The organism is Phreatobacter aquiterrae, from assembly GCF_053471285.1.
The window spans coordinates 1-112,598 of the sequence record NZ_JBJPHW010000002.1 but is presented as its reverse complement, the minus strand read 5'-3'; the positions used below and the strand labels follow the sequence as shown (position 1 = coordinate 112,598).

The window sequence follows — 112,598 nt, the reverse complement described above, 5'->3', positions numbered from 1 at the left end:
CAATTCCCTGTTGATGAAATCACAGTCGCTCTGCGAAAGTTGCTCGCAGATTTCCTTGGTCCGCGGTGCGTGACGCGTGATAATACACGCGCCCATTGGGCGGGCCGCCGCCGCAAAGCTAGCCCGCTTGGAAGATTTCTTGACTAAGCTGCGCACCTGCCGCGCTGACATGCTCGCCATCGCCACCCCCTTAGCTGCAACAAGAAGAAGACTAGGGTGAACAACTCTTACGTGTAATCATCGGAAAACACACAACCGTAAGACCCCTGATGCTGCGGGGGGCAGAATTGGTGGGCGCCACAGGACTGAACCTGTAGCCCTTCACGTGTGATGGGAGCGCCTCCCGCCGAAATGCGCGGCCGCGCTACCTGGCGGGTCTCCCGCTCCGGCCGGCTCTTGTCAGGCCGTGACCCTCGGCCGTGATGTGTCGCGTGCAGCCGGCCTCATCCGGCGGAACCAGGCCATCAGCGGGCGCTCCAGCACGAGGTGAACGGCGACGCCGGCGAGGGTCACCATCACGCACACGGCAAGCGCGAGCAGGGGCTGGCTCAGAGGATCGGCGAGCGGCACCCCGGCGCGGCGTCCGACGAGCAGCAGCACGGACACGACGATGCCGTGGCTGAGATAGATGGCGTAGGACGCATCACCGAGAAGCTGTGGCAGCCACCAGTCGCCGATCCGGCCGCGATCCTCGAGCATCACGGCTCCGGTCACCAGGGCGGCGGCCGGCAGGCCCCAGAAGATGAGGCGGGGCCATCCCTCCGGCGATCCGGCCCAGAGGGCCGCGACGGCGAAGCCGGCCATGCCACCTGCGACCAGTAGCCCGCCGCCCGCCGCCGGCGGGCGCCAGCCTTCCGCACGCCTGACCGCGAACCAGTAGCCGATCAGGAACTCGATCAGCAGCGGATCGGTATAGACCGCGAGCACGTCCCCGCGGGGTTGCAGGACGAGTCCGGCCAGCACCAGCGCGGTGATCATCGCCGTCAGCGTGCAGGCGAGCCGGGCCGGCGCCAGGACGACGGCGGCGACGACGAGCGCGTAGAACAGTGCCTCGTACCAGAGCGTCCAGCCCTGGTAGAGGACGGGAAACGTGCCGGTCGTACCGGGACGGGTGACCGGAACCAGCAGCAGCGACTGGACGAACCAGCCGCCGTCGAGCGGGATGCGCGGGAGCAGGCCGGGTGCCACCAGCTTCACCGCGATGAGGAGAAGCGTGAAGATCCAGTAGAGCGGGACGATGCGGGTGACCCGGTCATAGGTGAAGACGAGGGGATGCACCGTGCGGCCGGTGGTGATGAGGCCGATGACGACGCCGCTGATGACGAAGAACACGTCGACGCCGGCGGCCCCGATCACCGCGGGCTCGCCCAGCACGTGATAGACGACGACCGCGAGCGCAGCCAAAGCGCGCAGATACTGGATGGAGACAACGCGGCCGGGGGCGGCGGACAGCGCCTCCCGCGGAGTGATCGAGCCGGTCGTCATTTGCACTGTGTTCAGCCCCCGGCCCTGCGCGCAAGTGTTGCAAAACGAAACAGATGTTCGCCGCAGGACGGTGGATAGCAATTCCGATACCCGGGGACTTGCCGAGGGAAAATGCCGCGGCGAAACCCAGGCGCGAGCTCGGACCAAACCTGGAACAGGTTCCCCCAGCTTTCCCCCGCTCTCCCGTGCGTGTTCGTGCTTGGCGCCGCCGCCTGATGCCGGAACAGCGCTTCAGGCCCGCATGGGGCCAGTGACAATAACAAATATATCAGAGAGGTAGATGGTGGGCGCGACAGGGATTGAACCTGTGACCCCTCCCGTGTGAAGGGAGTGCTCTCCCGCTGAGCTACGCGCCCGCGCCACCAAGTGGCGAAGAGCCGCGTTCCTAGCGGCTCCCCCCGACCGGTGTCAAGAATCCATCGCGGTCGACCGCAGGCCGCGATCCGACGCCGCCCGACTCCCCTTGCGCCGCCGATGCGATCGCCGCGTCCACCGCCTCGCCGAGCCGCTCGACGATGGTGTCGATGTCGCCGGCGCTGACGATGAAGGGCGGAGCCAGCAGCACATGGTCGCCGCGCGTGCCGTCCGCCGTGCCGCCGGAGGGATAAACCATCAGCCCGCGGGTCATGGCCTCGGCCTTGATGCGCGCGTGCAGTTTCAGGGCCGGATCGAAGGTTTCCTTCGTGCCGCGGTCGGCGACGAGTTCGATGGCCTGGAACAGGCCGCGGCCGCGGATGTCGCCGACATGGTGGTGGTTGCCGAAGCGCTCGGTGAGGCGGCGCGTCAGGTGCGCGCCCTGCGCCCTGACATTGGCGAGGAGATTGTCGCGCTTGATCACCTGCTGCACGGCGAGGCTCGCGGCGCAGGCCAGCGCATGGCCGAGATAGGTGTGGCCGTGCTGGAACATCTTCGAGCCGCGGTCGAAGGCCTGGAACACCCGGTCCTGCACCAGCACGGCGCCGATCGGGGCGAAGCCGCCGCCGAGCCCCTTGGCGATGGTCATCAGGTCGGGGGCGACGCCCTCCTGCTCGCAGGCGTGCAGCGTGCCGGTGCGGCCCATGCCGCACATGACCTCGTCGAGGATGAGCAGGATGCCGTGCCGGTCGCAGATCTCGCGCACCGCGCGGAAGTAGCCCGGAGGGGCGGTGATGGCGCCGCAGGTGGCGCCGCCGACCGTCTCGGCGACGAAGGCGATGACGCTGTCGGGGTCGAGGCGGTCGATCTCCGCCTCCAGCTCCGCCGCGAGCCGTTCGCCATAGGCCTCGGGCGTCTCGCCGGCCAGTCGCCCCCGATACTCGTAGGGCGGCGAGACGTGATGGGTCTCGATCAGCAGCGGTGCATATTGCACCCGCCGCGCGGCGTTGTGACCGATGGCAAGCGCTCCCAGCGTATTGCCGTGATAGCTCTGCCGGCGGCCGATGAAATGGCGGCGCTGCGGCTGGCCGATCTCGACGAAATACTGCCGCGCCATCTTCAATGCCGTCTCGATCGCCTCCGACCCGCCGGAGAGGAAATAGATGTGGCTCATGCCGGACGGCGCGTCCTCGACCAGCATCGCGGCAAGGTCCTCGGCCACCTGCGTGGTGAAGAAGCTCGTATGGGCATAGGCGAGGCTGTCGATCTGGGCGTGCATCGCCTTGAGCACGTCGGGATGGGAATGGCCGAGGCAGGAGACCGCGGCGCCTCCCGATGCGTCGATATAGTCGCGACCCCCGGAATCGCGGATGACGATGCCCTGGCCGGAGACCGCGGTCGGATAGTCGTGGGCGAGGCTGCGGTGGAAGATGTTCGTCATCGGCGCGATCGATCCCGTCATGGCGGTCAGCGGAGCCATTTGGGCGAATTCGGCGCGGTCCGACAATGGCTGCGACGGCGGAACTGGCCTGCGGGCCGCTCCGTTCTGGCGATGACCACGAATTTGCAATAGTTTTGTGGCTTCCATCGCAGCATTGCGAGGGCTCCGGCGCGACCGGACTGGCTGCCCGCCCGGGCTGTCCCGACGAGGAGAAGACGTGCGGCTTCCAGCGATATGGCGCGGATCGTCGGGCCTTGGGCTCGCAGCGGCACTGGTGGTCGCGCTCGCCGCCATGCCCGAATCGGCGCTGGCGCAGGCTTCGGCCGTCTGCACGCAGATCCGCGCCCGCATCGCGCAGCTCGACCGGGCTCCCGCCGGTGGCACGGTCAACCGGCGTTTCGCCGTCGCGGCCCAGCGCCAGCGCGGCGAGATTGCCAACGCCACCCGCGCCTACCAGGCGGCCGGCTGCGGCGGCTTCTTCCAGGGCGCCCAGTGCGCCGGGCTCGACGCCCGTCGCCGGCAGATGCAGGCGAACCTCGCCCAACTCGAGGCGCAGGCCGGCGGAGGCGGCGTCCAGTCGGCACAGCGCGCCCAGCAGCGCGCCCAGTTGATCGCCGCCTACGACGCCAATGGCTGCCGCGGCGGGGTCGTCACCCGCGAGGCGGCGGCGCCACGGCCGTCCTTCTTCGGCTTCGGCGGCGCGCCCGAGCGCGAAGTCTATCGCGAGTACCGCACGCCTGACGCGCGCCCCCAGGCCGCCTATCGGGAAGGCGCCGAGCCGCAGCGCCCCGGCTTCGGCAATTTCATCGAGCATCTCTTTGGCCGCAACGACCCGCGTCCCGTTCCGGGCGGCGACGTCGCGGCGGTGCCGGAAGAGCAACTGCGCCCGAGCGACGGCGACGAACGGCCGCGCAACGTCGGCCATCGCGCCGTCTGCGTCCGCCTGTGCGACGGGGCGTTCTTCCCCATGACCTCCTCGGCGCGGCCCGGCGCCAGCCTCGGGCAGGAGGAGATGTGCCAGATGCAGTGCCCCGGTGCCGAGGTGGCGCTCTACCGCATGCGGGACGACCAGATCGAGAATGCCGTCTCGGTCGATGGCAGTCCCTACACCGCGCTCCCCAATGCCCTCCGCTTCCGCCAGCGTTTTGATGCGGCCTGCACCTGCCGGCCGCGCGCCGGCTCCTGGGCGGAGGCCTTCTCGCAGCGCCAGGACCCGACGCTGCGCACCGGCGATCAGGTCATCTCCGCCGACCAGGCACGGCTGCTGTCCACCCCCGCCGACCAGCGCCAGGCCGTCCGCGAGGAAATGGCGGCCGAGCAGCGGGCGCGCCGGGAGGCCGAGCGCCAGGTGCGGATCGAGAGCTCGCGCGGGCGCGGTGGCACGCCGCGCGCCACCATCGGCCTTGACGGGTCCATCCGCCCGCCGGCGGACCCGGAACCGAGCGGCATTCGCGGTGCAGTCGCTGATCCCGTGCCGACCCGCGAGGAGACGCCCGTTCCCTCCGGCCCGGCCGACGGCGAACGGCGCAACATCCGGATCATCGGCCCGACGTTGGCCCCGAGGGCCGAGGCGCCGGCCACCCCCAACGGCGGCTGACGCGCCGCGCGCCAGCCATCAACGAAAGCGGATCATGGACAGTCTCCTTCACGCGCTGGTCTGGGCCGGCCTTCTCGCCGCCACGGCCTGGCTCGTCTCGTTCTGGCCGCGCTGGGTCGCCAACGACCTCGGTGTGCCGGAGCGCGCGTTCCTGGCGCGGCCCTGGATGCGCGGACTTGCGCCCTACAGCGAGCGGTGGCCGCTGATATCCTTCGCCTTCTACGCCCACCTCTGGCGCCGTGGCCGCATCCTCGAGTTCGTGCTCGCGGTCATCGCCGTCCTGTCGATCTTCCGGGCCGCCAGCGCCTTCTTCAAGACCGCCGCAGCCGTCGTGCGGACCAGTGCCTGACGGAGGAGTGGACTCACCGGCAGGCCTTCGTGCAGAAATCACGGAAACGGTTGCAGAAGAAACCATCGGGAGGTTGCGCATGGAGATCGCCGGTGCGGACGGTCCGACGCTCCGGTTCGCCTATCGCCGCAGCGCTGACCAGGACGCCGCCGCGGCGGTGCGGCATCCGGTGGTTATCGTCGGGGCTGGGCCGGTCGGCCTGTCGCTCGCCATCGACCTGGCCCAGCGCGGCGTCAGGGTCGTGCTGCTCGACGATGCCGAGCGCATCGGCGAGGGCAGCCGCGCCATCTGCTTCGCCAAGCGCACGCTGGAGATCTTCGACCGCCTCGGCGTCGGCGAGGGGCTCGTCGGGAAGGGCGTAACCTGGCAGCGCGGCCGCGTCTTCCACGGCGACCGCGAACTCTACGGCTTCGACCTCCTGCCCGAGACCGGCCACAGGATGCCGGCCTTCATCAACATCCAGCAGTACTATGTCGAGGCGGCGCTCGTGGCCCGGACCGGCGAGCTTGCCGACCTGATCGACCTGCGCTGGGCCAACCGTGTCACGGCGGTCGAGCAGGCCGTCGACGGTGCGACGTTGACCATCGAGACACCCGAGGGACCCTATCGCCTCGCCGCCGATTGGGTGGCAGCCTGCGACGGCTCGCGCTCGCCGATCCGCTGCATGATGGGGCTCGACTTTGCCGGTGAGGTCTTCGACGACCGCTTCCTCATCGCCGACGTCAAGATGACGGCGGACTTTCCGACCGAGCGCTGGTTTTGGTTCCAGCCGCCGTTCCATGCCGGCCAGTCGGCGCTGCTGCACAAGCAGCCGGACGACATCTGGCGCATCGACCTGCAGCTCGGCCGCGAGGCCGACGTCGAGACGGAGAAGCGGCCGGAGAACGTCGTCCCGCGCATCCGACGCATGCTCGGCCACGACGACTTCACGCTCGAATGGGCGTCGATCTACACGTTCCAGTGCCGGCGGCTCGCCCGCTTCATCCACGGGCGGGTGATCTTCGCCGGCGATTCCGCTCATCAGGTTTCGCCCTTCGGCGCACGCGGCGCCAATTCGGGCGTGCAGGATGCGGAGAACCTCGCCTGGAAGCTGGAACTCATTCTGGCCGGCGAGGCCGGGCCCGGTCTGCTCGTCACCTATGACAGCGAGCGTGGCGCGGCTGCGGACGAGAACATCCTCAACTCGACGCGCGCCACCGATTTCATCGCACCTGCTTCCCCGGGCGAGCGAAGGCTGCGCGACGCGGCTCTCGCGCTTGCCGCCGCGGCGCCCTTTGCCCGCCGCCTCGTCAATTCCGGGCGGCTGTCGGTGCCCTCCACCTACGACACCCCGCTATCGACCCCCGATGGGGAGGACTGGTCGGGGACGGCCCAGCTCGGCGCGCCCGTGCCCGACGTCCCGCTGGTCCGCCCCGACGGGACGCCGATCCACCTGACCGCGCTGGTGTCCGGCCGCTTCATGCTGCTCTGCATGGGAGAGGGGCCGGCCATCTTGCCGGGGGCGGACGTGCTGGTCATCGGCCGCGACGTGCTGGACGACGAAGGTCTCTTCGTCGAACGCTTCGACGCGACCCAGGGCGCCTGCTTCCTGCTGCGGCCCGACGGCCACCTGACGGCGCGTTGGCGCAAGTGCGATCCCGTGAAGGTCATGGATGCGATGCGACGGGCAAAAGGCTTCTGAAACAAGGACATGGTCGGCAGAGATGAATCGGAATCAGTCCCTGAAGACTCTGAATCTCAACGTGAGGACAGGCCCATGACCGCGCTTGTCACCGAGAACCGTCTCGCCGATCCAGATGCGGCCTTTCGCCTACTGGTGGAGGCCCACCGGCCGCTGTCGGAGGCCGAGAGCGCCGATCTCAACGCCCGGCTGGTGCTGATCCTTGCCAACCATATCGGCGATCAGGCCGTGCTGGCCGAAGCTCTGGCGCTTGCCGCGGCGACCCTCAGCCGATCGACGAGCGTCCCGACAGCCAGGGCGTGATCGCCATCCACGGGCGATCCACCTGCGCGCCGTGTCCGGGACGTTCCTCCCGCGGCAGTTTCAGCGGGTGGATGTCGAGAAGCGGCAGGCTCGGCCCGGAATAGTTCTCGCTGATAAGCACGCCGGAGCGCACGCCGCGCACCAGCACGGCATCGGAGGGGGCGGAGGAGAAGAAGGCCTCTCCCGGTGTCCGCTCGCGGCCGATCATCCGCGTCTCCTCGAAGGCGACCACCGCGCCGTTGTCGGCATGCAGCGCATAGAGCAGGGGCATTGTCTCGGCCTCCTGGAAGCCGATGGCCTCGACGAAGCGCCAGCTTTCCTCCTGCACATCCCCCTCGGCGATGTCGGCCGTCAGAGCCCGGCGAAGCGCGGAGGCGCGGGTGCGCCTGGCGATGACGCGCCAGGCGCTCATGCCGCCCCAGGCCACCAGCCAGAAGAGAGCCGCCATCAGCCAGGTCTGGTCCGTTCCGAAGGTCACGCCGGTGCCGAACTGAAGCAGCCAGGCGAGCAGCAGCGCCACTGGACCGATGAACATGAGGGAGATGAAGCCGAGCCCGAGCCCGGACCCGATCTCCGCAAGGTCCGCCTGGGGGTCGTGATGCAGGCCGTGCATCGTCTGCTCCAGCACGGCCCGTTCGGAACGGTCGGCAGGCCGGCGATAGGACAACGACAGGGGGCGCTCGCGCGTCTCGACCATGGGGTCGCTCACTCCGCCGCCTCCCGCGGCGGCTTCAGGATGATGGCAGCACGATCTTCGGGCGAAACCGCGGCAGACTCCTGCGATCGTGCGGGCGTTCCGCGATCGAGGCCCGCGATCTTTTCCTCGGCCTCGGCGGCCTCGCGCTGACGGTTCCACAATCCGGCATAGAGGCCGCCCTTGGCAAGCAATTCTCCATGCGTGCCGCGCTCGGCCACCCTGCCGTCCTCGAGAACGATGATCTCGTCGGCGTTGACGATGGTGGAGAGACGGTGCGCGATGACGATGGCGGTGCGCTCGCGGGCGATGCGGTCGAGCGCCTCCTGGATCTCCTGCTCGGTATGGCTGTCGAGCGCCGATGTCGCCTCGTCGAGCACCAGGATCGGTGGCGACTTGAGGATGGCGCGGGCGATGGCCACGCGCTGCTTCTCGCCGCCGGAGAGCTTGAGGCCGCGCTCGCCGACCTCGGTTGCATAGCCGTCCGGGCTGCGGGTGATGAAGTCGTGGATCTGGGCAAGACGTGCCGCCTCCTCGACCTCGGCGTCGCCCGCTTCCCAGCGGCCGTAGCGGATGTTGTAGCGGATCGTGTCGTTGAACAGCACGGTGTCCTGCGGAACCATGCCGATGGCCTGCCGGAGCGAGGCCTGCGTCACCTCGCGGATGTCCTGTCCGTCGATGGTGATGCGGCCGCCGCTGACGTCGTAGAAGCGGAACAGCAGGCGCGAGATGGTCGACTTTCCAGCGCCCGACGGGCCGACGATGGCGATGGTCTTGCCGGCCGGGACCTCGAAGGTCACGCCCTTGAGGATGGGGCGGGCGGGATCGTAGGCAAAGGTCACGTCCTCGAAGCGGATCGTCCCGCCGCCGACCGCGAGCGCCGGGGCGCCGGGGCTGTCGATGATCTCGGGACTGCGGCCGAGAATGGCGAACATCGCCTCGATGTCGGTCACCGCCTGCTTGATCTCGCGATAGACCATGCCCATGAAATTGAGCGGCTGGTAGAGCTGGATCATCATGGCGTTGATCATCACGAAGTCGCCGACAGTGTTGCGGCCGCGGGTGATGTCGATGGCGCAGAGAACCATGGCGACCGTCATGCCCGCCGTGAAGATCGCGGCCTGCCCGGCGTTGAGCACCGCCAGCGAGGTGAGCGCCTTGGTCGAGGCCGTCTCGTATTTCGCCATGGAGACGTCGTAGCGGGCCTTCTCGCGTGCCTCCGCCGAGAAGTACTTCACCGTCTCGAAATTCAGCAGCGAGTCGATCGCCTTGACGTTGGCGTTTGTGTCGCTCTCGTTCATGTCGCGGCGAATGGCGATGCGCCATTCGGTGGCAGAGTAGGTGAATCCGAGATAGGCCGCGACCGTCACCAGAATGACGACCACATAGCGCCAGTCGAACATCCACAACAGGATGCCGACGATCATCGCCAGTTCCAGGATGGTCGGCAGCAGTTGCAGGATGATCATCCTGACGATGGTCTCGATGGCGTTCCGCCCGCGCTCCAGCACGCGCGTCAGGCCGCCGGTCTTGCGTTCCAGATGGAAGCGCAGCGACAGCCTGTGCATGTGCTCGAAGGTGCGCAGCGCCAGGCGTCGGACCGCGTTCATCGAGACCTTGGCGAAGAGCCCGTCGCGCATCTGCGTGACAACCGCCATCAGGACGCGGGACAGACCGTAGGCGAGGGTCAGCGTCACCGGCGCGGCGAGGACGGCCAGCCACCAGCCGGACTGCGCAGCCTGAGGCGCTGCCAGCGCATCCGTCGCCCATTTGAAGGTGAAGGGCACCACCATGGTGACCACCTTGGCTATCACCAGCAGGACCATGGCCCAGGCGACCCGCCGCTGCAGGTCGGTGCGGTCGTGCGGCCAGATGAACGGCCACAGATGCACGATGGTCCGGGTCAGGGCGCCGCTCTCCGACGAGACGGTCTGGGGCGCGGCCGCCGGCGCGGGCGGCGCGTGGGAGGATGACACGATCGTCTTGTCCTTGGGGAAGAGGCCGTTTTTCTCTGGAACCGATATAATGGTCTTTCCGTTCCGGTGAAGCCCCGCCAGCGTCCGAAAGCGCATGGCTGACCTCGACACACTCCCCCTGCTATGGTCGCGTCGTGAATCGCGGCCTGAGTGGGCCGCAGCCGATACCCACGCCGGAGAGGCCGCCATGGCGACCATCACATCCATCTGTGTCTATTGCGGCTCCGGGTCGGGCCATGACGCCATCCACGTCAAGGCGGCCCGCGATCTCGGCGCTGCCATGGCCAGGGCCGGCATCCGCCTCGTCTATGGCGGCGGCGGCATTGGCCTGATGGGGACCCTCGCCAAGGCGGTCGTCGACAATGGCGGCAAGGTGCTGGGCATCATCCCGGATTTCCTCAAGCGCAAGGAAATGCCGCTGGATGCGGTCATCGACATCGTCACCGTGCCGGATATGCACACCCGAAAGATGCGCATGTTCACCGAGGCCGACGCCTTTGTCGCGCTTCCCGGCGGCATCGGCACGCTGGAGGAACTGATCGAGCAGCTCACCTGGGCGCAGCTCGGCCGCCACGCCAAGCCGGTCGCCATTGCCAATGTCGGTGGCTTCTGGGACCCGCTGCGCGTCCTGCTCGACCACATGAAGGACGAGGGCTTCATCCGTCCGGGGCTTGCGGTGAAATACGCCGTCATCGACGAGGTCCGCGACATCATCCCGACCCTGCAGGCGCAGGTGGCAGACCTGCCGCAGGAGGCGCTGTCTGCCGAACACGACACGGTGGTCATCGAGAAGATGTGAGGCGTTGAGGTCGATACCAAGATTTGGTACCATTGGCTTATGGCGCGAAACACCTCCATCAGTCTCGGCGATCATTTCACCTCCTTTGTCGACGAGCGGGTGGCGGAGGGGCGCTACAGTTCGGCCAGCGAGGTCGTGCGCGCCGGACTTCGGCTTCTGGAGGAGCATGAGGCGAAGGTCGCGGCCTTGCGCGCAGCCATCGACGAGGGCGACCGCAGTGGACCGGCGACACCCTTCGACTTCGACCGCTTCCTGGACCGAAAGGTGGCATCGCGCCCATGAGGCTGGCGCTGACCCCACGCGCAGCGCAGGATCTCGACGACATTTTCGACTATTCCGCGCAGATGTGGGGCATCGAGCGAGCGATCCTCTACGTGCGTGCGCTGCAGGCCGCCATGGAGCGCTTGCTGCTGTTTCCGGAGCTTGGTCGCTCGATCCACGAGGTCAGGCCGGGCGTCCGGCTCCTTCCCGCGGAATCCCATTTGATCATCTATCGGGTTCGCGCAGAGGCGATTGACGTGGTTCGCATCCTCCATCAGCGGATGGATGTCGAACGTCACATCTGACCCCTCACACCCCCGCGCCGTCCTTCACCAGCTTGTAGGTGATGGAATCCGTCAGCGCCTGGAAGCTGGCGTCGATGATGTTGGCCGACACCCCCACCGTGGTCCAGGTCTCGCCGGCGCCGTCGCGGCTCTCGATGAGGACGCGCGTCACGGCGCCGGTGCCGCCGTTGAGGATGCGGACGCGGAAGTCGACCAGTTCCAGGTCCTCGATGAAGCGCTGGTAGCGGCCGAGATCCTTGCGCAGGGCGGCATCAAGCGCATTGACCGGGCCGTTGCCCTCCGCCGCCGAGATCATCACTTCGTCGCCGACCTTCACCTTCACGGTCGCCTCCGAGAAGGTGACGAGGTCGCCCATGGCGTTGTAGCGGCGCTCGACATTCACCTTGAACCGCTCGACCGTGAAGAAGGCCGGCACCTCGCCCATGACGCGCTTGGCGAGCAGGAAGAAGGAGGCATCCGCGCCCTCATAGGCATAGCCGAGGCTTTCGCGCTCCTTCACCTCGTCGAGGATGCGGGCGACGCGCGGGTCGTCCTTCGCCACCGTCAGGCCGACACGCTCGAGCTCCGCGAGGACGTTGGACTTGCCCGCCTGCTCCGAGACGAGGACGTGGCGGCGGTTGCCCACAGTCTCCGGCGGCACGTGTTCATAGGTCTCCGGCTCCTTCAGCACGGCGGAGGCGTGGATGCCGGCCTTGGTGGCGAAGGCCGATGCGCCGACATAGGGCGCATGGCGGTTCGGCGGCCGGTTGATCAGTTCGTCGAGCTGCCGCGAGATCTTGGTGAGCTGGGTGAGCTTGTCGCGGGTCACGCCGATGGCGAAGCGGTCGGCATAGGCGGGCTTCAGCAGCAGCGTCGGGATCAGCGAGGTCAGGTTGGCGTTGCCGCAGCGCTCGCCGAGGCCGTTGAGCGTGCCCTGAACCTGCCGGCAGCCCGCCCGCACGGCGGCGAGGGAGTTCGCCACCGCCTGTTCGGTGTCGTTGTGGGCGTGGATGCCGAGACGGCTGCCCGGCACGACCGCCGTCACATCGCGCACGATGGCCTCGATCTCCTCCGGCAGCGTGCCGCCATTGGTGTCGCAGAGCACCACCCAGCGCGCGCCGGCTTCGTAAGCGGTGCGGGCGCAGGCCAGCGCATAGTCGCGGTTGGCCTTGAAGCCGTCGAAGAAGTGCTCGCAGTCGACCAGCACCTCGCGGCCGCGCGCTGTCGCCGCCTGAACGGAGTCCGTGATGCCCTCGAGGTTCTCCTCCAGCGTGCAGCCGAGGGCGACGCGGACATGGTAGTCCCAGGCCTTGGCGACGAAGCAGATGGCGTCGGCCTCGGCGTCGAGCAGGGCGGCAACGCCGGGGTCGTTGGCGGCCGAGCGGCCGGCGCGCTTGGTCATGCCGAAGGCGGTGAAGGTGGCGTTCAGCCGGCGCGGCGCGGCGAACAGGGCCGTGTCGGTCGGGTTGGCGCCGGGATAGCCGCCCTCGATGAAGTCGAGCCCGAGATCGTCGAGCAGGGCGGCGATCTTCAGCTTGTCCTCGAGGGTGAAGTCGACGCCGGTCGTCTGCGCGCCGTCGCGCAGCGTCGTGTCGAACAGGAAGAGCCGCTCGCGGGCGTCGGGTGTCATGGGATCGGTCATGGCGACTTAGATCAGGCCTTTCCAGCGCAGCACGACGAGCGTCAGCACGATCAGGAGCAGGAATTTCAGGCCGACCCAGAAGGCGATGCGCTTCAGGGCGCGCGCGGTGTCGGACGTCAGGGCGGACGGCTGCTCGCTCATGGCCCCGGCGCCCGTGCCGGCGGCCTGGCGGCCGTGTCGTGGTCCGGGTGCTGGAAGGAGACGACGGAGGCGTAGAAGCCGGCGACCTTCTCCTGTTCGTCCGGCGAGCGTGTCGGCAGTCCCGCGAGGTCGGAGAAGAAGGGCATGCGCGCCTCGAGACCCATCTGGATGACCGGAGGCAGGGCGGCCGGATCGTCGAAGGCGCCGAGCGCCAGCTCCACGCCGCCGGGATATTCATAGGTGAGCGGCGTGCCGCAATCGGCGCAGAAACCGCGGCGCACCACGTTGGAGCTCTGGAAGTGCTTCGGCGCGCTGCGGGTCCATGTCAGGCCGTGAGCGCTGGCGAGCGGCGCGAAATAGCTGCCGAAGGCCTTCTGGCACATGCGGCAATGGCAGAGCGAGGCGCGTCCGAGGCTCTCGCAGGCAAAGCGCACGGCGCCGCACTGGCAGCCGCCGGTGAGGGGGGCGGTCATCGGCCGGGGCTCCGGAACGAGGCCTGCAGTTGGGAAGTGCGTCCTTCGAGGCTCGCCCTCCGGGCTCGCACCTCAGGATGAGGAGGGCGGTGTGTGGCATGCGCCGCAAGGCCGCTTCGGCTCCGCACCCTGCTTTCCGGGCCGCGGGCGGGCCGGTTTCCGTGGTGCAGGCCACCTACGCCCCTCATCCTGAGGTGCGAGGCGTCAGCCGAGCCTCGAAGGACGCACTTGGGTCGTGCAGTGATCGCGCTCGCCGTCATCGCATCACCTCCCAGGTCGTTACCGGCTCGCCGGTGGCCGCATCCTTGCCGTCCTTGAGCTGGATGCCCATGGCAGCGAGTTCGTCACGGATGCGGTCGGATTCGGCGAAGTTCTTCGCCTTGCGGGCGGCGAGGCGGGCGGCGATGAGGTCGTCGACGCCCGACTGCTTCGGGCCGACATAGCGGATGGATATGGAGCCCGTCGGCGAAATTTGCGCCGTCGCATTCAACTCCTGTGCGGCCTTGCTCAGACTCCCGATGGCGACAGGATCGTTGTTTGCCGTCGCCGCCTGCAGACGAAACGCGATCGCACTGGCCTGATTCAATATGTCAGGCCCGGCGGAACCGAAGTCCCACAGCGAACGCGAGGCGCGGTGTGCTTCGAATGTGCTGTATTCAAAGAGTCCCAGAAAGCGAAGGTCGTGAGCCAGTTGTCTGCGACCCTCGTCATTTTTGCCCGAGAGCGAGTTCGATCGCGCCCGCAAGCGTGTGATCACTTCGGGAGTGTTAAGGTCATCGCTCAAGGCCGCGATAATATCCGTGCTGGGTATAGGCACACCATGCCAAGCCGCAGCAAATTGCTCTTGGCTGCTGAACTCAATCTCCGATAAGTCCTGAGAGAAGGCGGCCAAATCAGCTGATGCTTGGAGGAGCCGTTCGAGCGTCCAATCGATTGGCTGCGTATAATGTGCTGACATCATTGCCAATCTGGCCGCGCGGCCAGACCAAGGACGCCCGCGCCAGCCGTCGAGCAGCTCCTGGATCGTCACGAAATTCCCCAGGCTCTTGGACATCTTCTCGCCCTCAACCTGCAGGAAGCCGTTGTGCATCCACACGTTCGCCATCACGGAGTGCCCGAAGGCGCAGGTGGTCTGCGCCACCTCGTTCTCGTGGTGGGGGAAGACGAGGTCGATGCCGCCGCCATGGATGTCGAAGACCTCGCCGAGGTGGCGCCACGACATGGCGGAGCACTCGATGTGCCAGCCCGGCCGTCCCGGTTGAGCGATGCCGCACGGGCTCTCCCAGCCCGGCTCGTGCGCCTCGCGTGACGGCTTCCACAGCACGAAATCCATCTCCGAGCGCTTGTAGGGGGCAACGTCCACCCGCGCGCCGGCGATCATGTCGTCCAGCGGACGCTTCGACAGGCGGCCATAGGCCGGCATGGAGGGCACCGAGAAGAGCACGTGGTCTTCCGCCACATAGGCGTTGCCGGAGGCGACGAGCTTCTCGCAGAGCGCCTTCATCTCCTCGATATGGTCGGTCGCGCGCGGCTCCACGGTGGGGCGGAGGCAGCCGAGGGCGTCCACGGCCGCGTGGAAGCGGGCGGCGGTGCCCTCGGTCAGCTCACGGATGGTGACGCCGCGCTCATGGGCGCGTTTGTTGATCTTGTCGTCGAGGTCCGTGATGTTCCGCGCATAGGTGACGTGGGCCTCGCCATAGGTGTGGCGCAGCAGGCGGAACAGCAGATCGAAGACGATGACCGGCCGGGCGTTGCCGATATGGGCATCGTCATAGACGGTCGGGCCGCAGACATACATGCGGATGTTCTTGTCATCGATCGGACGGAACTCGTCCTTCGACCGCGTCAGCGTGTTGTAGAGCCTGATCGCCATAGCCGTCTCCGCACAGCATCGCCCGCCGCTGGCCGGGTGCGTGATCTTTTGCGCTTGGGGAGTATGGCAAAGAACGGCGACCGGCCAGCGAAAACGCTCAGCCGCAAATAATCCCGATGAGGATGATCGAACCGTTCATGCGACAGAGATAGCGCAGACGCGGGCCGGCGCGTCAAGCATCACCCTTCGACCGAGCAGGACACGCGGCCGGTGATGCGGCGGCTGCGGAACTCGCCGTTCACCGTCTCGCCGATGTTCAGCACGTAGCGGCCGCGCCAGGTCTCGGCGTCGGCATTGCCGCGCGCTTCCACCGTCAGGTCGATGGTGCCGTGCGGCTCGCCCTCGCGCTCGAAATGGACGTGCATCTTCAGGTCGCGCGCGTCGAACCAGCTCTGGGTCAGGTGATCCTTGGTGAAGGTGACCTTCCTGAAGTCCTCGGCGACATTGGCGGCACGCACCTCGAGTTCGCCCTCGAACTGGAAGAAGGCGCCGCCCGTCGAGCGGCCGATGGGGCTGCCGATGGTGAACTTCGCCGAGCGGTCCTCCGCCTCGCAGGAAATGCCGCCCGTGGCATGGGCGGGCGCGAGCGACAGGAAGGCGAGGGCGATGAGGGCGAGGATGCGGCGCGACATCGGGGGTCTCCGGGGTGGGGCGTTGCCCGGAGTTATGCGGCGGGCGTCTTTCCGCGTATCGACGCCCGGCGCGCGCCTACGGAAACGCAGGAAATGCGACGTTTCGGCCGTCACGAGATGAAGTCGCCGCAGCGCACCACCTCGGTCTGCTGGCCCCACGGCATGATCGGCACGGTGGAGGTGGAGTTCTGCGGCGAACCATCGATCAGCTTGTCGGAGTAGATCATGTAGACCAGCACGTTGCGGCGGGCGTCGCACCCGCGCACGATCTGCACCCGTTTGAAGAAGAACGAGCGGCCCTCGCGGAACACCACATCGCCCTGCGAGGAACGGCCGGTGATGCGGATCGGGCCGATCTGCCGGCAGGCGAGCGAGACCTCCGACAGTTGCTCGGCGAAGCCGAAGGCGCCGGCCCAGCCGCCCTTTTCCGGCACGGTGAAGTGGCAGGCGACACCCTCCACCTCCGGGTCGTCGATGCCGTAGGTAGCCAGCCTGTCGTTGGGCGATAGCAGGCGGAACACGGTGGAGCGGCGGAAGATCAGTTCCGGCGTCTGGGCAGCCGCCGGGATGATCGGCACGGCGACGAGGCAGGCGAGGGCGGCGGCGAGGATGCGGCGCATGGGCGGGCTCCGGTTGAAAGGTCGATTGGAATCCTACCGCCATCTCTTGGCAATGGGGTGTCGTTGACTGTCCATGCCAGGGAACGGCGACGGGCGCGCGTCGTTCCCCCGGCAGATGGCTCTCATCCGGGGACAAGTCCATGGAAACCAACGAACTTCATCGCGGCCGCCTGATCGATCACGTCCAGCTCATCGTCAGTGATCTCGCCGCCAGCCGCCGCTTCTACGACGCAATCCTCGCTGCGCTCGACATCCCACTCGGCGGCGAGGCGGAGGGCTATTTCTGGGTGGACGAGCTCTTCGTCTCCTCCGCCGACAGCAAGGCGGCGCAGGGGCACCTCACCGGCCGGCACCACCTGGCCTTCCAGGCCAAGGACCGCGCGGCGGTGGACGCCTTCCACAAGGCGGGCCTCGCCGCGGGGGCCAGGGACAACGGCGCGCCCGGCCTCCGCGCCTATCACCCCGGATACTATGCGGCCTTTCTCCTCGACCCCGACGGCAACAATATCGAGGCCGTCTATCACGGCGAGCACACCCGCAGCGCGCCGTCGGTGAAGGTGACGTTCTGAACCGGGGCTGAAATGGGCGCCCGTCGGTGGACAGACGGGGCGCGACCGGCGTTCCCCGCTTGTTCCGCGCCGTTCCCCCGCCTATCGAGGAAAGATGACCCCTTTCCCGATTCGCGAGGCCTGACCCCATGGGCGAACGCGTGACACCGCCTCCCGGCGGCGACGACGGCATCGAAACCATCAACCTGCGCGAGGCGCTGGAAGAGCGTTATCTCGCCTATGCCCTGTCCACCATCATGGGCCGGGCGCTTCCCGACGCCCGCGACGGCCTGAAGCCCGTCCACCGCCGCATCCTGCACGCCATGCGGCTCCTGAAGCTCGATCCGGGCACCGCCTTCAAGAAGTGCGCCCGCATCGTCGGCGACGTCATCGGCAAGTTCCACCCGCACGGCGACCAGTCGGTCTATGACGCGCTGGTGCGCCTCGCCCAGGATTTCTCCCAGCGCTATCCGCTGGTCGACGGACAGGGCAATTTCGGCAACATCGACGGCGATAACGCCGCCGCCTACCGCTACACCGAAGCGCGCATGACCGAGGTCGCGCGCCTCCTGCTCGACGGCATCGACGAGGACGCAGTCGACTTCCGCAAGACCTACAACGAGGAGGACGAGGAGCCCGTCGTCCTCCCCGGCGCCTTCCCCAACCTGCTCGCCAACGGATCGCAGGGCATCGCGGTCGGCATGGCGACCTCCATACCGCCGCATAACGCCGCCGAGATCTGCGACGCGGCGCTGCACATCATCGCCAACCCCGACTGCACGACGCGCGACCTCGTCGCCCATGTCCCGGGCCCCGATTTCCCGACCGGCGGCATCATCATCGAGGGCCGCGCGGCCATCGAGGAGGCCTACGAGACGGGGCGCGGCGCCTTCCGCACCCGCGCCCGCTGGCATCAGGAAGACACCGGGCGCGGCACCTATCTCGTCGTCGTCACCGAGATTCCCTACGGCGTCACCAAGGGCCGGCTGATCGAGAAGATCGCCGAACTCATCAACGAGAAGAAGCTGCCGCTGGTCGCCGACATGCGCGACGAGAGCGCCGAGGACATCCGCCTCGTCTTCGAGCCGAAGTCGCGCAATGTGGATTCGGCGCTCCTGATGGAGAGTCTGTTCAAGCTGACCGAGCTCGAGAGCCGCATCTCGCTCAACATGAACGTGCTCATGAAGGGCAAGGTGCCGAAGGTCGTCGGCCTGAAAGAGGTGCTGCGCGAGTGGCTCGACCACCGCCGCGAGGTGCTGATCCGCCGCTCGCAGCATCGCCTCGCCGCCATCGACAGGCGACTCGAGGTGCTGGCCGGCCTGCTCGTCGCCTATCTCAACATCGACGAGGTCATCCACATCATCCGCACCGCCGATGAGCCGAAGAAGGCGCTGGTCGCCCGCTTCGACCTCACCGAGGTGCAGGTGGAGGCCATCCTCAACATGCGCCTGCGGTCGCTGGCCAAGCTCGAGGAGATCGAGCTCCGCAACGAGCATGCGGAACTGACGAAGGAGAAGGAGGGCATCGAGAAGCTGCTGGGGTCTGAGGCGCTGCAGTGGAAGACGGTCTCGTGGGAGATCGGCAATGTCCGCAAGCAGTTCTCCAAGGAGACCCCGCTCGGCAAGCGCCGCACCACCTTCGGCGAGGCCAGCGAGGTCGATGTCGACGCCTTCGCAGAGGCGCTCGTGGAGCGCGAGCCGATCACCGTGGTCGTCTCCGAGAAGGGCTGGATCCGCGCCCTCAAGGGCCATGTGCAGGATCTCGCGACCCTGACCTTCAAGACCGACGACCGGCTGAAGCTTTCCTTCTTCGCCGAGACGACGTCGAAACTCCTCGTCTTCGCCACCAACGGCAAGGTCTTCACGCTGGAGGGCGCCAAGCTCCCCGGCGGGCGCGGCGCGGGCGAGCCGATGCGCCTGATGTTCGACCTCGAGCAGGAGCACGACATCGTCGAGGTCACGCCCTATCGCGGCGGCCGCAAGGCGCTCATCGCCTCCCGCGAGGGCCGCGGCTTCGTCGTCGCCGAAGACGAGCTCATCGCCAACACCCGCAAGGGCAAGGGCGTCATGGGCGTCGACACGCCGGACGAACTCGCCGCCGTGCGCTTCGTCGAGGGCGACCACGTCGCCATCGTCGGCCTCAACCGCAAGCTGCTCGTCTTCCCGCTGAATCAGGTGCCGGAAATGGCGCGCGGCAAGGGCGTCCGCCTGCAGAAATACAAGGAGGGCGGCATGGTGGACCTGAAGACCTTCACGATCGCCGACGGCCTTACCTGGAAGGATTCCTCTGACCGCACCTGGACGGTGTCGCAAGCGGACCTGTTCGAGTGGATCGGCAACCGGGCCGATGCCGGCAAGCTGCCGCCGAAGGGCTTCCCCAAGACCAACAGGTTCGGCTAGACAGGGCGTGGGACAGGACGACGCCCGAGCCCGGGCGAGACAATGGACATGCGATGGCTCGCCAGCGCCGCCCCCTCCGCCTGCCGCCGCCCTTTCTGAAGCGCGTCAGTCTTGTTCCCGAGCGGGTCACGGACTGGGACGCCTATCCGTTCTGCATCCCGTTGTTCCGGGACCGCAGCTTCGAATTCGCTTTCGAGAAGCCGATCACCATCATTGTTGGGGAGAACGGCACGGGAAAATCGACTCTGCTTGAGGCCTTTGCGGCACTCGCCAACTTCGATGAGGCGGGCGGCGGCAGCGGCTACCGGCTGGTCGACCATTCGAACGCCATTGACATCAGCGGTACGGTGCTTGCGCCAGCGCTCCGGGCCTCATGGCTGCCGCGCATGACCAGCGGCTGGTTCTTCAAGGCAGAGACGTTCTTCTCCGTAGCGAGGGGCCTTGACGAAGCAGCCGCGGGGAACGGTCCACCCCCCGACTTTCTGTCCCATTCCCATGGCGAGGGCTTCCTGCGTTTCTTCGAGGAGCGCTGCCGGCGTCAGGGCATCTACATCTTCGACGAGCCCGAAAGCGCTCTCTCGCCCTCCCGGCAGGTCGAGTTCATGAAGCTGATGCGCCGGATGGAGGACTCGAACCTGTGCCAGGTGGTGATCGCCACCCACTCGCCGATGCTGATGGCCTATCCCGGTGCCCAAGTGCTGGAGATCACCAAATACGGGGTTGAGCCGACCGCGCTCGAACTGATCCCGCACTATCGTCTCATGCGCGAGTTCTTCGCCGCCCCCGCGGCCTTCCTCGACGCCTTCCTCGACTGAGCCTACCGCTGCTGCTGGATAAATCTCCGCTGGGGCTTTCGGAACTCCGTCGGGTCCGGTTGAATGCCGAAGTGGGTGACCGCAGAGAGCGGACCCTGGGGGAATGGTCATGATCTCGTTGAAATCGGTTTCGGCGGCAGCCATCGCGTTGATCGTTGGCGCGGGCGCCGCCCTCGCCCAGACGCCGGCCGGCGCCACGCTCGCCCGCGTCAAGGAGCGCGGCCACATCCTCTGCGGCGCCAGCCAGGGCGTTCCGGGCTTTTCCCAGCCGAATGATGCCGGCGTCTGGCGCGGCTTCGACACCGACTTCTGCCGGGCGCTGGCGGCGGCGATCTTCGACGACCCCGACAAGGCGCGCTACCTGCCGCTGGCCTCGAAGGACCGGCTGATCTCGCTGCAGGCCGGCAATATCGACGTGCTGTCGCGCACCACGACGTGGTCTATCGGCCGCGAACTCGGCCAGGGCCTCGCCTTCACCGCGATCAACTACTACGACGGCCAGGGCTTCATGGTGCGCAAGGCGGCCAACCTGAAGTCCGTCCGCGACCTCAGCGGCGCCACCATCTGCGTGTCGCAGGGCACGACCAACGAGCTGAACCTCGCCGACTATTTCCGCACCAACAACCTGACCTACCAGGTCGTCACCTTCGGCAGCCTCGACGAGGTGGCCAAGGCCTATGACACCGGGCGCTGCGACGCCTACACCACCGACATGTCGCAGCTTGCCACCAACCGCCTGCTACTGACGAAGCCCGACGACCACATGGTCCTCCCCGAGGTCATCTCCAAGGAGCCGCTCGGCCCCTGGGTGCGCAAGGGCGACGGCCAGTGGTTCGACATCGTCCGCTGGACCCTGTTCGCGCTCATCTCGGCCGAGGAACTTGGCGTCACCCAGGCCAACGTCATGGAGATGACGAAGAGCAGCAATCCTGAGATCAAGCGCCTGCTCGGTGTCGACGGGGCCTTTGGCGAGCAGCTCGGCCTCACCCGCGACTGGGTGGTGCGCATCATCCGCCACATCGGCAACTACGGCGAGAGCTTCGACCGCAACCTCGGCGCCGGCAGTCGTGTCGGCCTGCCGCGCGGGCCGAACCAGCTCTGGACCCGCGGCGGCCTGCAATATTCGCCGCCGTTCCGGTGAGGTGTCGGCGGGTCAGGGGGCTTCAACCCTGACCCAGCCCTCGGGCGCAAGCCGTTCCTGCGGCAGGAAGCGCGCCTTGTAGTCCATCTTGCGCGAGCCCTCGACCCAGTAGCCGAGATAGACGTAGGGCAGGCCCATGGTCTTCGCCCGCGCGATGTGATCGAGGATCACCAGCGTGCCCAGCGAGCGGTCCGCATGATCGGGCTCATAGAAGGAATAGACCAGAGACAGCCCGTCGGCGAGGATGTCGGTGAGGACGCAGGCGAGGATGTCGCCCTTGCTGCGTCCGTTGATGCCCGTGTCCGCGTCGCGCCTGCGGTATTCCACGACGCGCGTCTTCACATGGCTGTCCTCGACCATCATCGCGTAGTCGAGCACGGTCATGTCGGCCATGCCGCCGTTGCGGTGGCGGGCGTCGAGATAGGCGCGGAAGGTCGAATACTGCTCGGAGGTCGGGATCGCCGGGCGCATCTCGCCGACGAGATCGGCATTCCGCAGCATCACCTTCCGGAACGAGCGGCCGGGGCGGAAATCGGCGACCGGCACCCGCACCGAGACGCAGGCCCGGCAGGTCTCGCAGGCCGGCCGGTAGGCGATCGACTGCGACCGCCGGAAACCGCCCTGGGTGAGGATGTCGTTGAGCTGCGGCGCCTTGGGGCCGACGAGATGGGTGAAGACCTTTCGTTCGGACTGACCCGGCAGATAGGGGCACGGCGTCGGCGCCGTGAGGTAGAACTGGGGAGTGTCGCGCGGCTGCTGCGTCAAGGTCGGGTCCGGGGCGATTCGCGGCTGCGGGCGAGCCCGGCCACCACCAAGATAGTCCCGCTGCCGCCCCCGTCAAAGGCGCAGCCGCCGCGTATTCAGCCGAGCTGGCCGCCGCCGGTCTCGATCCGCACCGCCGGCAGGCCCTCGGCCTCCAGCGCGGCGAGGATCTCGTGCAGATGAGAACCGTCCCGCACTTCCAGCGTCACGTCCAGCTTGGTGCCCTTGGCCGGCGTGTCGAGGAAAAGTCTCCGATGCTCGACCTGCAGGATGTTGGCGCCGAGCCGGCCGATGAGGGTTGCGATGAGGCCGAGCACGCCGGGCCGGTCCGGGATGGCAATGCGCACCGAGACGATGCGGCTCTCGCGTTCCAGTTCGCGCACCATGATGGAGGCGAGGATGCGCGGGTCGATGTTGCCGCCGCACAGGATGAGCCCGACCTTGCGGCCGCGGAAGCGCTCCGGCTCGGCGAGCATGGCGGCAAGGCCCGCCGCCCCGGCGCCCTCGGCGATGGTCTTCAGCCGGGTGAGATAGAGGTTCACGGCCCTTTCGAGATCGCTCTCGCTCGCGAGCACAATGTCGGCGACGTGTTCGCGCACGACGGGAAGGGTCGCCCGTCCGACGATCTTGACCGCGATGCCCTCGGCCAGCGTCGGCCCGCCGACGGGCCGGTTCCCGCCGTGGAACGCGTTCCACATGGACGGATAGAGCGCGGCCTCGACGCCGACGATCTCGATCGACGGCCGGATCACCTTCGCCGCCACCGCATTGCCGCCGATCAGCCCGCCGCCGCCGATGGGGATGACGAGCATGTCGAGGTCGGGCACCTCCTCCAGCATCTCGCAGGCGACGGTGCCCTGTCCCGCCATGACGGCGAGGTCGTCGTAGGGATGAACCCAGACGCGGTTCTCCTCGCCGTGGATCATTTCTGCGCGGGCCTGCGCCTCGGACAGCGTCTCGCCGTCGAGCACCACCGTGGCACCGTAGGAGCGCGTCGCCGCCACCTTCACGAAGGGCGTCGTCTCCGGCATGACGATGGTGGCGGGAATGCCGAGGCGGCTCGCATGCAGCGCAACGGCCTGGGCATGGTTGCCGGCCGACATGGCGATGACGCCGCGCCGGCGCTCCTCGTCGGTGAGGGTGGACAGCTTCACCAGCGCTCCGCGCTCCTTGAAGGAGTTCGTGACCTGCATGTTCTCGTATTTGACGAAGACCTCGGCGCCGGTGATCGCCGACAGGGGTGGCGCCGGCAGCATGGGCGTCCGCATGACCTGCCCGGCGATGGTGGCGCGGGCCGCCATGATGGCGGAATAGGTCAGGCTCACGGCGCTCTCCGGGGGTGGTTGGCGGTGTCCCTGTCTTAGCCCGAGCGCGCCGTTTCCGCGAGGCCCGAGCGGCCGCGCGCCTCCGATCGCGGCGGCACGGGGCTCTGTCCGAGCCACCAGCGCTTGAGGATGACGAAGCGGATGCCGGGGAAGGGGCCTCGCTCGGTGACGAGGTCGGCGAGCTCGGGACGGCCGCGCGCATCGCGACCGTCGAAATGGCAGATCGCGTAGTGGACGGTGCGCGCCCGCCCGGGCCGCTCCGCCAGATAGTCGATCCGCACAGCCTTTCGGTCGTCGCCGACGGGATCGTGGCGGGTCTCGCGGATGGCGGTGAGCGGATCGTGCAGGGCGGGCAGCACCTCCCGGCAGAGGGCGAGCTGGTCCGGAGCGACGACGGGCGTGCAGCCGGCGAGTGTCAATCCCGCCGCCACGGCAGCCATGCCGGCGATCCTCACGCCGAGGCGCTGAGGAGGCCTGCGACGCGCGGCGCGAAATAGGTGAGGATGCCGTCGCAGCCGGCCCGCTTGAACGCGATCAGGCTCTCCAGCATGGCGCGCTCGCCGTCGATGGCGCCGGCACGCGCCGCCATCTCGATCATCGCGTACTCGCCGGACACCTGGTAGGCGAAGGTCGGCACGCCGAACGTGTCCTTCACTCGCCGGCAGATGTCGAGATAGGGCATGCCGGGCTTCACCATGACCATGTCGGCGCCTTCGGCGATATCGATCTCGACCTCGCGCAGCGCCTCGTCGGAATTGGCCGGGTCCATCTGGTAGGTACGCTTGTCGCCGACCAGCGTCGTCTTGGTGCCGATGGCGTCGCGGAACGGGCCGTAGAAGGCCGAGGCGTATTTCGCCGCATAGCTCATGATCTGGACGTCGACGAAGCCCTGTGCGTCGAGCGCGGCGCGGATGGCGCCGATGCGCCCGTCCATCATGTCGGATGGGGCGATGCAGTCGGCGCCAGCCTCGGCAAGCGCCAGCGCCTGCCGGCAGAGGATGGCGACGGTCTCGTCGTTGAGGATGCGTCCCTCGTCGGTCAGCACGCCGTCATGGCCGTGCGAGGTATAGGGGTCGAGCGCCGCATCGGTGATGAGCCCGATCTCCGGCACTGCGGCCTTGATGGCGCGCACGGCGCGGCACATCAGGTTGCGGTGGTTCTCCGCCTCCGAGCCGACGGGATCGCGCAGGGCCGGGTCGACATAGGGGAAGGGGGCGAGCGCCGGAATGCCGAGACGCGCGGCTTTTTCCGCCTCGCGCACCGCCTCGTCGATGGAGATGCGGTCGATCCCGGGCATGGTGGCGACGGGCGTGCGCGCCTCGTGGGCGTCGACGAGAAAGATCGGCCAGATCAGGTCGTTGGTGGTCAGAACGGTCTCGCGCACCAGACGGCGCGACCAGTCCGCCTTGCGGTTCCGGCGCATGCGCGTCGCCATATCCAGCTTCGATGACGTCCCCGAGGCCGTCTCGGTGGCGGGCTTGTGGAAAGCACGAAGGGTCATGACCGGTCTCCGCGGCTGCTGCGGCCGCTGAACATGACAGAGGCAATACCACTCTGGAATCGTTCGGAACAGTGCTGCGGCGGGAGGATTTGATCCAGATCGGTCCTCCCCCACGCGGCCGAATTGACCAGGTGCCCTGAAGCCCCCTAAGCGAATGGAGCGGTTTTTCCCCGGGATTGCCTGCCGATGGATTTCGCCCTTTCCGAAGACCAGGAAGCCTTCCGTCAGGTGGCGCGCGACTTCGCGGCGGCCGAGATGGAGCCTTTCGCGCGCGACTGGGACGCCGGCTCCGTCTTTCCCGAGGAGACCTTGCGCAAGGCCGCCGCGCTCGGTTTCGGCGGCATCTATGTCCGTGAAGACGTCGGCGGCTCCGGCCTCACCCGCCTTGACGCCGCGGTGATCTTCGAGGAGCTGGCGCAAGGCTGCGTCTCCACCACGGCCTATATCTCGATCCACAACATGGCCGCCTGGATGATCGACGCCTATGGCCACGCGGACCTCCGGCGCCGCTACGTGCCCGATCTCTGCGCCATGAAGACCTTCGCCAGCTACTGCCTGACCGAGGCGGGAGCGGGGTCGGATGCCGCCTCCTTGCGCACCCGTGCGGTCAGGGACGGCAACTCCTGGGTCATCAACGGCGCCAAGGCCTTCATATCGGGCGGCGGGCGGTCCGACGTCTATGTCGTTATGGCCCGCACCGGCGGGGAGGGCGCGCGCGGCATCTCCTGCTTCGTCGTCGACAAGGACACGCCCGGCCTCTCCTTCGGCGCGCAGGAGAAGAAGCTCGGCTGGAAAAGCCAGCCGACCGCCGCGGTCGACTTCGACGATGTCCGCGTGCCCGCCGAGAACATGGTGGGGGAGGAGGGCCAGGGCTTCCGCATCGCCATGGCCGGGCTTGACGGCGGTCGCCTCAACATCGCGGCCTGCTCGCTCGGCGGCGCGCAGTTCTGCCTCGACCGCACCATCGCCTACATGGGCGACCGCAAGCAGTTCGGGCAGGCGATCAAGAGCTTCCAGGCGCTGCGCTTCCGCATCGCGGACTATGCGACCGAACTGGAGGCCGCGCGCCTGATGGTGCGCCGCGCCGCGGTGGCGGTCGGCGAGAAGGACCCGCGCGCCACGACGCTCGCCGCCATGGCCAAGCGCTTCGCCACAGACGTCGGCTTCGAGGTCGTCAACGGCTGCCTGCAGCTGCACGGCGGCTACGGCTATCTTAACGACCACCCCATCGAGCGCGTCCTGCGCGACGTGCGCGTCCACCAGATCCTCGAAGGCACCAACGAGATCATGCGCGTCATTGTCTCGCGTGACCTGCTCGGCGCGTGATACAGGCAGGTCATGAGCGACATTCCCATCCCGGCCGCCTCCGAGCCTGAGGTCCTGATCGAGCGGCGCGGCTCCGCCGGCCTTCTGACGCTCAATCGCCCCAAGGCGCTGAACGCCCTGACGCTGACCATGGTGCGGGATATGCGGCGGGCGCTCGACGCCTGGGCCGGCGATCCGGCGGTCACCCGCGTCGTGGTGGTGGGGGCCGGCGGCCGCGCCTTCTGCGCCGGCGGCGATATCCGCGTACTGCATGATCTCGGCAGGGCCGGCCGCCATGACGAGGCGCTGCAGTTCTGGCGCGAGGAATACGAGCTCAACGTTCTCATCAAGCGCTACCCGAAGCCCTATGTCTCGCTCGTCGACGGCATCGTCATGGGCGGCGGGGTCGGCATCTCCATCAACGGCAGCCATGTCGTTGCCGGCGAGAAGTTCGTCTTCGCGATGCCGGAGGTAGGCATCGGCTTCTTCCCCGACGTCGGCGGCACCTATTTCCTGCCGCGGATCCCCGGCGAGATCGGCGCCTATTTCGCCCTGACCGGCGAGCGCATGAAACAGGGCGACGCGCTGTCGACCGGCCTTGCCACCCACGCGATGGCGTCCGATCGCTTCGCCGAGGTGCTCGACGCGCTCTGCGGTCGGGACACCGTCGACCAGGTTCTCGAAGGCTTTGCCGACGTTGCGACCCTGCCGGCCAGCGTGACGGCCCGCCGTGCGGCCATCGATGCGTGCTTTCGCTTCGACACGGTGGAACAGATCATGGAGGCGCTGGCCGCCGCCGAGACAACAGGCGACGAATGGTGCGGCCAGACCCTGCGCACCATGCTGACCAAGTCGTCGATCTCGATGAAGATCGCGCTCGCGCAGGTGCGCGCGGGCAGGGCGATGGATTTCGAGGACGCGATGAGGACCGAGTTCCGCATCGTCTCGCGCATCTGCCGCGGCCACGACTTCTACGAAGGCGTCCGCGCCGTCATCATCGACAAGGACAATGCGCCACGCTGGTCGCCGGCAAGCCTCGCCGAGGTGACCCCCGCCATGATCGAGGCCCATTTCGCGCCGCTCGACGCCGGCGAACTGGTGCCGCCCGTCCTGGTGCGATCGTGAGTCGGACACGATGAACGCCCCCAGGGTCCGCGACATGACCGATGCGCCGATCCACGTCGCTGACGAGGAGCGGCGGGTCGACTGGGCGCGCATCTACCGGATCTTCATGCGCGCCCTTGCCGTGCTCGTCATCGGCCGCGGCCTGATGCAATGGCTGGTGATCTGCGGCGGAACCAACGCGGACGGCATTGGCTTCGAGGATTTCCCCCCCGGCCTTCAGGCCTCCACGGTCTTCTTCGCGGTGATCGAACTGGTGGCCGGCGTCGGGCTATGGCTCGCCTCCGCCTGGGGCGGCGTGGTCTGGCTCCTGGCGACCATCGTCGCCGTGGCGATCGATCTGGCCATGCTGGCCGGCCTGCAAGGCTGGGTCCAGGCCGCGGCCCGGCCGCTGCCTGCGACGCTCGCGGACGGCGTCCTGGTCCTGTTCTTCGCCGCCGCAGCGTTTCTCGCGGCGCGGCAGGCGGAAGACGCATTCAACGACTAGGCGGCTGCGGCTGCCCGCCGGCCCGGCCGCCAAGAGCCGGACGGTCCATCGAACAACGGGAGGACATTATGAGCACCATCGCCTTCATCGGCCTCGGCAATATGGGCGGACCCATGGCCGCCAACCTGGTCAGGGCCGGGCATCGCGTCGTCGGCACCGACGTCAGCCCGGCCGCCGTGGAGCGCCATGTCGCGGCGGGCGGCGTTGGGGCCGCGTCCATTCCCGAGGCGCTGACGGACGCCGACGTCATCGTCACCATGCTGCCCTCGGGGCGCGAGGTGAGCGCCCTCTATCGCGGCGAGGCCGGCATCATTGCCAGGGCGAAGGCGGGCGCTCTGCTGATCGATTCCTCCACCATTGACGTCGATACGGCGCGGGCTGTGGCGAAGGAGGCCGCCGCCCGCGGCCTGTCGATGATCGACGCGCCGGTCTCCGGCGGCGTCGGCGGCGCCAGCGCCGGCACGCTGACCTTCATGTGCGGCGGCGAGGATGCCGCCTTCGCCGCGGCGAAGCCCTATCTCGACGCGATGGGCAAGACCATCGTCCATGCCGGCGGGCCCGGGAACGGGCAGGCGGCCAAGATCTGCAACAACATGATCCTCGGCATCACGATGATCGCCACGTCGGAAGCCTTCGTGCTGGCCGAAAAGCTCGGCCTCGACGCGCAGAAGCTCTTCGACATCGCCTCGAAGTCCTCCGGCCAGTCCTGGTCGCTGACCACCTATTGCCCGGTGCCCGGCCCCGTGCCGACCTCGCCCGCCAACCGCAATTATCAGGCCGGCTTCACGGCAGCGATGATGCTGAAGGACCTGAAACTCGCCCAGGACGCAGCCCGCTCGGCGGGAGCGGTCACGCCCCTCGGCGCGGAGGCGACAGCGCTCTACGGGCTCTATGCCGGCCAGGGCGAGGCCGGGACGGACTTCTCGGGGATCGTCAACTTCCTGCGCGGGCAGTGACTGGCAGCCTTCCCTAACGGCACCTCGCGGGGCTGCCCTTGACCGCACGGAAGTTGGCCTGAAAATTCTTCCGCAGGGTCATTGGCTCCATGCTGAACAGGTGTTGAACGCCATCCGGACAAGCCTCCGGATGGCGTCTCCCCGGAATGGTTGACAGGCCATTGCCGGGATTTGAACAGTCCGTAAAGACCACCGGCCATGCCCTTGAGAATCCGCGATTCCGATCCTTTATCGAACGTTGCGCGGATGCCGTCAGGTTTATGAAAAGACAATGAGATATTGTTGAGAAGTCAACGCAATATATTGTTGAGCAAGTAATGGTTAAACCGCCTTCACGCTGTTTGTTCGGGGGCTCTTAAAATTCGCTGTCCTAGATTGGCCTGACACGAGCGGAGGACAGGGCCGCTCGGCCGAGGGCCAAAAAACGCCCCGGCGCCAACCAGGACAAGAGGCGTCCCATGAGCATGTTGACCAAGACGCGCGATGTCGCGTCGCCGCCGATCTCCCCCGAGCGCCTCGAGCGTTTCGAGGCCATCACGCCCGTCTATATGGAAGCGCTGACGCTCATCGAGCGCCTGCACCGCCGCTTGCTGGACGTGATCAAGGACGAGTTCGACCGTCGCAACCGTTCCGACATCAACGCCGTGCAGGCTCTGCTGCTGTTCAACATCGGCGACAGGGAGCTGACGGCCGGCGAGCTGCGCACCAAGGGTTACTATCTCGGCTCGAACGTGTCCTACAATCTCAAGAAGCTGGTCGAGATGGGCTACCTGTCCCACCAGCGCTCGCGCATCGACCGCCGCTCGGTTCGCATCAGCCTCACCGACAAGGGGCATGAGGTCGCCGAGATCGTCAAGGCGCTCTACGCCAAGCACGTCCGCACCGTCGAGCAGGTCGGCGGCATCGGCCTCGATGACTTCAAGTCGCTCAACAAGTCGCTGCTGCGCCTGGAGCGGTTCTGGACCGACCAGATCCTCTATCGCCTCTGACCGCGCGGGACCGGCCATGCACATCCTCTCGTCCGATTGGGCCGTCCTCGCGGCCGGCCTTTCCATGGTTCTGCTGCTCGCCGAGAACATGCTTGGCGTGACGGGCGCGGCCCTGCTTCTGAAGGCGCGCCGCGACCACCGCGAATGAGGGTCTGAGCGACCTCCTCAGACCCCCATCACTCACGAGGCCGGTGTGCCCGCCGGCCTCATTTCTTTTCTTGCCGCCATCCCTGGAGTCCGCGCGCATCCGGTCCCCGGATGGGGGTTCACGGCATTTTGCGGGGCCGATCTGCACGCGATGCCTTGAGTTGGTCACATTGGTTGCCCTAGGTGAAAGACACCTGCCGCTTGGCATTCCTTAAGGATAATGGTGTCTCCTCCCGCTCGGCGGGGTGAAGACCGCCGATCATTCGGAGCCGACACCGTGACCGATCGTTCGACCGCGTCCCCCGCACATCGCCTGCACCGGCGTGCGCTCCTCGGAGGCATGGCGTCTCTCGCTGCCCTCTCCGCAGCGAGCCCCGTTCTCGCCCAGAACGCCCGCCGCGAGGCGGTTGCCGAATGGTCCGACAGCTTCGACGCCGGGTCGCGGTCGCGCTCCACGCGCAATCCCTATCCGGTCCTCGGCCCGCACACCGTGCAGGGGCTCGAGCAGGCCATCGCCCAGTATCAGCAGATCGTCTCGCGCGGCGGCTGGCAGGCTGTCCCGACCCGCGAGCGCCTGCGCATCGGCACGCGCCGGCCGGCCGTCGTCGCCCTGCGCGAGCGGCTGATCGCCTCGGGCGATCTCGACGCCTCCTCCGGCCGGTCCGACGTCTTCGACAGTTTCGTCGACACCGCCGTGAAGCGCTTCCAGACCCGCCACGGCATCTCGCCCGACGGGCAGGTGCGCGAGTCGACCTTCGCCGCGCTCAACGTGCCGGCCGAGATGCGGCTGCGCCAGCTCGAGACCAATCTGGTGCGCGTGCGCGCCCATTCCGGCTTCCTCGGCAACCGCTTCATCGTCATGAACATCCCCGCCGCCCAGCTCGAGGCGGTGGAGAACGGCACGGTCGTCTCGCGCCACGTCACCGTCGTCGGCAAGATCGACCGCCAGTCGCCGATCATCTCGACCCGCGTCCAGGACATCAACTTCAACCCCTACTGGACGGTGCCGGCCTCCATCATCCGCAAGGACCTCATCCCGAAGATGCAGGCCGAGCCGGACTATCTGGCCAAGAACCGCATCCGCGTGTTCAACGGCCAGGGCCAGGAAGTTCCGCCGGAATCCATCAACTGGAATTCCATGGATGCGATGAACTTCCGCTTCCGCCAGGACCCGTTCGAGGGCAACTCGATGGGCAACGTGCGCATCAATATTCCGAACCAGCATGCGGTCTACATGCACGACACGCCCTCCAAGGGCCTGTTCGGCGAGGACCAGCGCTTCCACTCCTCCGGCTGCGCCCGCGTGCAGAACGTGCGCGAGCTCATCGCCTGGATCCTGCAGGGCACGCAGTGGAGCCGCTCGGAAATCGACCGCATCTTCCGCACCACCGACCGGGTCGACGCCAAGCCGCTGCAGCCGGTTCCGGTCTATTGGGTCTACATCACCGGCTGGGCCAATCCGGACGGGCTGGTGCAGTTCCGTGACGACATCTACCAGCGCGACGGCATCGGCGCCCAGGCGGCCGGCGCCAGCGCGCAGCCGGTCGCACTGCGCTGATCACAGCAGATCATCTATCACTTCGAAAGAATGCCCGGCCTCGCGCCGGGCATTCTTGTTTGAGGACGCGTTCCCTGCATCGATGCAAGGCGACCTTCTCTCGACAAGCCAGCGCCGCGGCAAGGCGGCGTGCCCCTCACCACGGCACCCTGACCCGTGGCACAGTGGATCATGCCCGAATCGCCCGCCCGCACCGTCTATTTCGAGCACACGCCGGTCGGCGGCTTCGTGCGCGTCGCGGCGATCTGCGCCGAGACCGGCACCGAGGTCGTGGTCATGGGGCCGGTCCATGCCGCCCTGCATGATCTCGAGCGCCTCGCCCGCCGCAAGCTGGAACGCCGGCTGGCGCAGGATGCGGGGGAGGGCTGACCGCATCGGCACAAGGTCTGGTGTCGGAAGCGCGCTGAACCTTGGACTCGCATCGGGCGCTGTGCTACCGGCTTGCCTCATCTTCCCGACCGAACCGGCGCACCTCCCCGCGCCCACGGAGTGATCCGGATGTCCTCGTCTTCCGCTGCCGCCTACCAGCCCTTCGACGGCTTCTTCTCGGCCTCGCTTGCTGACAGCGATCCCGTCATCTTCGACGCCATCCAGAAGGAACTCGGTCGCCAGCAGCACGAGATCGAGCTGATCGCCTCGGAGAACATCGTCTCGCGCGCCGTCATGGAGGCGCAGGGCTCGGTGATGACCAACAAGTATGCGGAAGGCTATCCGGGCAAGCGCTACTACGGCGGCTGCCAGTTCGTCGACATCGCCGAGAATGTCGCCATCGAGCGGGCCACCAAGCTGTTCGGCTGCAGGTTCGCCAACGTCCAGCCGAACTCCGGCAGCCAGGCGAACCAGGCCGTGTTCATGGCGCTGATGCAGCCGGGCGATACCTTCATGGGCCTCGACCTCGCCGCCGGCGGCCACCTGACCCACGGCTCGCCGGTCAACGTTTCCGGCAAGTGGTTCAAGGTTGCGCCCTATACGGTGCGCCGTGAGGACCAGCTCATCGACATGGACGAGGTGGAGCGCATCGCCCACGAGACGAAGCCGAAGGTGATCGTCGCCGGCGGCTCGGCCTATGCCCGCTTCTGGGACTTCGCCCGCTTCCGCGAAATTGCCGATGCGGTTGGAGCCATTCTCTTTGTCGACATGGCCCATTTTGCCGGCCTGGTGGCGGGCGGCGCCCATCCCTCGCCCTTTCCGCACGCCCATGTGGCGACGACCACCACCCACAAGACTCTGCGCGGCCCGCGCGGCGGCATGATCCTTACCAATGACGAGGACCTCGCCAAGAAGTTCAACTCGGCCGTCTTCCCGGGCATGCAGGGCGGCCCGCTCATGCATGTCATCGCCGCCAAGGCGGTGGCCTTCGGCGAGGCGCTGCGACCGGACTTCAAGTCTTATGCCCACGCCGTCGTCGCCAACGCCAAGGCGCTGGCCGAGACGCTGAAGGCGGCCGGCTTCGACCTCGTCACCGGCGGCACCGACAACCACCTGATGCTGGTCGACCTCCGGCCGAAGAACCTCACCGGCAAGGCCTCCGAGGCAGCCCTCGGGCGCGCCTGGATTACCTGCAACAAGAACGGCATCCCCTTCGACCCGCAGAAGCCCTTCGTCACTTCGGGAGTGCGGCTCGGCACGCCGGTCGGCACGACGCGCGGCTTCGGCATCGCCGAATTCAAGCGTATCGGCGAACTCATCGCCGAGACCCTCGACGGACTGTCGAAGTCCAATTCGGACGAGGGCAATGCCGAGGTCGAGGCCGCCGTGCGGGAGAAGGTGAAGGATCTCGCCGCCCGCTTCCCGATCTATTCCTGACGGGGCGCGCGCACCGTGCGCTGCCCCTTCTGCGGCTTCGCCGACACGCAGGTGAAGGATAGCCGTCCGACCGAGGACGGCTCCGCCATCCGCCGCCGGCGCGTCTGTACGGAATGCGGCGGCCGCTTCACGACTTTTGAGCGGGTGCAGTTGCGCGAGCTCATCGTCGTCAAGCGCTCGGGCAAGCGTGTGCCCTTCGACCGCGACAAGCTGATGCGCTCCATCCAGATCGCACTGCGCAAACGGCCGGTCGATCCCGAACGCGTGGAGAGGCTCGTCTCGGGCATCGTCCGGCAGCTCGAGGCATCGGGGGAGAGCGACATTCCCGCCGAAAACATTGGGCGCATCGTCATGGAGGCGCTGAAGGCGCTCGATGACGTCGCCTATGTCCGCTTCGCCTCCGTCTATCGCAATTTCCGCGATCCGCGCGAATTCCAGCAGCTCATCGGCGAGATGGCCGAGGACGGCGACGCGCCGGCCGATCCCAAACGCCGCTAGCGTCATGGCAGGCGTCGCCTTCACGGCCGCGGACGCGCACTTCATGGATCACGCATTGCGCCTCGGCCGGCGCAACCTCGGCCATGCCTGGCCGAACCCCTCGGTCGGCTGCGTACTGGTGAAGGATGGCGTCATCGTCGGACGCGGCGTGACGCAGGCGGGAGGCCGGCCGCACGGCGAGACCACCGCCATCGCCCATGCCGTTGCCGTGTCGGGCGGGCTGTCGACGCGCGGCGCCACGGCCTATGTCACCCTTGAGCCCTGTTCCCACTACGGGCGGACGGCGCCCTGTTCCGACGCTCTCGCCCGCGCCGGGATCGCCCGCGTCGTCTGCGCCGTCGGCGACCCCGATCCGCGCGTGCACGGGCGCGGCTTCCACATGCTGCGCGCCTACGGGATCGGCGTCGATGTCGGCCTCGGCGGCGGGGAGGCGGGCCTCGACCATCGCGGTCACTTCACCCGGGTGAGGCTCGGCCGCCCCTATGTGCAGTTGAAAATGGCCCTCTCCGCCGACGGCTTCGTCGCCGCTGCCGGGGGCGCCCGCACCCAGATCAGCTGCCCGGCCGCCACAGCCCAATTGCATCTCGTCCGCGCCATGGCTGACGCCATCATGATCGGCATCGGCACCGTGCTGGCGGACGACCCCATGCTCACCTGCCGCCTGCCGGGTATGGAGAATCGCTCGCCGGTCCGGGTCATCATCGACTCGCGCCTGCGCCTGCCGCTCACCTCCCGTCTGGTTGCGACGGCGCGCGACGTGCCGACCTGGGTCATCTCCACCGTGGGCGCGCCACCGGAAGCCGAGCGCGCCCTGCGGCAGGCCGGCTGCGAGGTCATGCTGGTCTCCCGCCGCGATGACGGCTCCGTCGACATGGGCGCCGCCCTGCGCCTGCTCGCCGTCCGCGGCATCACCCGCGTCATGAGCGAAGGCGGGCCGATCCTGGCGGCGACGCTGATGCGATCCCATCTTGCCGACGAGATCATCGTGGCCCGCTCGCCCGCTGCTCTCGGCGCCGGCGTTCCGGGCTTCGTGGAGCCCATGCCCGAGCGCTACCGTCTCGCCGAGAGCCGCATGGCGGGATGCGACCTGCTCGAAACCTTCCGCCCCGATCCGATTGGTCCCTGAGGAGCCCCGCCCCATGTTCACCGGCATCATCACCGACGTGGGCGAGATCGTCGCCGTCGCAGAGACGGGTTCGGCCCGCCACCTCACCGTCGCCTGTTCCTATCCCGCCGAGAGCCTGCCGCTCGGCGCCTCGGTCTGCCACATGGGCATCTGCCTCACCGTCACCTCGCTCACGCCTGAGGGCGAGCGGACGCTGATCACGGTGGATGCGTCAGGCGAAACCCTCGCCCGGACGACCCTCGGGGCCTGGACGGTGGGACAGGCGATCAACCTTGAGCGTTCGCTCCGGATCGGCGACGAACTCGGCGGTCACATCGTCACCGGCCATGTCGATGGCGTCGCCGAGATCGTCTCGCGCGAGGACCGCGACGGCACGGCCTGGTTCGTGTTCCGCGCGCCGCGCGATCTCGCCAGGTTCATCGCCGAGAAGGGCTCGGTCGCGCTCGACGGCACCTCGCTCACCGTCAACGGGGTCGAGGGCGATACCTTCACCGTCACCATGATCCCGCACACGCTGGCGGTGACCACCTGGGGCGCGGCGAAAGCGGGCACCCGAGTCAATATCGAGGTCGACATGATGGCCCGCTATGCGGCCCGCCTTGCGGAGGCGCAGGCTGAGGGCTACTAGAGCCGCTCCCATTCCGAAGGATCTGCCATGGCCGCCCCGCGTTCCGCGCCCGAGCACGTGATTCCGACCCATGCCCGCGTCCTGATCGTCGAGGCGCGGTTCTATGAGGACATCGCTGACGCCCTCCTCGAGGGCGCGATCGCGGCACTGGATGCTGTCGGCGCCACCCACGAGACCCATACCGTCCCCGGGGCACTGGAGATCCCGGCGGCCATCGCCATCCTGATGGACGGCGCTGCCGCCCGCGGCCGTCCCTTCGACGGGGCCGTGGCGCTCGGCACCGTCATCCGCGGCGAGACCACGCATTACGAGATCGTCTCGCAGGAGAGCTCGCGCGCCCTGATGGACCTGTCGGTGTCGCGCAAGATGCCGCTCGGCAACGGCATCCTCACCGTCGAGAACGACGCCCAGGCCTGGACCCGCGCGCGGGCGGGCGAGATGGACAAGGGCGGCGGCGCGGCCAAGGCCTGCCTCGCCATGATCCGCATGAAGCGCGCGGCGGAGAAGGTCTGATGGCCGAACCGGCTCCGAAACAGGCGAACAAGCGCGGCACGGCGCGCCTCGCCGCCGTCCAGGCGCTCTACCAGATGGACGTCGCAGGCTCCGACATCAACGACGTCATCGGTTCCTTCCAGACCTTCTGGATGGGCCGCGAGGTCGAGGGCGAGACCTATCTGCCCGCCGACCACCAGTTCTTCCGCGACATCATCCAGGGCGTGATGCGCGAGCAGCAGCGCATCGACGTGGCGGTGGACCGTATCCTCGCTGACGAGTGGCCGCTGCGCCGCATCGAGGCGGTTCTGCGGGCGGTGCTGCGTGCCGGCACCTACGAACTCTTCGAGCGGCCCGACGTGCCGGCCAAGGTCATCATCGCCGAATATGTCGACGTGGCCGACGCCTTCGTCGACCGCGAGGAAGTCGGCATGGCCAATGCCGTGCTCGACAAGATCGCCAAGCGCGTGCGCGCCGCCGAGATGGGCGAGGCGCCGAAAGCCTGACAGGGTCGGCCCTCCCTTTCGCCCGGGCTTTCGGCCATCATCTGCCCATGACCCGCCCATCCGAAGACGACCTGATTGCCCGCTATTTCGCGCCGCTCGCCACGGCGGCGGGGGCTGACGGTCTGACGGACGACGCCGCCGTCATCCCAGAGGGGGAGGGTGATCTCGTCGTCACCAAGGACATGGCGATCGCCGGCGTCCATTTCTTCCCCGACGACCCGCCGGACCTGATCGCGGCCAAGGCATTGAGGGTCAATCTCTCCGATCTCGCGGCCAAGGGCGCCGTGCCGACCGGCTTCCTGCTTGGCCTCGGCCTGCCGCCCGACTGGACCACGGACTTCCTTGCCGCGTTCGCCGGGGGCCTCGCGCGCGACATCTGGGCCTATGGCTGCCCGCTCTATGGCGGCGACACGGTGAAGGTGCCGGGACCACTGACCATCTCCATTACCGCCTTCGGTCGCGCGAAACGCACCGTTCGCCGGCGCGGCGCGCGAGCTGGCGACGTCATCTGCGTCACCGGAACGATCGGCGACGGCGCGCTCGGTGTGATCGCCCGCGCCGCGGAACGCGATCCCGCCACGGCCCCGGCCTGGCTTGGCGCTCTCGCCCTCGAACATCGCCGTCATCTCGTGGACCGCTATCTCGCTCCCAGGCCTCGGACGACCTTGGTGGAGGCGGTCGGCCGCTGGGCCAGCGCCGCCATGGACGTTTCGGATGGCCTTGCGGGAGACCTCGCAAAGATGATGGCGGCCTCGGGGACCGGGGCGGTCGTCCGGCTCGCCGATGTGCCGCTCTCGGCCGCCGCCCGCGCGACCTTGGCGGCCGACACGACGCTCCGGCAGCGGATCATGACCGGTGGCGACGACTACGAGATCCTGCTCGCCTGCGCCCCGGATGGTCTCCCGGAGCTTTTGGCAGCCGCAGGGCATGCGAGCGTGCCGCTGGCGATCATCGGGGAGGTGACCGTCGAGGGAGGGACCCGCTTCCTCGATGCGGCGGGCGCACCCGTCTCCTTCGGCTCCGGCCGCTACGAGCACTTCTGAGCGGCATCGCAGGGCGCCATGCGTGCCGCGCCGGGACCGCCATCCTCTCGCATGGGGTGTCATCGCGGCAATCTCGCCTAACATCTCATAAAACAGATGCCCCCGAAGGAGCCCCCGAATGAGCGACGGAGCCAACGAGATCACCGCCAGGGACGCGCTGCGGCAGGTCTATGACCAGCCCGCCGAGATGACGACGAAGAAGATTCTCAACCGGCTCGACGACCATTGCCGCCGCTTTATCGCGCTGTCGCCGTTCCTCACCATCGCCAGCACCAGCGACAGCGGCACGGACTGCTCGCCGCGCGGCGACGAGCCGGGCTTCGTCCGCGTCGTCGACGACCGCACGCTGATCCTGCCCGACCGCCGCGGCAACAACATCCTCGACACGCTGTAGAACGTGCTGGCAAGGCCGGACGTCGGCCTGCTCTTCCTGGTTCCGGGCCTCAACGAGACGCTGCGCGTCAACGGCAAGGCGCGCCTCGTCACCGACCCCGGCCTGCTGCAGGCCATGGCGATCAGGGGCACGATCGTCCCGAGCTCGGCGATGGAGATCGCCGTGGAGCAGGTCTATTTCCACTGCGGCCGGGCGATCCTGCGCGCCGATCTCTGGAACGCCGACAAGAAGGTCGGCCGCGATGCCTTCCCGCTGCTCGGCACCGTTCTCGCCGACCAGATCAGGAGCGTCGACGCCGACGCGACAAACAAGCGGCTCGAGACGGCCTACACGACCAATCTCTACTGATCGGGATTTGACCCGGACAGGAAAAAGGCCCCGGCGATGACCGGGGCCTTGTTCGTCTCTCGGTGAAGAAAGTTCACTCCCAGGCCATCACGACGTGGCCGGGCGAGACTTCGCGGTACTGGCGGACCGGCGGCACGTAGTCGGGCGCGCGCACCGGGCTCATGATCTCGTCATTGGAGACGCCGCGCTTCTGCAGGCGGCGGGCCGGGTCGGGGATCGGCACCGCCGACATCAGCTTCTTCGTGTAGGGGTGCTGGGCATTGCCGAAGACCGCGGCGCGCGGGCCGATCTCGACGATCTCGCCGAGATACATGACGGCGACGCGATGGCACATGCGCTCCACGACCGCGATGTCATGGGAGATAAAGAGGTAGGCGAGGCCCATGCTCGCCTGCAGGTCGAGCATCAGGTTGACGACCTGCGCCTTCACCGAGACGTCGAGCGCCGAGACCGCCTCGTCGGCGACGATCAGCTTCGGGCCGAGGGCGAGCGCGCGGGCGATGCAGATGCGCTGGCGCTGGCCGCCGGAGAACTCGTGCGGATAGCGCGAGGCCATGTCGGGCGTGAGGCCGACGCGGGTGAGGAGGTCGGCAACGCGATCGCGCGCCTCCGCGCCGGTCGCCAGGCCGTGTGCATAGAAAGGCTCGGCAATGGCCGAGCCGATCGACATGCGCGGATTGAGGCTGGCGAAGGGGTCCTGGAAGATGATCTGCATGCGCTTGCGCATGTCGCGCAGCTTGCCGCCCTCCATGGAGAGGACGTCCTCGCCATCGACCAGAACCGAGCCGGAGTTCGGCTGGATCAGGCGCAGGATGGAGCGGCCGGTCGTCGACTTGCCGCAGCCCGATTCGCCCACCAGCGCCAGCGTCTCGCCCGAGTGCAGCGAGAACGACACGTTCTCGACCGCGTGAACGCGGCCGGAGACCTTGCCGAACAGGCCGGAATGCATGTCGAAGCGGGTGGTCAGGTTGGCGACCTCGAGTACGGGGCGCTCGGCAGCCTTGACCGTGTCCGGCGTCTCGATCGGCACGTCGCTCTCGCCCGTCAACTTGTCGACGATGGGAAAGCGCATCGGGCGGGCGATGCCCGTCATGGAACCGAGCTGCGGCACCGCCGAGAGCAGCGCCTTGGTATAGGGGTGGGCGGGCGCGGCGAAGATCTGCCCGGTCTCGCCGGCCTCCACGGCCTTGCCGTGATACATGACCACGGTGCGGTCGGCGATCTCGGCGACGACGCCCATGTCGTGCGTGATGAAGAGGACGGACATGTCCTCCTCCTCCTGCAGAACCTTGATGAGTTCGAGGATCTGCGCCTGGATCGTCACGTCGAGGGCAGTGGTCGGCTCGTCGGCGATCAGCAGCTTCGGCCGGCAGGCCAGCGCCATGGCGATCATGACGCGCTGGCGCATGCCGCCGGAGAAGCGGTGCGGATATTCATGGAAACGCGACTTGGCGGCGGGAATGCGTACCTTCTCCAGAAGGCGCACCGTCTCGGCCTCGGCCTCCTGGCGCGACATGCCGCGGTGGTAGATCAGCGCCTCGGCGATCTGGAATCCGATGGTCAGCACCGGATTGAGCGAGGTCATCGGCTCCTGGAAGATCATCGCGACTTCGTTGCCGCGCACGTGGTGCATCGCCTTCTCGGGCAGCGTGGTCAGCTCGCGGCCGGCCAGCTTGATGCTGCCTTCGACGCGGCCGCTCTGCGGCGGGATCAGGCGCATGATCGAGAGGGCGGTCACGGACTTGCCGGAACCGGATTCGCCGACGATCGCCACCGTCTCCTTGGGTCCGACATCGAAGGATACGCCGCGAACGACGGCGTTCCACTCGCCCTCGCGCACGAACGACGTCACCAGGTTCGACACCGACAGGACAGGGCCGGTATTGGGGGCGGGGGCCACGGAATCGGCAGTGGTCTGGGGCTGGGCGCTCACGTCGGATGTCACTCGTTCTTGAATGTTGGGGGGCGGGCCTTGGGAAGCCCACCGGACCCGCATCCTTATGCAACATCCATTCCATTGCAACCCGCGCCGGGCATGCCCCCGATGCTGTGCGAGGGCCTGGCGCAGAACGCCCATTCCGGACGGACCGTCGCCCACGGGCGCGGCAGTGAGCGCCTTGACGATGGGCAGCAGCAGCCGGATCGGCCGCGATGACGGCGCTTCCGCGCCGGCGCGGGCTCGGTTAGGTCTGCGGCAACGGCCCGGAGATTTCGTATGACCGTCAGACCGCTCGTGATGTTTCCCGATCCCCGCCTCAGGCTGAGGGCCGATTCCGTCGAGGTTTTCGACGAAGCGCTCCAACGCCTGGCGCAGGACCTGATCGACACGCTGGTCGCGGCCCCGGCCATCGGCCTCACCGCCTGCCATATCGGCGTGCCCCAGCGGCTGGTCGCGATCCGTCTCGCCGATGACGCGCTCATGCGACTCTATGTCAATCCGCAAATCCTGTGGACATCGCCCGAGACGAAGATCGAGCGGGAAGGCTCGGTCTCCATGCCCGGAATTTCCGAAGAAGTGGAACGCCCCGTGCGCATCGGGCTGACCTGGACCACGCTGGCGGGCATCGAGGAGAGGGGCGAGGCCGACGGCTTCCTCGCCGTCGTCCTGCAGCACGAGATCGACCAGCTCGACGGCATCTTCTGGCTCGACCGCCTGTCGCGTCTGAAGCGCGAGCGGGCGGTGAAGCGCTACGGGAAACTGCGGCGGCCGACAGGCTAGCGGCAGGAGCAGCGCGAGCCGGGCGTGAAGTTGTTCCGCCGGGCGAAGTTCTGCGCGTCCGAGAGGTAGCTGAACTGTCCGAAGGCGCAGATGCCGGACCCCCGGGCGATGCGCATCTGCTCGAAGGAGCGGCTGTCGATCTCGATCCTGCCGTTGGCGCAGTAGACGCCATAGGCGAAGGCGGGGCTGGCGACGGCGATCACGGTTGCGGCGAGGGTGAGTGCGAGGATCGGCAGGCGGCGCATGGAAGCTCCTTGAGCGGCATGGGGCGCGGGCAATGGCTCCAGGCTGAGGCGGCATCGATCGGGATGATGTCGGGAGGGCGGGCGGCATGTTTCCTCACCCTCACCAGCGTGGCTTGCGCTTCTCGACGAAGGCGGCGAGCCCCTCCTGCGCCGCGGGCGTCACCGCCACGTTGCAGAAGTCCTCGACCGCATTGGCGATGGAGCGCCGGTAGTCGAGATCGTTCTGGCGCATGAAGGCGGCCCGTCCGAGCCGCATCACGGTCTCCGACTTCGCCGCGAATGTCTCGGCCAGCGCCATGGCTGCGGCATCGGCCTCGCCGGCGGGCACGAGGCGGCTGACGAGGCCGAGATCGGCCGCTTCCTGCGCGCCGAAGCTGCGCCCGGTGAACAGCAGCTCGAAGGCGCGGTGACGTCCCACGATGCGCGGCAGGTGGGCGAAGTGGATGGCCGGGATCACCCCCACGTCGACCTCGGGATAGCCGAACGTTGCATCTTCCGAGGCCACCAGCACGTCGCAGGAAATGGCCATCGTCACCCCGCCGCCGCGCGCCGCGCCGCCGACCGCCGCGATCGAGGGTTTCCCGAGGTCGTATTGGGCATCGTAGAGGTCGGTGTAGAGCGCCTGCAGGAACTCCCTCACCTCCTCGCCCGACTTGCCGAGGATGACGTCGAGATCGAGCCCGGCGCAGAAGCGGTCGGCGACCGCGCTGGTCAGGACGACGGCGCGCAGGCCCCTGTCGGCCGCCGCCTCGCGCAGAGCCGCCACCAGCGCCCGGATCATGGCGAGGCTCATTGCGTTGACCGGCGGCCGGTCGATGACGATCCGGCCGATGGCCCCGGCCCTTTCAAGGCGCACCGGAGGACGGGTGGTGGCGAGGCTGTCGGGCATGGGATCACCGGCGTCAGGGGAGGGACTTCGACCACAATGGCGGCTGGGGCAGCCGGGGTCAGCCGGTCCGTCTGGCGGAGGCTGGCGCGGCGGGAGGGTCCGGGACCTTCCGCACCGTTATTTGCCGGCGGCTCGGCTATGCTTGGCCCTGCGCATGAGCGCGAATCGGATCGGGAGCAGGGCAATGGCAGGCAAGTTCGTGCTGACCAAGGGCAAGAGCGGTCAGTTCCACTTCACCCTCAAGGCGTCGAACGGGCAGGTCATCCTGTCCAGCGAGCACTACACGACGAAGGCCGCCGCCACGAACGGCATCGAGAGCGTCAGGAAGAATGGTCCCGAGGACGCGCGCTACGAGCGCAAGCTGGCAAAGTCCGGCGCTCCGATGTTCAACCTCAAGGCGACGAACGGCCAGATCATCGGCACCAGCGAGACCTATTCGTCGGAAGCGGCACGCGATGCCGGCATCGAGAGCGTCAAGAAGAACGCCCCCGACGCCAAGCTGGACGATACGACGGCCGCCTGAGCGGACGTCAGGTCGTGATGCATCGCTGAGCCCGCGCGGGCGATCCGCCCGCGACCGGCCTGTCGTGACTGCCTATCCCTCGACCGCGATTTCCTTGCGCTTGGCGTTGATCCAGGGGACGAGGGCCGTCGCCAGGATGATCGCCGAGGCGATGACGAAGAAGGCCGAGATCGGCCGCTCGATGAAGGTCATCCAGCTGCCGCGCGACAGGATCAGCGCCTTGCGCAGGTTGTTCTCGAACATCGGGCCGAGCACGAAGCCGAGCACCAGAGGCGCCGGCTCGTAGCCCCAGCGCGCCACCAGCCAGCCGACGACGCCGAAGGCGATCATCACGTAGAGGTCGAAGATCTGCCCCGACGTCGCATAGACGCCGATGCAGCAGAATAGGAGGATCAGCGGAAACAGGATGCCATAGGGCACCTGCAGGCACTTCACCCACAGCCCGATCAGCGGCAGGTTGAGGATCAGCAGCATGACATTGCCGACATACATGGAGGCGACCACGCCCCAGAAGAGGTCCGGCCGCTGTGTGATCATGGTCGGGCCGACCGGCACGTTGTGGATGATCAGCGCACCGAGGAGCAGGGCGAGCACGGCATTGGGCGGAATGCCGAGCGTCATCAGCGGGATGAAGGCCGAACCGGCCGCCGCGTTGTTCGCCGCCTCCGGTCCGGCCACGCCCTCGATGGCGCCCTTGCCGAAACGCTCCGGCGTCTTCGACAGCCGCCGCTCCATCGCATAGGAGACGAAGGAGGAGATAACGGCGCCGCCGCCCGGCAGGATGCCGAGCACGAAGCCGAGCGCCGTGCCGCGCACGATGGCCCAGCGGCTCGCGACCCAGTCGGCCGAGGTCAGCCAGAGCCGGCCGACCTTGCTCTCGACCACCGTGCGGTCGGTGCCGCTCTCCAGGTTCTTGAAGATCTCGGCGACGCCGAACAGGCCCATGACGACCGGCACGAGGCCGATGCCGTCGAGCAGCTCCAGCCGGTCGAAGGTGAGGCGCGGAAGGGCGTTGATGGAATCGATGCCGATCAGGCCGAGGATGAGGCCGATGCCGGCCATGACCAGCGATTTCAGCACGGAGGCCTGCGACAGATAGGCGATCAGGCAGAGGCCGAGCAGCATCAACGCGCAGTATTCGGCCGGTCCGAAGGCGAGCGCCACCTTGATCATGATCGGCGCCAGCAGGATGAGGCCGAACAGCGCCACGGTGCCGGCGAAGAACGAACCGATGGCGGCGACGAAGAGCGCCGCTCCGGCGCGCCCCTGCTTCGCCATCTCATGGCCGTCGAGGCAGGTCACGACGGAAGCGGCCTCGCCGGGGATGCGGACGAGGATGGAGGTGGTCGAGCCGCCATACATCGAGCCGTAGTAGATGCCGGCGAGCATGATGACGGCGCCGGTCGGCGGGATGGCGAAGGTCGCGGGAAGCAGCAGCGACATGGCCGCGATGGGGCCGATGCCCGGCAGCACGCCGACCAGCGTGCCGATCAGCACCCCGGCGAAGCAGTAGAAGAGGTTGTCCGGCGAGAGCGCAATGACGAAGCCGGTTCCAAGCTGACCGAGAAGGTCCATGGCTCAGCTCCCGAACAGCGTGTTGACGAGGATGCCGGGGGGCAGGTTGCTCCCCAGAACCTTGGCGAAGAGGTACCAGCAGATCAGGGCCGATGCGACGCCGAGGCCGAGCGATACGGGCCAGCGATAGCCGCCGACGAAGGTGAAAAGCCCGGTGAGCAGCGCTGCCGAGGTCAGGATGAAACCGAGGGGCTGCAGCGCGATTGCATAGAAGACGAGCGCGGCGATCCCGATCAGCGGTTGCGCGATGGGGCCGCCGGCCGGCGGCATGTCGGCGGGCGTGCGTCCCGCCGGAGCGAGGAGGCCCGTCACGCCGAGGGCCGCGCCGGCGACGACCATCGCCACCCCGATCCACCAGAACATGAAGCCCGAGCCGGGCTCCGTCGGCTCGCCGAGACCGAGATCCACACCCTCCCGCACGAGGAAGGCGCCGAGGCCGGCAATGGCCGCGGCGGCCACCAGATCGGGAATGCGCATGGAGGCCGCCTCTTGGCGTTAGCTGCGGCGCAGGTTCAGGCGTTCCACCTGCTGGCGCATGTCCTCGTACATGGTCTGGACGAAGGCCGTGTAGGACTGCGTGTCCATGTAGTCGACCTCCTGGTCGAGCTGATCCATGACGCGCATGTGGTCCGGCTCCTCGATGCCCTTCTTGAAGGCGTCGTGCAGCACCTTGACGATGCCGGGGTCCATGCCCTTGGGACCGGCAATGCCGAAGGGTGAGTTGGAGACGATGTCGATGCCGCTCTCCTGCAGCGTCGGCACATTCGGCCAGCTCTTCGTGCGCTTCTTGCCCCAGGTGGCGAGCAGGCGGAGCTGGCCGGCATTGACGAGAGGCGCCCAGCCACTCGAATCCGCCTGCGCCGTGACGTGCCCGCCGAGCACCGCGGCATTGGTCTCCGAGGCGCCGCGGAAGGGCACGTGGGTCCACTTGATGTTCTCGCGCGCGGCGATGTCCATCATGGTGATGTGCAGCGAGGTGCCGGCGCCCGGCGTGCCGTAGGTCACTTTGTCCGGATTGGCGCGGGCGAACTCGACGAGGTCCTTCATCGTCTTGTGAGGGCTGTCGGCGCGCACCGTCGTGCCGAAGCAATAGCCGGCGACGTGGACGACGTAGCTGAAATCGGTCAGCGGGTTGAAGGCGACGCGCGTCATGTGCGGCAGGCGGAACATGGTGATGGGCATCTGCGCCAGCGTGTATCCGTCGGGCCTGGCGCCGGCCGCCATCTGCGCCGGGCCGAGCGTGCCGGCGGCGCCGGGCTTGTTCTCGACGATGATGCGCTCGCCGAGATGCTTCTGGCTGGCCTCGGCCAGCGCACGGAAGCCCATGTCGGTGGAGCCACCCGCCGTCCAGGGCACGATCAGCGTCACCGGCCGGTTGGGAAACCGGGCCTGGGCGAGGGCCGGGGCGGCAAGGCCCGCAAGGGCCAGCGTCGACGAGGTCGCGATGAAGCGGCGGCGCGACGGCATCCAGATCGTCTTGGTCATTCGGTGTCCTCCTGGTCGGGCCGCCCAGGCGCTCTTCATGGCGCGCGTGGCATCCCGGCGTTTCAACCCGACCCGAGTAGACCGGACTTCGCCGGGCTGTTCAAGGCGAGAAGGCAGGAGGCGGGCCGTTCAGCTTCTCAGGCCCGGCGCTTCCTGACCGGTGCGGGCGACATATTCGGTGTAGCCGCCGCCATAGGCGTGGATGCCGTCCGGGGTCAGTTCCAGCACACGGTTGGAGAGTGCGGCTAGGAAATGCCGGTCGTGCGAGACGAAGAGCATGGTACCCTCGTAGTCCTTCAGCGCCTCGATCAGCATCTGCTTGGTTGCCATGTCCAGGTGGTTGGTCGGCTCGTCCAGCACCAGGAAGTTCGGCGGATCGTAAAGCATTCGCGCCATGACGAGGCGGGCCTTCTCGCCGCCGGAGAGCACGCGGCAACGCTTTTCAACGTCGTCGCCGGAAAAGCCGAAGCAGCCGGCGAGCGCCCGGAGCGAACCCTGTCCCGCCTGCGGAAAGGCGTCCTCCAGCCACTGGAACACGGTCTGCTCGCCGTCCAGCAACTCCATGGCGTGCTGGGCGAAATAGCCCATCTTGATGCTCGCCCCGAGATTCACCGCGCCCGCATCCGGTTCGGTCGCGCCGGTGACGAGCTTCAGCAGCGTCGACTTGCCGGCGCCGTTGACGCCCATGACGCACCAGCGCTCTCGGCGGCGGATCTGGAAGTCGAGACCCTCGTAGATGGTGCGGCTGCCATAGCGCTTGTCGACCTGCTTGAGGCTGACCACGTCCTCACCGGAGCGTGGCGCCGGCTGGAACTCGAACATCACGGTCTGGCGGCGGCGCGGCGGCTCGACCCGGTCGATCTTGTCGAGCTTCTTCACCCGGCTCTGCACCTGCGCGGCATGGGAGGCGCGCGCTTTGAACCGCTCGATGAAGGCGATCTCCTTCGCCAGCATCGCCTGCTGGCGTTCGAACTGCGCCTGCTGCTGCTTCTCGGCGAGAGCCCGCTGCTGCTCGTAGAAGGCATAGTCGCCCGTGTAGCTGGTCAGCGAGCCGCCATCGATCTCGATGATCTTGCCGACGATGCGGTTCATGAACTCGCGGTCGTGCGAGGTCATCATCAACGCGCCCTCGTAGCCCTTCAGGAAGGCCTCAAGCCAGATCAGGCTCTCGATGTCGAGGTGGTTCGAGGGCTCGTCGAGCAGCATGGCGTCCGGGCGCATCAGCAGGATGCGGGCGAGCGCCACGCGCATCTTCCAGCCGCCGGAGAGCTTGCCGACATCGCCCTCCATCATCTCGTCGGAGAAGCCGAGGCCGGCCAGCACCTCGCGCGCCCGGCCGTCCAGCGCATAGCCGTCGAGTTCCTCGAAGCGGCCCTGCACCTCGCCATAGCGGGTGATGATCTCGTCCATGCGGTCGGCCTGGTCAGGATCGGCCATGGCCGCCTCGAGCACCTTGAGCTCGGCCGCCACCTCGCTGACCGGCCCGGCCCCGTTCATCACCTCGGCCACGGCGCTGCGGCCGGCCATGTCGCCGACATCCTGGCTGAAATAGCCGATGGTGATGCCGCGGTCGCTGGAGACCTGGCCCTCGTCGGGCTGCTCCTCGCCGGTGATCATGCGGAAGAGCGTCGTCTTGCCAGCGCCGTTGGGGCCGACGAGGCCGATCTTCTCGCCCCTTTGCAGGGCGGCCGAGGCCTCGATGAAGACGATCTGCTTGCCGTTCTGCTTGCTGATGCTTTCCAGTCGAATCATACGCGCGGGCTACCCGATGAGATGTGTTTCAGGGGGCCATACGCCATGCGGCGGCGAGGGGAAAGGGCGCGCGGTCTCCCCGGCCAGCACAACACGGGGTGCCGCGTGATGGGGCTTGCGCCGCATCGGCCCGGCGCGAACACTGACGCCCGGGTCCAGACGGCGCGTCGGTGCGACGGAGAGGCCGAACGGGCATGGCCCGAGGGAGCACGCATGAACCCCGACATCGCCGGCCTCGCCCAGAAGATCCGCGCGCTCGAGGCGCAACTGGAGGCGGAGATGGCCCGGCGCAGGGCGGACCTGCGGTTCGGTCTGGAACGGGGCCGAGCGGTCTTCGAGGCGGAGATCATGCGCCGCCACCGCGAGATGAAGACGCGCCTCTTCGTCTATATCCGCAACGCCCGCCCGCTGGTGATCCTGTCGGCGCCGCTAATCTATGCCCTCATCGTCCCGCTCGTGCTGCTGGACCTGTTCATCACCGTCTATCAGGCCGTCTGCTTTCCGATCTACGGCATTCCCAAGGTCCGCCGGCGGGACTACTTCATCTTTGACCGGCATCACCTCGTCTATCTCAATCTCGTCGAGAAGCTCAACTGCGCCTACTGCTCCTACGCGACCGGCCTGATCGGCTATGCGCGCGAGATCACCGGCCGCACCGAGCAGCACTGGTGCCCGATCAAGCATGCGCGGCGCGTGATCGGGGCTCACGCCGCCTACGCCGAGTTCGAGGACTTTGGTGATGCCGAGGGCTACAGGGCCTCTGTGCGGCGCCGGGATGACCGTTAGACCGCAGGTCGCGGCCTCCTCGGTCGGCAGGAACCCGCCTAGTCCCCCCGGTAGCGCGGCTCGCGCTTCTCGCGGAACGAGGCGACGCCCTCGGCATAGTCCGCGCTCGCCTGCGCCAGCAGATACTGGTCGCGGTCGAGCGCCGCGGCCACCGGCGCCAGCGCATTGGCATAGGCGTTGATGCCGCTCTTGCACATGCGCAGCTGCACCGGCGGCATGGCCGCCGCCCGCTCGGCGAAGGCAAGTGCCCGCGCCAGCGCTCCGCCGGCGGGCGCCACTTCATCGACGAGGCCCCAATCGAGCGCACGCGCCGCGTCGATCTGCTCGGCCAGCATGACGAGGCGCTTGGTGCGCGCCGGCCCCATCAGATTGACGAGGCGCGGCAGCGACCCCCAGCTCATGTTCATGCCGCGCTCGATCTCCGGCACGTAGAAGCGGCATCCCTCGCCGACGACGCGCAGGTCGAAGCCCGCCGCCATCGCCACCCCGCCACCGACGCACCAGCCCTCCGCCGCAAAGACGGTGAGCGGCTCCAGCGCCTCGAAGGCGGCACAGAGCCTCGGGCCGACGGCGAGCGCCTCGCGCCGTTCGGCGAGCGTCAGGCCGGCCAGCCGGTCGCCGTCGGAAAGGTTAAAGCCGAGGGTGAAGAGGTCGGCCCGGCCGGTGAGCACCACCGCCGACAGGTGCGGGTCGGTGGAAAGGCCGCGCGCGGCCTCCAGCAGTGCGGTCATGGCCGCGACCGACAGGAGATTGCCGGGCGTCGGTCCGTCGAGGTGGATGACGGCGATGCGCTCCGTCGTCTCGACGCTCACGCCGTGGGTGTCGGTGGCCATTGCTCGCTCCCTCCCTGCCCGGTGCGGCTGTCGCCACGGGGCGAGGCCCCGCGCCGTTCCGGCCCTGCCGTTGCCGCCAAGGCTAGCATGGCGGGCGAGGCCGTCAGCCTCGTCCGGAGGGAAGGGGGGCGAGAGGGTGGAGGGTGCGAAGGAGAGGCGGTGTGTGGTCAGGCGCCGCGATACTGGTCGTCCGTCACCGGCTCCATCCAGTCGACATGCTTGCCGTCGAGCGCCTCGTGGATAGCGACATGGGTCATGCCGGTGGTCGGCCCGGCCCCGTGCCAGTGCTTCTCGCCCGGCGGGATCCAGACGGTGTCGCCGGCCCGGATCGTCTCGATCGGCCCGCCCAGCCTCTGCACCAGGCCGCAGCCGGAGGTGACGAACAGCGTCTGCCCGAGCGGATGGGTGTGCCAGTTGGTGCGCGCGCCGGGGTCGAAGCGCACCACGGCGGCGCGCACGCGGGCCGGCGCCGGGGCCTCGACGATGGGGTCCTGCCAGACATTGCCGGTGAACCAGTCGGCCGGCGGCCGGCGCGAGTCCGTCTCGCCGCAGCGCGTGATGTCCATGGTGTTTCTCCCTCAGGTCGCTTGTCCGGCTGCGGGTCCTGCGCCCGAGCATGCAGCGGCAGGATAGGGGCGTAGAGGGAGCGGGCAAGGGGGAGAGGCTAGCGCAGCGCCGCGAGGAAACTCGTTGGCGTGAGTTGCACGTGTGCATCCAGCGGGGGGCGAATGCTGAAGGCCTTCGGTGATCGCGCAAAATTCCAGACCCGGATCAGGTGCCATGTGTCGCGATAGTGCTCGGCAGCGGCGATTTCATTGCGCGTCAGATGGAATGGAGTTCGCTCCCAACCATTGGTCGTTTTGACCTCAATGAGGCGTGCTTGGCCGTTTGGCTCAAAACTCCGAACATCGAAGCCCGCGCCATCACCTTCTCTCCGCGAGGTCCATTCCACTCTGTCAGCTAGATCGGGTCGCCCTGATGCCCTGAGATTGAAGACCTCGTTGGTGACGACAAGCTCTTCACCTGCGTTGCCCAAAGCTCGATTTCGCGCGTCACGCTCCGCCACGTCATACTTACGCGCGATCAACGCCATTCGCTCGGCATCAATCGGCGGTGGTTGGTTCGAGGCGGTAGGGGGCGGGCCGATCCAGAGAGGTTCTCTAGCCTCCGCAAAACCTTCATCACGCCCCTCTACGCGATGACGATCAACGTTTGCAGGCCAGCCCTCTTGCTGATCGAGCCTACGTAAGACGGCATCGACCAGAGAAGCCTGAAACTGCGAGGCAGGCTTGTAGCCATCGATCCAAGGCTGCCCCAATCCAAGCAGTACGGCACTGATGTTCTGATGCTTGAACTCAATGGAGCCTTCCGAGCGTCGCCCAAGGGCCTGCTGGAGAAGCCGGCGATGATGGGCTTTGGAGGGCCTGTCGCCTGTCAACTCGGCGCGTAGCATGTCGAAGTAGTCCGAGACGATCAGGTCGTTCTCTTGGTCTGTCCAATCCAATCCGCGCATGAGCCCAATACACTGACGGCGTCCTTCGACCTCATCTTCGGTCGATAGGACGCCGCCTTGCAATCAGAAAGTGCAGACGGGCTGATGCATCAGCCCGCGCCGGTTATCAACTGCACCCCGTCGTGCTTCCGCACGTGTCGCACTTCAAACACGTGCCGTTCCGCACCATGGTGAAGTTCGAGCACTCGGGGCAGGCATCGCCCACATAGCCGCGGAGCTTGGCTTCCGCCCGCCGGTCGGAGGTCGAGCGCTCGGCCTTCACCTCGGGGGCGGCCTCCGCCGTGTCGAACAGCGCGGTGAGCGTGGGGGAGACGGCGGCCGCCACCTCCTCCTTCAGCGCCGTGGCGCCGATGCTCTGGGGTCCCCGACCGCTCATGGTAACGACCGTGCCGGTGCGCCCGTCGCTCGACAGCGAACCCGGCGTCGGCTGGCCGGTCTGGCCGGTGACGAGGGTGAACTTGTCGGTCTTGCCGCGCACCAGGCCCTTGGAGAGCACGCTGCGCGCGCCTTCGGTGGCACCCGTTCCCAGCGCGTCGTAGCGGCTCTCGCCGGGATCGACATGGCCGAGATCGGCGCGGCCGAGATAGCTCACGGCGAGCTCGCGGAACACGTAGTCGAGGATCGAGGTCGCATACTTGATGGTGTCGTTGCCCTGCACGGGGCCCGCCGGCTCGAAGCGGGTGAAGGTGAAGGCCTCGACATACTCATCCAGCGGCACGCCGTACTGGAGACCCAGCGAGATGGCGATGGCGAAGTTGTTGAGGAGCGAGCGCAGCGCCGCGCCCTCCTTGTGCATGTCGATGAAGATCTCGCCGATGCGGCCGTCGTCATATTCGCCGGTGCGCAGATACACCTTGTGGCCGCCGACCACGGCCTTCTGGGTGTAGCCCTTGCGGCGGTCCGGCATGCGCTCGCGCTCGCGGATCACCTGCACGCGCTCCACCACCTTCTCGACGATGCGCTCGGCGAGCGCGGCGGCGCGGGCGGCCTGCGGCTTCTCCATGAACTCCTCGACGCCGTCCTCGTCCTCGTCGTCCTCGATGAGCTGGGAGTTCAGCGGCTGGGAGAGCTTGGAGCCGTCGCGGTAGAGGGCGTTGGCCTTCAGCGCCAGCTTCCACGAGAGCATGTAGGCGCTCTTGCAGTCGTCGACGGTGGCCTCGTTCGGCATGTTGATGGTCTTGGAGATGGCGCCCGAGATGAAGGGCTGGGCCGCCGCCATCATGCGGATGTGGCTCTCCACCGAGAGGTAGCGCTTGCCCTTGCGGCCGCAGGGGTTGGCGCAGTCGAACACCGCGTAGTGCTCGAGCTTGAGGTGCGGCGCGCCTTCCAGCGTCATGGCGCCGCAGACATGCTCGTTGGCCGCCTCGATGTCCTTCTTCGAGAAGCCGATGCGGGCCAGAAGCTCGAAGCCGGGGGCGTTCACCTCATCGGCGGGAATGCCGAGGGTCTTGACCACGAAGTCCTCGCCGAGCGTCCACTTATTGAAGACGAACTTGATGTCGAAGGCGGTCTTCAACTGGGCCTCGGCCTTGGCCAGCGCCTCGTCGGTGAAGCCCTTGGCCTTCAGCGTCGAGGGGTTGATGGCGGGGGCCTGGGCCAGCGTGCCGTGGCCGACCGCATAGGCCTCCATCTCGGCGATGTCGCTCTCGCGGTAGCCGAGGGTGCGCAGCGCCTCCGGCACCGCCTGGTTGATGATCTTGAAGTAGCCGCCGCCGGCCAGCTTCTTGAACTTCACCAGCGCGAAGTCGGGCTCGATGCCGGTGGTGTCGCAGTCCATGACGAGGCCGATCGTGCCGGTGGGCGCGATGACCGAGACCTGGGCGTTGCGGTAGCCGTTCTTTTCACCGAGGGCGAGCGCCTCGTCCCAGGCGCGGGTGGCATGGGCGACGAGGCCCGGCACCGGGCAGTTGCGATGGTCGAGGGCGACCGGGTTCACCGCCAGCGCCTCGTAGCCGGTGTTGTGGCCGTGGGCGGCCCGGGCGTGGTTGCGGATGACCCGCAGCATGGCCTCGCGGTTCGGCGCATAGCCCGGGAAGGCGCCGAGTTCGCCGGCCATCTCCGCCGAGGTCTTGTAGGACACGCCGGTCATGATGGCGGTCAGCACGCCGGCCAGCGCCCGGCCGTGGTCGCTGTCGTAGGGAATGCCCATGGTCATCAGCAGGCCGCCGATATTGGCGTAGCCGAGGCCGAGGGTGCGGTACTCGTAGGAGCGTTCGGCGATCTGGCGCGAGGGGAACTGCGCCATCAGCACCGAGATCTCGAGCACGACGGTCCACAGGCGGCACAGGTGCTCGTAGCCATCGACGTCGAAGTGCTTGGCCTTCGGATCGTAGAACTGCAGCAGGTTGGCCGAGGCGAGGTTGCAGGCCGTGTCGTCGAGGAACATGTATTCCGAACACGGGTTCGACGCGCGGATCGGGCCGGCCGCCGGACAGGTGTGCCAGTCGTTCATCGTCGTGTTGAAGTGCAGGCCCGGATCGGCCGAGGCCCAGGCGGCGTGACCGATCTTCTCCCAGAGGTCGCGCGCCTTCAGCGTCTTCATCACCTTGCCGGAGATGCGGGCGGTGAGGTTCCAGTCGCCGTCCTTCTCCACCGCCTGCAGGAAGTCGTCCTTCAGCGAGACGGAGTTGTTGGAGTTCTGGCCGGCCACCGTCAGATAGGCGTCCGAATCCCAGTCAGTGTCATAGGTCGGGAAATCGATGTCCGTGTAGCCCTGGCGGGCGAACTGGATGACCCGCTTGATGTAGTTGTCGGGCACCATCGACTTGCGCGCCGCCTTCACCTCGCGCTTCAGCGCGGTGTTCAGGTTCGGGTCGAAGCATGAGTCGCCGTCGCCCTCGCAGTTGATGCAGGCCTTCATGATGGCCTTGAGGTGCTTGGCGACGATCTTCGAGCCGGTCACCAGCGCGGCGACCTTCTGCTCCTCGATCACCTTCCAGTCGATATAGGCCTCGATATCCGGATGGTCGGCATCGACCACCACCATCTTGGCGGCACGGCGGGTCGTGCCGCCGGACTTGATGGCGCCGGCGGCGCGGTCGCCGATCTTCAGGAAGCTCATCAGGCCGGAGGAGCGGCCGCCGCCGGCGAGCTTCTCGCCCTCGCCGCGCAGATAGGAGAAGTTCGAGCCGGTGCCCGAGCCGTACTTGAACAGGCGCGCCTCGCGCACCCAAAGATCCATGATGCCGCCCTCGTTGACGAGGTCGTCGGCGACCGACTGGATGAAGCAGGCATGCGGCTGCGGGTGCTCGTAGGCCGACTTCGACTTGGTGAGCTTGCCGGTCTCGAAGTCGACGTAGTAGTGGCCCTGACCGGGGCCGTCGATGCCATAGGCCCAGTGCAGGCCGGTGTTGAACCACTGCGGCGAGTTCGGCGCCACCATCTGGCGGGCGAGCATGAAGCGCAACTCATCGAAGAAGGCCTGGGCATCGGCCTCCTGGTCGAAATAGCCGCCCTTCCAGCCCCAGTAGGTCCAGGTACCCGCGAGACGGTCGAAGACCTGCTGCGAGGTGGTCTCGCCGATCCAGCGCTCCTTCTCCGGCAGCTCCTTCAGCGCCTTCTCGTCGGGCGCCGAGCGCCACAGCCACGAGGGCACCGAATTCTCCTCGACGCGCTTCAGGCGCGCCGGAACGCCGGCCTTACGGAAATACTTCTGCGCGAGAATGTCGGCGGCCACCTGGCTCCAGGCCTCCGGCACCTCGATGCCTTCCAGCCGGAAGACGATCGATCCGTCGGGATTGCGGATCTCCGAGGTTGCCGTGCGGAAGGCGATCCCCTGATAGGGTGACTGTCCGGCCGTGGTGTAACGCCTGTCGATGCGCATCGTCAGATCCTCGTCTCGCGGCCAGGAGTGTGCTCCTGCGCCGTCATTGGGTCCACCCGCGTGGACCTGCCCCGCCCGGTGTTATCCGGGCCCCGTTTGTCGCCCCGGCCGGCTTGTGCCCGCTCTCCACAGGGGAGGGGCTGCCGGCTCGTTGAAACCGTTTCGCGCTCGCGGCGCGGACCCCGGCCGTCGCTCCGCCCCCCGCTGGCCGCGATCCGCCCGGGGGCGGCCGCCATCCATCGGTTGCAGAGACACTTTTCCAGCGCCGACGCACGAGCGCGTCAGCAGCCTTCAAGACCGTCTGGGGAAGGCCCTGCGGAGACTTGAAACGATCCGCCGAACCGAAGGCAACCGTATGCGTCAGGCACTCTCGACGTCAAGATATAGTGGGCACAGGTAAACGAGCCCCTAAATATGGTGTGGACGTCGCAGAATTTCGAGGGGGCGTCGGTCGACGGAAGCAAGTGTCGGAAATCGCGGGGAGATTCGGCAAGGGGATTTTGCGGGTGTCCGCCACCGTCCGCCGATTCCCCGCAATGCAAGGGATAACTTCCCCCGTCATCCCCAGGTCGCCTGCCAGTCATGTGGCAGAATCGTGACAGCGCGCCGCCGTCGCGTTGCTGCTTCGTTCCGGAGAATCGCCGCGCGCGCGTGGCCTTCCCTTACGTCGCCCCGCCTTTGCTAGGCTCCTCGAATCACAGGCGAATCGCGGCCGGCGCCGAATCGGGCGCCACACAGGAAAACGGCCGGGTCGCCCCGGCCGCTTCGCATCACGATTGTTCGGTCGCCTGTCCTACTCGGCGGCCTTGCGGCTCCACCATCCGCGGCGGGACGATGCCGCGGCGGCCGGCTGGATGGTCTCGACCGGTTCAGGATCCGGCGTGCGGCGACGCTTCACCGGCGCGGCCGGCGGCTCGGGCTCAGGGACCACTGCTGCGAGCGGTGCCGCTGCGGGGGCAGGGGGGGCGCTCACCGCCTCGGGAGCGGGGGCGCTTGCCGCAACAGGAGCCGGCTCTCCGATCGGTTCGGCGCGCGGCGTGCGTCGCCGGCGGGCCGGTTCGGCGGGGGCCGCAACCACGTCCTCGGCCACCACCGGGGTGGAGGTCTCGCTTCCCGCCTCGGCAATCTCGACAGTGCGCGGCCCGCGGCCACGGCGGCCCGCATGGCGCGGCTCGCGCGGTGCTTCCGCCTCCTCGGCGACCGGGAAGGGATCATCGACCGCCGGCTGGTCGCCGTCGGCTGCCGTCGCGCTCTCGCCTCCGGCCTCGTCCTCGCGGCGCGACCGGCGCCCGCCGCGGCGTCCGCGCCGGCGACGGCGGCGTTCCGCCTCGCTGGCCTCGTCTGTCCCGGTCTCGCCGTCGGTCTCCGAAGCGGTCGCCTCGTTGTCGTCCTCGTCCTCGCCGTCCTCGCCGGCGGCCGCATCCTGGTCCTCATCGGCCGCCGAACGCTCGCCGCCCTCGGCGCCGTCCTCGCGACCATCGGTGCGACCGCGCCGACGGCGCCGGCGGCGCTTGCGGCGACGCTCGCTGCCTTCCTCGCCTTCGCCTTCGCCTTCGCTGCGGTCCCGGCGGCTCTCGCGTGTCTCTTCGCCGGCCTCGGCCTCGCTCTCCTCGGCCTCGTCCTCGAAGTCCTCTTCAACGAGATCCTCGGGCTCGACCGGAACAGGCAGCACGGCCGGCGGCTTGTAGGCCGTCTCGGGCGTGTGCACCTGTGCGCCCTTCTCGATGGCGAACATGTGCTGGCCGGTGATGGTCTCGTCGGCATGGATATCGACGCTGACGCGGAAGCGCGTTTCCAGCTCGTGCAGGTGCGCGCGCTTGTTGTTGAGCACGTAGAGCGCGACCGCCGTGCGCGTGCGCACGATGACGTCGTGGGTCGCCGCGCGCAGCAGCTGCTCCTCGGCCGAGCGCAGCAGATGCAGCGCCACGGAGGAGACGGAGCGCACATGGCCGAGGCCGCCGCAGGTCGGGCAGCTCTCGGTCGAGCTTTCCAGCACGCCGGTGCGGATGCGCTGGCGGCTCATTTCCAGAAGGCCGAAATGCGAGATGCGGCCGACCTGGATGCGCGCCCGGTCGTTCTTCAGCGCATCCTTCATGCGCTTCTCGACGGCGCGGTTGTTGCGGCCCTCGTCCATGTCGATGAAGTCGACGACGATGAGGCCCGCGAGATCGCGCAGGCGCAGCTGGCGAGCCACCTCGTCGGCGGCCTCCAGATTGGTTCTGACCGCTGTGTCCTCGATATTGTGCTCGCGGGTCGAGCGACCCGAGTTTACGTCAATGGCGACCAGGGCTTCCGTCGGGTTGATGACGATATAGCCGCCCGACTTGAGCTGCACGGTGTTGGAGAACATGGCGTCGAGCTGCGCCTCGACGCCCGAGCGGGCGAAGAGCGGCTGCGGCTCGCGATAGGGCTTCACGTTCTTCGCATGGCTCGGCATGAGCATGCGCATGAAGTCCTTGGCCTCCTTGTAGCCCTCCTCGCCAGCGACCAGGACCTCCTCGATGTCCTTGTTGTAGAGGTCGCGGATGGAGCGCTTGATCAGCGAACCTTCCTCGTAGACCAGCGTCGGCGCGTGGGACTTCAGCGTCGTCTCGCGCACCGTCTCCCACATGCGCAGGAGATACTCGAAGTCGCGCTTCACCTCGGTCTTGGTGCGGTTGGCGCCGGCGGTGCGCAGGATGACGCCCATGCCGTCGGGCACCTCGAGGTCGCCGGCGATGGTCTTCAGCCGCTTGCGGTCGGCGGCATTGGTGATCTTGCGGGAAATGCCGCCGCCGCGGGCGGTGTTGGGCATCAGCACCGAGTAGCGGCCGGCCAGCGACAGGTAGGTGGTCAGCGCCGCGCCCTTGTTGCCGCGCTCCTCCTTGACGACCTGAACCAGCATGACCTGCCGGCGCTTGATCACTTCCTGGATCTTGTACTGCTTGCGCGGACGGAAGGTGCGGTCCGGCATGTCCTCGTAGGCATCGCCCGCGCCGACGGATTCGACCTGGTCCTCCTCGCGCGGGGCCTCGCCGTTCTCCTCGTCGCCGTTTTCCTCGTCGTCCTCGTCTTCGTCCTCGTCGGAGGCGTCACGGGCTGAGGGGCTGTCGTTGTCTCCGGAGGAGGCCTCTTCGGCGTTCTCGGCGGGTTCGGTTTCCACCGCCGTCTCGACGCCGGCGGTCTCGCTCGCCACCACGGAGGTATCATCGTCCCCGCGCTCCTCGATCGCCTCGCCGTCGGCATCGATCTCGGCCTCGCCGGTCACCGCTTCGGAGGTTTTCGCATCGGCCGCCTCGTTGCGCGGGCGGCGCTCGCCGCGGCGACGGCGGCGGCCGTTGCCGCCCTTGCCCGGACGCTCGGAGCGGCGGCTGCGGCCGTTGTCCTCGTCGTCCTCCTCGCGGTGCTGGCGCGCCTCGTCGGCGAGCAGCGCCTCCCGGTCGGCCACCGGGATCTGGTAGTAGTCGGGGTGAATTTCGGAGAAGGCGAGAAAGCCGTGCCGGTTGCCGCCATATTCGATGAAGGCGGCCTGCAGCGACGGTTCGACCCGTGTCACCTTGGCGAGATAGATATTGCCGCGAAGCTGTTTGCGGGACTGGCTCTCGAAATCGAATTCCTCGACGCGATTACCACGGACCACCACAACCCGGGTTTCTTCCGGGTGGGCGGCATCGATGAGCATCTTGTTGGCCATCGGATGAGCTCTTGTGTGTTGGGACGGCCGCTTGCGCCGGCCCGACTGGGCCCCGCTCGGCGAGAAGTGCCGGGTCGGCGCCGACATGGCGCCGGCGCACGGCCGTCAATGTTGTGGAAAGGGAAGGGGTAGGGCCGAAGGCGAGGCGGACGGCGGGGCGGCGAGCGAAAGCGGCAAAGCCGCCCGTTCGTCCTGACCCGATAGCAACCGTCGATGCCGGCATGCCGTACACCCGTGAACGTGATGCGCCGCAAGGAAGATGCGGCGAAGGGGCACGGTCGTCTGGGTCTCTGGGAGAAACCTGAACGGGGCGCTTCTCGGATGATCAAGCCGCGGAACCGGATGGGTATCACCGGTAGCAAACGCGACTCGCTACCCTCGGGCCCGCGAACCATGCGGGAGAGGTTGTAACGGCGCGAGGGCCGCATTGGCAAGCCGGATAAGCGACGGGGGGCAAAACAGCTTCCCCGTCATGTGCTTGACGTTGAACGTCAACCTGCGAGCACGACCACCGGGGTGCCGATGCGGGCGCGGTTATGCAGGTCGATGATGTCGTGGTTGAACAGGCGGATGCAGCCCGACGACACCGCGGTGCCGATCGACGAGGGCACATTGGTGCCGTGCAGGCGGTACATCGTGTCCCGATTGCCGCGGTAGAGATAGAGCGCGCGGGCGCCCAGCGGATTGTTGATGCCGCCCGGCATGCCGCCGGCATAGCGGGCGTTGCGGGGATCGTAGCGGATCATGTTGGCCGTGGGCGTCCAGTTCGGCCAGGAGCCCTTGCGGCCGACGACGGCGCGGCCATGCCAGAGGGCGCCCTGGCGTCCGACGCCGACGCCATAGCGGATCGCGGTGCCGCGGCCCGTGACGAAATAGAGATGCCGCTCGGAGGGGCGCACCACGATGGTGCCGGGAGCTTCGCCGCCGGAATAGGCCACAGTCTGGCGGAGCCAGCGCGGATTGACGCCCGAGGTGTCCATCGCCGGCAGCGTCACGCGCCCTTCCGAGACGGTCCCGTAGGAGCCGGCGTTGTGCATGGCCGGGGTGCATGCCGTCGTCAGGATCGCCGGGGCCGCCAGGACGAAGAACCGACGGGAGAGTTGGAGCGGCTCAGGGCCGCTCGCGGAGGACGGGGATGCGACATTCACGGAATCGTTCTGCATCACTGCGCTGCCCTGCGATGAATCGTGGTTAAATGCGAGGGCCTACAGGTGACCTGTTCGCGAAAAAGCCGCAATCACGAAGCCGCGAGAAGCGCTCTGTGACACCACCGAGGGGGATGGGCTGTTGCGCAAATCCCACAGTTTCGCGGCGGGGCAGGCGAGGCACTGATGCTGACCCATAACGGAAGGTCACAGGGTTGCCGCAGTGCCGTCGCACCAGCGGGCATCGACAAGGACGCAGCGCATGATCAGGCTTCAGCTTCTGCCCCATGACGGGCTTGGCCCCTTCAAGCTCGGGGCAGGCCGTCCGGCCATCCGTGCCGCCGCGCGGGCGCTTGGACTGGGGGCCGGCACGCACCATGCCGAAGCCGACGTCTTCGCCGACGAGACGATCCAGGTCGACTATGATGCTGCGGGGCGCGTGAGGTTCATCGGCGTGGCGCCGCTGCCTGAGGTCCATCGCGTCATCTGTGCCGGTCTCGACTGCGCCGACACGCCTGCGACCGAGCTGTTCCGCGCGGTGGCCGCCGGGGAGGGCGGCGGCGACCATGCGTTCGACGCCGACGGCTATCTGTTCCCGAACCAGATCGTCGCGCTCTGGGCCGCCGACGAGCAGTACGATGCGCTGGCGCCCGAAGGCCGCAAGCGTGCGATCTGGGGCCAGGTCGGCGTCGGTACACCGGCCTATCGCGAACTCGTCGAGAAGATCACGGCGCGCGATACCTGACCCGTGCCGTCCGTTGCCGAGGTGCAACGCCCGCTCCGGGACCTGCCCGCAATGCTTAACGACGGGTTAACCCGCCCCGTCCTATGAGTTATCGGATGTTGGCGGTCTCCTGGCCGTCGTCGCAGCGATTCTCCGAGGGTTTATGGCTCCGGGCCGCCTCCTCGCCGTCCTGCTGGCCGCATCCGTCCTGACGGGCGCCGCCTCGCAGGCCCAGACGACCGGCGCGGTCTCCGCCGCCGGGCGCGGTGCCGTGGCGCGACCGGCTGGAGACGGCGCGCGCTCGACCCTGCCGGCCGCGGTCTCCGCGGCGCATCTGACGGTCGACGGCCAGCGCACGCGCCTGACCTTCGACCTGACGCGGGCGGTGGAGATGCGCGCCTTTGCACTCGCCGATCCCTACCGCGTCATCATCGACCTCGACGAGGTGAACTTCCACATGGCGCCGCGGGCGGTCGCCGAGCGGCGCGGCCTCGTCAAGACGTTCCGCTTCGGCCTTTTCGCGCCGGGAAAGTCGCGCATCGTGGTGGAGCTGTCCGGGCCGGCGATCATCGAGCGGGCCCTGACCATCGAGGGCGAGGAGGGCCGGCCGCCGCGGCTCCACCTTGATCTGGTGCGCACCGACGCCGAGGGTTTCCGGCGCGCCCTCGCCGATCGCGCTGTCAGCAACCTCGCGCGCCGCGGCGATCGCGAGACCCTGGGTCCACGCCTGTCGCAACGGCCCGACGACGATAGTGGTCCCCCGGTCATCGTCATCGATCCCGGCCATGGCGGCATCGACCCCGGCGCGACCGCGCCGTCGACCGGCGACGAGGAGAAGATGATCGTCCTCGACTTCGCCAAGGTGCTGCGCGACAAGCTCGCCGCCGGCGGGCGCTATCGCGTTGTGATGACGCGCGACCGCGACATCTTCATCCCACTGGCAGACCGCGTCAGGATCGCACGCGAGGCGCGCGCCCACCTGTTCATCTCCGTGCATGCCGATTCTATCGGCGGCGCCAACGAGAATGCCCGCGGCGTGACGGTCTATACGCTGTCGGACCGCGCCTCGGATGCCGATTCCGAGCGCCTCGCCGAGCGCGAGAACAAGGCCGACGCCATTGCCGGCCTCGATCTGTCGGAAGAGCCCTCCGAGATCGCCGATATTCTCATCGACCTTACCCGTCGCGAGACCCGCATCTATTCGGCGAACTTCGCCCGCACGCTGGCCGGCGAGATGCGCCAGGTGACGCGAATGCACCGCCTGCCGCTACGCTCGGCGGGCTTCCAGGTGCTGCGGGCCCACGACATCCCCTCGGTCCTGGTGGAACTCGGCTTCGTCACCAGCCGGCGCGATGTCGAGATGCTGACATCGGCGATCTGGCGCGACCGCACCGCCGATTCCGTCGCCAAGGCGGTCGGCCAGTTCTTCGCCACCCGGAACGGGACCGTGGCGCCGGCGGCACGCCGATGAGCGATCACCCATCGCGCCATCGACGGGTCACATCCGCGCCACAGTCGCAGGACATCCGTGACCTCCATGCGCATCCCGCCGCCGATTTGGCCGATCTGCCGGGCCGTGCGGATGGGCGGGGCAAGGGCTTCGTGCTATCATTGAGCAGAGATTGATCGGGGCATCCCCGGCCGGATTGCGGTCCGGTCCGATCCCGGGGACGACGAGAGGCGCAGCCCTCAAGGGCGCGGTTTGACCGGATGAGACTGGTTTTCCGATTCTTCGGCTGGGTTTTCGGGCTCGGGACGATCGCGTTCCTGCTCGCCGCGGCCGGCGCAGCCGTCTACGTCGTGCAGGTCACCAAGGAACTGCCCGACTACAACACGTTGCGCAATTACGAGCCGCCGATCATGAGCCGCGTCCACGCCTCGGACGGTCAGCTCATGGCGGAATATGCCCGCGAGCGGCGCCTCTATCTGCCCATGCAGGCCGTGCCGAAAATGGTCGTCCAGGCCTTCCTCTCCGCCGAGGACAAGAACTTCTACAACCACAACGGCATCGACTTCACCGGCATCGCCCGCGCCGCGCTGACCAATTTCCAGAACCGCGGCTCCAACCGCCGCCCGCAGGGTGCATCCACCATCACCCAGCAGGTGGCGAAGAACTTCCTGCTCTCCGGCGAGCAGACGGTCGACCGCAAGGTGCGCGAGGCGCTCATCGCCATGCGCATGGAATCGGCCTTCACCAAGGACCAGATTCTCGAGCTCTACCTGAACGAGATCTATCTCGGCTTCGTCATTCCCGGCTACGGCGCCTATGGCATCGCCGCGGCCGCGCTGGTCTATTTCGACAAGTCGGTTCACGAACTGACGATCCCCGAGGCGGCCTATCTCGCCGCTCTGCCGAAGAGCCCGACGCAGCTGCACCCCTTCCGTAACCGCGACCGCGCCCTTGAGCGCCGCAACTACGTCATCAGCCGCATGGTCGAGGACGGCCACATCACCGCCGAGCAGGGCGAGGCCGCCCGTCGCACGCCGCTGACCGTCAACCCGCGCTCGCCGCGCCAGCAGACCTTCGCCGCCGACTTCTTCGCGGAAGAGGTGCGGCGCGAGATGACCGACCGCTTCGGCGACAAGAAGCTGCTGGAAGGTGGCCTGTCGATCCGCACCACGCTTGATCCCAAGCTGCAGGTCGCCGCCCGCCAGGCGCTGACCGCCGGCCTGATCCGTTTCGACGAGGCGCGCGGCTGGCGCGGCCCGGTCACGCGGATCGAGGACATGGGCGGCGACTGGGGCATGAAGCTCGCCGAAATCCGCTCGTTCAACGACGTCGGCTGGCGCCTCGCGGTCGTCATCGACTCGCAGGGCGAAACGGCCCGCATCGGCCTTCAGCCCGGGCGCGAGGCCTCCGGTCAGGTCAGTGCCGCGCGTGTCATCGGCCTCATCACCGCTGAAGGTGCGCGCTGGGCGCGCCGCCCGGTGAGCCGGACGCTCAACGCCGGCGACGTCGTCTATGTCGAGCCGCTCGCCGGCCGCGACGGGCAGTTCCGCCTGCGCCAGATCCCGGAAGTCTCCGGCGGCCTTGTCGCCATGGACCCCTATACGGGCCGCGTCCTCGCCATGGTCGGCGGCTTCTCCTTCGACCAGAGCCAGTTCAACCGCGCCACGCAGGCGCGCCGCCAGCCGGGCTCTTCCTTCAAGCCCTTCGTCTATGCCGCCGCGCTCGACAACGGCTACACGCCATCGACCGTGGTCATGGACGCGCCCTTCGAGCTCGCGACGGGAAATGGCGAGGTCTGGCGGCCGGAGAACTATTCCGGCCAGTTCTACGGCCCGCAGACGCTGCGCTTCGGCATCGAGCGCTCGCGCAACGTCATGACCGTGCGCCTCGCCAATGACGTCGGCATGCCGCTGATCGCCGAATATGCCAAGCGCTTCGGCGTCTATGACGACATGCCCTCGTTCCTGTCCTACGCGCTGGGCGCCGGCGAGACGACGGTCATGCGCATGACCGCGGCCTATTCGATGTTCGCCAACGGCGGCCGCCGCATCCGCCCGACGCTCATCGACCGCATCCAGGACCGCACCGGTTCCACCATCTTCCGCCACGACGACCGCCAGTGCCAGGGCTGCACGGCGCCGCGCTGGCAGAACCAGGACGAGCCGATCCTCGTCGACCGGCGCGAGCAGGTGCTCGACCCGATGACCGCCTACCAGATGACCTCGATGATGGAGGGCGTGGTCCTGCGCGGCACCGCCACCAGCCTGCGGGCGCTCGGCAAGCCGATCGCCGGCAAGACCGGCACCACCAACGACGCCAAGGATGCCTGGTTCGTCGGCTTCTCGCCCGATCTCGCGGTTGGCGTGTATGTCGGTTACGACACCCCGCGCAGCCTCGGCGCCAGCGCCACCGGCGGTGCTCTGGCCGTGCCGATCTTCCAGGACTTCATGCGCGTGGCGCTCGCCGATCGCCCGGCCGTGCCCTTCCGTGTGCCGACCGGGATCAAGCTGATCCGGATCGATCCGCGGACCGGCCTGCGCGCCGGTGCCGGCTCCACCGGCGCCATCCTCGAGGCCTTCAAGCCGGGCACTGCTCCGCCCGACAGCTACCAGCTCATCAACCCCTTCGACTCGGCCGCCGCCGGGCAGCGCCGCGGCCCCTCCAGCGAGAGCAACCGGGCCATCGGCACGGGAACCGGCGGGCTGTACTGAAAGCCTGACGGGTCGTCGGCACCATTCCCGGCGGTCCGCCTGCGGCCTTGTCGCCGCTGGTCGACATCTGGAGTGCCGGAGGCCTGTCCATGGAAGGGTCCGTCGTCATTGCGCTGTTCCTGGGGTTCATTGCCCTGGTGGTAGCCCTGCTGGCCTATCTCTCGTGGCAGACGATCGTCATGCGTCGCATCATGCGCGGCTGGGTCCGGGTTCCTGCCAAGGCTCTCCGCGCGCGGACGGCGCCGCTCGGGAGCAAGACGGCGAACGTGACGCTCGAGGTCGAAGTCGACTACGATTTTGCCGGACGATCCTATCGCCGATGGTGCGGCGTTCCCGACCGTACGGGCTACAATGTTGCCGCCATGAACCCGACGGCAGCCTTGGCCGATCTCATCGCGCGCCACAGCGGCGGCCGGTCCATCGAGATCATCGTCAATCCGGCCGATCCCGGCATTGCCTTCCTGCGCATGCCCAGTCTCAAGATGCTGGTCATGATGATTGTCGCCGCGATCCTGCTGCCGGCTGCGATCTTCATTCCGATGTTCGCGGCACACGACTGAGCCGCGGCTGGACGGGCCGCCGCATGGCATGCAGCGGCATTGCGCCCCCCGCGCTCTTTGGTGATCGTCTTACTCCGGCGCGGGGTCCCGCAGCAGGTGGTAGAGGATGATGGCGCCGAAGGTCGCCGTCCCGATGCCGTCAAGCGTGAAGCCGGCGATGGTCAGCTTGAAGTTGCCGGCGCCGAGCACGAGCGCCACCGCAACGGTGATGAGGTTGCGTGGGTTCGAGAAGTCGACCTTGTTCTCCACCCAGATGCGCCCGGCCGTCGCGGCGATGAGGCCGAAGACGACGATGGCGAGGCCGCCGAGCACCGGCACGGGGATGGTGAGGATCAGCGCTCCGAACTTCGGCGAGAAGCCGAGCAGGATGGCGATCAGCGCCGCCGCCACGAACATCAGCGTCGAGTAGATGCGGGTCACCGCCATCACGCCCATGTTCTCGGCATAGGTGGTGACGCCGGTGCCGCCGGCCGAGCCCGACAGCATGGTAGCGATGCCGTCGCCCACGAAGGCGCGGCCGATATAGGGGTCGAGATTGCGGCCGGTCATGGCGGCGATGCCCTTCAGGTGGCCGAGATTCTCGGCGACCAGGATGATCGCCACCGGCGCGATCAGCACCATGGCCTTCGCGTCGAAGACCGGCGCGGTGAACTTCGGCAGGCCGAAGAGCGGCGCGGCGGCGATCTTGGAGAAGTCGATGGCCGGCCCGAGGCCCATGCCGTTGGCAAGGACGAGGTAGAGGACATAGCCGGCGACGGCGCCGAGCAGGATCGGCAGGCGGCGCCACATGCCCGGCGCATAGACGGCGAAGGCGCCGACCGCCACGACCGTGAACAGCGCGATCCAGCGCGAGAAGGCCGAGCCCTCGGCGTTGGTCGGGCCGGTCCCCGACGCCATGCCGATGGCGATCGGCGCCAGCACCAGGCCGATGGCGGCGACGATCGCGCCGGTGACGACCGGCGGCATGACCTTCTCGACCCAGTCGTGGCCGGTCGCCATCACGACGAGGCCGATGGCCGTATAGAGCGCGCCGGCCGCGACGATGCCGCCGAGCGCGACTCCGATATTGGGCGCAGCGCCCGCAGCCGTTCCCGCCGCGATGGCGGCGAGGACCGGCCCGATGAAGGCGAAGGAGGAGCCGAGATAGCTCGGCACCCGGCCGCCGGTGACCACGAAGAAGATGAGCGTGGCGATGCCGGAGAAGAGGATGGCGACGTTCGGGTCGAAGCCCATCAGAATCGGCGCGAGCACGGTGGCGCCGAACATGGCGACGACATGCTGCAGGCCGACGACGACGGTCTGGCCGAGCGGCAGCCTCTCGTCCGGCATGACGATGCCGCCGCTCTTCTCCATCCATTTCGGGAAATAGCCGTCAGCCATGATGTGCCCCCATCAGGCGCATCCCGGCCGGAGGATTCCGTCGGCTGCGCCACGGCCTGTCATGCTAGGCGGTGACAGGCGGCGGCTACAGGGGCGGGGGCATATCATCCACCGGAAAAGCGGTTCTCAGCCTGCCATGGCGAGCAGGGAGAGGCCGGTGAGGAACAGAGCCAGGGCGGCGCTCGCGGCGCGGATGCGGTTCCACCGGTTCCAGCGATCGGCGAAGGCGGCCCAGTCGGCCGCGGGCGCGGCGCTGGCGGGGGGAAGCCGGGCGAGAGCCTCGTTCAGCGGCACGTTGACGGCGATCGTCACCCCGAAGGTCCCGAGCCCGTAGGCGAGGGTCGCGGCAAGCAGAAGCGCGGCCGCGCCCGCCAGTCCCGAAAGCCACGCCAGGATCGCCGCCGACGGCAGCAGCACCACGGCGCCGAGAAAGGAGGCGAAGAACACCGGGTTGAGGATGACCACGTTGATGATCCGCATGGCGTCGATGGCCTGCTGTGGCGGCAGCCGGTCGAAGGCGAGCATCACCGAGGTCGCATAGGCGTAGAAGACGCCGGCCGCGAGGCCCGTCGCGATCAGGGCGGCGAGGGTGAAGAGCATGGCGGCGATGGTCATCGCGAGGGTTCCTTCCGGTCGTCCGAGCGTGCCATAGGAGGGGCCACCGCGCGTCAGCATCGGCGCGCAACGTGCCCCGAGATCGAGGTGGCCCGATGCCAGTCCTGCCACAACCCCGTGCCCTGACCCTGATCGGCGTTCCGGTGGAGGAGGGCGCCGGCACGCTCGGCGCGGCCATGGGTCCGCGCGCCCTGCGCACTGCCGGCCTGGTCGCGGCCCTGCGCGAACTGGGGCATGACGTCGAGGACGACGGCGATGTCACGCTGCCCGCAGTTCAGACGCCCGCGACCTTCCCGGAGAACGCCCGCAATTTCGCCCGTGTCGCCGGCTGGTCGCGTGCGGCCCATGAGCGGACGGGCGCCGCCCTCGACCGGGGCCGGATACCAATCGTGCTCGGCGGCGATCATTCGCTGTCCATGGGCTCGGTCTCGGCGGTGGCGGATCATTGCGCCGCAATCGGGAGCGAGCTCGTTGTGCTGTGGCTCGACGCCCATGCCGACTTCAACACGCCGGCGACCTCGCCCTCCGGCAACATGCACGGCATGTCCGCTGCGATGCTGACGCGCGAGCCCGGGCTGGAAGGCGTGCTGCCGGACCCGCACGCCGCCGTCGATCCGCGCAACCTGATCCTGTTCGGCATTCGCTCCGTCGATACCGCCGAGCGCGAGTTGTTGCGCTCGCGCGGCGTTGAAGTCATCGACATGCGCCTCATCGACGAGTTCGGCGCGGCCGCGCTTATCCGCGACGTCATTGAGCGCGTGACGGCGCGCGGTGGCCACCTGCATGTGAGCCTTGATCTCGATGTCATCGACCCCTCGCTGGCGCCGGGGGTCGGAACGCCGGTCGCCGGCGGCGCCACCTATCGCGAGGCCCACCTCGTCATGGAACTGCTGCATGAGAGCGGCCTCGTCGGCTCGCTCGACGTGGTCGAACTGAACCCCTTCCTCGACGAGCGCGGCAGGAGCGCGCTTCTCCTCGTCGATCTCGTCGCCAGCCTGTTCGGGAGGCAGGTCTGGTCGCTCTAACGCATGTCTATCAGGCTGCAGGGCATCTCTCGTCCGCGGATGAGCAGGCGCGCCGGCCTACCGGGGAGGTGCAGCAGTTCGTCGTCGCGATGCCGCGGCCACCGACGATTGACACGAGGGCGCGCTTGACTAGGGTGCGCCCTCTTTTTCGTCCACCCTGAAGGGAAGTGCCCCATGCGTGCCGACATCGTCGCCACGGCCGAGGCCATCAAGGAGTCTGTCGGGCTCCTGAGGAGGCATCTTTGACTGGGATGTCTCGACCAAACGCCTCGCCGAACTGAACGCCCTCGCCGAGAGCCAGGACCTCTGGAACGATCCGGAGAAGGCGCAGAAGGTCATGCAGGAGCGCAACGCGCTCGACAGCCGCATGAACGCGCTGACGGAGATCAACCGCGATCTCACCGACAATCTCGAACTCGCCGAAATGGCCGAGGACGAGGGCGATGAAGCCACGCTGAACGAGGCCGCCAAGGCCCTGGTCGAGGCGCGCAAGCGGGCGGAGCGCCTCCAGCTCGAGGCGCTGCTCTCGGGCGAGGCCGATGCCAACGACACCTATCTCGAGGTTCATGCCGGCGCCGGCGGTACCGAGAGCCAGGACTGGGCGCTGATGCTCATGCGCATGTACACGCGCTGGGCCGAGCGGCGTGGCTTCAAGGTCGAGGTGGTCGAGGAGAGCCCCGGTGAAGAAGCGGGGATCAAGTCGACCACGCTGCTGATCAAGGGCCACAACGCCTATGGCTGGCTGAAGACCGAGGCCGGCGTGCATCGTCTCGTGCGCATCTCGCCGTTTGATTCCAACGCCCGCCGCCACACCTCCTTCGCCTCCGCCACGGTCTATCCGGTGGTGGACGACAAGATCGACATCCAGATCAACGAGGCCGACGTGCGCGTCGACACGATGCGTTCCGGCGGCGCCGGCGGCCAGCACGTCAACAAGACCGAATCGGCCGTCCGCCTTGTCCATAATCCGACCGGCGTCATGGTCGTTTCGGAAGGCTCGCGCTCGCAGCATGCCAACCGGGCGGTGGCCTGGCAGATGCTGCGCGCCAAGCTCTACGAGCGCGAGCTGAAGATCCGCGAGGAGGCCGCCGCCGCCGAATTCGCCGCCAAGACCGATATCGGCTGGGGCCACCAGATTCGCTCCTACGTGCTGCAGCCCTATCAGCTCGTGAAGGACCTGCGCACCGGCAAGACCTCCGGCGTGCCGTCGGACGTGCTCGACGGCGACCTCGACGGGTTCATGGAGGCGACGCTGGCCATGCGCGCCTACGGCACCAAGGAAGGCGACACCGACGACGTGGAGTGAGCCTTCGGTCGCGCGGTGGACCAACAGGCCGCCCGCCGGAGGCGTTTCCGGTGTCGGCGGCCTGACACGCCCGGGGGTCGTGCGTTGTTCTGATGTTGTATTGGTGCAACAAGCGACCCGGCGTGAAGCATTGCGACACTTTTGCGCCACATTTCAGAAACGTTAGGCGTCGCAAATCTCCGGACGAAACGAAAGTCGGACCCGTCGGAGAGTCGCATGATCAAGAAGTGTCTGCTTGCAGGCGTCGCAGCCCTCGCCATGGCCTCGCATGCTCAGGCCGCGGACCTCGGGACGCCACGCATGCCGATCGCCGCGGCGGTCGTCGCGCCGGTCTTTTCGTGGACGGGCTTCTACGCTGGTCTCAATGCCGGCGTCGGTTTCGTCAACACCAACCTCGGTGCCCTGACCGGCGGCAACATCGCTGGTTCGGCCACGGGCCTCGTGGCAGGCGGCCAGATCGGCTTCAACTATCAGATGAACAACCTCGTTCTCGGTATTGAGGGCGACCTTGGCTATTTCGGCACCCAGCGCCGCGGTGCGCCGATCAATTTCGGTGCCTTCGCGGCACAGCTGTCATGGCGGACGACTTGGGATGCCTCGATCCGCGGCCGCCTGGGCTTTGCGGCTGACAGGACGCTGTTCTACGTCACCGGCGGTGTGGCCTTCGCCGACCTGCGGCTCGCCAACACCGACATCACCAACAACATTCTTCTGGCCGCTCAGACACAGACTCGCGCCGGTTGGACGGTGGGTGCCGGCGTCGAGCACGCCATCACACCGAACTGGACCGTGCGTGGCGAGTATCTCTACGCCAATTATGGTCGTCGCGACTTTGCGGCTGTAGGAATCGCCGGGGTACGGATGGAGACGCACAAGTTCCGCCTCGGAGTGAACTACCTGTTCTCGACCGGCCCCTCGGCCGTCGTCGCGCGCTACTGAGGGCCAGCACGCCCTCGCCAGCCTGAAAGGCCGCCCCCCGGGCGGCTTTTCTCATTGACACGCCTCGCGCGCATTTCTTGCCATTTCGCAGAGTTTATCTGTATTTAATGTTGCATGCCCGCAACAGATGAACTGCACCATATGTCGAGGTGTATCAACGCCACAATTCAGAAACATGCCTCCGAAAAAAGCGATGTTCAGGTGGCTGCGTCCAACGCTCGCTTCCATTTCGAGGGCATTTCGGGGCACTTCATGAAGCGCATCTTTCTGGCGGGTCTGGCCGCCGCTGGCTTTTCCACCACGGCCTTCGCGGCGGACCTCGGCACTCCGCGTTCTCCCGTTCAGGCGGCGATCGTGGCTGCCGCCCAGAACTGGACCGGTTTCTATGCGGGCGTCCATGTCGGCTATGGCTGGGGGCATCAGCGCGTCGAGGACGACAATCCGGTCGTCTTCTACACGGTCCAGCCGCGCGGCGTCTTCGGTGGCTTCCAGTTCGGCTACAACCACCAGATCAACAATATCGTCCTGGGTCTTGAAGGCGACCTGAGCTTCGGCAGCATCTCCCATCGTCGCGCGCCGCAGTTCTTGCTGATGGACCAGGTCAGCAAGACCACCAACCTCTTCGCCTCGGCCCGCGTCCGCGGCGGCGTGGTGGTCGGCAACGCGCTGATCTACGCAACGGGCGGCCTCGGCTATGCGCGCTCCCGCGACCGCAATTTCGTGGGCGGCGTCGAGTTCGGCGCAGGCTGGCAGAATGATCGCATCGGCTGGGTCGCCGGCCTCGGAATCGAGTACGGCATCACACCGAACCTGTCGGTGAAGCTGGAATATCTGCGCTACGACTTCGGCAGCTGGCGGCGCCCGCCGGCGGCCTTCTGGGGCATCGGGACCGATCACTTCCGCGCCAGCATGGACACGGTCAAGCTCGGCCTCAACTACCGCTTCTCGACCGGCCCCTCGACCGTCGTCGCGCGCTACTGATCGCGAGCTTTCTTTGTGAAACGGAAAGGCCGCCCGTCGGGCGGCCTTTTTGTTTGTGGTTTCAGCTCCCGCCCTCAGCACCGTGTCGGATAGGCGCGCGGTCCCGTCACCTCGAACTCGCGCCACATGGCGTTGACCGAGCGGACCATCTCCGCCGCCATGGCGCGCGGGAAGCGAGCCTGGACGAGATAGACGACGCCCGGCTCGTTCCGCTTCTGTGCGACAAGGTCATAGTATTCGAGGTCGGTGCGGAAGCGGTCGCCCTGCAGCACGCCGCGCCCGCGGACCGAGAATCCGCGGAAGCCGCCATCGCCCTGCGGCAGGCCCGCATCGCTGAGGACTTCGCCGCGGCGCGGCCGGGAGCCCTCGACGATGTTGTCCCAGTACCAGGCCTGCGGCGTGCAGGCGCCGGTGGACCTGGCATTGTTGGCGCTGACCACGACGACGGCGTCGCGGTTCTGCTCGTGCACCAGCACCGAATTGACCGGCCCCGGCAGGTCGTTGTCGCTGTCCAGCCGGAAGCCCGGGGGCACGGCGAAGGACCAGCGGTCGCGGCGGTGGCGATAGGGTCCCTCGACGGCCGGCGGCGGGGCAGGGGGCACGGAGCCCGTCACCTCGCTCTCCGGGCGCGGCATCGGCACGGGCGCGGTGCCCTGCGGTGCAGCGGCCTGAGGCGTGGTCTCGGCCGGTGCGGTCTGCGCCTCGGGGCCACGCGCACGCACCGATCCGGTAGTGACCGCATTGTCGGCGGCGGCGACCGCCGTCGCGCGCAGCGACTGGACCTCGCCCTCGAGGCTCGCGACGCGGGCCTGGGCCTCCTGCGCCTTCTTCTCCGCGGTAGCGACGGCAGCCTGCGCTGCCTGCAGGTCGGCCTGCACCCGCCGTGACTGGCCGGTGGCCTCGCTCGCCTGGTTCTGCCGCTGGATCAACTCGGTCTGGCTGTGGGCGAGTTGCGTGCGGGCATTGCGCAGATTGGCTTCCGCCGTCTCCGCACGCCGTGCGGCGAGGCGGGCCTGCTCCTTGAGGCGGGCGATCTCCGCACCCGAGGTCGAAGCGACCTCGGCGCGCTGCTGCGCGAGGCGCGCCAGGCTGGCGATGCGCGGATGGGCATCGCCGCGCAGCGGACCGGCGAACTCGGTGATGCCGGCAGCCGCCATGCTGCCGACGAGGAAGGCGGCGGCCGAGATGCCCATCCACTTCCAGGGACGGTTGCCGTTGGCGGCGGCAGGTGCCGCGGTTTGTCTGGCCCGGTCGAGGGCCGTCTGCAGCCGCTCGTTGTCGCCGGCGAGCCGGGCGACGCTCTCACGCAGGGCCGCAGCGCCGTCGGCGAGGGCTGCCTTCGGATCCGGCGGGACGGCGTTGGGGTCGGTCCGGACCGCCTTCAGATAGGCCGAGAAGGCCTCCAGCGACACCTTGAGGCGGTTCTGCGCCTCGTTGCTGCGCTCGACGAGCACGCCATGCGCCTTGCGGAAGGCGGCGGCGAAGCGCTCGCGCTCGGCCGTCTCGAAGCGCGTCCAGATGGCGGGCGAGGCGGGATCGTCGGGATGGCGGCGGGCGAAGGCGACCTGCGCCGGTTCGCCGTCCGCGTCCCGGTCGGACGCCACCGCGACAGCGAGCTGGGCAAGACCCGGTCGGCCGATCAGCGTGCCGAGAGCGACGAGCACGGCCTGCCAGGCGGGCTCGGCGGCCGGCTGGTCGGGCGATACGAGCCAGGCCGACAGGTCCGGCGTCGGCAGGGCGTCGAAAGGTGGCTCCAGCCGGGCGACATCGATCGGAGCGAGCCTTGCCGCGACCAGCCGGCCGCTCTCATGGGCGGTGCGGGCCAGCGTGCAGAGACCGGCATGGTTCTCGGTCGGATCGAGGATCGACTCCGGCCAGAGCGCCAGCACGGCCGGGGCATGGGCGGCGGCCTCGCGGATCGCCTTGGCGGCACCGCGCGCCTTCGGCTCGATGTCGGCATGGATGGCGACGCCGAGGGCCGTCAGCGCCTGCCGGATGATGGCGACGCGCTCCTTGTCGGCGCGCCGGTAGGCCACGAACAGATCCGTCACGGGATCCTCTCCTGTGTTGGTCCCCCGAAGGGAGCGCGAAATCGCATGCACTGCGTGGCCTGGCCGCCGGCACCGCGGCCCGGCCGTCGTCAATCGGCGGATGCGAGCCTGATCCCGGCCCGCAGGAAGCGCATCGGGTCCACGGCCTCGCCGTTGATGCGGGTCTCGTAGTGGAGGTGCGGCCCGGTCGACCGGCCGGTCGAGCCGATGCGGCCGACGCGCTGGCCGACGCCGACCATGTCGCCCTCCTTCACGTCGATGCGCGAGAGGTGGGCGTAGCGCGTGACGATGCCGTTGCCGTGGTCGATCTCGACCAGAAGGCCGTAGCCGCCGAGCATTCCGGCATGGGCCACCCTGCCGCTGGCGGCGGAATAGACGGGCTCGCCGGTCGCGCCGCGGAAGTCGATGCCCGAATGCATGGCCCATGACCGCAGGAAGGGATCGAGGCGGGCGCCGAAACCGGAGGACAGCTCCAACTCCCCGGCATGAGGGCGGGCGACGGGGATGCTGGCGACGAGTTGGTTCAGCCGCTCGTGGTCGCGGATCACCGTCTGCAGGCGGAAGACCTGCCGTTCGAAGGGTGAGGCCTCAGGTGACAGCGCGGGAAGGGGGATGTGCGGCCCGCCCGTTCCGGTCGTGCCGCTGCGGGCGGTCGGGGCGAGACGGGTCTCGGCGAGCCCCAATTCGGCGAGCATGGCGCGGATGCGCTTCGCCCGCCGCTCGGTGCGCGTCTCAAGGCCCTGCAGGATTGTCTGCTGGTTCAGGTCGACGCGCTCCAGCGACTGCTCGACGCGTGCAACGAGGTCCAGGCGCGTCGGGGCCGAGGCGAGGGTGAAGGTCGCCTGCGGCTCTGCCGCGACGACGATCCGCGATTCGAGGCGCGAATGCCGCTCGGGCGGCGGCGTCAGGCGCACGGTGTCGCCGGCCGGCAGCGGCCGTGACGTCGAGGTGGCGAGTTCTGGTGCCGGACGTTGCGCGGGCGCGGCGGCCCGTGTCTGCGGCCGGGCGACGGATTCCTTCAGCGAGGTGACGATCGACTGGCGCGTCTCGAGCAGGGCCTGCCGGCGCGCCACCTGTTCCACCCGGCGCTCGATCTCAGTCTGGTCCACCATCTGTCGGCTGGTGAGGCGGTCGACCTGGCCGCGCAGCTCACGGATGCGATCCTCGTAGGCATGCTGCATGGCGGCCTGACGGTTCATCACGCCGCCGATGATATCGTCCTTGAAGGCGAGGTAGCTGGTGACGGCCACGCCCCAGAGCGACAGGCCGAGGGTCGCGACGCCGAGGGCAATCATCAGGGCGTAGGAGAGGGATACGGTGCGCGTGCCGCTACGGCCGCGCCAGGCGAAGGTGATCGCCCCGGTCGGTACCTGAGCCCGGAGGTTGGCCTCCTGGGCGAGCTGGGCGCGATTGTAACGCGGGCTGGAATGCGGCATCGGCGTCCATCCGTACGCGAACGAGACGCCGCATTACCGCCGATTAAGGTTAACGAAGCGTGCCTGCCTCCTTCGTAAACCCGACACCCGGTGCCTTGAGCGCCCGGGCGGCCTCCAGAACCTCGGCGGCGTGCCCCTTCACCTTCACCTTCGGCCAGACACGGGCAACGCGTCCCGCGTCATCGATCAGGACGGTGGTCCGTTCGATGCCCATGTAGCTCTTGCCGTACATGCTCTTCTCGACCCAGACGCCGTAGGCTTCGACCACACGACCGTCCTCGTCGGCGCCGAGAAGGACGCCGAGGCCGCGCTTTGTGGCAAACCTGTCGAGCGCCTTCACCGGATCGCGCGAGATGCCGATCACGGCGGCCCCGGCGGCAGCGAAATCGGCTGCCAGCGCGGTGAAGTCGACGGCCTCCTGGGTACAGGAGGGCGTATCGGCCTTCGGATAGAAAAACAGCACGACCTTTCGCCCGGCAAACGCCGCGAGATCGATTCGCCCGCCTCCCATGCCGGGCAGCGAGAAGGCCGGAGCCTCGTCCCCCACGTTCGGTCCCACGGATGCCTTCCTTTCGTCGGCTTTGACTGTCAGAAACGCCTCTGGATACGCTTGCGCGAGATCATTGGATCCTCGCCGGTCGCCGCGGATGATGCGCCCCGGAGCGCGTCGCTCCTGTGCAGGCGAAATGGATTGCTGCCTAACAGTTGGTTAAGGCAGTCCGTGCAGATTGCGGAAGGCGCGATGGCGCCGCACGCAGATCCCGGGCGTGAGCTGCCCATGGCGGGGGACGAAGACGGAATGGAATGGCGCCCCGATCAGGGCAGGGTTCCCTTTGACGCCACGACGGCGGAGGAACGGCGCGGCGGGTGGCGGTCCCTGTGGGCCAACCGCCGCATGCCGGGCCTGTTCGGGGGTCCGATGTCGTGCTGGTCGTCGCGTCGGCGCTGGTGCACCGGGGTCGGTGCGGCCTTCCTTCTCCTCGTTGTCTGCCCGGTCATGTTCCTCGCCTGGCAGATTCAGCGCGGCGGCATGGGCCTCGACATGGTCACCCCGTGGATCGCCCGCTCGCTGTCCGACCAGCTCGGCGACGGGCGCACGGTCCAGATCGGCTCGGCGATCATGGTGCGCGATGCGGCGGGCAAGGTCGAGATCGAGGCGCGCGACGTCATCGTCCATGATGCCGACGGCCGGCGGGTCGCATCCATGCCCCGTGTCGCCCTCGGTCTCGATTCCCTGCCCATCCTCGGCCGCCCCTCGGTCCGTCGCATCGACCTCGTCGGCGCCTCGGTCGCGCTGAAGGTCGGCGAGGACGGGCAGATCGCGCTAGCCGCCGGCCGTTTCCGGACGCAGATGCCGGAGGACGGCCGCGCCTCGGAATCGGGTGGCCAGACGCCGACGGCGGAAATCAGCTCCACGCTGCCCGAGCCTGAACTCTCCCCCTTCCGCCGCCTCGGTATCTGGCTCGATCTCATCGAGAAGTCGGGCCTCGACGGCCATCGGCTGGCCGGCTTCGGCCTGCGCAACGGTACGGTGATCGTCGACGACGTGCGCTCGGGCAAGCGTTTCGTCTTCGCGGGCATCGACTTCGACATCACGGCGCCGCCCGCGGGGGGATTGTTGATCGACCTCGACGCCTCCGGGTCCGGCGCGCGCTGGACCTCAACGGCGACGATTACCCGCCGCGATGCCAATGGCCAGCGCACCATCGACTTCTCGATGACCGGCATGTCGCCGCGCGACCTGTCGCTGGCGCTGCAGGGGCCGCAGGTCGTCTATGCCGACACCCCCATCTCGGGAACCCTGCGCGCCACCGTGGGCGAGGCCGGCGACCCCGTGGGGTTCAACGGCCGCGTCACCATGGGGGCCGGCAAGGTCGGGGACGTCAACGACGAGACGATGCGGATCGCCATCGACAGCGTGGCGGCCGATGTCCACTGGCAGACCGGCGCGCCCGGCCTGATCGTCGACCGGGTGGAGGTCATTGCCGGCGACAACCGCGCCTCGCTCGACGGCGTCATCTCGCCGCCGGCGCGCCATGGCGAGCCCTTCGTCGTCGAACTGGCCAACCTGAAGGCGGTGACCTCCGTCCTCAACCCGCACGAACCGCCGGTGCCGATCAACGTGCGCAACGCGCGGTTCGTCTTCGACCCGCCGTCGCGCACGCTGAGCATCGAGAACCTCGCCGTCGATCAGGGCGCCGAGCCGCTGGCCCGGCTCGGTGGCAAGCTCGTCTTTTCGGAAGGCTCGCCGGCCATGACGATGGACATCGCGACCTCCGCCATGCCCTTCGCCACCGCGTTGTCGCTGTGGCCGCGGATGACCAATCCGCACGCCCGCGACTGGGCGGCCGATAACATGAGCGGCGGCACGGCCGAGGCCACGGCGATCCGGATGGATATTCCCGCCGGCCTCTTGGCCACAAGGAACTGGGTGCTGGAGAAGCAGGCCCTCTCGGTCCGTTCCCAACTGCGCGGCATCACGTTGCGCGTGATGCCCGGAATGTCGCCGTTGAAGGAAGCCGACATCGACGTCGATGTCGACGGCCAGGCCGCCAATCTCGTGGTCGTGAAGGGTGTGATCGAACCCGCGCCGGGGCGCAGGCTGACTCTGACCCAAGGCTCGTTCGAGATCGCCGACCATCGCATTCAGCCACCGGACTCGGTCAGCAAGTTTCGTCTCCAGGGCCCCGCCGACGCCGCCTTCGCGCTGCTTGGACAGGAGGCCTTCAAGGGCGCCGCCACCGGGCCGACGCTGCCGAGCGGCAAGGTCGAGGGCAGCGTCGTCGCCAACGTCACCGTCAGGGTGCCGCTGACGGAGACGTTCAAGCCCGAACTGGTCGACTACACTGTCGAAGCCGATTTCACCGGTTTTTCCGCCGACAACGCCTTTGGCGAGATGCGCGTGGAGCGCGCGGCCTTCAAGGTGCAGACCACGCCGCGCGCCTTCTCGATGCGCGGGCAGGGCGTGCTGGGCGGCGCCCAGGCGAATTTCGAGTATCGGAAGCCGAGGCCCGAGGCCAAGCCCGAGATCCGGCTGACGGCGACACTCGACGACCGCGGCCGCGCCCGCCTCGGCCTCAATATCGGCAACCGCATCGTCGGCCCGACCCCGGTCAAGGTGATGACGGTCGGCGAGGATTCCGGCCGCTACACCGTCGAGGTGGATCTCGGGCCCGCCGCGCTCGCCGACCTGCTGCCGGGCTGGACCAAGCCGCGCGGACAGGCGGCCAAGGCCCGCTTCGTCGCCATCGACGGCGACAACGGCTGGAAAATCGAGGACCTGCTCGTCGAGAGCCGCGGCGTTCTGGTGCGCGGGTCGGCGACCTTCGACGACAAGGGTGGCCTGATTTCCGGGCTGTTCCCCGCCTACAACCTGTCCGACGGCGACCGGATGAACATCCGCATCGAGCGCGCCGGGACGGGCCATCGCGTCATCGCGCGGGGCGAGGTGGTCGACGCGCGCCACATCATCAAGTCGCTGTCCGAGCCGCCACGCGCCGCCACGGCTGGCGGAAGCGGCAATGCCCCGGCGGCCGAATTCGACATCGACTTCAAGGCCAATGCGGTCGTCGGCGGCAATGGCGAGGTGATCCGCCAGCTCGACCTGCGCATGGTCAGGAGCGGTCAGGCGATCCGGTCGCTCACCGCCACCGGCCGGGTCGGACGCGACGCGCCCTTCGCTGTGGAACAGCGCGGGCAGGGGAACGGGCAGCGCATCGCGGTGAGTTCCGGCGATGCCGGTGCGGTGCTGCGCTTTCTCGACCTCTACCGCTCGCTTCAGGGCGGAAGCCTCGCGCTGATCATGACGCCGCCGCAGCCCAACGGCACGATCCGCCAAGGCAGCGTCGAGATCACCGACTTCCGCATCCGTGGCGATCAGGCCGTCTCCGGCATGGTCGCGGCCGCCGGCACCTCGCCCAATGCGCCGCGTCAGCCGCAGCCGCAGAACGATGCCTTCGCCTTCTCGCGCCTGCGCGCCAACTTCGCCCGCACGGCCGGCAAGGTCACGGTATCGGACGGTCTTCTCTGGGGCGCGGCGATCGGCGCGACGGTGGAGGGCGAGTTCGATCCCGGCCGCGACCGCCTGCTGCTGCGCGGCACCTATGTGCCCGCCTATGCGCTGAACAACATCTTCGCCCGCATTCCCGTGCTCGGCTTCTTCCTGGGCGGGGCGCCCGACGAGGGTGTCTTCGGCATCACCTACCAGATTTCCGGCGCGGTCAGCGCGCCGCGCCTGACGATCAATCCGCTCTCGGCGGTGACGCCCGGCTTCCTGCGCAAGATGTTCGATTTCCGCGGCAGCGCGACCGGGTCGACGGCGCCCCTGCCGGCAGACGCGGCCCAGCGCTGAGCGAACGGCGCGTCAGCCGCGCTCGAAGGCCTGGCCGTCCATGGCCCAGGCCTTGATGCCGCCGGCCAGATGCGCGTCGTAGGGCAGGCCGTGCGCCTGTGCGATCTCACTGGCCTGCACGGATCGAACGCCTGCCGCGCACAGGAACACGACCCGGCGGCCTGCGGGGTCGGGAATGGCGCGCGGATCGAAGGAGGAGAGCGGCACGTTCACCGCCTCCGGGATCCGGGCCATCATGAGTTCGTGCGGCTCGCGCACATCGACCGGCAGGATGGCGTTTTCGGCAAGGCCGCGGGCGACGTCGTGGGGGGTGAGGTCGTGGACAGGCATGGTGTGGCTCCGGCAGAAGCGAAGGTCAGCTTAGCAGCTGGCAAGCGCACGGGGCACGGCAAGTGCTGACGGGTCCCCTGCCAGATGCAAGGCCGCCCCCTCACGCCACCACGACCCCGCCGCAGATGGGTTCCCTCACCCCCGTCGTCGACGGGAATGTCAGCGGCAGGCCGCGCATGGAGCGCACTGCGAGATAGGCGAAGGCCTGCGCCTCAAGGAAGTCCGACGACCAGCCGACATCCTCGCCGGTGCGGACCTCGGCACGCGCATGGTGGGAAAGCAGCCGCAGCATTTCCGGGTTTCTCGCCCCGCCGCCGCAGACGATCCAGAGGACCGGCGGCTCCTTCACAAAATCGGCGGCGCGGGCGATGGAGCGGGCGGTGAAGGCGGTCAGCGTCGCCGCGCCGTCTTCGGTCGCGACATTGCCGACGATGCGGTGGGCGAAGGCGTTGCGGTCCAGCGACTTCGGTGGCGGCCTGGCGAAGAAGGGGTGGACCATGAGCCAGGCGAGCAGTGCTTCGTCCGCCCGGCCGCGCGTCGCCGTGGCGCCGCCGGCATCCATGCGCTCGCCGGTCCGCTCGGCCATCCAGTCATCGACCAGCGCGTTGCCCGGCCCCGTGTCGAAGGCGAGCAGTTCATCGCTCCGGCCGATGAGCGTGACATTGGAAACCCCGCCGATATTCACGACCGCCAGCGGCCGGGGGAGGGCTGCCTGCGCCGCGAGCGCCCGGTGGAACACCGGCACGAGCGGCGCGCCCTGGCCGCCCGCGGCGACGTCGGCCTGCCGCAGGTCATGGACGACGGGAATGCCGAGCCGCTGCCGCAATGCGACGCCGTCGCCGATCTGCACGGTGAGTTTCAGTTCGGGCCGGTGCAGCACGGTCTGGCCGTGGAAGCCGACGACGCCGACGTCCGAGCGCGTGAGGCCATTCATCTCGAGGAATCGTTCTACCGCCTCGGCATGGGCGCGGGTCACGAGGTCCTCGGCCCGCGCGAGCAGCGGTGTGCGGGCTGTCCGGTCGGTGAGTTGCGCGCCCTCCTTCAGGGCCTGCCGCAGCAGCGCCCGCTCGTCCTCGGTATAGGGCCGGAAGGAGGTCGGGCCGAAGCCCGCGATGGTCTCGCCGTCGGTGTCGACGAGGGCCACGTCGACGCCGTCCATCGAGGTTCCCGACATCAGGCCGATGGCGCGCATGGAGACCTGCCGATTCGAAGGGTGAAATTGAGCCCCGCCTCTGCTACACCGCGCCTCCGCCGGGCGCGAGTGTCCGGCTGTCAGCGCCATCTGGAAAGATCATGACCGCCCCGTCCTCCGACTTCCTGCGCATTCTCACCGAGCGCGGGTTCATCCACCAGTGTTCCGACATGCAGGGTCTCGACGCCCTCGCGGCCAAGGGGGATGTCGTCGCCTATGTGGGCTATGACTGCACGGCGCCCTCACTCCATGTCGGGCACCTCCTGTCGATCATGATGCTGCACTGGATGCAGGCGACCGGCGCCGGCAAGCCCATCACCCTGATGGGCGGCGGCACCACCCGCGTCGGCGACCCCTCGGGCCGCGACGAGACGCGCAAGATTCTGTCCATCGACGACATCAACGCCAACAAGGACGCGCTGAAAGGCGTGTTCGCCAAGCTGCTGACGTTTGGCGAGGGCCGCACCGACGCGATCATGCCAGACAATGCGGAGTGGCTGACCAAGCTCAACTACATCGAGATGCTGCGCGACATCGGCCGCCACTTCTCGGTCAACCGCATGATGACCATGGATTCGGTGCGCATGCGGCTGGAGCGCGAGCAGGAGCTCTCCTTCATCGAATTCAACTACATGATCCTGCAGTCCTACGATTTCGTCGAGCTGGCCCGCCGCTACGGCACCAACCTGCAGATGGGCGGCTCCGACCAGTGGGGCAACATCGTCACCGGCGTCGACCTCGGCCGCCGCATGGGCACCCACCAGCTCTACGCGCTGACCTGCCCGCTGCTGACGACCTCCTCCGGCGCCAAGATGGGCAAGACGGCGGCCGGCGCGGTCTGGCTCAACGCCGACATGCTGTCGAACTACGACTACTGGCAGTTCTGGCGGAACACCGAGGACGGCGACGTCGCACGCTTCCTCAAGCTGTTCACCCTGCTGCCGATGGCCGAGATCGACCGTCTCGCCGCGCTTCAGGGCGCCGAGATCAACGAGGCGAAGAAGATCCTCGCCACCGAGGCGACCGCCCTGGTGCGTGGGCGCGAGGCGGCGGAGAATTCCGCACTCGCTGCGCAGGGCATGTTCGGAAAAGCGAGCGTGGCTACGCTGGGCCATCCGGATGGCGACCCCAATGTAGTTGCGATCGTGTACCCAGAGATCGTCATTCCGCAATCGGAACTCCATTCGGGTGTTGGCGTACTTGCGCTTTTCGTGAGAGCAGGGCTGACGAAATCCAATGGAGAGGCTCGTCGTCAGGTGGAGGGCGGCGGGTTGAGCGTCAACAACCACGTGGTTGGTGATGCCAAAATGGTGGTAACCGACGCACATCTTGTTGAGGGCGCCATCAAGCTGTCCTTCGGCCGCAAGAAGCATGTGCTCGTGAAGGTGGGATGAGACGATGACGATGAAGTTCTTCTACGGCCCGAAGACCTGCGCACTCGCCTCGCGCATCGCGCTTGAGGAGGCTGGGGCCTCCTACGAGCCGGTGAAAGTCGATTTCGCTTCGGGCGAGCAGACCAAGCCGGCCTATCTCGCAGTGAACCCCAAGGGCCGCGTGCCGGCCCTCGTCACCGACCGTGGCGTGCTGACGGAGAACGTCGCCATCCTCGCCTTTGTCGCCCAGAGCTATCCCGAGAAGAACCTCGCGCCGCTGAACGATCCCTTCGCCTTCGCCGAGATGCAGGCCTTCAACAGCTATCTCGCCTCCACCGTCCACGTGAACCACGCCCACAAGCACCGTGGCGCGCGCTGGGCGACGGAGGAGAGCTCCTTCCTCGACATGCGCCGCAAGGTGCCGGAGACCATGGCGGCGAGCTTCTCGCTGATCGAGAACGACTTCTTCCGCGGTCCCTGGGTGATGGGCGAGGCCTACACGGTGGCCGATGCCTACCTCTTCGTGGTCTCGCGCTGGCTGGAGGGCGACGGCGTCGATGTGAACCGCTTTCCGAAGGTTGCCGACCACATGAGGCGCATGGCCGAGCGGCCGGCGGTCAAGGCTGCGCTGGCGGGGGAGTGATCGCTCAATAGTGGTAGCGGCACTGGGCGATCTCGAGCACGTCGCCGCGCACGCGGTAGACGAGACGGTGCTCCTGGTCGATCCGCCGCGACCACCAGCCCTGCAACTCGTTCTTCAGCGGCTCCGGCTTGCCGGTGCCGGTGAAGGGCGTCCGCGTGCATTCTTCGATGAGGCTGTTGAGCCTCTTGAGGAATTTCCGATCCGTCTCCTGCCAGTAGCGGTAGTGCGTCCAACCGCGTGGCGAGAAGGCGATGATCATTCCTCCAGCTTCCTGACGACCCCCAGACCCGCATCGAGTTCGGCGATCGACGCCAGCAGGTCCTCGCGGTTGCGGGGGCTCTTGAGGAGATAAGTCGTCTCCTCCATCGACGTGTAGTCCTCCAGCGAGATCAGCACCGCCGCGGGCTTGCCGCCCTCGCGGGTGATCAGCACCGGCGCATGGTCGGCCACCACCTGGTCGAGAGTGGCGGCGAGGGTCTTGCGGAGTTCGGTCGAGGTCTTGACGCGCATGCCGTCAATGTACGCCAAAACGTACCCAATCTCAACCGCGACGCGGCACCGCCCAGGGCCTGGCGCTCTGGTCGCGCGCGGCGAAGGCGGCAATGGCATCACCCTCGGCGAGCGTCAGGTCGATGTCGTCCCAGCCGTTGAGAAGCTGGGTGCGCCACACGGGGTCGATGGCGAAGGGCACCACGAGATTGCCGCAGGCGATGGTCTGCGCCGCGAGATCGACGGCGGCGGGGAGGGGCGCGCTCGCCAGCAGCGCTTCCGCGTCGGCCTCGCTGACGGTCGCCGGCAGCACGCCGTTCTTGACACAGTTGGAGGCGAAGATGTCGCCGAAGCTCGGGGCGATCACCACCCGGAAGCCGAAATCGGCGAGGGCATAGACCGCCGCCTCGCGCGAGGAGCCGCAGCCGAAATTGCGGCGGGCGACGAGGATGGTCTGGCCCGCCTCCGGAGCAGGAGCGGTGCCCGCTGCCATGAGGTCGTGCAGCAGGAAGCGGCCATAGCCCTCCGGCTTGCGCGGCTCCTTCATGAAGCGGGCCGGAATGAGTTGGTCGGTGTCGACATTGGCGACGGCCAGCCGCAGCATCGCCGATGTCTCGTTGGTGAACGGCCTCATGCGAAATGCCTCACATCGGTGAGCCGGCCGGTGACGGCGGCGGCGGCGACCATCGCCGGCGACATGAGATGGGTGCGCGCCCCCGGGCCCTGCCGGCCCTTGAAGTTGCGGTTTGTCGTCGAGGCGCATCGTTCGCCGGACTTGACGATGTCGCCGTTCATGCCGACGCACATGGAACAGCCGCTCTCGACCCATTCGAGGCCGGCTTCGGTGAAGATGCGTGCGAGGCCCTCCTCCTCGGCCTGCCGCTTGACGAGGGAGGATCCGGGCGACACGAGGCCCGGCACGACCGTCTTGCGACCGGCGAGGATTGCCGCCGCCGCGCGCAGGTCCTCGATGCGCGCATTGGTGCAGGAGCCGATGAAGACGCGGTCGATGGTCACCGAGCGGAGCTCCTGGCCCGGCGTCAGCGCCATGTAGTCGAGCGCGTCGCGGGCGGCCTCGGCTTTGACCGGATCGGCCATGGAGGCGGGATCGGGGACCTGCGCAACAATGGGAAGGGCCTGTTCCGGGCTGGTGCCCCAGGTCACCGTCGGGGCGATCGCAGCAGCATCCAGTGATACTTCACGGTCGAAGACGGCGTCGGGTTCGCTCGCAAGCCCGGCCCAATCGGCCAGCGCGCGCTCCCAGAGGTCGCCGGTGGGCGCGAAGGGACGACCCTGCAGATAGGCGAAGGTGACGGCGTCGGGCGCCACCATGCCGCAGCGCCCGCCCGCCTCGATGGACATGTTGCAGAGGGTCATGCGGCCCTCCATCGAGAGGGCGCGGATGGCGTCGCCGGCAAATTCAATCGCATGGCCCGCCGCGCCGTCGGCACCGATGGTGGCGATGACGGTCAGCATGATGTCCTTTGCCGTGATCCCCTCGGCTGTCCGGCCGTCGACGGTGATCCGCATCCGCTTAGGCTTCTTCTGCCAGAGCGTCTGCGTCGCCAGAACATGCGCGACCTCCGAGGCCCCGATGCCGAAGGCATAAGCCCCGAAGGCGCCGTGGGTCGAGGTGTGGCTGTCGCCGCAGACGACGGTGAGCCCCGGCAGGGTCAGGCCCTGCTCCGTGCCGGTCACATGGACGATGCCCTGGCGCGGATCGTCGAGGCCGAACAGCGTGATGCCATGGGCGGCGGTGTTGCCGCTCAACTGATCGACCATGCGGGCCACCGAGGTGTCCACGATCGGCCCGCCGCGCCCGCGCGTCGGCACATAGTGGTCGGCGACGCCAAAGGTCAGGTCGGGACGCGCCACGGTGGCGCCACGTGCGGCAATTTGCCCGAAGGCGTGGTGCGAGCCCTCATGGACGAAATGCCGGTCGATCCACAACAGTGACAAGCCGTCGTCGCGGCGCGTGATCACGTGCAGATCCCAGAGTTTGTCGAACAGGGTCGCGACGCGAGGCACATTCATCTCCGGGTCGGCGCTTGACGGCAGAACATTGTATCATAGGATAGACAAATCCTGAAAATTCGCTATCCCTAGTCACCGAACAGGCCGGCAGACAAATGCAGATCGCCACGCTGCCGAACAAGGGTCCCGGGCCGCAAGGCCCCGGTGTGGCTCCCGGCCTGCGAGGGAGCGACACCATGGCTGAAGCCATCGAGACATCGAAGACGCGGCGGGTCTATCTCACGCTTCGCGACCGGATTTCCTCCGGTGAACTCATGCCGGGCACGCGCCTGCCTTCCGAACCCGATCTCGCCGACCTGCACGACGTCTCTCGCGTCACGATCCGCCGCGCGCTTGCCGAGCTCGAGCGTGAGGGGCTGATCTCCCGCCGGCCCGGGGCAGGGACATTCATCACCGCCCGGACCATCAAGCGGCCGATCGTCGCAGATCTGTCGAATGCGCTCGCCCACCTCGTCGAGATGGGGCGCTCCACCGACGTCCGGCTGCTGCAGTTCGGCTATGTCGATGCCACGCCCGAGGTGGCCGAGGCGCTGAAGCTCGATACCGGCGAGAAGGTCCAGCGCTCGGTGCGCGTCCGCATCATCGACGGCGAACCCTTCTCCTACCTGGTCACCCATGTCCCCCAGCGGATCGGCGCGACCTATTCGGAGGCCGAACTCGGCGCCAAGCCGCTGCTCACCCTCATCGAGCGGTCCGGGGTCAAGGTCGACCGCGCGACGCAGACCATCACCGCGGCGCTGGCGGGACCCGACGTCGCGGAGGCGCTCGGCATCGACATCGGCGCCCCCGTCCTGTCCCTGACGCGCGTCGTCTCCGACGTGAAGCGGCGCGGCATCGAGCATCTGGCGGCTTTCTACCGGCCGGATCGCTATTCGTTCCAGATGGATCTCATCCGCATCGATTCAGGCGGGGACCGCCTGTGGTCGCCGGTGGAGCGCCTGCGCATGGGGGTCGGCCTGAACGGGGCCGCCACCAACGACTGACGAAAAGACTGCATACGAGCCGGTGAACCGAAACCGGCCGCCTTTCAGAGTGTAACGGACGGAGATCATCGACCATGACCGCCAGCAACGGCACGACGCGACGCAATCTTCTCACCACCGGCGCCGCCGGTGCCCTGGTCCTCTCGGCGCCCGGCCTCGTCCGGGCGCAGGCTGCCCCCGTCAAGCTCGGCATTTTGCAGCCGGTGACGGGCGCCCTGGCGCAGGATGGCGAATACGGCCGCATCGGCGCGCAACTCGCCATCGACGACATCAACGCGGCCGGCGGCATCAAGTCGCTCGGCGGGGCGAAGATCGAGATGGTCTTCGGCGATGCACGCTCCAACCCGGAGGCAGGCACGCAGGAGGTGGAGAAGATGCACGCCGAGGGCGTCTCGGCCATTGTCGGCGGCTTCGCCTCGCCGATCTGCCTTGCCGCCTCGCAGGCCGCCTCGCGTTACGACATCCCCTATGCCGTGGATGTCGGCGTCTCCGACCAGATCGTCTCGCGCGGCCTGAAGAACACCTTCCGCTTCGGTCCCGGCTTCGGCGCCGTCACCCGCGCTGCCATCGACAACCTCGTCAAGCTGAACGATGCGGCCGGCAAGCCGGCGAGGACCGTGGTGCTGGTGCATGAGGACGGCCTGTTCGGCACCGGCCTCGCCAAGCTGATGAACGAGCGTCTCTCGGCCCTCGGCTTCCAGATCCTCGAAACGATCCCGCATCCGACGCCGGCCCGCGACATGTCGAACGTCGCGCTCCGCATCCGCGCGCTCAATCCGGATCTGGTCATCCCCTCAAGCTACTATGGCGAGTTCGTGCTGCTGGCCCGCACCATGCAGCAGCAGCGCATCCGGCCGAAGGGCATCTATGCGGTGCTGAACGGGGCGGCCTCGAACTTCCGCTTCGTGAAAGAGTTCCCGGACGCCGCCAACAACGTCATGGACTGCAACCACTGGGCCGATCCGCGGAAAGCCAAGACGGCGGAACTGCGCGCCAAGGTCGAGGCCATGGGCCGCTTCTGGCTCTACAACGTGCCGCTGAACTATTCCTCGGTGCGCCTCGTGGCGGATGCCATCGAGCGGTCCGGCTCGCGCGACCGCGTCAAGATCATCGAGGCCATGGCCGCCTCGACCTTCGCCGACCACATCATGCCCTACGGTCCGACGAAGTTCGAGAACGGCCAGAACACCGGCGCGGCTCCGGTGAACACGCAGATCCAGAACGGCGACATCAAGGTGATCTTCCCCGACGCCTTCGCCGACGCCAAGCCCGTATTCCCCGTGACGGGCTGATCCTCTCCGCCAGGCCTTCAGCTCAACTCCGCGACCGGTTCGCCGGCCGCGGGGTCCGCCATGCCGGTGAGGTATCTCTCCCGTGTTCAGATCGTATCCACCGCAGATCGTGCTGGAGGCCGTCCTCAACGGCCTCCTCACCGGCGCCGTCTATGCATTGGTGGCGCTGGGTCTGACCCTCGTCTACGGCGTGCTGCACATCATCAACTTCGCCCATGGCGCCATGCTGACGCTGGCCATGTTCGCGGTGCTGGTGATGCACCTCGGCCTCGGGGTCGATCCCTATCTCGCCATCCTGCCGCTGACGCCGCTGTTCTTTGCCTTCGGCTACGGCCTGCAACGCTTCGTCATCTCGCCGGCGAGCCGCAACGACGACGGGGCGATCCTGCTGGTCACCCTCGGCCTGTCGATCGTCATCGAGAATCTCCTGCTGGCCGTCTTCCGCTCCGACACGCGGGCGCTGACGCTCGATTATTCCTTCTCGGTGGTCGATCTCGGCTTCGCCCTCCTCTCGCTGCCGCGGGTCATCGGCTTCGGCGTCGCACTCGTCGTCGCGGCTGCGCTCTGGGCGATCCTCGCCCTTACCGATACCGGCAAGGCGATCCGTGCCGTGGCCAAGGAGAAGCTTGGCGCCTCTCTCGTCGGCATCGACGTCAACCACTTCTATGCCGTGACCTTCGGCCTCGGCGCGGCGACGCTGGCGGTGGCCGCCTGCCTGCTGATGCCCTCGCTCTACGTCAATCCGCGCGTCGGCAACGCCTTCGTGCTGGTCGCTTTCACGGTGGTGGTCCTTGGCGGCATGGGCTCCATCGCCGGCGCTCTCGTCGGCGGCCTCGTCATCGGCGTGGTGGAGAGCCTGTCCGGCCTCTATCTCGGCGAAAGCCTCGGCCAGATCGGCATCTTCCTCATCTTCATCCTGGTGCTGCTGCTGCTGCCGACCGGCCTGTTCGGAGCCAAGGCATGAGGGCCTACCGCTCCATCTTCCTTGCCATCGTCGCGCTGGCGCTGCTGCCGCTCACCGTGCCGCTGCTCGTCGGCGCCGGCATCGTCGCCGGCCCCAACACCTTCTACAACCTGATGGTCTTCGTCCTGATCATCACGCTGGCGGCCCAGGGCTGGAACCTTGCCGGCGGCTATGGCGGGCAGTTCTCCTTCGGCCATGCCGCCTTCTTCGGGACGGGCGCCTATGCCCAGGCCATCCTGCAGACGCGGTTCGGCGTGAACGCCTGGGTGGCGCTGCCGCTGGCTGCGGCCCTCGGCGCAGCGGTCGGCGCCGTCATCGGCACGCTCGCCTTCCGCGCCCGCCTGCGCGGCTCCTATTTCGCGCTGGTGACGCTCGCCTTCGCCGAGGTGTTCCGCATCCTCGCCAACGCCGCACCCATCACCGGCGGGGCGGCCGGCACGCTGGTGCCGCTGAAGATCGGCCTCGCGCAAATGCAGTTCGACGGGCCGGCGGCATTCTTCTATCTCGCCCTCGTTTTCGTCGCGGTGGTGCTGCTTTTCAACCGTGCGATTGAACGTTCGCGCTTCGGCGCCTGGCTGGTCGCCGTGCGCGAGAACGAGGATGCGGCGCGGGCGCTCGGCGTCGACACGCTGAAGGTAAAGCTCAAGGCCATCACCCTGTCGGCGGGCATCACGGCGGTGGCCGGGGCGCTCTACACCCAAAAGTTCCTCTATATCGACGCCAATATCGCCTATGGCGCATGGATCTCGGTGGAGGCGCTGCTCGCGCCCATCGTCGGCGGCATCGGAACGGTCTTTGGGCCGCTCATCGGCGCCATGGCGCTCATCGGCCTCGGCGAAGCCGCCAAGACGGTGATCCACGCCGCCATCGGCTCGGCCGTGCCCGGCGTCGATCTCGTGGTCTATGGCGTGCTGCTGATCCTCGTCATCGCCTTCGCACCGCGCGGCCTCATGGGTCTCGCCAGGGCCGGGGGAGGGCGCTGATGCTGGCGGTGGAGGGCGTCACCAAGCGCTTCGGCGGCCTCGTCGCGGTCTCCGACGTCAGCATGAGCGTGCCGAAGGGGCTGATCACCGGCCTGATCGGGCCGAATGGCGCCGGCAAGACCACGCTCTTCACGCTGATCTCCGGCTTCCAGACGCCGACGGCGGGGCGCGTCCGCTTCGAGGGCGACGACATCACCGGTCACTCGCCGGAATCGCTGGCGGTGCGCGGCATCGCCCGGACCTTCCAGATCGTCCAGCCCTTCGCCGGGCTATCGGTCGTGGAGAACATCTCGGTCGGCGCCTATCTGCGCCATCCCCACAGGGCCGAGGCCATGGCGCGCGCCGGGGAGGTTGCGTCCATGGTCGGTCTCGCCGACCTCGACCGCCCCGCGTCATCGCTGACGGTGGCCGGACGCAAGCGGCTGGAACTCGCCCGCGCGCTGGCGACGGAGCCGCGCCTGCTGCTGCTCGACGAGGTGCTGGCCGGTCTCAACCCCTCGGAGATCCGCGACATCGTCCCGGTGATCCGCGCCATCCGCGACGCAGGCGTCACCATCCTGATGATCGAGCATGTCATGCAGGCGGTGATGAGCCTCTGCGACCACGTCCATGTTCTCGCCAACGGCCGGCTGATCGCCGCCGGAACGCCTGCCGAGGTGGTGGGCGATCCGGCCGTGGTGGAGGCCTATCTCGGCCATGGCGCCGCCGGCCGCCTGCAGAAGGGGAGTGCCCATGGCTGAGCCTCTGCTCGCCGTCGATGGGCTCGCCGCCGGCTATGGCGCGACTGAGATCCTACGCGGCCTGTCGATGACCGTCGCGCCGGGCGAGATCGTTGCGGTGCTCGGCTCCAATGGCGTCGGCAAGACGACGCTCAACATGGTGCTCTCCGGCATCGTGCGGGCCCATCGCGGCCGCATCACCTTCGAAGGCGAGGACATCACCGCGGCGAGCCCCGGCGACATCGTGGCCCGCGGCCTGGTCCATGTGCCCGAGGGGCGCAAGATCTTTCCCAACATGGCGGTGCGCGAGAACCTCGAACTCGGGTCCTACCGGCGGGGCAAGGCGGCGCGATCGGCCAATCTGGAGCGCGTCTTCGCCATCTTCCCGCGCCTCAGGGACCGTGTCACCCAGCTCGCCGGTACACTCTCGGGCGGCGAGCAGCAGATGCTGGCCATCGGCCGCGGCCTGATGGCCGAACCGAAGCTGCTCATCCTCGACGAGCCCTCGCTCGGGCTGTCGCCGCTGCTGGTCGAGGAGATGTTCGCCCTCGTGCGGCGCATCAACGCCGACGGGCTCGCCGTCCTGCTGGTCGAGCAGAACGTCGTCCAGTCGCTGGACGTCGCCTCCCGCGCCTTCATCCTCGAGAACGGTGTCTTTGCCCTTCAGGGCGACGCGGCCGAACTCGCCGCCAGCGACGACCTGCGCCGCGCCTATCTGGGGATGTGATCATGATATGCAGCACGGCCGCCGATTGTATGACGACCGCCTTTTCAGGAGAATACCGATGAGCCGCCCCGCCCAGGTTCTGCGTGCAAGACTTGACCAGCGCCCGGTTCTTCTGGCGCCGGGGGTCGTGGATCCGCTCACCGCCCAGATCGCCGTCGACGCCGGCTTCGAGGCGCTCTACCTGACCGGCGCCGGCATCGCCTATACCCGGCTCGGCATGCCCGACATCGGCCTGACCACGATGAACGACGTCGTCGACGTGATCACGCGCATCGCCGACAAGGTGTCGGTGCCGCTGATCGTCGACGGCGACACCGGCTTCGGCAATGCCCTCAACGTCCAGCGCACCGTGCGCTGCTTCGAGCGGGCCGGCGCCGCCGCCATCCAGCTCGAGGACCAGACCTTCCCCAAGCGCTGCGGCCATCTGCGCGGCAAGGCCGTCGTGCCGGCCGAGGACATGGTGGGCAAGATCAAGGCGGCGGTGGACGCCCGCCAGGACGGGCTTCTCGTGATCGGTCGCACCGATGCCGGGGCGATCGAGGGTTTTGAGCGTGCCTTCGAGCGCGCCGAACGCTATGCCGAGGCGGGCGCCGACATCATCTTCGTCGAGGCGCCGCGCACCCGCGAGGAACTCGCCTCTGTGCCGCGGAAACTCGGTGCGCTGCGCCCCCTCATGGCCAATATGGTCGAGGGCGGCCGCACGCCCATGACCCCCGTCGGGGACCTCGAGGCCATGGGCTACAGCCTCGTGGTCTTCTCGGCCGGCGTCGTGCGCGCCATGGCGAAGACCGCCCGCCAGTTTTACGATACGCTGAGGGCGGACGGCTCGTCGGACGCGGTGCGCGACGCTATGTATTCCTTCGACGAACTCGCCGAGATCGTCGGCACCACCGCACTGCTGGAGGCGGGCGCGGGCTATGAGCCGGCCGGAGGCGGAGCGTGAGGCTCGATCCCGTCACGCTCGCCGTCCTCAGGGGCCGGCTCGAGCAGATCGCCGACGAGATGGACGCGACGCTCTATCGATCCGCCTTCAACCCGATCATCGCCGAGGCCCGCGACGCCTGCCACGGCCTCTACCATCGCGACACCGGGGATACCCTGGTGCAGGGCACGAAGGGCCTGCCGATCTTCGTCGGCGCCATGGCCTTCGCCGTGAAGGCGGTGATTGACAAGGTGCAGGTGCAGGGGGGGCTCGCGCCCGGCGATACCTTCATCTTCAACGATCAGTATGCCGGCGGCACGCACCTCAACGACTTCCGTCTGGTGCGACCTGTCTTCCGCAAAGGCGTTCTCTTCTGCTGGCTCGCCTCGGCAGGGCACTGGCTCGACATCGGCGGCAACGTGCCGGGCGGCTATAACCCGGTGGCGACCGAGAGCTTCCAGGAGGGCGTGCTGATCCCCGTGGTGAAGCTCGTCGCCGGGGGCGAGACGCGGCAGGACATCCTCGACATCCTCGCCGCCAATTCGCGCCTGCCAAATTCCAACTGGGGCGACCTCAACGGCCAGCTCAACGCCCTCGATCTCGGCGAGAAGAGGCTGAACGCATTGCTCGACCAGTATGGCGAGAAGACCATCGATACGGCGTTCGACGCCTTTTCGGTTCGCGCCGAGGCGCTGATGCGCGAGGCCGTCGCGGCGCTGCCCGACGGCACCTATGCCTTCGAGGACTATCTCGACAATGACGGCATCGTCGACGAGCGACTGACGGTGGCGCTGGACCTGACCATCTCAGGCGACACGATGGTGCTCGATTTCTCGCGCTCATCGCCGCCCTGCGCCGGCCCCATCAACATTTCGGTGCCGACCACCATCGCCGCCTGTTACGTCGCCTTGAAGCACGTCTTCACCGACGTTCCCGCCAATGCGGGCTGCCTGAAGCCCATCACTTTCGTCGTGCCCGAGACCACGCTACTCGGTGCGAAGGCGCCGAAGCCCATGGCCGGCTATACCGAAACCATCCTGCGCCTCATCGGCGTCGTCTTCGGGGCGCTGGCGAAGGCCGTGCCGGAGGGCGCGACCGCCGGGCCCTTCGGCACCATCAATGCCCTCTCCATGGCGGGTCACCGCGCCAATGGCAGCCGCTGGGTGATGTTCAACTTCTTCGGCGGCGGTCTCGGCGGCAATCCCGAGAGCGACGGCCTGAACCACGCCAACAATCCGATCTCCACCGCCACCATGCCGCCGGTGGAGATTCTCGAAGCCGCGTATCCCGTGATGTTCACACAATGGGCGCTCAGGCCCGATTCCGGCGGCGAGGGCGCCCATCGCGGGGGGCTGGGCGCCATCTACGAGATCGAGGTTCTGGACGAACGCGGCGCCGAGGTCTTCCTGCTCGGCGAGCGCGGCCGCTATGCACCCTTCGGCGTCAACGGCGGCGGGGAGGGAGCGCTGAACCGCTTTTCCTGGACAGACGGCGCCACCTGCGGGTCCCCGCCCATGGCCTCCAAGGTCACCGGCGTGAAGCTGCCGCAGGGCGGGCGCGTGCGGCTGGAGACACCCGGCGGCGGCGGCTTCGGCGATCCCGCCCGGCGCGACCCGGCGGCGCGGGAGCGCGACCTGAGGCTCGGCTATGTGACCGGAGCCACCGCATGACCACCCTCGTCGGCGTCGATGTCGGTGGCACCTTCACCGACCTGTTTTTCCTCGACGAGGCGTCCGGGACCTTCCGCACGGCCAAGGTGCCCTCCAACCGCGGCGACGAGGCCGTCGGCTTCCTCGAGGGTCTGAAGACCTTCGGCGCGCTGTCGTCGCTCGGCTCCATCGTCCACGGCACGACGGTCGGCACCAACGCGCTGCTGGAGCGCAAGGGCGCCCGCATCGGTGTCATCACCACCGCGGGCTTCCGCGACGTCCTGGAGATGCGCCGCCGTGACCGCCGCAACACCTGGGGCCTGTGGGGCGACTTCACCCCCATCGCCGACCGCGACATGCGCGTCGAGGTGGCCGAGCGCACGCTGGCCGACGGCACGGTGCGGCAGTTGGTCGATCCGGCCGAGGTCGCCGCGGCGGCGAAGGCGCTGGCTGACGCCGGCGCGATGGCCCTCGCCATCATCTTCGTCAACGCCTATGCCAACCCCGCCAACGAGCGCGCCGCGGCCACTGCGGCTCGAGCCGTCTGGCCGAACGAGCATGTCTCGGTCTCCTCGGAGATCCTGCCCGAGATCCGCGAGTTCGAGCGCGCTTCCACCACCGCGCTGAACGCCTATCTGCAGCCGGTCGTCGGCTCCTATCTCGCCAAGCTCGAACAGGCGCTGGAGGGCGAGGCTTTCGCCGGTGCCTTCCACATCGTCCAGTCGAACGGCGGCGTCATGTCGACGGCCACGGCCCGTCGCCTGCCGGTGCGCACCGCGCTGTCGGGGCCGGCGGCCGGCGTCATTGCAGCCGCCGCTATCTCCACCGCCGCCGGCTATCCCGACATCATCACCGGGGATCTCGGCGGCACCTCCTTCGACGTGTCGCTGATCGCCGCCGGCGAGGCGGCGCTGGCGGCGCAGACCACCATCGACTTCGGCCTCGTCATCCGTTCGCCGATGATCGAGATCACCACCATCGGTGCCGGCGGCGGCTCTATCGCGCGGGTCGACCGCGGTGGCTTCCTCGAGGTCGGCCCCGAAAGCGCAGGATCGCGGCCCGGTCCGGTCGCCTATGGCCAGGGCAACGACCGCCCGACCCTGACGGATGCCAACATCGTCCTCGGCCGCATCAACGCCGAGCGTCCCATCGGTGGCAAGCTGCAGCGCCTCGATGTCGAGGCAGCGCGGGAGGCACTGGCGAAGCACGTCGGCGAGCCGTTGGGCCTGTCTCCGGAAGAGGCCGCGGAAGCCGTGGTGCGGGTCGCCGATGCGCGCATGGCCGGCGCCATCCGCCTCGTCTCCGTCGAGCGCGGCCATGATCCCGCGACCTTCGCCTTCGTGCCCTTCGGCGGCGGCGGCGCGCTGCATGCCGGCGCGCTCATTGCCGACATCGGCCTCAAGGCGGCGCTGGTGCCGCGCTTTCCGGGCGTCACCTCGGCCATGGGCTGCGTCATGGCGGACATCCGCCACGACCAGGTGCAGACGCTGAACCTCGTCCTCGACGGGCTGGACGCGACGGCGCTCGACCGGCGCATGGCGGAGGAGGGCGCGGCTGCCCATGCCGTCGTCGCAGGCGCCGGCCTCACGGTCAGCCGGATCGACGTCACCTATGAACTCGACATGCACTATCTCGGCCAGACGCATACGGTCGCCGTGCCCTTGCCGGTGACGCTGGCAGCGGGCCGCACCGGCATCACCTCCAACATCGTCCGAAAGGCCTTCGAGGCGGCCTATTCGCGCGCCTTCTCGCGGCTGCTGCCGGGGCTCGGCATCCGCATCGTCAACCTGCGCACGACCGCCATCGGCCGCCGCCCGGCCATCGACCTCGCTGCCCTGGCGCCCGATGCCTCCGCCTCGCTCGCGAAGGCCCGCATGGGGAGCCGCCCGGTCTGGTTCGGCGGCTGGCAGGAGGCGGCGATCTTTGCCCGTCTTGATTTGCCGGTCGACGCTGTGGTCGATGGGCCGGCGGTCCTCGAACAGCCGGACGCCACCATCCTGGTGCCGCCCGGTCAGCGCGCCCGGGTCGACCGTTTCGGCAACCTCGTCATGGAGCGCCTGTGATGGATATGACCCGCACCGCGCTGCTCGTCTGCGACCTGCAGAACGACTTTCTCCATCCGGACGGCGCCTATGGCAGGGCCGACCAATCGGCGCCCGAAATCGCGGCGCTCCCGGCGCGCCTGAAGCCGCTGGCGAACCTCGTCCGGGCGAAGGGCGGCTGGATCGTCTCGACCCATTTCACCCTGGTGCCCGGCAAGGGCGGCGAGCCCTTCATCTCTGACCACCTGAAGACCTTGCGGCCATTCCTGGTGAAGGGCGATTTCGTGCCGGGCTCCTGGGGCCACGACACGGTCGATGCGCTGCAGCCGGTCCATATCCGGGTGGAGAAGGTCGCCTATTCCGCCTTCTACATGTCGCGGCTGGAGTGGGTGCTGAGAAAGGCGGGCATCGACACGCTGCTCGCGTGCGGCATCGTCACCAATGGCGGCGTCGCTTCCACCGTGCGCGGCGCCCATGTCCGCGATTTCCACGTGACAGTGATCGAGGACGGCTGCGCCGCCTTCTCGCCGAAGGTCCATGACGAGGCCATCGCCGGTCTCAGGCCCGTGGCCCGCATCGCGACGGTGGCCGAACTGATCGCGGAGATCGGCGGGTGAGGATGGTACGTCGTTGCCCCTCACCCTTCCCTCTCCCCGCAAGCGGGGAGAGGGAACTTCTGCCTCGTGTCCGTGCTCATCCGTCGCGCCAGGCGCAGCGCTTGCCGGTGATGTCGCGACGCCGGTGCCCCCTCTCCCCGCTTGCGGGGAGAGGGAAGGGTGAGGGGCCATCATGTCCCGAATCCTGACCGACGACTCGCCCTTCGACGTCTCGGTGGCTGTCGCCATCGTCGGCGGAGGTGCCGCCGGCCTCTGCGCGGCGCTGGCGGCGAAGGAGGCGGGCGCCGAGCCCGTCGTTTTCGAGCGCGACGCGCTTCCGCAGGGCTCGACCGCCCTCTCCGCCGGCCTCATTCCCGCGGCCGGCACCGCCGCCCAGCGCGCCGCCGGCATCGCCGACAGCGCTGAGGCCTTCGCCGCCGATATCCAGGGGAAGGCTCATGGCGAGGCGGACCCCGCCGTGCTCAAGGCCGTCACGAAAGGCGCCGGCCCCGCCATCGATTGGCTCACCGAGCGGCACGGCCTCGCCTTCACGGTCATCGACGACTTTTCCTATCCCGGCCATGCGGCGCGCCGCATGCACGGCCTCGCCTCGCGCTCCGGCGCCGAGCTCATCGACCGGCTGCGCGCCGCGGTCGAGGTCGCCGGCATCGACATCGTCACCGGCGCCCATGTCACCGCCCTTGTCGCGACGCCGGAGGGCCGCATCCGCGGCCTGGTCGTCACCCGTCCCGACGGAACTGAGGAGCGCATCGGTTGCGACGCGCTTGTGCTCGCCTGCAATGGCTATGGCGGCAACCGGGCCCTCGTCGCCGAGCACATCCCGGCGCTGAAGGACGCGCTCTATTTCGGACATCCCGGCAACCAGGGCGACGCCGTGCTGTGGGGCCGTGCGCTCGGCGCAGACCTGCGCCACATGACGGGCCATCAGGGCCATGGGTCCGTTGCTCACCCCCACGGCATCCTCATCTCCTGGGCCGTCATCATGGAGGGCGGCTTCCAGTTGAACGCCGCGGGCAGCCGCTTCTGGAACGAGGCCTCCGGCTACTCCGAGGCGGCCCTCGCCGTGCTCGGCCAGCCCGGTGGCGTCGCCTATGACATCTTCGACGCCCGTATCGCCGGCATCGCCCGCCAGTTCGAGGACTTCCGCCGGGCCGAGGCGGCGGGCGCCGTCCTTCAAGCGGAATCATCGGATGAACTGGCAGCGCGCCTCAGCATTCCGGCGGAAGTGATTCGCGTGACTCTCGAATCCGTCGCGGACCTCAAGCGACGCGGAGCCCGCGATGCCTTCGGCCGCGACTGGACCGGCGTGCCTCAGCTCGAACCGCCCTTCCGGGCAGTGAAGGTGACCGGAGCCCTGTTCCACACCCAAGGCGGACTTGCGGTCGACGCCGCGGCGCGGGTGCTCCGGACCGACGGCGCGCCGCTCCCCAATCTCTTCGCGGCAGGGGGGGCGGCGGTGGGGGTGTCCGGCCCCGACGCCTCCGGCTATCTTTCCGGCAACGGGCTTCTGACCGCCGTGGTGCTGGGACGCATCGCGGGCGGGGAGGCGGCCCGGCTTGCCCTCGCCTGAAGCCCCTGGGAGCCCCATGCCCGTCGATCTCGAGGCCCTGAAGCCGATCCTCGCCCGCGTCCGCGCCACGCCCCCCGCCAAGCACCCCGACGACTGGATGGCGGCGGCCTGCCCTGGCGTCAGCGCCTCCGACAAGGCGGCGATCGCCGCGGCCGTGGCCAAGGTTCCCGCTCCGACCTTCGCGCGCGATCCGGCGCGCATCCCTGCGCTCCAGAAGATCCTTAAGAAGGACAAGTTTGCGGCCTACCTCGTGCCCCGCGCCGACGAGCATCAGGGCGAGTATCTGGTCGCCCGCGCCGAGCGGCTCGCATGGCTGACAGGCTTCACCGGGTCGGCCGGCTTCGCCATCGTGCTGCAGAAGGAGGCCGCCCTCTTCGTCGACGGCCGCTACACGCTGCAGGCGCCGGCCGAGACCGACGCCTCCGTCATCGAATGCCGCCACTTCAAGAAGCCGCCGGCCATCGAGTGGCTGGCGACCAAGGTGAGGAAGGGCGACCGCATCGGTTTCGATCCGCGCGTGACGCCGGTGAAGGAGGCCGAGCGCTGGCGCGAGGCGATGGCCAAGGCCGGGGCGGAGCTCGTGGCCATGGAGAAGAACCCGATCGACGCCATCTGGACCGACCAGCCGGGCGACCCCTTTTCCGCGATCCACGCACAGCCGCTGAAATATGCCGGCGAGGCCAGCGCCGACAAGCGCGGCCGCGTCGGCGCGGACATCGCGGCGCGCGGGGCGAAGGCAGCGGTGCTCAACCAGCTCGATTCCATCGCCTGGCTGCTCAACGTGCGCGGCGGCGATACGCCGGCAACCCCGCTGGTCCAGAGCTTCCTGGTCCTTTCCGCCGACGGCCACGCCACCTGGTTCGTCGACAAGGCGAAGTTCACCGCCGGCCTCGACGCCCATCTCGGCAACGGCGTCACGGTGCGGCCCATCGAGGCCTTCGCCGACGGGTTGAAGGAACTCGCCGGCAAGTCCGTCACGATCGATCCCGACACCGCGACCGCCTGGATCGCGGACACGCTGACTGCAGCGGGCGCCACCCTCGTTCACGGCCCCGATCCTTCCGTGTTGCCCAAGGCGCGCAAGAACAAGGTGGAACTCGCCGGCACACGCAAGGCCCATGTCCGCGACGGTGCCGCCATGGCGCGCTTCCTCCACTGGATCGATCGCGAGGCGGTGGGGCAGGGCGAACTTGCCGTCATGGCGAAGCTCGAGGAGATCCGCGGCGCCGATGCCCTGCACAAGGGCCCAAGCTTCACCACGATCGCCGGAGCCGGTTCCAACGGCGCCATCGTCCACTATCGTTCCTCGCCCGAGACCGAGCGCAAGGTCGAGAAAGGCACGTTCCTGCTCATCGACTCCGGCGCGCAATACCTCGACGGCACCACCGACATCACCCGCACCATCGCCGTCGACCGTGTGCCGAAGCGGTTGCGCGAGCACTATACCCTGGTCCTGAAGGGCCATATTGCCGTCGCGACGGCGCGCTTTCCGAAGGGCACGGGCGGCATCGCCTTGGACGGCTTCGCCCGCCGAGCGCTCTGGCAGGCCGGCCTCGATTTCGACCACGGCACCGGCCACGGCGTCGGCGTCTATCTCGGCGTCCACGAGGGCCCGGCGCGCCTGTCGCCGCTGTCGCAGGTGCCTCTCGAACCCGGCATGATCCTGTCCAACGAGCCCGGCTTCTACGAGACCGGCTCCCACGGGATCCGCCTGGAAAACCTCGTCGTCGTCACCGAGAGCGCGAAGCCGGGCTTTCTCGAATTCGAGACCATCACCTTCTGCCCCTTCGACCGGCGGGCCATCGTCGTGGAGATGCTGACGGAGGAAGAGCGCCGCTGGCTGGACGCCTATCATGCCCGCACCCGCGACCTTCTGGCCGGGCCGCTGAAGGGCGCCGACCGCGCCTGGCTTCTGCGGATGACGTCGCCCTTGTGACCAGGGAAAAGGAAAACTGCACGGTTGACGTTACGTAAGTCATGGAGAATGTTGATATTTCTCGTTCCGCATAGGTTTCTTGATACCGTTTGTTAAGGGCTCTGTCTGATGGTTGGCATCACGTTAACCATCGGGGTATCCATGCGCTTCCTCTCCCGTCTTCCTCTCGCTGCGAAGGTCGCCGCCTTCTCGGCACTGATGATCACCGCCGTCGCTGTCGGCGCCGGCTTCTACGCCGTGTCGCAGATCGACGCCCGCATGGCCGAGATCGTCGAATCGCAGATCACCGAGCGCACCGTGGCCATGGCCAAGGCTGTCGAACTCGGGCTGGAGGGAGGCAAGCTTGAGCGCTCATCCGCCGGCGTCGTGCTGCGGGTGCGCGGCAACGCTCTGCCGGCCGAGGGCGACCACCGCATCGTTGATCATGCGAGCGATGCCGCCTCGATGTTCCGCACAGACCCCGCCACAGGCGATCTGATCCGCCACTCCAGCTCGGTGAAGGACGCCCAGGGCAACCGTGTCATCGGCACCCGCATTCCCGCGGCTTCGGCCATCGCCAAGGCGATCAACCGCGGCGAGGTCATGACCGACCATATCGTCGTCGCCAATATCCCGCGCATCGCCCGATACGTGCCGATCGTCACCGCCGACAACAAGGTCATCGGCGCGGTCGGCGCCGGCATCAGCAAGGGCGCCGCCGACGCCTCCGCCGCGACCATGCGCCAGGGCGTCATCATCGCGCTCGCCCTGCTGACGATCACCGCCGCGGTCGGCGTCTTCCTCCTGCTCACCCGCTTCCTGAAGCCGGTGCGCGAGGCGGCCGACGCCATCAACAGCCTCGCCGAGGACCGCACCGTCGACATGTCGCGCCATGCCGGCCGCCAGGACGAGATCGGCCTGATCGCCCGCGCCGTCGACAGCCTCGGCGCGAGCCTTGCCGAGCGCGCCCAGATGCGTGCCGCCGAAGGCGAGCGCATGGCGGCCCAGCAGGCGCGGCGCGCCGCCATGGAGCAGGCGGTCAGTCAGTTCGATGCCGCCATTGGCTCGGTCCTCGACCGCGTAGCCTCCCGCGCCGTCTCGGTGACGGGTGCCACCGGCACGGTCTCGGAGTCGGGGGAGGCCGCCGAAGTCGGTGCGCGCGATACGGTGCAGGCCACCGAGGAGACCCTCCACCGTGTCACCGGCATTGCCGGTGCGACCGAGGAACTCAACGCCGCCATCGTCGAGATCCGTCGCCAGACGGAAGAGGCGATGAAGGTCTCGTCCGAGGCGACGCAGGCGGTCGAGTCGGCCGCGGCCGACGTCTCCGGACTTGCAGCCATGGGCGAGAAGATCGGCGAGGTGGTGGAACTGATCCGCGCCATCGCCGAGCAGACCAACCTGCTGGCCCTCAACGCCACCATCGAGGCCGCCCGCGCCGGTGAGGCGGGCCGCGGCTTCGCCGTCGTCGCCTCCGAGGTCAAGCAACTCGCCTCGCAGACGGCCCGCGCGACCGAGGACATCGCCGCGCAGGTGGCCTCGATCCAGCAGGCGACCGGACGCAGCGTCTCGTCGATGGGCGGCATCACCGACACGGTCGTGCGCATGCGCCGGGCGAGCGAGGCCATCTCCACCGCCATCGACCAGCAGGCCCAGGCGACGCAGGAAATCGGCGTCAGCGTTGAGGGAACCGCCAGCGTCGCCCAGACGGCCGGCCAGTCCATCGGCATGGTGTCGGAGCGCCTGCGCGGCGTTTCCTCGGCAGTGGGCTCGTTGAACGATGTCGCCAAAGGGCTGGAGACCGACATTCACGGCCTGCGCCAGGCCGTCGGCGCCTTCCTCGACGAGGTCAAGGCCGCCTGAGCCGCATCTGCCCGACAAAGTCAAAGGCCCGCCGGTTTCGGCGGGCCTTTTGCGTTCGGCAGGGACGCCGTGGATCAGGCGAAGGCGGCTTCCACCGCCGCCGCCATGCGCAGCAGGCGGCGATCCTGCCCCCCGAGCGCCGTCATCATGAAGCCGACCGGCAGGCCCTTCACCGCCGGGCAGGGGATCGAGATGCCGGTGAATGCGAAGATGTTGCCCATCGTGGTGTTGCGCAGCATCAGGCCGTTGGCGGTCCAGAACTGGTCGTCACTCGCCGTGAGGTCAGAGATCTTCGGCGCCCGGATCGGCGTCGTCGGCAGGATGAGGGCATCGACATCGGCCAGCCGGTCCCGCATTTGCATCACGAGTTCGGCGCGCCTGTTGACGAGGCGGATGTAGTCGGGGGCCGCGGCCTTGGCGCCGATGCGCACGCGCGCCAGCACGCGCGGATCGAAGTCGCGCGCGCGGTCCTCCAGCCACTCGGCGTGGACGGCGGCTGCCTCCATCGCCACGAACGGCGCTTTCGCCATGGCGTCGGCAAGGTCCTGCAGAAGGTCCTCGATCGAGATCTCGGTGACCCGGGCGCCGGCCTTGGCGAGCCGCGCCACGGCGGCCTCGAAGGCCTGTTCCACCTCCGGCTCGATTTGCCCGAACAGCCGGCCGCGCGGGATGGCGAGCCTGAGGCCGGCGAGCGGCGCAGGCGTCAGCGTCCACGGCTCCTCGCCGGCCAGCACCGCGTCTGTCGCAGCGCAGTCGGCGACGGTCTTCGCCAGCGGACCGATGGAATCGAGCGCGTAGGACAGGGGGAAGGCGCCCGTGGTCGGGATACGCCCGTAGGTCGGCTTGAAGCCGACGCAGCCGTTGAGGCCCGCCGGAATGCGGATGGAACCGCCCGTGTCGGTGCCGAGGCCCATGCGCACCGTGCCCTCGGCCACCGAGACGCCCGCGCCTGAGGACGAACCGCCGGGAACGCGGCTCTTGTCGGCGGCGTTGCCGGGCGTGCCGTAATGCGGATTGATGCCGATGCCCGAGAAGGCGAACTCGCTCATGTTGGTCTTGCCGACGATGACGCAGCCGGCCTGCCGGAGCCGCGCGATCGTCGGCGCGTCGACGGATGCCGGCGGCTGCGACCTGAGGATCGTGGAGCCGGCCGTCGTCACCTCTCCGGCGACGTCGAAAAGGTCCTTGATCGAGATGACCCAGCCGTCCAGCGGCGAGAGCTTCACCCCCGCCTTGGCCCGCGCATCGGCAGCATCGGCCTCCGCCCGTGCACGGTCTGCATAAACCTTCGTGAAGGTCACGCGCCCGTCGGACTTCGGATCGTCGATGCGGGCGAGCGAGGCTTCCAGCGCGTCGCGGACGGATGCGGGCATGTACGGCACTCCAGGGCAATGCGATCGGAAGACTGTCGGCTGCCCCGCCTGCTCCGGTCAAGCGCAGGGCAGCCGTCGGGCTCAGGCCGGTTCGGTTCCGCACCACTCGGCGACGAACAGGGCCATCGACTTCGTCGCTTTGCGCAGGCTCTCAATGGAGAAGCGCTCGTCGAAGCCATGCACCCGCTCGGCCGAGGGGCCGTAGTTCAGCGTCGGGATGTCGTCGAACAGCGCATAGACCCGGCCGTCGAGATAGGCCGGCGTGACGCTCTCCTGCAGCGGCTCGCCCCAGGCGCGCTGATGGGCGCGACCGAGAACCGCCTCGGCCTCGGAGCCGGGCTTCAGGATGTAGCCCTCGGTGGTGAAGCCGTTCCAGACCACCTTCGGCGGGTTGTTGGCAAGGAAACGGTCCTCTCGCGCCGCCCTGGCGATGGTGTCCTCGATGGCGCGCATCATCTCCTGCGGCTTCTCGCCCGGGAAGATGGAGATGCGGCAGTCGACGGTGCACCAGGCCGGCACCGAGGAGGCCCAGTCGCCGCCCTTGATCTTGCCGATGTTGAGGTTGATCGGGTGCGCCTCGTCCTTGAACAGCGGGTAGTCCTTCGTCTTGGTGTTCCAGAAGGCCTCGAGCTCGCGCAGCTTCCGGATGACGCCGAAGGCCGCCTCGATGGCGTTCTGGCCGGCGCCGGCCTCGCGGACATGGACCGGGTGCCCCTGCACGGTGAACTGGAACCAGACAACGCCGACATTGCCGCGGGTGATCTTGCCCTGGCTCGGTTCGGGGATCAGCGCCGCCTCGGCCTTGTAGCCGCGCAGGTGGCACTGCAGCGCACCGTTGCCGGTCGATTCCTCTTCCACCACCGACTGGACATAGACGGTCGCGGCCGGCTGCACGCCGGCCCGCTGCAGCGCGTCGAAGACGGCGACCATGGCGCCGTGACCAGCCTTCATGTCGCCGGCGCCGCGGCCGTAGAACCAGTCGCCGTCGATGCGCGGCTCGTAGGGCGGCGACGTCCACATCTCCAGCGGACCCGGCGGCACGATGTCGATATGGCCCTGCATGATGAGGCTGCGGCCGGTCTCCGCCTTCGGTCGGTGGATGCCGACCACGATCGGCGCGGTGGAGTGCGTGTCGGAGAAGGGCGAGCCGCCGGGGTGGCGCTTGATCGCCTCCTCGTCCATGGCGAAGCGCTCCATGGCGAAGCCGCGCTTGCGCAGTTCCTGGAACACGAAGTCCTGCACCGCGTGCTCGTCGCCGCGCTGGGAGGGATAGCGCACCAGCGTCTTGAGATAGTCGAGCTGGGCGTCGAAGCCGTCATCGACGGCTTTGATGATCTTGTCGGCGAGGACGGGGTCGAGGGCCATGGGCAATGCTCCGGACAGTAGGCGATGGAGGGGAAGGATCAGGGCTGGGTCGGCTCGACGCCGCACCATTCGGCGACGAACAGCGCCATGGCGCGCGTGACGCGGCGCATGCTGGCCATCGAGAAACGCTCGTCGAAACCGTGGATGTTCTCTGAGATCGGGCCGTAGCAGAGCGCGGGAATGCGGTCGTAGAGGGCATAGACGCGGGTATCGAGATAGCCGGGCGTCACAAGGTCCTGGAGCGTCTCGCCGGTCGCCGTCTCATGGGCGCGCGCGAGCACGGCCTCGGCCTCCGAACCCGGTTCCAGCGCATAGCCTTCCGTCGTGAAGCCCGTGAAGGTGACGCGCGGGGGATTGTTGGCGAGGAACCTGTCGGACCGCGCCGCGCCCGTCACCGCCTCCTCGACGGCGCGCATCATGGTTTCGGCCGGCTCGCCGGGATAGATGGCGATGCGGCAGTCGATGGCGCACCAGGCCGGCACGGAGGAGGCCCAGTCGCCGCCCTCGATCATGCCGATGTTGAGGTTGATCGGATGGTCGACGTCCTCGAAGTGACGGAAGTCGGCCTTCTTGGCGTTCCAGCGCGCCTCGAGGTCCCGCAGCGCCCGTATGACGCCATGCGTCGCTTCGATGGCGTTCTGCCCCGTGCCGGCCTGGCTGACATGGACGGGCAGGCCCGCCACCTCGACACGGAACCAGACGACGCCGGTATTGGCGCGGATGAGCTTCTCGTCCTCCGGCTCCGGGATCAGTACGGCATCCGCCCTGTAGCCGCGCAGGTGGCATTGCAGCGCGCCGTTGCCTGTGGATTCCTCCTCGACGACGGATTGCACCGTCACTGTTGCGGCCGGCTGCAGGCCGATGGCGGCGAGGGCGTCGAAGACGGCGAACATGGCGGCATGGCCGGCCTTCATGTCGGCTCCACCACGTCCGTAGAACCAGTCGCCCTCCATATGCGGGTCGAAGGGATCGCGCGACCAGAGTTCGCGCGGCCCCGCCGGCACCACGTCCACATGGCTCTGCAGGATCAGCGTGCGGCCGGTCTCCGCGCGCGGCCGGTGGATGCCGACGACGATCGGGGCGTCGGAATGATCCTCGGTGACCGGTGAGCCGCCGGGATGACGGGCGAGCGCCGCGGGCTCCATGGTGAAGCGCTCGGTCGCCCAGCCGCGACGCTTCATCTCGCCGAGCACGAAATCCTGGCAGGCGTGCTCGCGCCCGCGCGTCGAGGCGAAGCGGACGAGATCGGCGGTCAGGACCATCTGGCGGTCGAAGCCGGCGTCGACGGCGGCGATGATCTTGGCGGCGAGCGCGGGATCGAGAGGCATGACGGCATCCGTGGCGGGAGCCGCGAGCCTATCTGCGCCCGCCGGTCGATCAACCGCCGCGGGCGCAGCCGAGATGCGCGGCAGGCGGTGTATCGGGGAGCGGGGCGGGGTTCGCACTGAACGTGCCGCTCTGCATCGGGGAGGTGCGTCCTTCGAGGCTCGCCTCCGGGCGATGCTCACGCATCGCCGGGCTCGCACCTCAGGATGAGGAGGAAGGTTGCTGGCACCGACCGGAACCTTGGTGCAACGCGTTCCCGCCCTCATCCTGAGGTGCGAGCCTGAAAGGCGAGCCTCGAAGGACGCACTTGCCTGATGCAATTCTCAGAACTTCTGACGCGCTCGCGCAAACCACCCCGCCGCGCGTCGCCCTTGCCTCGGCCCTCCATCCGGGGAACATGGCGCAAACCTCTCCAGCCCGGTCGAATCCCATCATGAAAGCCGTCTTCACCGACCTCCACAAGGGCCACGACCCCAAGCGCTTCATCCTGCGTGGCAAGTTCGCGCAGGGCGAGGAGCGCCCGGAGCGCGCCGAGCGGCTGATGGCGGGGCTCAAGGCCGGCAACCATGTCTTGGTGCCGAGTGAGACCTTCGGTCAGGGCCCGCGCCTCGGCGTCCACTCCGTCGACTTCCTGCGCTTCATGGAGGAGGCCTCGGCCGAGTGGCAGACACTGGCCGACGCCTCCGACGAGGTGCTCGGCAATGTCCATCCCGTCCGCCGCGGCGGCACCATGCCGCAATCCATCACCGGCCGGGCCGGCTGGTACATGCAGGACATGGCCTGCGGCATCGGGCCGGACACCTGGCTGGCGGCCTCATCGGCGACGGACGTGGCGGTGACGGCCGCTGAACTCGTCATCGACGGCGAGCGGGCTGCCTATGCGCTCTGCCGCCCGCCCGGCCACCACGCCTATCGCGATGCGGCCGGCGGCCACTGCTTCCTCAACAACACGGCAATCGCCGCGCAGTACCTGCGCTCCGTCCATGACCGGGTGGCCATCCTCGACATCGACATCCACCACGGCAACGGCACGCAGGACATCTTCTACGACCGGCCCGACGTGCTGACCGTCTCGGTCCACGCCGACCCGTCGCGCTTCTACCCCTTCTTCTGGGGCTATGCGCACGAGCGCGGCACCGGGGCCGGCGAGGGGGCCAACCTCAACCTGCCGATCCCGGTCGGTTCCGGCGACGAGGTCTATGTCGCCGCGGTTGAATCGGCGGCGAAGACGATTGCCGCCTTCACGCCGGGGATGCTCGTCGTCGCGCTCGGCCTCGACGCCTCCGCCGACGATCCCTTCGGCGGCGCCAAGGTGACGGCAGACGGCTTCCGCCGTGCCGGCGAGGCCATCGCGCGGATGGGCCTGCCGGCGCTCTTCGTGCAGGAGGGCGGCTATCTCTCCGACCGGCTCGGGCCCAATCTCACGGCCGTGCTCGGCGGGTTCGAAGCCGCGGCCTGAGGTCAGCCCTGCCGGTTCGACACCGGGCAGGTGTTCATGCCGAGAAGGGTGTAGGCCGGGCACCAGCCGAGAGCCGCGGTGACGAGCGGCACGATGCCGATCCAGCCGACCCAGTTGAAGCCGGTGGCCGGGACGCCGGTGATGGCGAACAGCAGCAGTGCGATGCCTGCCACGATGCGCAGGATGCGGTCGGTGCCGCCGATATTGGTGGTCATGGAAACCTCCTCATCGATCCGCCGGCGCGGGGAGAGGCGCCGACGCGATCATCAGACGCTCTTTCGCCGGTCATGCAAGTGCGCGATTGCCGCGTGGCCATCGCTTGACACCTTTCTCCTGCCCCGCTCCCCTGAGACGGCAAGGGCCGCGGCGACAAGCGGCAGGGACGGGAGAGGCGCGTGAGGCCGCAGGGCAGGGGTCCGCTGGAGTCCCTCTACTTCACCTATCCGCATTTCGACGCCGTGCGCGCGCCCGAGCTCGACGGCGCCCGCGAGGTCCATCCGGTCGTGATCGTCGGAGCCGGTCCCGTCGGCATGACGGCGGCCCTGACGCTGGCGAAGTACGGCGTGCGCTCGCTCGTGCTCGACGCCAAGCCGACTTTCAACGACGGCAGCCGCGCCACCTGCATCGCCCGCCAGAGCTTCCACATCTTCGAGCAGGTGGGGGCAGTCGACGCCTTCCTCGCCAAGTCGCTCGGCTGGACCACGGGCCGCAGCTACTATCGCGGCCGCGAGATCTACCGCCTGACCATGCCGGACTCGGCGGACGAGAAGTTCCGGCCGATGTACAATCTTGAACAACAGTATACCGAGCAGTTCCTGTTCGACGCCTGCATGGCGACGGGCCTCGTCGATTTTCGCTGGCAGAGCGAGGTCACGGCGACGGAGAATCGCACCGGCGGTGTGACGCTGACGGTGGCCTCGCCGCATGGTTCCTATCCGCTCCAGGCGGCCTGGGTACTCGCCGCTGACGGCGCCCGCAGCCCGATCCGCACCCAGCTTGGCCTGCGCCTGAAGGGCGACAACTACGAGGGGCGCTACGTCATCGCCGACGTGAAAATGGCCCATGACTACCCGACCGAGCGGCGCGCCTTCTTCGACCCGGCCTCCAATCCCGGCGGCACCGTGCTGATGCACAAGCAGCCGGAAGACATCTGGCGGGTCGACTATCAGTTGCGCGAGGGCGAGGATCCGGAGGAGGCGGTGCGCGAGGGGACAATCCGCGCGCGCGTCGGTGCCATCCTCGCCGACATCGGCCATGACGGGCCGTGGGAGCTCGAATGGTGGTCGATCTACACGGCCAACACGCTGGCCCTCGACGACTATCGCCACGGCCGGGTGGTCTTTATCGGCGATGCCGCCCACATCGTGCCGATCTTCGGTGTGCGCGGCCTGAATAACGGTCTGGCGGATGCGCAGAACATCGGATGGAAGCTCGCCTTCGTGCTGAAGGGCGAGGCCGAGGAGGCGCTGATCGACAGCTACTCGCCCGAACGCCGCGGCGCGACGCTCGACGTCTTCGCCAATGCGGCGAAAAGCACCCGCTTCATGACGCCGCCGACGCGCGGGTTCGCCCTGGTGCGCGAGGCGGTGCTGTCGCTGGCGCTCACCGAGGATTTCGCCAAAGGCTTCGCCAACCCGCGCCAGATGCAGCCCTACACCTATGCGCAGAGCCCGCTGACGCCCTTCGCGCGGCGCGACAGGGACTTCGCCGCCGGTCCAGACTCGGGCGCCGCCATGCGCAATATCCGTCTCGGCGAGAGCTTCCTGACCGACCACATGGGCGAAGGCTTCACGGCTCTGGTCTTCACCGATGGCGCGACGCTGCCCTCGCTCGCGCCGCTCCTCGCGGCGATGGATCGCCGGCATCCGCCGCTGCGGGTCCTGCTTGTCGGCGCGACGCCGGCGGTCGCGGCAAACGCCCTCCCGCTCCATGACCCGCAGGGCGTCCTCGCCGCTGCCTACGATGCGGCGCCGGGCACGGTCTATCTCATCCGCCCTGACCTGCACGTCGCCGGCCGCTGGAAGCAGCCGGTCGCCGACGAGATCCTCGCCACCCTCGACGCAGGCCTCGGGAGGCCGTCATGACAGCATCGCCGCCGCCGGCCCCCGAGCCTCTCACCTTCGATGCGCTGGAAACCGTCTATGAGACGCTCGCCCTGGGGATCGACCGTGCCGGCGAGGCGAATGAAGCGGTCTTTCTGACCAAGCTGGCCATGGTTCTGGCGCATCGGGCCGGCGCCGGGGTCGATTTCGGCGATTGCGTCGCGACGGCGCTGCGAAACCTCGGCATAGAGGCGCAGCCCCTGCCGGGTCCCTCGGCGCAGCGGCCACGGCCGCCTCAGACCAGTTGATACACCCGCACGACCACCGCCTCGCGCTCCGGCCTCAGCACGTCGACCGTGCCGACATGGACGCCGCGGTTGAGCCAGTCATAGCGCCCTTCCGGCGCGGTGAGTTCGAGGGTCGAGAAGGCCTCGCGCCGGCCGTCCGGGCCGTAGTGGACCTTGGCCGAATTGCGCACGGTGATGACCGCGCCGTCGTCGGTCTCCATCTCGTAGAAGGCGTCGAGCAGCAGCAGCCCGTCCGCGCGCACGAGCTGGCGATCGGCGCCACCCGGCAGCACTGTGCCGCGGATGTCCGGGCCCTCGAACGTGCCGCCGGTGATGGGCACGATGCGCCGCTCGCCGAGCGGACCCTTGCCCAGGGCGCGGGTCGGCAGGAGTTCGACGACGGCTTCGTAGAGAAAGCGGGTGGCGGGCAGGGCGAGGGGAAACCGCCCGGCCATCGGTGGCAGGTAGCTGTGGTGGGTCTCGTCGCCTGACGGCATGGGGCCCCCTTCCGAATCCGCACACCAAGACTAAGCCGACCGCAGGTTCCGCCGGAAGGCCGCCGGATTTAACCCTGATCGGTGTCGGTAGCCTGATCCGTCAGCCCGCGTCCGCGGAAGCCCATGGCCAGCACGTAGAGTTCCTTGGAATCGGCGCGGCTCGCCTGCGGCTTGATATGTTTCACCGTGGTGAAGTCGCGCTTCAGGTCGCCGAGAAGGTCGCCTTCCGTGCCGCCCTGCAGCACCTTGCAGAGGAAATGGCCGCCGGGCGCCAGCACCTCGCGCGCGAAGTGGATGGCGAGTTCGGCGAGATAAATGATCTTGAACTGGTCGGTCTTGCGGTGACCAGTGGCATTGGCCGCCATGTCGGACAGCACCACGTCGGCCTCGCCGCCGAGCATCTCCTTGAGCTTTTGAGGCGCGTCGTCCGTAGTGAAGTCGCCCTTCATGAAGGCGACGCCGGGAACGGGATCGATGTCGAGGAGGTCGATGCCGACGATCTTGCCGCGGCCCTGGTCGAGGCCGATGCGCTTGGCCGCCACCTGAAGCCAGCCGCCGGGCGCGGCGCCGAGGTCGACGATGCGCTGGCCGGGCTTCAGGATCTTCGCCCTGTCGTCGATCTCGATCAGCTTGAAGGCGGCGCGCGAGCGCCAGCCCTCGCGCTTGGCGCGGGCGACGTAAGGATCGTTGAGCTGGCGCTCCAGCCATTTCTGCTGGCTGGTGGTGCGCTTCTTCGCGGTCTTCAGGCGCACCGCGAGCTGGCGGCCACCGCCGGTCTTGGTCGTCATCGGGCGCCTCCCGGTCCGGCGGGTCGCTGGTCATGCTGACCATGGAAGGGTCGCCGCCACACGCCGTCCTGCCGCATCAGGCTGACGAGAATGCCCTCGCGCAGGCCCCGGTCGGCGACGCGCAACCGCTGGCAGGGGAAGTGCCGGCGCATGCCCTCGAGAATGGCGCAGCCGGCGAGAACGAGGTCCGCCCGTTCTGCGCCGATGCAGGGATGGGCGATGCGGTCCTCGTAGGTCATGTCGAGCAGCTGCTCGAGGATGACGTCGACCTCGTCGGCGCCCAGCCAGGCGCCGTCGACGCGCCGGCGGTCATATTTCGGCAGGCCGAGATGGACGCCGGCGAGCGTCGTGACCGTGCCCGACGTGCCGAGCATGTGCAGGTGCTCGATCTGCGCCTGGATCGCCTCCCGGTGGGCGAAGGGCTCGACCATGGCGGCCACCTCGTCAACCATGCGCTGGAAGCCCTCGCGGGTGACGTGCTTGCCGTCGTGCCGTTCGGCCAGCGTCACGACGCCGACGGGCAGCGAGGTCCAGCCGAGAATCTCGGCCGTCGGCGGACCGCCGTGCCGGCCTGGCCCCCGCGGCAGCAGCCAGACGAGCTCGGAGGAGCCGCCGCCGATGTCGAAGAGGATGACACCGCGGGCGCGGGGATCGGCCAGCGGCACGCAGCCCTGGGCGGCGAGCTGCGCCTCGGTGTGGCGGTCGACCACCTCCAGAGCCAGACCGGTCTCGTCCTTGACGCGGGCGATGAACGCGTCGCCGTTGACGGCCTGCCGGCAGGCCTCGGTGGCGATGAGGCGGGCGCGCACCACCTGCCGGTCGCGCAGCTTCATGCGGCAGATCTTCAGCGCCTCCACGGCGCGGTCCATGGCCGCCTCGCTCAGGCGGCCGGTCTGCGCCAGACCCTCGCCAAGGCGCACGATGCGCGAAAAGGCATCGACGACGCGGAAGCTCGCGCCCTCGGGCTTGGCCACCAGCAGGCGACAATTGTTGGTACCGAGATCGAGCGCGGCATAAAGCCGTCGCGGCCGTGGTGGCGGCTGGATGCGGTTGTCGCCCGCTCCGGCCTCCGTCCCCGGACGCACGCCCGAATATCCCGGCGAACCGCGCGGCGGTTCGTGGGCCATGGCGACCTTTCCCACCGGCCACCGGAACGCCAAAGGGTTCGACGGATGGACGGTTGATCTGTTCAGTTGGCGAAAGTGTATCAGGGTGAAGCCTCGCCGCAAGCCACTTGCAGTATCAGGACAAAAGGCGGAGCGGCGGGGCTTGAACCCTCCGCGCCAATCGATTATGACCGCGCCTCGCACCGGCGACGCGCCTCTTCGGGGGCTGCTGGGGGATAGTTCAACGGTAGAACATCGGACTCTGACTCCGAGAATCTTGGTTCGAATCCAGGTCCCCCAGCCACACCTTATCAAGTAGCTGATCCATCGAGCTTTTCGGCCCTCCACCCTGCTGGAAGGCATCCTCATGGGCTCGATGGTCCCACACTGCTCCTACATCACGCGCAAGCGGGGCATCTACACCTACCGCCGGCGACTGCCACGGCCGTTGCGAGGTGAGGTTGCCCTGTCCCTCGGGACGGATAAGTTCCGGGCCGCTGAGGCCCTATCCTTGAGTCTCGACGCGGCCTTCGAGGCGTTCTTCAAGATGCACGGCATGACAGATTTCGATGTTCAGGCAACGCTGCGGACTTATCTGCGGGCGAAGTTGGCGAAGATGCGGGTGAAGCACCTCACCACCCCCCATGGACGACCGGTGCACTCCGCAGAACTCTATGGGCACCCCACGGCCGCGGACGCAGACTTGGCGGGGCTGAACCATCAAATTCGGCAGATGAAGGCAGACATCAGAAGGCGGGATGTTCGCGCCATCGATCACATTGCCGATGGTCTCGCAGGTGGGGCGGAGGTGACCAAGGCCCAGTGGATGGAGTTGGCGCTAGGAGTACTCTGAACCGCTCTGGGTTTGCCGGAGGGCAGATTGCTTGAGTCCTACGCGGCCATTTTGAGGTTCTCAAGGGCTGCATAATTGTTGGCTTCCGCCTCAGCGGGCGGGATGTTGCCGATCGGCTCCAGCAGGCGCTGGTGGTTGAACCAATCGACCCACTCGAGGGTCTTGTATTCGACGGCCTCGAAGGATTTCCACGGCCCGAGCCGA

General features: G+C 68.2%; 105 protein-coding genes, 2 tRNA genes and 1 pseudogene (1 of these 108 running past the window's edge). 60 read left to right on the top strand and 48 right to left on the bottom strand.

The genetic code is table 11. The features are described 5' to 3' along the window. The 4 genes from ACJ4V0_RS03025 to ACJ4V0_RS03010 all read right to left on the bottom strand — a co-directional run. On the bottom strand, positions 1-180 hold the 5' portion of the coding sequence (locus tag ACJ4V0_RS03025; protein ID WP_448298076.1) for a hypothetical protein. It extends 57 nt beyond the left edge of the window; only the first 180 of its 237 coding nucleotides appear in the window; its start codon is at positions 178-180; its stop codon lies beyond the left edge, outside the window. A 219-nt stretch (positions 181-399) separates the two neighbouring features. Next, on the bottom strand, positions 400-1,485 hold the full coding sequence (locus tag ACJ4V0_RS03020; protein ID WP_448298075.1) for an acyltransferase family protein: 1,086 nt from the start codon (positions 1,483-1,485) through the stop codon (positions 400-402). A 281-nt stretch (positions 1,486-1,766) separates the two neighbouring features. After that, a tRNA-Val gene (locus ACJ4V0_RS03015) sits at positions 1,767-1,841 on the bottom strand. A gap of 29 nt (positions 1,842-1,870) precedes the next feature. Next, a complete protein-coding gene (locus ACJ4V0_RS03010; RefSeq protein WP_448298461.1) occupies positions 1,871-3,280 on the bottom strand; it encodes an aspartate aminotransferase family protein in 1,410 nt (469 codons plus the stop codon). 217 nt (positions 3,281-3,497) lie between these two features. Here ACJ4V0_RS03010 and ACJ4V0_RS03005 point away from each other — a divergent pair, with 217 nt between their 5' ends. From ACJ4V0_RS03005 to ACJ4V0_RS02990, 4 genes are all read left to right on the top strand, one after another. After that, the gene (locus ACJ4V0_RS03005) at positions 3,498-4,877 is read left to right on the top strand and encodes a DUF2865 domain-containing protein (RefSeq protein ID WP_448298074.1); all 1,380 of its coding nucleotides are present in this window, start codon (positions 3,498-3,500) and stop codon (positions 4,875-4,877) included. Positions 4,878-4,911: 34 nt separating this feature from the next. Further along, positions 4,912-5,226 (top strand): hypothetical protein, encoded by a 315-nt coding sequence (locus tag ACJ4V0_RS03000; protein ID WP_448298073.1) that lies wholly within the window; start codon positions 4,912-4,914, stop codon positions 5,224-5,226. Positions 5,227-5,305: 79 nt separating this feature from the next. Then, complete coding sequence (locus tag ACJ4V0_RS02995) at positions 5,306-6,907, top strand: FAD-dependent oxidoreductase (RefSeq protein WP_448298072.1); 1,602 nt, start codon at positions 5,306-5,308, stop codon at positions 6,905-6,907. A gap of 75 nt (positions 6,908-6,982) precedes the next feature. Beyond that, positions 6,983-7,210: a DUF2783 domain-containing protein gene (locus ACJ4V0_RS02990; protein ID WP_448298071.1), complete on the top strand. Its 228-nt coding sequence runs from the start codon at positions 6,983-6,985 to the stop codon at positions 7,208-7,210. On the opposite strand, the gene ACJ4V0_RS02985 is transcribed toward ACJ4V0_RS02990, so the two are convergent. Both ACJ4V0_RS02985 and ACJ4V0_RS02980 read right to left on the bottom strand, forming a co-directional pair. Then, positions 7,173-7,919: a hypothetical protein gene (locus tag ACJ4V0_RS02985; RefSeq protein WP_448298070.1), complete on the bottom strand. Its 747-nt coding sequence runs from the start codon at positions 7,917-7,919 to the stop codon at positions 7,173-7,175. The two genes, ACJ4V0_RS02990 and ACJ4V0_RS02985, sit on opposite strands and share 38 nt — an antisense overlap. Next, a complete protein-coding gene (locus ACJ4V0_RS02980; RefSeq protein ID WP_448298069.1) occupies positions 7,916-9,880 on the bottom strand; it encodes an ABCB family ABC transporter ATP-binding protein/permease in 1,965 nt (654 codons plus the stop codon). Before ACJ4V0_RS02980 ends, ACJ4V0_RS02985 begins: the two co-directional genes overlap by 4 nt. Positions 9,881-10,067: 187 nt before the next feature. Between ACJ4V0_RS02980 and ACJ4V0_RS02975 the strand changes: the two genes are divergently transcribed. From ACJ4V0_RS02975 to ACJ4V0_RS02965, 3 genes are read left to right on the top strand one after another with little or no spacing between them, the layout of a single operon-like run. Next, positions 10,068-10,679, top strand: a complete 612-nt coding sequence (locus tag ACJ4V0_RS02975) for an LOG family protein (protein ID WP_448298068.1) — start codon at positions 10,068-10,070, stop codon at positions 10,677-10,679. A gap of 39 nt (positions 10,680-10,718) precedes the next feature. Next, positions 10,719-10,961, top strand: coding sequence for a type II toxin-antitoxin system ParD family antitoxin (locus tag ACJ4V0_RS02970; RefSeq protein WP_448298067.1), 243 nt, complete (start codon positions 10,719-10,721; stop codon positions 10,959-10,961). Next, positions 10,958-11,245: a type II toxin-antitoxin system RelE/ParE family toxin gene (locus ACJ4V0_RS02965; RefSeq protein WP_448298066.1), complete on the top strand. Its 288-nt coding sequence runs from the start codon at positions 10,958-10,960 to the stop codon at positions 11,243-11,245. Before ACJ4V0_RS02970 ends, ACJ4V0_RS02965 begins: the two co-directional genes overlap by 4 nt. 4 nt (positions 11,246-11,249) lie before the next feature. Here ACJ4V0_RS02965 and cimA read toward each other — a convergent pair whose 3' ends face one another. From cimA to ACJ4V0_RS02935, 6 genes are all read right to left on the bottom strand, one after another. After that, a complete protein-coding gene (cimA, locus tag ACJ4V0_RS02960; RefSeq protein WP_448298065.1) occupies positions 11,250-12,866 on the bottom strand; it encodes a citramalate synthase in 1,617 nt (538 codons plus the stop codon). 6 nt (positions 12,867-12,872) lie between these two features. Beyond that, the gene (locus tag ACJ4V0_RS02955; RefSeq protein ID WP_448298064.1) at positions 12,873-13,007 is read right to left on the bottom strand and encodes a hypothetical protein; all 135 of its coding nucleotides are present in this window, start codon (positions 13,005-13,007) and stop codon (positions 12,873-12,875) included. Further along, positions 13,004-13,480 (bottom strand): GFA family protein, encoded by a 477-nt coding sequence (locus ACJ4V0_RS02950; protein WP_448298063.1) that lies wholly within the window; start codon positions 13,478-13,480, stop codon positions 13,004-13,006. The genes ACJ4V0_RS02955 and ACJ4V0_RS02950 overlap by 4 nt, the downstream gene beginning before the upstream one ends. A 256-nt stretch (positions 13,481-13,736) precedes the next feature. After that, positions 13,737-15,353 carry a cysteine--tRNA ligase gene (gene cysS / locus ACJ4V0_RS02945; RefSeq protein ID WP_448298062.1) on the bottom strand — a complete coding sequence of 539 codons (1,617 nt, stop codon included), beginning with the start codon at positions 15,351-15,353 and terminating at the stop codon, positions 13,737-13,739. A 179-nt stretch (positions 15,354-15,532) separates the two neighbouring features. Then, positions 15,533-15,985, bottom strand: coding sequence for a hypothetical protein (locus ACJ4V0_RS02940; protein WP_448298061.1), 453 nt, complete (start codon positions 15,983-15,985; stop codon positions 15,533-15,535). Between the two features lie 110 nt (positions 15,986-16,095). Continuing rightward, the gene (locus ACJ4V0_RS02935; RefSeq protein WP_448298060.1) at positions 16,096-16,605 is read right to left on the bottom strand and encodes a CreA family protein; all 510 of its coding nucleotides are present in this window, start codon (positions 16,603-16,605) and stop codon (positions 16,096-16,098) included. Between the two features lie 140 nt (positions 16,606-16,745). Here ACJ4V0_RS02935 and ACJ4V0_RS02930 point away from each other — a divergent pair, with 140 nt between their 5' ends. The 4 genes from ACJ4V0_RS02930 to ACJ4V0_RS02915 all read left to right on the top strand — a co-directional run bounded on the left by ACJ4V0_RS02930 (position 16,746) and on the right by ACJ4V0_RS02915 (position 21,508). Continuing rightward, the gene (locus ACJ4V0_RS02930; RefSeq protein ID WP_448298059.1) at positions 16,746-17,174 is read left to right on the top strand and encodes a VOC family protein; all 429 of its coding nucleotides are present in this window, start codon (positions 16,746-16,748) and stop codon (positions 17,172-17,174) included. A gap of 128 nt (positions 17,175-17,302) precedes the next feature. After that, the gene (gene parC / locus ACJ4V0_RS02925; protein ID WP_448298058.1) at positions 17,303-19,552 is read left to right on the top strand and encodes a DNA topoisomerase IV subunit A; all 2,250 of its coding nucleotides are present in this window, start codon (positions 17,303-17,305) and stop codon (positions 19,550-19,552) included. Positions 19,553-19,605: 53 nt separating this feature from the next. Then, entirely contained in the window at positions 19,606-20,367 is a 762-nt protein-coding gene (locus ACJ4V0_RS02920; protein WP_448298057.1) for an AAA family ATPase, read from the top strand. Between the two features lie 103 nt (positions 20,368-20,470). Further along, positions 20,471-21,508 (top strand): amino acid ABC transporter substrate-binding protein, encoded by a 1,038-nt coding sequence (locus ACJ4V0_RS02915; protein ID WP_448298056.1) that lies wholly within the window; start codon positions 20,471-20,473, stop codon positions 21,506-21,508. Positions 21,509-21,520: 12 nt separating this feature from the next. Here the strand turns inward: ACJ4V0_RS02915 and ACJ4V0_RS02910 are convergent, their stop codons facing one another. From ACJ4V0_RS02910 to hemB, 4 genes are all read right to left on the bottom strand, one after another. Beyond that, positions 21,521-22,273 carry an arginyltransferase gene (locus ACJ4V0_RS02910; protein WP_448298055.1) on the bottom strand — a complete coding sequence of 251 codons (753 nt, stop codon included), beginning with the start codon at positions 22,271-22,273 and terminating at the stop codon, positions 21,521-21,523. A 95-nt stretch (positions 22,274-22,368) separates the two neighbouring features. After that, positions 22,369-23,595 (bottom strand): threonine ammonia-lyase, encoded by a 1,227-nt coding sequence (locus ACJ4V0_RS02905; RefSeq protein WP_448298054.1) that lies wholly within the window; start codon positions 23,593-23,595, stop codon positions 22,369-22,371. 35 nt (positions 23,596-23,630) lie between these two features. After that, positions 23,631-24,035, bottom strand: coding sequence for a hypothetical protein (locus ACJ4V0_RS02900; RefSeq protein WP_448298053.1), 405 nt, complete (start codon positions 24,033-24,035; stop codon positions 23,631-23,633). 11 nt (positions 24,036-24,046) lie between these two features. Further along, positions 24,047-25,096: a porphobilinogen synthase gene (gene hemB, locus ACJ4V0_RS02895; RefSeq protein WP_448298052.1), complete on the bottom strand. Its 1,050-nt coding sequence runs from the start codon at positions 25,094-25,096 to the stop codon at positions 24,047-24,049. 186 nt (positions 25,097-25,282) lie between these two features. Here hemB and ACJ4V0_RS02890 point away from each other — a divergent pair, with 186 nt between their 5' ends. From ACJ4V0_RS02890 to ACJ4V0_RS02810, 17 genes are all read left to right on the top strand, one after another. Next, positions 25,283-26,422 (top strand): acyl-CoA dehydrogenase family protein, encoded by a 1,140-nt coding sequence (locus tag ACJ4V0_RS02890; protein WP_448298051.1) that lies wholly within the window; start codon positions 25,283-25,285, stop codon positions 26,420-26,422. 12 nt (positions 26,423-26,434) lie between these two features. Beyond that, positions 26,435-27,526: an enoyl-CoA hydratase/isomerase family protein gene (locus tag ACJ4V0_RS02885; protein WP_448298050.1), complete on the top strand. Its 1,092-nt coding sequence runs from the start codon at positions 26,435-26,437 to the stop codon at positions 27,524-27,526. A gap of 10 nt (positions 27,527-27,536) precedes the next feature. Further along, positions 27,537-28,010 carry a DUF6163 family protein gene (locus ACJ4V0_RS02880; RefSeq protein ID WP_448298049.1) on the top strand — a complete coding sequence of 158 codons (474 nt, stop codon included), beginning with the start codon at positions 27,537-27,539 and terminating at the stop codon, positions 28,008-28,010. Between the two features lie 68 nt (positions 28,011-28,078). Then, the gene (gene mmsB / locus ACJ4V0_RS02875) at positions 28,079-28,966 is read left to right on the top strand and encodes a 3-hydroxyisobutyrate dehydrogenase (protein WP_448298048.1); all 888 of its coding nucleotides are present in this window, start codon (positions 28,079-28,081) and stop codon (positions 28,964-28,966) included. Between the two features lie 464 nt (positions 28,967-29,430). Beyond that, positions 29,431-29,955 (top strand): transcriptional regulator LdtR, encoded by a 525-nt coding sequence (gene ldtR / locus ACJ4V0_RS02870; protein WP_448298460.1) that lies wholly within the window; start codon positions 29,431-29,433, stop codon positions 29,953-29,955. Between the two features lie 16 nt (positions 29,956-29,971). Beyond that, positions 29,972-30,103 (top strand): hypothetical protein, encoded by a 132-nt coding sequence (locus ACJ4V0_RS02865; protein WP_448298047.1) that lies wholly within the window; start codon positions 29,972-29,974, stop codon positions 30,101-30,103. A 276-nt stretch (positions 30,104-30,379) separates the two neighbouring features. Beyond that, complete coding sequence (locus ACJ4V0_RS02860) at positions 30,380-31,660, top strand: L,D-transpeptidase family protein (protein ID WP_448298046.1); 1,281 nt, start codon at positions 30,380-30,382, stop codon at positions 31,658-31,660. Between the two features lie 171 nt (positions 31,661-31,831). Further along, positions 31,832-32,029: a DUF6898 family protein gene (locus ACJ4V0_RS02855; RefSeq protein WP_448298045.1), complete on the top strand. Its 198-nt coding sequence runs from the start codon at positions 31,832-31,834 to the stop codon at positions 32,027-32,029. A gap of 129 nt (positions 32,030-32,158) precedes the next feature. After that, a complete protein-coding gene (glyA, locus tag ACJ4V0_RS02850) occupies positions 32,159-33,466 on the top strand; it encodes a serine hydroxymethyltransferase (protein WP_448298044.1) in 1,308 nt (435 codons plus the stop codon). Between the two features lie 15 nt (positions 33,467-33,481). Beyond that, the gene (gene nrdR / locus ACJ4V0_RS02845) at positions 33,482-33,964 is read left to right on the top strand and encodes a transcriptional regulator NrdR (RefSeq protein WP_448298043.1); all 483 of its coding nucleotides are present in this window, start codon (positions 33,482-33,484) and stop codon (positions 33,962-33,964) included. Positions 33,965-34,007: 43 nt separating this feature from the next. Continuing rightward, the gene (gene ribD / locus ACJ4V0_RS02840) at positions 34,008-35,090 is read left to right on the top strand and encodes a bifunctional diaminohydroxyphosphoribosylaminopyrimidine deaminase/5-amino-6-(5-phosphoribosylamino)uracil reductase RibD (RefSeq protein ID WP_448298042.1); all 1,083 of its coding nucleotides are present in this window, start codon (positions 34,008-34,010) and stop codon (positions 35,088-35,090) included. A 13-nt stretch (positions 35,091-35,103) separates the two neighbouring features. Further along, on the top strand, positions 35,104-35,718 hold the full coding sequence (locus ACJ4V0_RS02835; RefSeq protein ID WP_448298041.1) for a riboflavin synthase: 615 nt from the start codon (positions 35,104-35,106) through the stop codon (positions 35,716-35,718). Between the two features lie 27 nt (positions 35,719-35,745). Next, positions 35,746-36,231 carry a 6,7-dimethyl-8-ribityllumazine synthase gene (gene ribH, locus ACJ4V0_RS02830; RefSeq protein ID WP_448298040.1) on the top strand — a complete coding sequence of 162 codons (486 nt, stop codon included), beginning with the start codon at positions 35,746-35,748 and terminating at the stop codon, positions 36,229-36,231. Further along, positions 36,231-36,716, top strand: coding sequence for a transcription antitermination factor NusB (gene nusB / locus ACJ4V0_RS02825; RefSeq protein WP_448298039.1), 486 nt, complete (start codon positions 36,231-36,233; stop codon positions 36,714-36,716). The genes ribH and nusB overlap by 1 nt, the downstream gene beginning before the upstream one ends. A gap of 47 nt (positions 36,717-36,763) precedes the next feature. After that, on the top strand, positions 36,764-37,759 hold the full coding sequence (gene thiL, locus ACJ4V0_RS02820) for a thiamine-phosphate kinase (protein WP_448298038.1): 996 nt from the start codon (positions 36,764-36,766) through the stop codon (positions 37,757-37,759). A 118-nt stretch (positions 37,760-37,877) separates the two neighbouring features. After that, the gene (locus tag ACJ4V0_RS02815; RefSeq protein ID WP_448298037.1) at positions 37,878-38,153 is read left to right on the top strand and encodes a PNPOx family protein; all 276 of its coding nucleotides are present in this window, start codon (positions 37,878-37,880) and stop codon (positions 38,151-38,153) included. 3 nt (positions 38,154-38,156) lie between these two features. Continuing rightward, positions 38,157-38,501, top strand: a complete 345-nt coding sequence (locus tag ACJ4V0_RS02810; protein WP_448298036.1) for a PNPOx family protein — start codon at positions 38,157-38,159, stop codon at positions 38,499-38,501. A gap of 73 nt (positions 38,502-38,574) precedes the next feature. On the opposite strand, the gene ACJ4V0_RS02805 is transcribed toward ACJ4V0_RS02810, so the two are convergent. After that, on the bottom strand, positions 38,575-40,434 hold the full coding sequence (locus ACJ4V0_RS02805) for an ABC transporter ATP-binding protein (RefSeq protein ID WP_448298035.1): 1,860 nt from the start codon (positions 40,432-40,434) through the stop codon (positions 38,575-38,577). 282 nt (positions 40,435-40,716) lie between these two features. On the opposite strand from ACJ4V0_RS02805, the gene ACJ4V0_RS02800 reads away from it, so the two are divergent. Continuing rightward, on the top strand, positions 40,717-41,220 hold the full coding sequence (locus tag ACJ4V0_RS02800; protein ID WP_448298034.1) for a peptide deformylase: 504 nt from the start codon (positions 40,717-40,719) through the stop codon (positions 41,218-41,220). Here the strand turns inward: ACJ4V0_RS02800 and ACJ4V0_RS02795 are convergent. Beyond that, positions 41,217-41,465, bottom strand: a complete 249-nt coding sequence (locus ACJ4V0_RS02795) for a hypothetical protein (RefSeq protein WP_448298033.1) — start codon at positions 41,463-41,465, stop codon at positions 41,217-41,219. The genes ACJ4V0_RS02800 and ACJ4V0_RS02795 overlap by 4 nt on opposite strands. Positions 41,466-41,565: 100 nt before the next feature. Then, entirely contained in the window at positions 41,566-42,354 is a 789-nt protein-coding gene (locus tag ACJ4V0_RS02790) for an enoyl-CoA hydratase/isomerase family protein (RefSeq protein WP_448298032.1), read from the bottom strand. Positions 42,355-42,538: 184 nt separating this feature from the next. Between ACJ4V0_RS02790 and ACJ4V0_RS02785 the strand changes: the two genes are divergently transcribed. Further along, complete coding sequence (locus ACJ4V0_RS02785) at positions 42,539-42,877, top strand: YegP family protein (protein WP_448298031.1); 339 nt, start codon at positions 42,539-42,541, stop codon at positions 42,875-42,877. A gap of 72 nt (positions 42,878-42,949) precedes the next feature. Here ACJ4V0_RS02785 and ACJ4V0_RS02780 read toward each other — a convergent pair whose 3' ends face one another. The 4 genes from ACJ4V0_RS02780 to ACJ4V0_RS02765 all read right to left on the bottom strand — a co-directional run bounded on the left by ACJ4V0_RS02780 (position 42,950) and on the right by ACJ4V0_RS02765 (position 47,689). Then, positions 42,950-44,452, bottom strand: a complete 1,503-nt coding sequence (locus ACJ4V0_RS02780; RefSeq protein WP_448298030.1) for a tripartite tricarboxylate transporter permease — start codon at positions 44,450-44,452, stop codon at positions 42,950-42,952. Between the two features lie 3 nt (positions 44,453-44,455). Next, the gene (locus ACJ4V0_RS02775) at positions 44,456-44,929 is read right to left on the bottom strand and encodes a tripartite tricarboxylate transporter TctB family protein (protein ID WP_448298029.1); all 474 of its coding nucleotides are present in this window, start codon (positions 44,927-44,929) and stop codon (positions 44,456-44,458) included. An 18-nt stretch (positions 44,930-44,947) separates the two neighbouring features. After that, positions 44,948-45,937: a tripartite tricarboxylate transporter substrate binding protein gene (locus tag ACJ4V0_RS02770; protein ID WP_448298028.1), complete on the bottom strand. Its 990-nt coding sequence runs from the start codon at positions 45,935-45,937 to the stop codon at positions 44,948-44,950. Positions 45,938-46,066: 129 nt separating this feature from the next. Continuing rightward, a complete protein-coding gene (locus ACJ4V0_RS02765; protein ID WP_448298027.1) occupies positions 46,067-47,689 on the bottom strand; it encodes an ABC-F family ATP-binding cassette domain-containing protein in 1,623 nt (540 codons plus the stop codon). Between the two features lie 213 nt (positions 47,690-47,902). Here ACJ4V0_RS02765 and ACJ4V0_RS02760 point away from each other — a divergent pair, with 213 nt between their 5' ends. Beyond that, positions 47,903-48,475, top strand: coding sequence for a hypothetical protein (locus ACJ4V0_RS02760; protein WP_448298026.1), 573 nt, complete (start codon positions 47,903-47,905; stop codon positions 48,473-48,475). Between the two features lie 38 nt (positions 48,476-48,513). Here ACJ4V0_RS02760 and ACJ4V0_RS02755 read toward each other — a convergent pair whose 3' ends face one another. From ACJ4V0_RS02755 to ACJ4V0_RS02730, 6 genes are all read right to left on the bottom strand, one after another. Next, complete coding sequence (locus ACJ4V0_RS02755; RefSeq protein ID WP_448298025.1) at positions 48,514-49,308, bottom strand: enoyl-CoA hydratase/isomerase family protein; 795 nt, start codon at positions 49,306-49,308, stop codon at positions 48,514-48,516. 167 nt (positions 49,309-49,475) lie between these two features. After that, complete coding sequence (locus tag ACJ4V0_RS02750; protein WP_448298024.1) at positions 49,476-49,874, bottom strand: (R)-mandelonitrile lyase; 399 nt, start codon at positions 49,872-49,874, stop codon at positions 49,476-49,478. A 98-nt stretch (positions 49,875-49,972) separates the two neighbouring features. Next, positions 49,973-50,821 (bottom strand): protein NO VEIN domain-containing protein, encoded by an 849-nt coding sequence (locus ACJ4V0_RS02745; protein WP_448298023.1) that lies wholly within the window; start codon positions 50,819-50,821, stop codon positions 49,973-49,975. A gap of 106 nt (positions 50,822-50,927) precedes the next feature. Further along, positions 50,928-54,644, bottom strand: coding sequence for a vitamin B12-dependent ribonucleotide reductase (locus tag ACJ4V0_RS02740; RefSeq protein WP_448298022.1), 3,717 nt, complete (start codon positions 54,642-54,644; stop codon positions 50,928-50,930). A 793-nt stretch (positions 54,645-55,437) separates the two neighbouring features. Beyond that, a complete protein-coding gene (locus ACJ4V0_RS02735) occupies positions 55,438-58,317 on the bottom strand; it encodes an Rne/Rng family ribonuclease (protein ID WP_448298021.1) in 2,880 nt (959 codons plus the stop codon). 491 nt (positions 58,318-58,808) lie between these two features. Further along, a complete protein-coding gene (locus ACJ4V0_RS02730; RefSeq protein ID WP_448298020.1) occupies positions 58,809-59,480 on the bottom strand; it encodes a L,D-transpeptidase in 672 nt (223 codons plus the stop codon). Positions 59,481-59,724: 244 nt separating this feature from the next. On the opposite strand from ACJ4V0_RS02730, the gene ACJ4V0_RS02725 reads away from it, so the two are divergent. The 4 genes from ACJ4V0_RS02725 (at position 59,725) to ACJ4V0_RS02710 (ending at position 64,907) form a co-directional block, all read left to right on the top strand. Beyond that, on the top strand, positions 59,725-60,207 hold the full coding sequence (locus ACJ4V0_RS02725) for a hypothetical protein (protein WP_448298019.1): 483 nt from the start codon (positions 59,725-59,727) through the stop codon (positions 60,205-60,207). Between the two features lie 142 nt (positions 60,208-60,349). Further along, a complete protein-coding gene (locus ACJ4V0_RS02720) occupies positions 60,350-61,657 on the top strand; it encodes an N-acetylmuramoyl-L-alanine amidase (RefSeq protein ID WP_448298018.1) in 1,308 nt (435 codons plus the stop codon). A 239-nt stretch (positions 61,658-61,896) separates the two neighbouring features. Further along, the gene (locus ACJ4V0_RS02715) at positions 61,897-64,347 is read left to right on the top strand and encodes a penicillin-binding protein 1A (protein WP_448298017.1); all 2,451 of its coding nucleotides are present in this window, start codon (positions 61,897-61,899) and stop codon (positions 64,345-64,347) included. Positions 64,348-64,436: 89 nt separating this feature from the next. Then, positions 64,437-64,907, top strand: coding sequence for a hypothetical protein (locus tag ACJ4V0_RS02710; RefSeq protein WP_448298016.1), 471 nt, complete (start codon positions 64,437-64,439; stop codon positions 64,905-64,907). A gap of 69 nt (positions 64,908-64,976) precedes the next feature. Here ACJ4V0_RS02710 and ACJ4V0_RS02705 read toward each other — a convergent pair whose 3' ends face one another. Both ACJ4V0_RS02705 and ACJ4V0_RS02700 read right to left on the bottom strand, forming a co-directional pair. Continuing rightward, positions 64,977-66,287, bottom strand: coding sequence for a solute carrier family 23 protein (locus tag ACJ4V0_RS02705; protein ID WP_448298015.1), 1,311 nt, complete (start codon positions 66,285-66,287; stop codon positions 64,977-64,979). A 126-nt stretch (positions 66,288-66,413) separates the two neighbouring features. Continuing rightward, a complete protein-coding gene (locus tag ACJ4V0_RS02700) occupies positions 66,414-66,902 on the bottom strand; it encodes an anthrone oxygenase family protein (protein ID WP_448298014.1) in 489 nt (162 codons plus the stop codon). Between the two features lie 95 nt (positions 66,903-66,997). Between ACJ4V0_RS02700 and rocF the strand changes: the two genes are divergently transcribed. From rocF to ACJ4V0_RS02680, 4 genes are all read left to right on the top strand, one after another. Next, positions 66,998-67,927, top strand: coding sequence for an arginase (rocF, locus tag ACJ4V0_RS02695; RefSeq protein WP_448298013.1), 930 nt, complete (start codon positions 66,998-67,000; stop codon positions 67,925-67,927). A 174-nt stretch (positions 67,928-68,101) separates the two neighbouring features. Beyond that, a protein-coding gene (gene prfB / locus ACJ4V0_RS02690) for a peptide chain release factor 2 (protein WP_448298012.1) occupies positions 68,102-69,233 on the top strand; the annotation gives its coding sequence in 2 pieces (ribosomal slippage) (positions 68,102-68,170 and positions 68,172-69,233; 1,131 coding nt in all). A gap of 216 nt (positions 69,234-69,449) precedes the next feature. Continuing rightward, a complete protein-coding gene (locus ACJ4V0_RS02685) occupies positions 69,450-70,172 on the top strand; it encodes an outer membrane protein (RefSeq protein ID WP_448298011.1) in 723 nt (240 codons plus the stop codon). Between the two features lie 201 nt (positions 70,173-70,373). Further along, positions 70,374-71,153: an outer membrane protein gene (locus tag ACJ4V0_RS02680; protein ID WP_448298010.1), complete on the top strand. Its 780-nt coding sequence runs from the start codon at positions 70,374-70,376 to the stop codon at positions 71,151-71,153. Positions 71,154-71,227: 74 nt separating this feature from the next. On the opposite strand, the gene ACJ4V0_RS02675 is transcribed toward ACJ4V0_RS02680, so the two are convergent. The 3 genes from ACJ4V0_RS02675 to ACJ4V0_RS02665 all read right to left on the bottom strand — a co-directional run bounded on the left by ACJ4V0_RS02675 (position 71,228) and on the right by ACJ4V0_RS02665 (position 75,199). Beyond that, on the bottom strand, positions 71,228-73,204 hold the full coding sequence (locus ACJ4V0_RS02675) for a hypothetical protein (protein ID WP_448298009.1): 1,977 nt from the start codon (positions 73,202-73,204) through the stop codon (positions 71,228-71,230). An 89-nt stretch (positions 73,205-73,293) separates the two neighbouring features. Continuing rightward, on the bottom strand, positions 73,294-74,640 hold the full coding sequence (locus tag ACJ4V0_RS02670) for a M23 family metallopeptidase (protein WP_448298008.1): 1,347 nt from the start codon (positions 74,638-74,640) through the stop codon (positions 73,294-73,296). A 49-nt stretch (positions 74,641-74,689) separates the two neighbouring features. Beyond that, positions 74,690-75,199, bottom strand: a complete 510-nt coding sequence (locus ACJ4V0_RS02665) for a peroxiredoxin (RefSeq protein ID WP_448298007.1) — start codon at positions 75,197-75,199, stop codon at positions 74,690-74,692. 240 nt (positions 75,200-75,439) lie between these two features. Here ACJ4V0_RS02665 and ACJ4V0_RS02660 point away from each other — a divergent pair, with 240 nt between their 5' ends. Further along, on the top strand, positions 75,440-78,991 hold the full coding sequence (locus tag ACJ4V0_RS02660) for a hypothetical protein (RefSeq protein ID WP_448298006.1): 3,552 nt from the start codon (positions 75,440-75,442) through the stop codon (positions 78,989-78,991). Between the two features lie 12 nt (positions 78,992-79,003). Here the strand turns inward: ACJ4V0_RS02660 and ACJ4V0_RS02655 are convergent, their stop codons facing one another. Together ACJ4V0_RS02655 and ACJ4V0_RS02650 are read right to left on the bottom strand one after the other, a co-directional pair. Beyond that, positions 79,004-79,321, bottom strand: coding sequence for a rhodanese-like domain-containing protein (locus ACJ4V0_RS02655; RefSeq protein ID WP_448298005.1), 318 nt, complete (start codon positions 79,319-79,321; stop codon positions 79,004-79,006). 100 nt (positions 79,322-79,421) lie between these two features. Beyond that, entirely contained in the window at positions 79,422-80,513 is a 1,092-nt protein-coding gene (locus ACJ4V0_RS02650; protein ID WP_448298004.1) for an anhydro-N-acetylmuramic acid kinase, read from the bottom strand. Positions 80,514-80,614: 101 nt separating this feature from the next. Between ACJ4V0_RS02650 and tyrS the strand changes: the two genes are divergently transcribed. Together tyrS and ACJ4V0_RS02640 are read left to right on the top strand one after the other, a co-directional pair. Next, positions 80,615-81,907, top strand: a complete 1,293-nt coding sequence (gene tyrS / locus ACJ4V0_RS02645) for a tyrosine--tRNA ligase (protein WP_448298003.1) — start codon at positions 80,615-80,617, stop codon at positions 81,905-81,907. 4 nt (positions 81,908-81,911) lie between these two features. Further along, on the top strand, positions 81,912-82,529 hold the full coding sequence (locus ACJ4V0_RS02640) for a glutathione S-transferase family protein (protein ID WP_448298002.1): 618 nt from the start codon (positions 81,912-81,914) through the stop codon (positions 82,527-82,529). Between the two features lie 4 nt (positions 82,530-82,533). On the opposite strand, the gene ACJ4V0_RS02635 is transcribed toward ACJ4V0_RS02640, so the two are convergent. The 4 genes from ACJ4V0_RS02635 to leuC are packed head-to-tail and all read right to left on the bottom strand — an operon-like array spanning position 82,534 to position 85,046. After that, positions 82,534-82,788, bottom strand: a complete 255-nt coding sequence (locus ACJ4V0_RS02635; RefSeq protein ID WP_448298001.1) for a Txe/YoeB family addiction module toxin — start codon at positions 82,786-82,788, stop codon at positions 82,534-82,536. Continuing rightward, a complete protein-coding gene (locus tag ACJ4V0_RS02630; RefSeq protein WP_448298000.1) occupies positions 82,785-83,039 on the bottom strand; it encodes a type II toxin-antitoxin system Phd/YefM family antitoxin in 255 nt (84 codons plus the stop codon). Before ACJ4V0_RS02630 ends, ACJ4V0_RS02635 begins: the two co-directional genes overlap by 4 nt. Before the next feature lie 31 nt (positions 83,040-83,070). Beyond that, on the bottom strand, positions 83,071-83,652 hold the full coding sequence (gene leuD, locus ACJ4V0_RS02625; protein WP_448297999.1) for a 3-isopropylmalate dehydratase small subunit: 582 nt from the start codon (positions 83,650-83,652) through the stop codon (positions 83,071-83,073). After that, positions 83,649-85,046 carry a 3-isopropylmalate dehydratase large subunit gene (gene leuC / locus ACJ4V0_RS02620; protein WP_448297998.1) on the bottom strand — a complete coding sequence of 466 codons (1,398 nt, stop codon included), beginning with the start codon at positions 85,044-85,046 and terminating at the stop codon, positions 83,649-83,651. Before leuC ends, leuD begins: the two co-directional genes overlap by 4 nt. A gap of 182 nt (positions 85,047-85,228) precedes the next feature. Here leuC and ACJ4V0_RS02615 point away from each other — a divergent pair, with 182 nt between their 5' ends. The 13 genes from ACJ4V0_RS02615 (at position 85,229) to ACJ4V0_RS02555 (ending at position 101,298) form a co-directional block, all read left to right on the top strand. Then, entirely contained in the window at positions 85,229-86,035 is an 807-nt protein-coding gene (locus ACJ4V0_RS02615) for a GntR family transcriptional regulator (RefSeq protein WP_448297997.1), read from the top strand. 74 nt (positions 86,036-86,109) lie between these two features. Beyond that, positions 86,110-87,327, top strand: coding sequence for an ABC transporter substrate-binding protein (locus ACJ4V0_RS02610; protein WP_448297996.1), 1,218 nt, complete (start codon positions 86,110-86,112; stop codon positions 87,325-87,327). An 82-nt stretch (positions 87,328-87,409) separates the two neighbouring features. Further along, entirely contained in the window at positions 87,410-88,291 is an 882-nt protein-coding gene (locus ACJ4V0_RS02605) for a branched-chain amino acid ABC transporter permease (RefSeq protein WP_448297995.1), read from the top strand. Then, positions 88,288-89,274: a branched-chain amino acid ABC transporter permease gene (locus ACJ4V0_RS02600; protein WP_448297994.1), complete on the top strand. Its 987-nt coding sequence runs from the start codon at positions 88,288-88,290 to the stop codon at positions 89,272-89,274. Before ACJ4V0_RS02605 ends, ACJ4V0_RS02600 begins: the two co-directional genes overlap by 4 nt. Beyond that, on the top strand, positions 89,274-90,014 hold the full coding sequence (locus ACJ4V0_RS02595; RefSeq protein WP_448297993.1) for an ABC transporter ATP-binding protein: 741 nt from the start codon (positions 89,274-89,276) through the stop codon (positions 90,012-90,014). The genes ACJ4V0_RS02600 and ACJ4V0_RS02595 overlap by 1 nt, the downstream gene beginning before the upstream one ends. A 4-nt stretch (positions 90,015-90,018) precedes the next feature. Further along, positions 90,019-90,720: an ABC transporter ATP-binding protein gene (locus ACJ4V0_RS02590; protein WP_448298459.1), complete on the top strand. Its 702-nt coding sequence runs from the start codon at positions 90,019-90,021 to the stop codon at positions 90,718-90,720. A gap of 58 nt (positions 90,721-90,778) precedes the next feature. Further along, positions 90,779-91,663 (top strand): isocitrate lyase/PEP mutase family protein, encoded by an 885-nt coding sequence (locus ACJ4V0_RS02585; protein WP_448297992.1) that lies wholly within the window; start codon positions 90,779-90,781, stop codon positions 91,661-91,663. Beyond that, positions 91,660-93,312: a hydantoinase B/oxoprolinase family protein gene (locus tag ACJ4V0_RS02580; protein ID WP_448297991.1), complete on the top strand. Its 1,653-nt coding sequence runs from the start codon at positions 91,660-91,662 to the stop codon at positions 93,310-93,312. The genes ACJ4V0_RS02585 and ACJ4V0_RS02580 overlap by 4 nt, the downstream gene beginning before the upstream one ends. Next, positions 93,309-95,354, top strand: a complete 2,046-nt coding sequence (locus ACJ4V0_RS02575; protein WP_448297990.1) for a hydantoinase/oxoprolinase family protein — start codon at positions 93,309-93,311, stop codon at positions 95,352-95,354. The genes ACJ4V0_RS02580 and ACJ4V0_RS02575 overlap by 4 nt, the downstream gene beginning before the upstream one ends. A gap of 5 nt (positions 95,355-95,359) precedes the next feature. Then, positions 95,360-95,950 (top strand): cysteine hydrolase family protein, encoded by a 591-nt coding sequence (locus ACJ4V0_RS02570; RefSeq protein ID WP_448298458.1) that lies wholly within the window; start codon positions 95,360-95,362, stop codon positions 95,948-95,950. Between the two features lie 172 nt (positions 95,951-96,122). Further along, positions 96,123-97,520 (top strand): FAD-dependent oxidoreductase, encoded by a 1,398-nt coding sequence (locus tag ACJ4V0_RS02565; protein WP_448297989.1) that lies wholly within the window; start codon positions 96,123-96,125, stop codon positions 97,518-97,520. 16 nt (positions 97,521-97,536) lie between these two features. Beyond that, on the top strand, positions 97,537-99,456 hold the full coding sequence (locus tag ACJ4V0_RS02560) for an aminopeptidase P family protein (RefSeq protein WP_448297988.1): 1,920 nt from the start codon (positions 97,537-97,539) through the stop codon (positions 99,454-99,456). Positions 99,457-99,597: 141 nt separating this feature from the next. Next, entirely contained in the window at positions 99,598-101,298 is a 1,701-nt protein-coding gene (locus tag ACJ4V0_RS02555; protein WP_448297987.1) for a methyl-accepting chemotaxis protein, read from the top strand. A gap of 74 nt (positions 101,299-101,372) precedes the next feature. Here the strand turns inward: ACJ4V0_RS02555 and ACJ4V0_RS02550 are convergent, their stop codons facing one another. The 3 genes from ACJ4V0_RS02550 to ACJ4V0_RS02540 all read right to left on the bottom strand — a co-directional run bounded on the left by ACJ4V0_RS02550 (position 101,373) and on the right by ACJ4V0_RS02540 (position 105,364). After that, positions 101,373-102,671 carry an amidase gene (locus tag ACJ4V0_RS02550; RefSeq protein WP_448297986.1) on the bottom strand — a complete coding sequence of 433 codons (1,299 nt, stop codon included), beginning with the start codon at positions 102,669-102,671 and terminating at the stop codon, positions 101,373-101,375. Between the two features lie 81 nt (positions 102,672-102,752). Further along, positions 102,753-104,036 carry an ArgE/DapE family deacylase gene (locus ACJ4V0_RS02545; RefSeq protein ID WP_448297985.1) on the bottom strand — a complete coding sequence of 428 codons (1,284 nt, stop codon included), beginning with the start codon at positions 104,034-104,036 and terminating at the stop codon, positions 102,753-102,755. 38 nt (positions 104,037-104,074) lie between these two features. Continuing rightward, entirely contained in the window at positions 104,075-105,364 is a 1,290-nt protein-coding gene (locus tag ACJ4V0_RS02540; RefSeq protein ID WP_448297984.1) for an ArgE/DapE family deacylase, read from the bottom strand. A gap of 431 nt (positions 105,365-105,795) precedes the next feature. Here ACJ4V0_RS02540 and ACJ4V0_RS02535 point away from each other — a divergent pair, with 431 nt between their 5' ends. Then, a complete protein-coding gene (locus ACJ4V0_RS02535) occupies positions 105,796-106,821 on the top strand; it encodes a histone deacetylase family protein (protein ID WP_448297983.1) in 1,026 nt (341 codons plus the stop codon). A 2-nt stretch (positions 106,822-106,823) separates the two neighbouring features. Here ACJ4V0_RS02535 and ACJ4V0_RS02530 read toward each other — a convergent pair whose 3' ends face one another. Then, positions 106,824-107,036: a YgaP family membrane protein gene (locus ACJ4V0_RS02530; protein ID WP_448297982.1), complete on the bottom strand. Its 213-nt coding sequence runs from the start codon at positions 107,034-107,036 to the stop codon at positions 106,824-106,826. A 180-nt stretch (positions 107,037-107,216) separates the two neighbouring features. Between ACJ4V0_RS02530 and ACJ4V0_RS02525 the strand changes: the two genes are divergently transcribed. After that, the gene (locus tag ACJ4V0_RS02525) at positions 107,217-108,905 is read left to right on the top strand and encodes an FAD-dependent monooxygenase (protein ID WP_448297981.1); all 1,689 of its coding nucleotides are present in this window, start codon (positions 107,217-107,219) and stop codon (positions 108,903-108,905) included. Further along, positions 108,902-109,171 (top strand): hypothetical protein, encoded by a 270-nt coding sequence (locus ACJ4V0_RS02520; protein WP_448297980.1) that lies wholly within the window; start codon positions 108,902-108,904, stop codon positions 109,169-109,171. The genes ACJ4V0_RS02525 and ACJ4V0_RS02520 overlap by 4 nt, the downstream gene beginning before the upstream one ends. Here ACJ4V0_RS02520 and ACJ4V0_RS02515 read toward each other — a convergent pair. The 3 genes from ACJ4V0_RS02515 to ACJ4V0_RS02505 form a co-directional block, all read right to left on the bottom strand. Further along, positions 109,159-109,647 carry a DUF3237 domain-containing protein gene (locus ACJ4V0_RS02515; protein WP_448297979.1) on the bottom strand — a complete coding sequence of 163 codons (489 nt, stop codon included), beginning with the start codon at positions 109,645-109,647 and terminating at the stop codon, positions 109,159-109,161. The genes ACJ4V0_RS02520 and ACJ4V0_RS02515 overlap by 13 nt on opposite strands. 68 nt (positions 109,648-109,715) lie before the next feature. Then, on the bottom strand, positions 109,716-110,435 hold the full coding sequence (locus tag ACJ4V0_RS02510; protein ID WP_448297978.1) for an RlmE family RNA methyltransferase: 720 nt from the start codon (positions 110,433-110,435) through the stop codon (positions 109,716-109,718). After that, positions 110,432-111,562, bottom strand: a complete 1,131-nt coding sequence (locus ACJ4V0_RS02505) for a Ppx/GppA phosphatase family protein (protein ID WP_448297977.1) — start codon at positions 111,560-111,562, stop codon at positions 110,432-110,434. The genes ACJ4V0_RS02510 and ACJ4V0_RS02505 overlap by 4 nt, the downstream gene beginning before the upstream one ends. 209 nt (positions 111,563-111,771) lie before the next feature. On the opposite strand from ACJ4V0_RS02505, the gene ACJ4V0_RS02500 reads away from it, so the two are divergent. Both ACJ4V0_RS02500 and ACJ4V0_RS02495 read left to right on the top strand, forming a co-directional pair. Next, positions 111,772-111,845: transfer RNA gene (locus tag ACJ4V0_RS02500), tRNA-Gln, on the top strand. Between the two features lie 63 nt (positions 111,846-111,908). Next, positions 111,909-112,394 (top strand): DUF6538 domain-containing protein, encoded by a 486-nt coding sequence (locus tag ACJ4V0_RS02495; RefSeq protein WP_448297976.1) that lies wholly within the window; start codon positions 111,909-111,911, stop codon positions 112,392-112,394. Between the two features lie 38 nt (positions 112,395-112,432). Here ACJ4V0_RS02495 and ACJ4V0_RS02490 read toward each other — a convergent pair. Continuing rightward, a pseudogene (locus ACJ4V0_RS02490) lies at positions 112,433-112,598 on the bottom strand (IS3 family transposase); the annotation flags it as partial.

Coding starts and splice junctions, on each gene's coding strand:
- ACJ4V0_RS02930 (WP_448298059.1), top strand. CDS start 16,746: ATGGAAACCAACGAACTTCATCGCGGCCGCCTGATCGATCACGTCCAG.
- ACJ4V0_RS02935 (WP_448298060.1), bottom strand. CDS start 16,605: ATGCGCCGCATCCTCGCCGCCGCCCTCGCCTGCCTCGTCGCCGTGCCG.
- cimA (WP_448298065.1), bottom strand. CDS start 12,866: ATGACCGATCCCATGACACCCGACGCCCGCGAGCGGCTCTTCCTGTTC.
- ACJ4V0_RS02610 (WP_448297996.1), top strand. CDS start 86,110: ATGACCGCCAGCAACGGCACGACGCGACGCAATCTTCTCACCACCGGC.
- ACJ4V0_RS02530 (WP_448297982.1), bottom strand. CDS start 107,036: ATGACCACCAATATCGGCGGCACCGACCGCATCCTGCGCATCGTGGCA.
- ACJ4V0_RS02635 (WP_448298001.1), bottom strand. CDS start 82,788: ATGATCATCGCCTTCTCGCCACGCGGTTGGACGCACTACCGCTACTGG.
- ACJ4V0_RS02550 (WP_448297986.1), bottom strand. CDS start 102,671: ATGCCCGCATCCGTCCGCGACGCGCTGGAAGCCTCGCTCGCCCGCATC.
- ACJ4V0_RS02565 (WP_448297989.1), top strand. CDS start 96,123: ATGTCCCGAATCCTGACCGACGACTCGCCCTTCGACGTCTCGGTGGCT.
- ACJ4V0_RS02760 (WP_448298026.1), top strand. CDS start 47,903: ATGAACCCCGACATCGCCGGCCTCGCCCAGAAGATCCGCGCGCTCGAG.
- ACJ4V0_RS02555 (WP_448297987.1), top strand. CDS start 99,598: ATGCGCTTCCTCTCCCGTCTTCCTCTCGCTGCGAAGGTCGCCGCCTTC.
- ACJ4V0_RS02775 (WP_448298029.1), bottom strand. CDS start 44,929: ATGCGCATTCCCGATCTGGTGGCCGCCGCGGCCATTGCCGGCCTCGGC.
- ribD (WP_448298042.1), top strand. CDS start 34,008: ATGGATCACGCATTGCGCCTCGGCCGGCGCAACCTCGGCCATGCCTGG.
- ACJ4V0_RS02600 (WP_448297994.1), top strand. CDS start 88,288: ATGAGGGCCTACCGCTCCATCTTCCTTGCCATCGTCGCGCTGGCGCTG.
- ACJ4V0_RS02705 (WP_448298015.1), bottom strand. CDS start 66,287: ATGGCTGACGGCTATTTCCCGAAATGGATGGAGAAGAGCGGCGGCATC.
- ACJ4V0_RS02855 (WP_448298045.1), top strand. CDS start 31,832: ATGCCCGAATCGCCCGCCCGCACCGTCTATTTCGAGCACACGCCGGTC.
- ACJ4V0_RS02540 (WP_448297984.1), bottom strand. CDS start 105,364: ATGCCTCTCGATCCCGCGCTCGCCGCCAAGATCATCGCCGCCGTCGAC.
- ACJ4V0_RS02950 (WP_448298063.1), bottom strand. CDS start 13,480: ATGACCGCCCCCCTCACCGGCGGCTGCCAGTGCGGCGCCGTGCGCTTT.
- rocF (WP_448298013.1), top strand. CDS start 66,998: ATGCCAGTCCTGCCACAACCCCGTGCCCTGACCCTGATCGGCGTTCCG.
- ACJ4V0_RS02770 (WP_448298028.1), bottom strand. CDS start 45,937: ATGACCAAGACGATCTGGATGCCGTCGCGCCGCCGCTTCATCGCGACC.
- ACJ4V0_RS02700 (WP_448298014.1), bottom strand. CDS start 66,902: ATGACCATCGCCGCCATGCTCTTCACCCTCGCCGCCCTGATCGCGACG.
- ACJ4V0_RS02520 (WP_448297980.1), top strand. CDS start 108,902: ATGACAGCATCGCCGCCGCCGGCCCCCGAGCCTCTCACCTTCGATGCG.
- ACJ4V0_RS02785 (WP_448298031.1), top strand. CDS start 42,539: ATGGCAGGCAAGTTCGTGCTGACCAAGGGCAAGAGCGGTCAGTTCCAC.
- ACJ4V0_RS02800 (WP_448298034.1), top strand. CDS start 40,717: ATGACCGTCAGACCGCTCGTGATGTTTCCCGATCCCCGCCTCAGGCTG.
- ACJ4V0_RS02745 (WP_448298023.1), bottom strand. CDS start 50,821: ATGCGCGGATTGGATTGGACAGACCAAGAGAACGACCTGATCGTCTCG.
- ACJ4V0_RS02495 (WP_448297976.1), top strand. CDS start 111,909: ATGGGCTCGATGGTCCCACACTGCTCCTACATCACGCGCAAGCGGGGC.
- ACJ4V0_RS03020 (WP_448298075.1), bottom strand. CDS start 1,485: ATGACGACCGGCTCGATCACTCCGCGGGAGGCGCTGTCCGCCGCCCCC.
- ACJ4V0_RS02735 (WP_448298021.1), bottom strand. CDS start 58,317: ATGGCCAACAAGATGCTCATCGATGCCGCCCACCCGGAAGAAACCCGG.
- ACJ4V0_RS02570 (WP_448298458.1), top strand. CDS start 95,360: ATGACCCGCACCGCGCTGCTCGTCTGCGACCTGCAGAACGACTTTCTC.
- ACJ4V0_RS02890 (WP_448298051.1), top strand. CDS start 25,283: ATGGATTTCGCCCTTTCCGAAGACCAGGAAGCCTTCCGTCAGGTGGCG.
- ACJ4V0_RS02650 (WP_448298004.1), bottom strand. CDS start 80,513: ATGCGCGCCATCGGCCTGATGTCGGGAACCTCGATGGACGGCGTCGAC.
- ACJ4V0_RS02685 (WP_448298011.1), top strand. CDS start 69,450: ATGATCAAGAAGTGTCTGCTTGCAGGCGTCGCAGCCCTCGCCATGGCC.
- tyrS (WP_448298003.1), top strand. CDS start 80,615: ATGACCGCCCCGTCCTCCGACTTCCTGCGCATTCTCACCGAGCGCGGG.
- ACJ4V0_RS02545 (WP_448297985.1), bottom strand. CDS start 104,036: ATGGCCCTCGACCCCGTCCTCGCCGACAAGATCATCAAAGCCGTCGAT.
- mmsB (WP_448298048.1), top strand. CDS start 28,079: ATGAGCACCATCGCCTTCATCGGCCTCGGCAATATGGGCGGACCCATG.
- ACJ4V0_RS02880 (WP_448298049.1), top strand. CDS start 27,537: ATGAACGCCCCCAGGGTCCGCGACATGACCGATGCGCCGATCCACGTC.
- ACJ4V0_RS03010 (WP_448298461.1), bottom strand. CDS start 3,280: ATGACGAACATCTTCCACCGCAGCCTCGCCCACGACTATCCGACCGCG.
- ACJ4V0_RS02670 (WP_448298008.1), bottom strand. CDS start 74,640: ATGCCGCATTCCAGCCCGCGTTACAATCGCGCCCAGCTCGCCCAGGAG.
- ACJ4V0_RS02725 (WP_448298019.1), top strand. CDS start 59,725: ATGATCAGGCTTCAGCTTCTGCCCCATGACGGGCTTGGCCCCTTCAAG.
- ACJ4V0_RS02510 (WP_448297978.1), bottom strand. CDS start 110,435: ATGACGACCAAGACCGGCGGTGGCCGCCAGCTCGCGGTGCGCCTGAAG.
- ACJ4V0_RS02630 (WP_448298000.1), bottom strand. CDS start 83,039: ATGCGCGTCAAGACCTCGACCGAACTCCGCAAGACCCTCGCCGCCACT.
- ACJ4V0_RS02595 (WP_448297993.1), top strand. CDS start 89,274: ATGCTGGCGGTGGAGGGCGTCACCAAGCGCTTCGGCGGCCTCGTCGCG.
- ACJ4V0_RS02965 (WP_448298066.1), top strand. CDS start 10,958: ATGAGGCTGGCGCTGACCCCACGCGCAGCGCAGGATCTCGACGACATT.
- ACJ4V0_RS02975 (WP_448298068.1), top strand. CDS start 10,068: ATGGCGACCATCACATCCATCTGTGTCTATTGCGGCTCCGGGTCGGGC.
- ACJ4V0_RS02920 (WP_448298057.1), top strand. CDS start 19,606: ATGGCTCGCCAGCGCCGCCCCCTCCGCCTGCCGCCGCCCTTTCTGAAG.
- ACJ4V0_RS02660 (WP_448298006.1), top strand. CDS start 75,440: ATGGAATGGCGCCCCGATCAGGGCAGGGTTCCCTTTGACGCCACGACG.
- ACJ4V0_RS02865 (WP_448298047.1), top strand. CDS start 29,972: ATGCACATCCTCTCGTCCGATTGGGCCGTCCTCGCGGCCGGCCTTTCC.
- ACJ4V0_RS02615 (WP_448297997.1), top strand. CDS start 85,229: ATGGCTGAAGCCATCGAGACATCGAAGACGCGGCGGGTCTATCTCACG.
- ACJ4V0_RS02585 (WP_448297992.1), top strand. CDS start 90,779: ATGAGCCGCCCCGCCCAGGTTCTGCGTGCAAGACTTGACCAGCGCCCG.
- ACJ4V0_RS02575 (WP_448297990.1), top strand. CDS start 93,309: ATGACCACCCTCGTCGGCGTCGATGTCGGTGGCACCTTCACCGACCTG.
- ldtR (WP_448298460.1), top strand. CDS start 29,431: ATGTTGACCAAGACGCGCGATGTCGCGTCGCCGCCGATCTCCCCCGAG.
- ACJ4V0_RS02655 (WP_448298005.1), bottom strand. CDS start 79,321: ATGCCTGTCCACGACCTCACCCCCCACGACGTCGCCCGCGGCCTTGCC.
- ACJ4V0_RS02535 (WP_448297983.1), top strand. CDS start 105,796: ATGAAAGCCGTCTTCACCGACCTCCACAAGGGCCACGACCCCAAGCGC.
- ACJ4V0_RS02720 (WP_448298018.1), top strand. CDS start 60,350: ATGGCTCCGGGCCGCCTCCTCGCCGTCCTGCTGGCCGCATCCGTCCTG.
- thiL (WP_448298038.1), top strand. CDS start 36,764: ATGACCCGCCCATCCGAAGACGACCTGATTGCCCGCTATTTCGCGCCG.
- nusB (WP_448298039.1), top strand. CDS start 36,231: ATGGCCGAACCGGCTCCGAAACAGGCGAACAAGCGCGGCACGGCGCGC.
- ACJ4V0_RS02515 (WP_448297979.1), bottom strand. CDS start 109,647: ATGCCGTCAGGCGACGAGACCCACCACAGCTACCTGCCACCGATGGCC.
- ACJ4V0_RS02640 (WP_448298002.1), top strand. CDS start 81,912: ATGACGATGAAGTTCTTCTACGGCCCGAAGACCTGCGCACTCGCCTCG.
- ACJ4V0_RS02740 (WP_448298022.1), bottom strand. CDS start 54,644: ATGCGCATCGACAGGCGTTACACCACGGCCGGACAGTCACCCTATCAG.
- ACJ4V0_RS02815 (WP_448298037.1), top strand. CDS start 37,878: ATGAGCGACGGAGCCAACGAGATCACCGCCAGGGACGCGCTGCGGCAG.
- ACJ4V0_RS02755 (WP_448298025.1), bottom strand. CDS start 49,308: ATGGCCACCGACACCCACGGCGTGAGCGTCGAGACGACGGAGCGCATC.
- ACJ4V0_RS02730 (WP_448298020.1), bottom strand. CDS start 59,480: ATGCAGAACGATTCCGTGAATGTCGCATCCCCGTCCTCCGCGAGCGGC.
- ACJ4V0_RS02560 (WP_448297988.1), top strand. CDS start 97,537: ATGCCCGTCGATCTCGAGGCCCTGAAGCCGATCCTCGCCCGCGTCCGC.
- ACJ4V0_RS02955 (WP_448298064.1), bottom strand. CDS start 13,007: ATGAGCGAGCAGCCGTCCGCCCTGACGTCCGACACCGCGCGCGCCCTG.
- ACJ4V0_RS02900 (WP_448298053.1), bottom strand. CDS start 24,035: ATGGCTGCCGTGGCGGCGGGATTGACACTCGCCGGCTGCACGCCCGTC.
- hemB (WP_448298052.1), bottom strand. CDS start 25,096: ATGACCCTTCGTGCTTTCCACAAGCCCGCCACCGAGACGGCCTCGGGG.
- ACJ4V0_RS02765 (WP_448298027.1), bottom strand. CDS start 47,689: ATGATTCGACTGGAAAGCATCAGCAAGCAGAACGGCAAGCAGATCGTC.
- ACJ4V0_RS02715 (WP_448298017.1), top strand. CDS start 61,897: ATGAGACTGGTTTTCCGATTCTTCGGCTGGGTTTTCGGGCTCGGGACG.
- ribH (WP_448298040.1), top strand. CDS start 35,746: ATGGCCGCCCCGCGTTCCGCGCCCGAGCACGTGATTCCGACCCATGCC.
- ACJ4V0_RS02970 (WP_448298067.1), top strand. CDS start 10,719: ATGGCGCGAAACACCTCCATCAGTCTCGGCGATCATTTCACCTCCTTT.
- ACJ4V0_RS02710 (WP_448298016.1), top strand. CDS start 64,437: ATGGAAGGGTCCGTCGTCATTGCGCTGTTCCTGGGGTTCATTGCCCTG.
- ACJ4V0_RS02940 (WP_448298061.1), bottom strand. CDS start 15,985: ATGTCGCGCCGCATCCTCGCCCTCATCGCCCTCGCCTTCCTGTCGCTC.
- cysS (WP_448298062.1), bottom strand. CDS start 15,353: ATGGCGATCAGGCTCTACAACACGCTGACGCGGTCGAAGGACGAGTTC.
- ACJ4V0_RS02780 (WP_448298030.1), bottom strand. CDS start 44,452: ATGGACCTTCTCGGTCAGCTTGGAACCGGCTTCGTCATTGCGCTCTCG.
- ACJ4V0_RS02915 (WP_448298056.1), top strand. CDS start 20,471: ATGGTCATGATCTCGTTGAAATCGGTTTCGGCGGCAGCCATCGCGTTG.
- ACJ4V0_RS02505 (WP_448297977.1), bottom strand. CDS start 111,562: ATGGCCCACGAACCGCCGCGCGGTTCGCCGGGATATTCGGGCGTGCGT.
- ACJ4V0_RS02835 (WP_448298041.1), top strand. CDS start 35,104: ATGTTCACCGGCATCATCACCGACGTGGGCGAGATCGTCGCCGTCGCA.
- ACJ4V0_RS02750 (WP_448298024.1), bottom strand. CDS start 49,874: ATGGACATCACGCGCTGCGGCGAGACGGACTCGCGCCGGCCGCCGGCC.
- ACJ4V0_RS02885 (WP_448298050.1), top strand. CDS start 26,435: ATGAGCGACATTCCCATCCCGGCCGCCTCCGAGCCTGAGGTCCTGATC.
- glyA (WP_448298044.1), top strand. CDS start 32,159: ATGTCCTCGTCTTCCGCTGCCGCCTACCAGCCCTTCGACGGCTTCTTC.
- ACJ4V0_RS02990 (WP_448298071.1), top strand. CDS start 6,983: ATGACCGCGCTTGTCACCGAGAACCGTCTCGCCGATCCAGATGCGGCC.
- ACJ4V0_RS02995 (WP_448298072.1), top strand. CDS start 5,306: ATGGAGATCGCCGGTGCGGACGGTCCGACGCTCCGGTTCGCCTATCGC.
- ACJ4V0_RS03000 (WP_448298073.1), top strand. CDS start 4,912: ATGGACAGTCTCCTTCACGCGCTGGTCTGGGCCGGCCTTCTCGCCGCC.
- ACJ4V0_RS02795 (WP_448298033.1), bottom strand. CDS start 41,465: ATGCGCCGCCTGCCGATCCTCGCACTCACCCTCGCCGCAACCGTGATC.
- ACJ4V0_RS02790 (WP_448298032.1), bottom strand. CDS start 42,354: ATGCCCGACAGCCTCGCCACCACCCGTCCTCCGGTGCGCCTTGAAAGG.
- parC (WP_448298058.1), top strand. CDS start 17,303: ATGGGCGAACGCGTGACACCGCCTCCCGGCGGCGACGACGGCATCGAA.
- leuD (WP_448297999.1), bottom strand. CDS start 83,652: ATGAGGCCGTTCACCAACGAGACATCGGCGATGCTGCGGCTGGCCGTC.